The 111,365-nt window shown below is 59.3% G+C and carries 113 protein-coding genes, 2 tRNA genes and 1 pseudogene (2 of these 116 running past the window's edge); 53 read left to right on the forward strand and 63 right to left on the reverse strand.

Annotation, left to right across the window (positions count from 1 at the left end; all coding sequences use genetic code 11):
* The 13 genes from AC5SEM_RS02540 to recX form a co-directional block, all read left to right on the forward strand.
* Positions 1-780, forward strand: partial view of a phage tail protein gene (locus AC5SEM_RS02540; RefSeq protein ID WP_077571360.1) — the 3' portion only. It extends 318 nt beyond the left edge of the window; 780 of the gene's 1,098 nt are visible here — the last part of the coding sequence; its start codon lies off the left edge, out of view; its stop codon occupies positions 778-780.
* A 7-nt stretch (positions 781-787) separates the two neighbouring features.
* The gene (locus AC5SEM_RS02545; protein ID WP_077571452.1) at positions 788-1,354 is read left to right on the forward strand and encodes a tail fiber assembly protein; all 567 of its coding nucleotides are present in this window, start codon (positions 788-790) and stop codon (positions 1,352-1,354) included.
* A gap of 21 nt (positions 1,355-1,375) precedes the next feature.
* Positions 1,376-2,302 carry a glycine-rich domain-containing protein gene (locus AC5SEM_RS02550; protein WP_495472108.1) on the forward strand — a complete coding sequence of 309 codons (927 nt, stop codon included), beginning with the start codon at positions 1,376-1,378 and terminating at the stop codon, positions 2,300-2,302.
* Entirely contained in the window at positions 2,302-2,769 is a 468-nt protein-coding gene (locus AC5SEM_RS02555) for a phage tail assembly chaperone (RefSeq protein WP_495472109.1), read from the forward strand. The genes AC5SEM_RS02550 and AC5SEM_RS02555 overlap by 1 nt, the downstream gene beginning before the upstream one ends.
* Positions 2,770-2,811: 42 nt before the next feature.
* On the forward strand, positions 2,812-3,708 hold the full coding sequence (locus tag AC5SEM_RS02560; RefSeq protein ID WP_495472110.1) for a gp53-like domain-containing protein: 897 nt from the start codon (positions 2,812-2,814) through the stop codon (positions 3,706-3,708).
* The gene (locus AC5SEM_RS02565) at positions 3,709-4,155 is read left to right on the forward strand and encodes a tail fiber assembly protein (RefSeq protein ID WP_495472111.1); all 447 of its coding nucleotides are present in this window, start codon (positions 3,709-3,711) and stop codon (positions 4,153-4,155) included.
* An 18-nt stretch (positions 4,156-4,173) separates the two neighbouring features.
* The gene (locus tag AC5SEM_RS02570) at positions 4,174-5,334 is read left to right on the forward strand and encodes a glycine-rich domain-containing protein (RefSeq protein WP_495472112.1); all 1,161 of its coding nucleotides are present in this window, start codon (positions 4,174-4,176) and stop codon (positions 5,332-5,334) included.
* Positions 5,334-5,561 carry a hypothetical protein gene (locus AC5SEM_RS02575; protein WP_495472113.1) on the forward strand — a complete coding sequence of 76 codons (228 nt, stop codon included), beginning with the start codon at positions 5,334-5,336 and terminating at the stop codon, positions 5,559-5,561. Before AC5SEM_RS02570 ends, AC5SEM_RS02575 begins: the two co-directional genes overlap by 1 nt.
* Before the next feature lie 63 nt (positions 5,562-5,624).
* Positions 5,625-6,191 carry a glycoside hydrolase family 19 protein gene (locus AC5SEM_RS02580; RefSeq protein WP_495472114.1) on the forward strand — a complete coding sequence of 189 codons (567 nt, stop codon included), beginning with the start codon at positions 5,625-5,627 and terminating at the stop codon, positions 6,189-6,191.
* Entirely contained in the window at positions 6,170-6,688 is a 519-nt protein-coding gene (locus tag AC5SEM_RS02585) for a lysis system i-spanin subunit Rz (RefSeq protein WP_495472115.1), read from the forward strand. Before AC5SEM_RS02580 ends, AC5SEM_RS02585 begins: the two co-directional genes overlap by 22 nt.
* A 67-nt stretch (positions 6,689-6,755) precedes the next feature.
* The gene (locus AC5SEM_RS02590) at positions 6,756-7,256 is read left to right on the forward strand and encodes a CinA family protein (protein ID WP_495472116.1); all 501 of its coding nucleotides are present in this window, start codon (positions 6,756-6,758) and stop codon (positions 7,254-7,256) included.
* Positions 7,257-7,339: 83 nt separating this feature from the next.
* Entirely contained in the window at positions 7,340-8,395 is a 1,056-nt protein-coding gene (gene recA / locus AC5SEM_RS02595) for a recombinase RecA (protein WP_007908746.1), read from the forward strand.
* Positions 8,396-8,403: 8 nt separating this feature from the next.
* Positions 8,404-8,874, forward strand: a complete 471-nt coding sequence (recX, locus tag AC5SEM_RS02600; protein ID WP_008077166.1) for a recombination regulator RecX — start codon at positions 8,404-8,406, stop codon at positions 8,872-8,874.
* 55 nt (positions 8,875-8,929) lie between these two features.
* Here recX and AC5SEM_RS02605 read toward each other — a convergent pair whose 3' ends face one another.
* A complete protein-coding gene (locus AC5SEM_RS02605; RefSeq protein WP_495472117.1) occupies positions 8,930-10,048 on the reverse strand; it encodes an LOG family protein in 1,119 nt (372 codons plus the stop codon).
* Between the two features lie 338 nt (positions 10,049-10,386).
* On the opposite strand from AC5SEM_RS02605, the gene AC5SEM_RS02610 reads away from it, so the two are divergent.
* On the forward strand, positions 10,387-10,581 hold the full coding sequence (locus AC5SEM_RS02610; protein WP_150706119.1) for a hypothetical protein: 195 nt from the start codon (positions 10,387-10,389) through the stop codon (positions 10,579-10,581).
* Here the strand turns inward: AC5SEM_RS02610 and AC5SEM_RS02615 are convergent, their stop codons facing one another.
* Complete coding sequence (locus tag AC5SEM_RS02615) at positions 10,582-11,007, reverse strand: PA3611 family quorum-sensing-regulated virulence factor (protein WP_008077172.1); 426 nt, start codon at positions 11,005-11,007, stop codon at positions 10,582-10,584.
* A gap of 189 nt (positions 11,008-11,196) precedes the next feature.
* Here AC5SEM_RS02615 and AC5SEM_RS02620 point away from each other — a divergent pair, with 189 nt between their 5' ends.
* The gene (locus AC5SEM_RS02620; RefSeq protein ID WP_212622846.1) at positions 11,197-11,943 is read left to right on the forward strand and encodes a tRNA-uridine aminocarboxypropyltransferase; all 747 of its coding nucleotides are present in this window, start codon (positions 11,197-11,199) and stop codon (positions 11,941-11,943) included.
* Positions 11,944-12,015: 72 nt separating this feature from the next.
* Here the strand turns inward: AC5SEM_RS02620 and AC5SEM_RS02625 are convergent, their stop codons facing one another.
* Complete coding sequence (locus tag AC5SEM_RS02625; protein ID WP_155740694.1) at positions 12,016-12,174, reverse strand: hypothetical protein; 159 nt, start codon at positions 12,172-12,174, stop codon at positions 12,016-12,018.
* Between AC5SEM_RS02625 and erdR the strand changes: the two genes are divergently transcribed.
* Positions 12,167-12,817, forward strand: coding sequence for a response regulator transcription factor ErdR (gene erdR / locus AC5SEM_RS02630; RefSeq protein ID WP_077571373.1), 651 nt, complete (start codon positions 12,167-12,169; stop codon positions 12,815-12,817). The two genes, AC5SEM_RS02625 and erdR, sit on opposite strands and share 8 nt — an antisense overlap.
* Before the next feature lie 74 nt (positions 12,818-12,891).
* Positions 12,892-13,254, forward strand: a complete 363-nt coding sequence (locus tag AC5SEM_RS02635; RefSeq protein ID WP_003222276.1) for a diacylglycerol kinase — start codon at positions 12,892-12,894, stop codon at positions 13,252-13,254.
* On the opposite strand, the gene AC5SEM_RS02640 is transcribed toward AC5SEM_RS02635, so the two are convergent.
* Entirely contained in the window at positions 13,251-14,177 is a 927-nt protein-coding gene (locus AC5SEM_RS02640) for a LysR family transcriptional regulator (RefSeq protein ID WP_077571374.1), read from the reverse strand. The genes AC5SEM_RS02635 and AC5SEM_RS02640 overlap by 4 nt on opposite strands.
* Positions 14,178-14,310: 133 nt before the next feature.
* On the opposite strand from AC5SEM_RS02640, the gene fpr reads away from it, so the two are divergent.
* Positions 14,311-15,090, forward strand: a complete 780-nt coding sequence (gene fpr, locus AC5SEM_RS02645) for a ferredoxin-NADP reductase (RefSeq protein ID WP_007908723.1) — start codon at positions 14,311-14,313, stop codon at positions 15,088-15,090.
* A 159-nt stretch (positions 15,091-15,249) separates the two neighbouring features.
* Here the strand turns inward: fpr and tsaA are convergent, their stop codons facing one another.
* From tsaA to rimO, 6 genes are all read right to left on the reverse strand, one after another.
* A complete protein-coding gene (gene tsaA, locus AC5SEM_RS02650) occupies positions 15,250-15,948 on the reverse strand; it encodes a tRNA (N6-threonylcarbamoyladenosine(37)-N6)-methyltransferase TrmO (protein WP_495472118.1) in 699 nt (232 codons plus the stop codon).
* 183 nt (positions 15,949-16,131) lie between these two features.
* On the reverse strand, positions 16,132-16,902 hold the full coding sequence (locus AC5SEM_RS02655; protein ID WP_495472119.1) for an SDR family oxidoreductase: 771 nt from the start codon (positions 16,900-16,902) through the stop codon (positions 16,132-16,134).
* A gap of 189 nt (positions 16,903-17,091) precedes the next feature.
* Positions 17,092-17,559, reverse strand: a complete 468-nt coding sequence (locus AC5SEM_RS02660; protein ID WP_034154940.1) for a YehS family protein — start codon at positions 17,557-17,559, stop codon at positions 17,092-17,094.
* Between the two features lie 72 nt (positions 17,560-17,631).
* On the reverse strand, positions 17,632-18,342 hold the full coding sequence (locus AC5SEM_RS02665) for an rRNA pseudouridine synthase (RefSeq protein WP_042704893.1): 711 nt from the start codon (positions 18,340-18,342) through the stop codon (positions 17,632-17,634).
* Positions 18,343-18,528: 186 nt separating this feature from the next.
* Entirely contained in the window at positions 18,529-19,002 is a 474-nt protein-coding gene (locus AC5SEM_RS02670) for a GNAT family N-acetyltransferase (RefSeq protein WP_116028784.1), read from the reverse strand.
* Positions 19,003-19,444: 442 nt separating this feature from the next.
* Entirely contained in the window at positions 19,445-20,782 is a 1,338-nt protein-coding gene (rimO, locus tag AC5SEM_RS02675) for a 30S ribosomal protein S12 methylthiotransferase RimO (RefSeq protein WP_495472120.1), read from the reverse strand.
* A gap of 349 nt (positions 20,783-21,131) precedes the next feature.
* Between rimO and AC5SEM_RS02680 the strand changes: the two genes are divergently transcribed.
* Complete coding sequence (locus AC5SEM_RS02680; protein WP_495473439.1) at positions 21,132-22,973, forward strand: potassium transporter Kup; 1,842 nt, start codon at positions 21,132-21,134, stop codon at positions 22,971-22,973.
* Positions 22,974-23,158: 185 nt separating this feature from the next.
* Here the strand turns inward: AC5SEM_RS02680 and AC5SEM_RS02685 are convergent, their stop codons facing one another.
* From AC5SEM_RS02685 to AC5SEM_RS02705, 5 genes are all read right to left on the reverse strand, one after another.
* Positions 23,159-23,473 (reverse strand): DUF3077 domain-containing protein, encoded by a 315-nt coding sequence (locus AC5SEM_RS02685; RefSeq protein ID WP_495472121.1) that lies wholly within the window; start codon positions 23,471-23,473, stop codon positions 23,159-23,161.
* Positions 23,474-24,162: 689 nt separating this feature from the next.
* Positions 24,163-25,458, reverse strand: a complete 1,296-nt coding sequence (locus AC5SEM_RS02690; RefSeq protein ID WP_116028788.1) for a virulence factor family protein — start codon at positions 25,456-25,458, stop codon at positions 24,163-24,165.
* Positions 25,458-28,097 carry a bifunctional lysylphosphatidylglycerol flippase/synthetase MprF gene (mprF, locus tag AC5SEM_RS02695; protein WP_077571382.1) on the reverse strand — a complete coding sequence of 880 codons (2,640 nt, stop codon included), beginning with the start codon at positions 28,095-28,097 and terminating at the stop codon, positions 25,458-25,460. The genes AC5SEM_RS02690 and mprF overlap by 1 nt, the downstream gene beginning before the upstream one ends.
* A gap of 279 nt (positions 28,098-28,376) precedes the next feature.
* Positions 28,377-28,453, reverse strand: a tRNA-Met gene (locus tag AC5SEM_RS02700).
* 222 nt (positions 28,454-28,675) lie between these two features.
* Positions 28,676-28,752, reverse strand: a tRNA-Met gene (locus AC5SEM_RS02705).
* A gap of 280 nt (positions 28,753-29,032) precedes the next feature.
* On the opposite strand from AC5SEM_RS02705, the gene dinB reads away from it, so the two are divergent.
* Positions 29,033-30,094, forward strand: coding sequence for a DNA polymerase IV (gene dinB / locus AC5SEM_RS02710; RefSeq protein ID WP_495472122.1), 1,062 nt, complete (start codon positions 29,033-29,035; stop codon positions 30,092-30,094).
* Positions 30,095-30,196: 102 nt separating this feature from the next.
* Here the strand turns inward: dinB and AC5SEM_RS02715 are convergent, their stop codons facing one another.
* From AC5SEM_RS02715 to AC5SEM_RS02730, 4 genes are all read right to left on the reverse strand, one after another.
* Positions 30,197-31,150 (reverse strand): hypothetical protein, encoded by a 954-nt coding sequence (locus AC5SEM_RS02715; RefSeq protein WP_077571384.1) that lies wholly within the window; start codon positions 31,148-31,150, stop codon positions 30,197-30,199.
* Positions 31,151-31,167: 17 nt separating this feature from the next.
* A complete protein-coding gene (locus AC5SEM_RS02720; RefSeq protein ID WP_077571385.1) occupies positions 31,168-32,883 on the reverse strand; it encodes a proline--tRNA ligase in 1,716 nt (571 codons plus the stop codon).
* 129 nt (positions 32,884-33,012) lie between these two features.
* Positions 33,013-34,572 (reverse strand): AmpG family muropeptide MFS transporter, encoded by a 1,560-nt coding sequence (locus AC5SEM_RS02725; RefSeq protein ID WP_077571386.1) that lies wholly within the window; start codon positions 34,570-34,572, stop codon positions 33,013-33,015.
* A gap of 43 nt (positions 34,573-34,615) precedes the next feature.
* Positions 34,616-34,969: an MGMT family protein gene (locus AC5SEM_RS02730; protein WP_034154953.1), complete on the reverse strand. Its 354-nt coding sequence runs from the start codon at positions 34,967-34,969 to the stop codon at positions 34,616-34,618.
* A gap of 164 nt (positions 34,970-35,133) precedes the next feature.
* On the opposite strand from AC5SEM_RS02730, the gene AC5SEM_RS02735 reads away from it, so the two are divergent.
* Positions 35,134-36,141: a DUF481 domain-containing protein gene (locus tag AC5SEM_RS02735; RefSeq protein WP_495472123.1), complete on the forward strand. Its 1,008-nt coding sequence runs from the start codon at positions 35,134-35,136 to the stop codon at positions 36,139-36,141.
* Between the two features lie 164 nt (positions 36,142-36,305).
* Here the strand turns inward: AC5SEM_RS02735 and AC5SEM_RS02740 are convergent, their stop codons facing one another.
* On the reverse strand, positions 36,306-36,515 hold the full coding sequence (locus AC5SEM_RS02740) for a cold-shock protein (protein WP_002554837.1): 210 nt from the start codon (positions 36,513-36,515) through the stop codon (positions 36,306-36,308).
* A gap of 355 nt (positions 36,516-36,870) precedes the next feature.
* Between AC5SEM_RS02740 and dcd the strand changes: the two genes are divergently transcribed.
* Positions 36,871-37,437, forward strand: coding sequence for a dCTP deaminase (dcd, locus tag AC5SEM_RS02745; RefSeq protein ID WP_007918616.1), 567 nt, complete (start codon positions 36,871-36,873; stop codon positions 37,435-37,437).
* Positions 37,438-37,544: 107 nt separating this feature from the next.
* Positions 37,545-37,754 (forward strand): hypothetical protein, encoded by a 210-nt coding sequence (locus tag AC5SEM_RS02750; protein WP_007918615.1) that lies wholly within the window; start codon positions 37,545-37,547, stop codon positions 37,752-37,754.
* Positions 37,755-37,800: 46 nt separating this feature from the next.
* Here AC5SEM_RS02750 and pdeM read toward each other — a convergent pair whose 3' ends face one another.
* The 11 genes from pdeM to AC5SEM_RS02805 form a co-directional block, all read right to left on the reverse strand.
* Positions 37,801-38,457 carry a ligase-associated DNA damage response endonuclease PdeM gene (pdeM, locus tag AC5SEM_RS02755; RefSeq protein ID WP_495472124.1) on the reverse strand — a complete coding sequence of 219 codons (657 nt, stop codon included), beginning with the start codon at positions 38,455-38,457 and terminating at the stop codon, positions 37,801-37,803.
* Positions 38,454-40,943: a ligase-associated DNA damage response DEXH box helicase gene (locus AC5SEM_RS02760; protein WP_495472125.1), complete on the reverse strand. Its 2,490-nt coding sequence runs from the start codon at positions 40,941-40,943 to the stop codon at positions 38,454-38,456. Before AC5SEM_RS02760 ends, pdeM begins: the two co-directional genes overlap by 4 nt.
* Positions 40,944-41,139: 196 nt before the next feature.
* Positions 41,140-41,904, reverse strand: coding sequence for an ABC transporter ATP-binding protein (locus AC5SEM_RS02765; RefSeq protein WP_007918612.1), 765 nt, complete (start codon positions 41,902-41,904; stop codon positions 41,140-41,142).
* Positions 41,905-41,917: 13 nt separating this feature from the next.
* Positions 41,918-43,036 carry a succinylglutamate desuccinylase/aspartoacylase family protein gene (locus AC5SEM_RS02770; protein WP_077571390.1) on the reverse strand — a complete coding sequence of 373 codons (1,119 nt, stop codon included), beginning with the start codon at positions 43,034-43,036 and terminating at the stop codon, positions 41,918-41,920.
* A gap of 13 nt (positions 43,037-43,049) precedes the next feature.
* Positions 43,050-43,760 (reverse strand): ABC transporter permease, encoded by a 711-nt coding sequence (locus AC5SEM_RS02775; protein ID WP_034154960.1) that lies wholly within the window; start codon positions 43,758-43,760, stop codon positions 43,050-43,052.
* On the reverse strand, positions 43,757-44,485 hold the full coding sequence (locus AC5SEM_RS02780) for an ABC transporter permease (RefSeq protein WP_077571391.1): 729 nt from the start codon (positions 44,483-44,485) through the stop codon (positions 43,757-43,759). Before AC5SEM_RS02780 ends, AC5SEM_RS02775 begins: the two co-directional genes overlap by 4 nt.
* A gap of 56 nt (positions 44,486-44,541) precedes the next feature.
* Complete coding sequence (locus AC5SEM_RS02785) at positions 44,542-45,324, reverse strand: transporter substrate-binding domain-containing protein (protein WP_008083900.1); 783 nt, start codon at positions 45,322-45,324, stop codon at positions 44,542-44,544.
* Positions 45,325-45,675: 351 nt separating this feature from the next.
* Positions 45,676-47,364, reverse strand: a complete 1,689-nt coding sequence (locus AC5SEM_RS02790) for an ATP-dependent DNA ligase (RefSeq protein WP_495472126.1) — start codon at positions 47,362-47,364, stop codon at positions 45,676-45,678.
* Entirely contained in the window at positions 47,361-48,395 is a 1,035-nt protein-coding gene (locus AC5SEM_RS02795; RefSeq protein WP_495472127.1) for a ligase-associated DNA damage response exonuclease, read from the reverse strand. Before AC5SEM_RS02795 ends, AC5SEM_RS02790 begins: the two co-directional genes overlap by 4 nt.
* Before the next feature lie 704 nt (positions 48,396-49,099).
* Positions 49,100-51,550 (reverse strand): penicillin acylase family protein, encoded by a 2,451-nt coding sequence (locus AC5SEM_RS02800; protein ID WP_495472128.1) that lies wholly within the window; start codon positions 51,548-51,550, stop codon positions 49,100-49,102.
* Between the two features lie 225 nt (positions 51,551-51,775).
* Entirely contained in the window at positions 51,776-52,420 is a 645-nt protein-coding gene (locus tag AC5SEM_RS02805) for a glutathione binding-like protein (RefSeq protein WP_150749391.1), read from the reverse strand.
* Positions 52,421-52,565: 145 nt separating this feature from the next.
* On the opposite strand from AC5SEM_RS02805, the gene AC5SEM_RS02810 reads away from it, so the two are divergent.
* A complete protein-coding gene (locus tag AC5SEM_RS02810; protein WP_495473440.1) occupies positions 52,566-53,123 on the forward strand; it encodes a cysteine hydrolase family protein in 558 nt (185 codons plus the stop codon).
* Positions 53,124-53,520: 397 nt separating this feature from the next.
* On the opposite strand, the gene AC5SEM_RS02815 is transcribed toward AC5SEM_RS02810, so the two are convergent.
* The 4 genes from AC5SEM_RS02815 to AC5SEM_RS02830 form a co-directional block, all read right to left on the reverse strand.
* Positions 53,521-53,724: an SEC-C metal-binding domain-containing protein gene (locus AC5SEM_RS02815; protein WP_034154967.1), complete on the reverse strand. Its 204-nt coding sequence runs from the start codon at positions 53,722-53,724 to the stop codon at positions 53,521-53,523.
* Positions 53,721-54,215: an LEA/WHy family protein gene (locus tag AC5SEM_RS02820; protein WP_495472129.1), complete on the reverse strand. Its 495-nt coding sequence runs from the start codon at positions 54,213-54,215 to the stop codon at positions 53,721-53,723. Before AC5SEM_RS02820 ends, AC5SEM_RS02815 begins: the two co-directional genes overlap by 4 nt.
* Positions 54,216-54,326: 111 nt before the next feature.
* Positions 54,327-54,803 carry a YchJ family protein gene (locus AC5SEM_RS02825; protein WP_123594835.1) on the reverse strand — a complete coding sequence of 159 codons (477 nt, stop codon included), beginning with the start codon at positions 54,801-54,803 and terminating at the stop codon, positions 54,327-54,329.
* Between the two features lie 4 nt (positions 54,804-54,807).
* Positions 54,808-55,305 carry a DUF6231 family protein gene (locus AC5SEM_RS02830; RefSeq protein ID WP_137217580.1) on the reverse strand — a complete coding sequence of 166 codons (498 nt, stop codon included), beginning with the start codon at positions 55,303-55,305 and terminating at the stop codon, positions 54,808-54,810.
* Positions 55,306-55,504: 199 nt separating this feature from the next.
* Between AC5SEM_RS02830 and AC5SEM_RS02835 the strand changes: the two genes are divergently transcribed.
* The 4 genes from AC5SEM_RS02835 to AC5SEM_RS02850 all read left to right on the forward strand — a co-directional run bounded on the left by AC5SEM_RS02835 (position 55,505) and on the right by AC5SEM_RS02850 (position 58,209).
* On the forward strand, positions 55,505-56,200 hold the full coding sequence (locus AC5SEM_RS02835; protein WP_007918596.1) for a PA1041 family peptidoglycan-binding anchor lipoprotein: 696 nt from the start codon (positions 55,505-55,507) through the stop codon (positions 56,198-56,200).
* A gap of 91 nt (positions 56,201-56,291) precedes the next feature.
* Positions 56,292-57,014 carry a PA1041 family peptidoglycan-binding anchor lipoprotein gene (locus tag AC5SEM_RS02840; RefSeq protein WP_495472130.1) on the forward strand — a complete coding sequence of 241 codons (723 nt, stop codon included), beginning with the start codon at positions 56,292-56,294 and terminating at the stop codon, positions 57,012-57,014.
* 162 nt (positions 57,015-57,176) lie between these two features.
* Positions 57,177-57,458 (forward strand): DUF1145 domain-containing protein, encoded by a 282-nt coding sequence (locus AC5SEM_RS02845; protein WP_077571401.1) that lies wholly within the window; start codon positions 57,177-57,179, stop codon positions 57,456-57,458.
* Positions 57,451-58,209, forward strand: a complete 759-nt coding sequence (locus AC5SEM_RS02850) for a collagen-like protein (RefSeq protein ID WP_137217581.1) — start codon at positions 57,451-57,453, stop codon at positions 58,207-58,209. The genes AC5SEM_RS02845 and AC5SEM_RS02850 overlap by 8 nt, the downstream gene beginning before the upstream one ends.
* Positions 58,210-58,444: 235 nt before the next feature.
* Here AC5SEM_RS02850 and AC5SEM_RS02855 read toward each other — a convergent pair whose 3' ends face one another.
* A complete protein-coding gene (locus tag AC5SEM_RS02855) occupies positions 58,445-58,909 on the reverse strand; it encodes a CopD family protein (protein WP_495472131.1) in 465 nt (154 codons plus the stop codon).
* 99 nt (positions 58,910-59,008) lie between these two features.
* On the opposite strand from AC5SEM_RS02855, the gene dinG reads away from it, so the two are divergent.
* From dinG to pdxH, 5 genes are all read left to right on the forward strand, one after another.
* Positions 59,009-61,153: an ATP-dependent DNA helicase DinG gene (dinG, locus tag AC5SEM_RS02860; protein ID WP_034154974.1), complete on the forward strand. Its 2,145-nt coding sequence runs from the start codon at positions 59,009-59,011 to the stop codon at positions 61,151-61,153.
* Between the two features lie 95 nt (positions 61,154-61,248).
* Positions 61,249-63,729 carry a beta-galactosidase gene (locus tag AC5SEM_RS02865; protein WP_495472132.1) on the forward strand — a complete coding sequence of 827 codons (2,481 nt, stop codon included), beginning with the start codon at positions 61,249-61,251 and terminating at the stop codon, positions 63,727-63,729.
* Between the two features lie 232 nt (positions 63,730-63,961).
* Entirely contained in the window at positions 63,962-65,107 is a 1,146-nt protein-coding gene (locus AC5SEM_RS02870) for a serine hydrolase domain-containing protein (RefSeq protein WP_495473441.1), read from the forward strand.
* Between the two features lie 113 nt (positions 65,108-65,220).
* On the forward strand, positions 65,221-66,321 hold the full coding sequence (locus AC5SEM_RS02875) for an OmpA family protein (RefSeq protein WP_495472133.1): 1,101 nt from the start codon (positions 65,221-65,223) through the stop codon (positions 66,319-66,321).
* A gap of 24 nt (positions 66,322-66,345) precedes the next feature.
* Positions 66,346-66,993, forward strand: coding sequence for a pyridoxamine 5'-phosphate oxidase (pdxH, locus tag AC5SEM_RS02880; RefSeq protein ID WP_495472134.1), 648 nt, complete (start codon positions 66,346-66,348; stop codon positions 66,991-66,993).
* 5 nt (positions 66,994-66,998) lie between these two features.
* Here pdxH and AC5SEM_RS02885 read toward each other — a convergent pair whose 3' ends face one another.
* Positions 66,999-67,235: a hypothetical protein gene (locus tag AC5SEM_RS02885; RefSeq protein WP_077571408.1), complete on the reverse strand. Its 237-nt coding sequence runs from the start codon at positions 67,233-67,235 to the stop codon at positions 66,999-67,001.
* A gap of 179 nt (positions 67,236-67,414) precedes the next feature.
* Between AC5SEM_RS02885 and AC5SEM_RS02890 the strand changes: the two genes are divergently transcribed.
* Complete coding sequence (locus tag AC5SEM_RS02890; protein ID WP_007918566.1) at positions 67,415-67,879, forward strand: outer membrane lipoprotein; 465 nt, start codon at positions 67,415-67,417, stop codon at positions 67,877-67,879.
* A 59-nt stretch (positions 67,880-67,938) separates the two neighbouring features.
* Here the strand turns inward: AC5SEM_RS02890 and AC5SEM_RS02895 are convergent, their stop codons facing one another.
* The 3 genes from AC5SEM_RS02895 to AC5SEM_RS02905 are packed head-to-tail and all read right to left on the reverse strand — an operon-like array spanning position 67,939 to position 68,570.
* On the reverse strand, positions 67,939-68,172 hold the full coding sequence (locus AC5SEM_RS02895) for a DUF7683 domain-containing protein (protein ID WP_495472135.1): 234 nt from the start codon (positions 68,170-68,172) through the stop codon (positions 67,939-67,941).
* A 9-nt stretch (positions 68,173-68,181) separates the two neighbouring features.
* Positions 68,182-68,436 carry a colicin E3-like toxin immunity protein gene (locus AC5SEM_RS02900; RefSeq protein ID WP_495472136.1) on the reverse strand — a complete coding sequence of 85 codons (255 nt, stop codon included), beginning with the start codon at positions 68,434-68,436 and terminating at the stop codon, positions 68,182-68,184.
* Between the two features lie 8 nt (positions 68,437-68,444).
* Positions 68,445-68,570, reverse strand: a complete 126-nt coding sequence (locus tag AC5SEM_RS02905) for a colicin E3/pyocin S6 family cytotoxin (RefSeq protein ID WP_240049775.1) — start codon at positions 68,568-68,570, stop codon at positions 68,445-68,447.
* A gap of 145 nt (positions 68,571-68,715) precedes the next feature.
* Between AC5SEM_RS02905 and AC5SEM_RS02910 the strand changes: the two are divergent.
* A pseudogene (locus AC5SEM_RS02910) lies at positions 68,716-68,835 on the forward strand (hypothetical protein); the annotation flags it as partial.
* A gap of 67 nt (positions 68,836-68,902) precedes the next feature.
* On the opposite strand, the gene AC5SEM_RS02915 reads toward AC5SEM_RS02910, so the two are convergent.
* The 5 genes from AC5SEM_RS02915 to nhaA all read right to left on the reverse strand — a co-directional run bounded on the left by AC5SEM_RS02915 (position 68,903) and on the right by nhaA (position 72,864).
* Positions 68,903-69,154: a pyocin S6 family toxin immunity protein gene (locus AC5SEM_RS02915; protein WP_137217587.1), complete on the reverse strand. Its 252-nt coding sequence runs from the start codon at positions 69,152-69,154 to the stop codon at positions 68,903-68,905.
* A gap of 10 nt (positions 69,155-69,164) precedes the next feature.
* Positions 69,165-70,358, reverse strand: coding sequence for an S-type pyocin domain-containing protein (locus AC5SEM_RS02920; RefSeq protein WP_495472137.1), 1,194 nt, complete (start codon positions 70,356-70,358; stop codon positions 69,165-69,167).
* Positions 70,359-70,547: 189 nt separating this feature from the next.
* On the reverse strand, positions 70,548-71,288 hold the full coding sequence (locus AC5SEM_RS02925) for an ATPase (RefSeq protein ID WP_093438742.1): 741 nt from the start codon (positions 71,286-71,288) through the stop codon (positions 70,548-70,550).
* Positions 71,285-71,554 (reverse strand): hypothetical protein, encoded by a 270-nt coding sequence (locus AC5SEM_RS02930; RefSeq protein WP_093438738.1) that lies wholly within the window; start codon positions 71,552-71,554, stop codon positions 71,285-71,287. The genes AC5SEM_RS02925 and AC5SEM_RS02930 overlap by 4 nt, the downstream gene beginning before the upstream one ends.
* Positions 71,555-71,676: 122 nt before the next feature.
* Positions 71,677-72,864 (reverse strand): Na+/H+ antiporter NhaA, encoded by a 1,188-nt coding sequence (nhaA, locus tag AC5SEM_RS02935; RefSeq protein ID WP_495472138.1) that lies wholly within the window; start codon positions 72,862-72,864, stop codon positions 71,677-71,679.
* A 250-nt stretch (positions 72,865-73,114) separates the two neighbouring features.
* Between nhaA and AC5SEM_RS02940 the strand changes: the two genes are divergently transcribed.
* Positions 73,115-74,209, forward strand: coding sequence for a PLP-dependent cysteine synthase family protein (locus tag AC5SEM_RS02940; protein ID WP_331694975.1), 1,095 nt, complete (start codon positions 73,115-73,117; stop codon positions 74,207-74,209).
* A 139-nt stretch (positions 74,210-74,348) separates the two neighbouring features.
* Here AC5SEM_RS02940 and AC5SEM_RS02945 read toward each other — a convergent pair whose 3' ends face one another.
* The 3 genes from AC5SEM_RS02945 to AC5SEM_RS02955 form a co-directional block, all read right to left on the reverse strand.
* Positions 74,349-75,962 carry an NAD(P)/FAD-dependent oxidoreductase gene (locus AC5SEM_RS02945; protein ID WP_077571411.1) on the reverse strand — a complete coding sequence of 538 codons (1,614 nt, stop codon included), beginning with the start codon at positions 75,960-75,962 and terminating at the stop codon, positions 74,349-74,351.
* A gap of 97 nt (positions 75,963-76,059) precedes the next feature.
* A complete protein-coding gene (locus AC5SEM_RS02950) occupies positions 76,060-76,713 on the reverse strand; it encodes a COG3650 family protein (protein ID WP_495472139.1) in 654 nt (217 codons plus the stop codon).
* Positions 76,714-76,772: 59 nt separating this feature from the next.
* Positions 76,773-77,372 (reverse strand): short chain dehydrogenase, encoded by a 600-nt coding sequence (locus AC5SEM_RS02955; RefSeq protein ID WP_495472140.1) that lies wholly within the window; start codon positions 77,370-77,372, stop codon positions 76,773-76,775.
* A 104-nt stretch (positions 77,373-77,476) separates the two neighbouring features.
* On the opposite strand from AC5SEM_RS02955, the gene AC5SEM_RS02960 reads away from it, so the two are divergent.
* Positions 77,477-78,391 (forward strand): LysR family transcriptional regulator, encoded by a 915-nt coding sequence (locus AC5SEM_RS02960; protein WP_095049139.1) that lies wholly within the window; start codon positions 77,477-77,479, stop codon positions 78,389-78,391.
* Between the two features lie 109 nt (positions 78,392-78,500).
* On the opposite strand, the gene AC5SEM_RS02965 is transcribed toward AC5SEM_RS02960, so the two are convergent.
* The 9 genes from AC5SEM_RS02965 to AC5SEM_RS03005 form a co-directional block, all read right to left on the reverse strand.
* Positions 78,501-78,977: a DoxX family protein gene (locus tag AC5SEM_RS02965; RefSeq protein ID WP_495472141.1), complete on the reverse strand. Its 477-nt coding sequence runs from the start codon at positions 78,975-78,977 to the stop codon at positions 78,501-78,503.
* Complete coding sequence (locus tag AC5SEM_RS02970) at positions 78,974-79,732, reverse strand: HvfC/BufC N-terminal domain-containing protein (protein WP_495472142.1); 759 nt, start codon at positions 79,730-79,732, stop codon at positions 78,974-78,976. The genes AC5SEM_RS02965 and AC5SEM_RS02970 overlap by 4 nt, the downstream gene beginning before the upstream one ends.
* The gene (gene bufB / locus AC5SEM_RS02975; RefSeq protein ID WP_495472143.1) at positions 79,729-80,616 is read right to left on the reverse strand and encodes an MNIO family bufferin maturase; all 888 of its coding nucleotides are present in this window, start codon (positions 80,614-80,616) and stop codon (positions 79,729-79,731) included. The genes AC5SEM_RS02970 and bufB overlap by 4 nt, the downstream gene beginning before the upstream one ends.
* 25 nt (positions 80,617-80,641) lie before the next feature.
* Positions 80,642-80,947: a BufA1 family periplasmic bufferin-type metallophore gene (locus AC5SEM_RS02980; protein WP_077571418.1), complete on the reverse strand. Its 306-nt coding sequence runs from the start codon at positions 80,945-80,947 to the stop codon at positions 80,642-80,644.
* A gap of 291 nt (positions 80,948-81,238) precedes the next feature.
* Entirely contained in the window at positions 81,239-81,940 is a 702-nt protein-coding gene (locus AC5SEM_RS02985; protein WP_008082262.1) for an ABC transporter ATP-binding protein, read from the reverse strand.
* On the reverse strand, positions 81,941-82,708 hold the full coding sequence (livG, locus tag AC5SEM_RS02990) for a high-affinity branched-chain amino acid ABC transporter ATP-binding protein LivG (RefSeq protein WP_077571419.1): 768 nt from the start codon (positions 82,706-82,708) through the stop codon (positions 81,941-81,943).
* Positions 82,705-83,961 (reverse strand): high-affinity branched-chain amino acid ABC transporter permease LivM, encoded by a 1,257-nt coding sequence (locus AC5SEM_RS02995; protein ID WP_116028815.1) that lies wholly within the window; start codon positions 83,959-83,961, stop codon positions 82,705-82,707. Before AC5SEM_RS02995 ends, livG begins: the two co-directional genes overlap by 4 nt.
* Positions 83,958-84,881 carry a high-affinity branched-chain amino acid ABC transporter permease LivH gene (gene livH, locus AC5SEM_RS03000; protein WP_016986597.1) on the reverse strand — a complete coding sequence of 308 codons (924 nt, stop codon included), beginning with the start codon at positions 84,879-84,881 and terminating at the stop codon, positions 83,958-83,960. Before livH ends, AC5SEM_RS02995 begins: the two co-directional genes overlap by 4 nt.
* 231 nt (positions 84,882-85,112) lie before the next feature.
* Entirely contained in the window at positions 85,113-86,240 is a 1,128-nt protein-coding gene (locus tag AC5SEM_RS03005; protein WP_016986598.1) for a branched-chain amino acid ABC transporter substrate-binding protein, read from the reverse strand.
* A gap of 352 nt (positions 86,241-86,592) precedes the next feature.
* On the opposite strand from AC5SEM_RS03005, the gene AC5SEM_RS03010 reads away from it, so the two are divergent.
* Entirely contained in the window at positions 86,593-86,913 is a 321-nt protein-coding gene (locus AC5SEM_RS03010) for a DUF2288 domain-containing protein (protein ID WP_250603350.1), read from the forward strand.
* Between the two features lie 277 nt (positions 86,914-87,190).
* On the opposite strand, the gene AC5SEM_RS03015 is transcribed toward AC5SEM_RS03010, so the two are convergent.
* Positions 87,191-89,389, reverse strand: coding sequence for a hypothetical protein (locus tag AC5SEM_RS03015; RefSeq protein ID WP_007918508.1), 2,199 nt, complete (start codon positions 89,387-89,389; stop codon positions 87,191-87,193).
* Between the two features lie 195 nt (positions 89,390-89,584).
* On the opposite strand from AC5SEM_RS03015, the gene AC5SEM_RS03020 reads away from it, so the two are divergent.
* Positions 89,585-90,481, forward strand: a complete 897-nt coding sequence (locus AC5SEM_RS03020; protein WP_495472144.1) for an NAD(P)-dependent oxidoreductase — start codon at positions 89,585-89,587, stop codon at positions 90,479-90,481.
* On the opposite strand, the gene AC5SEM_RS03025 is transcribed toward AC5SEM_RS03020, so the two are convergent.
* Together AC5SEM_RS03025 and AC5SEM_RS03030 are read right to left on the reverse strand one after the other, a co-directional pair.
* Complete coding sequence (locus AC5SEM_RS03025) at positions 90,372-92,654, reverse strand: putative bifunctional diguanylate cyclase/phosphodiesterase (protein WP_495472145.1); 2,283 nt, start codon at positions 92,652-92,654, stop codon at positions 90,372-90,374. The genes AC5SEM_RS03020 and AC5SEM_RS03025 overlap by 110 nt on opposite strands.
* Before the next feature lie 149 nt (positions 92,655-92,803).
* On the reverse strand, positions 92,804-93,172 hold the full coding sequence (locus AC5SEM_RS03030) for a YkgJ family cysteine cluster protein (RefSeq protein WP_007918504.1): 369 nt from the start codon (positions 93,170-93,172) through the stop codon (positions 92,804-92,806).
* 301 nt (positions 93,173-93,473) lie between these two features.
* Between AC5SEM_RS03030 and AC5SEM_RS03035 the strand changes: the two genes are divergently transcribed.
* Positions 93,474-94,823 carry a spinster family MFS transporter gene (locus tag AC5SEM_RS03035; RefSeq protein ID WP_077571424.1) on the forward strand — a complete coding sequence of 450 codons (1,350 nt, stop codon included), beginning with the start codon at positions 93,474-93,476 and terminating at the stop codon, positions 94,821-94,823.
* A 162-nt stretch (positions 94,824-94,985) separates the two neighbouring features.
* On the opposite strand, the gene rapA is transcribed toward AC5SEM_RS03035, so the two are convergent.
* The gene (gene rapA / locus AC5SEM_RS03040; protein ID WP_495472146.1) at positions 94,986-97,832 is read right to left on the reverse strand and encodes an RNA polymerase-associated protein RapA; all 2,847 of its coding nucleotides are present in this window, start codon (positions 97,830-97,832) and stop codon (positions 94,986-94,988) included.
* Positions 97,833-98,073: 241 nt separating this feature from the next.
* Here rapA and AC5SEM_RS03045 point away from each other — a divergent pair, with 241 nt between their 5' ends.
* The 4 genes from AC5SEM_RS03045 (at position 98,074) to AC5SEM_RS03060 (ending at position 99,837) form a co-directional block, all read left to right on the forward strand.
* Positions 98,074-98,415 (forward strand): aspartate-semialdehyde dehydrogenase, encoded by a 342-nt coding sequence (locus AC5SEM_RS03045; RefSeq protein WP_077571425.1) that lies wholly within the window; start codon positions 98,074-98,076, stop codon positions 98,413-98,415.
* Between the two features lie 96 nt (positions 98,416-98,511).
* Positions 98,512-98,673 (forward strand): hypothetical protein, encoded by a 162-nt coding sequence (locus tag AC5SEM_RS03050; protein ID WP_007918490.1) that lies wholly within the window; start codon positions 98,512-98,514, stop codon positions 98,671-98,673.
* Between the two features lie 146 nt (positions 98,674-98,819).
* Complete coding sequence (gene ccoM / locus AC5SEM_RS03055) at positions 98,820-98,933, forward strand: cytochrome c oxidase subunit CcoM (RefSeq protein ID WP_003222396.1); 114 nt, start codon at positions 98,820-98,822, stop codon at positions 98,931-98,933.
* Between the two features lie 742 nt (positions 98,934-99,675).
* Positions 99,676-99,837, forward strand: a complete 162-nt coding sequence (locus tag AC5SEM_RS03060) for a hypothetical protein (RefSeq protein ID WP_495472147.1) — start codon at positions 99,676-99,678, stop codon at positions 99,835-99,837.
* Positions 99,838-100,159: 322 nt separating this feature from the next.
* Here the strand turns inward: AC5SEM_RS03060 and AC5SEM_RS03065 are convergent, their stop codons facing one another.
* Positions 100,160-101,635 (reverse strand): inorganic phosphate transporter, encoded by a 1,476-nt coding sequence (locus AC5SEM_RS03065; protein ID WP_034153067.1) that lies wholly within the window; start codon positions 101,633-101,635, stop codon positions 100,160-100,162.
* A gap of 374 nt (positions 101,636-102,009) precedes the next feature.
* On the reverse strand, positions 102,010-102,210 hold the full coding sequence (locus AC5SEM_RS03070; protein ID WP_008080067.1) for a hypothetical protein: 201 nt from the start codon (positions 102,208-102,210) through the stop codon (positions 102,010-102,012).
* A gap of 650 nt (positions 102,211-102,860) precedes the next feature.
* On the opposite strand from AC5SEM_RS03070, the gene pcaR reads away from it, so the two are divergent.
* The 9 genes from pcaR to AC5SEM_RS03115 all read left to right on the forward strand — a co-directional run.
* On the forward strand, positions 102,861-103,703 hold the full coding sequence (pcaR, locus tag AC5SEM_RS03075; protein WP_495472148.1) for a pca regulon transcriptional regulator PcaR: 843 nt from the start codon (positions 102,861-102,863) through the stop codon (positions 103,701-103,703).
* Between the two features lie 294 nt (positions 103,704-103,997).
* Positions 103,998-105,344, forward strand: coding sequence for a 4-hydroxybenzoate transporter PcaK (pcaK, locus tag AC5SEM_RS03080; RefSeq protein WP_495472149.1), 1,347 nt, complete (start codon positions 103,998-104,000; stop codon positions 105,342-105,344).
* Positions 105,345-105,616: 272 nt separating this feature from the next.
* Complete coding sequence (locus AC5SEM_RS03085; RefSeq protein ID WP_077571457.1) at positions 105,617-106,474, forward strand: CoA transferase subunit A; 858 nt, start codon at positions 105,617-105,619, stop codon at positions 106,472-106,474.
* Positions 106,474-107,253, forward strand: coding sequence for a CoA-transferase subunit beta (locus AC5SEM_RS03090; protein WP_495472150.1), 780 nt, complete (start codon positions 106,474-106,476; stop codon positions 107,251-107,253). Before AC5SEM_RS03085 ends, AC5SEM_RS03090 begins: the two co-directional genes overlap by 1 nt.
* Positions 107,250-108,455 carry a 3-oxoadipyl-CoA thiolase gene (pcaF, locus tag AC5SEM_RS03095; protein ID WP_174244436.1) on the forward strand — a complete coding sequence of 402 codons (1,206 nt, stop codon included), beginning with the start codon at positions 107,250-107,252 and terminating at the stop codon, positions 108,453-108,455. Before AC5SEM_RS03090 ends, pcaF begins: the two co-directional genes overlap by 4 nt.
* Before the next feature lie 36 nt (positions 108,456-108,491).
* Positions 108,492-109,196, forward strand: coding sequence for a protocatechuate 3,4-dioxygenase subunit beta (pcaH, locus tag AC5SEM_RS03100; protein ID WP_102902709.1), 705 nt, complete (start codon positions 108,492-108,494; stop codon positions 109,194-109,196).
* 1 nt (position 109,197) lies between these two features.
* Positions 109,198-109,764, forward strand: a complete 567-nt coding sequence (gene pcaG, locus AC5SEM_RS03105; RefSeq protein WP_495472151.1) for a protocatechuate 3,4-dioxygenase subunit alpha — start codon at positions 109,198-109,200, stop codon at positions 109,762-109,764.
* Positions 109,765-109,960: 196 nt separating this feature from the next.
* Positions 109,961-111,256, forward strand: a complete 1,296-nt coding sequence (locus AC5SEM_RS03110; RefSeq protein ID WP_034153075.1) for an MFS family transporter — start codon at positions 109,961-109,963, stop codon at positions 111,254-111,256.
* Between the two features lie 46 nt (positions 111,257-111,302).
* Positions 111,303-111,365 carry the 5' end (the start) of a 3-carboxy-cis,cis-muconate cycloisomerase gene (locus AC5SEM_RS03115; protein WP_495472152.1) on the forward strand. It continues 1,302 nt past the right edge of the window, so the window shows 63 of its 1,365 coding nt (coding positions 1-63); the start codon lies at positions 111,303-111,305; its stop codon lies beyond the right edge, outside the window.

The raw sequence follows: 111,365 nt of genomic DNA on the forward strand, positions 1-111,365 counted from the left end.
ACCCTGACTTTACCGCCGGCGGATCTTGCTCTGGGTGTACGCGATGTGATTCTTCGTCGTGTCGACAACAGCGGCAATCGCCTCGTTGTTCAAGCATCCGGCACCGACAGGATTCGCTTTCACACCTACCTGTCGTCCAGCGGTTATCCGTTTCTGGTGTTGATGGGTGGAGGTGACTGGTGGCATCTGCGCAGTGACGGAGCCGGGAGCTGGTGGCCGATAGGACGCTTCGACAATAACGCCTTGGGCCGCCCGTTGTTCGAAACCACCACAACGCTTAACCCGGGTGGTTATGGGGTTCCCAACGGTGATCTGTTCAAGCGGGCCGAATGGCCGTGGCTGTGGGATTTTGCTCAGGCGTCCGGGGCACTGACGACCGAAGCTGCCCGTGCAGGCCGAGAAGGTGGCTGGACCAGTGGCGATGGAGCCTCGAACTTTCGAATTCCCGAGATTCGGGGCGAGTTTCTACGGGTACTCAGTGAAACCAGAAACGTTGATACCGGACGAGTAATGGGCAGTCTGCAAATGCATGCGTTGCAGAGCCACAACCATTATCTGCCGACTGGGACCGGGGCGACTTTCAAGCCTGCTCCAGCGATTCCAGATCCCGTCTGGGACGTTAACACCAACGTCAACTTTTCACCGACGACCGCAACCGTGGCAACGACCTATCCCAACCCTGCATTCGACTCTGATACCTACATCGGCAATATAGGCAATTTCGCCGCTGAAACCCGACCGCGAAACATCGCTTATCCCGCACGAATCAAACTGATCTGAGGTGTACATGTTCAATTATTTGATAGATGACAGCGGTGCATTGACCGGGCCTGTCGAGTTTCCGCTGGTGCCCGGGATCGGTCTGCAACTGCCAAGCAATGCGGTGACGCTGAGCATCGAACTCTCCCCGGCGCCTGAGGGGTTTGCTTGGGCCTATGACAAGGGTTCGTTGCAACAGCAGATCGATTGTCGCGGCGATGTCTATCGCACTGACACAGGCATTCGGGAAACCTGGAACGCGCTTGGCGAATTGCCGGAGGGATTCACCCGGTTGCCTTTTCCGGGTGGCTTTCACTTCTGGTTGGGCAACGCCTGGCAGGTCGATGAGGCCGCGCAACTGGCGGATCGCAAACGCATCGTCCTCGTTAAGCGCGACGCACTGCTACGCGACGCCGTGCTGCGCATCGCCCCCCTGCAGTACGCCGAAGACATCGGCGATGCCAGCCATGACGAACAACTGCTGCTGATCGAGTGGAAGCTCTACAGCGTCGAGCTGAACCGCATTGAAAAGGCGAGCGGTTTTCCTGAAAACATCTCTTGGCCGGTGGTGCCTGGCGCCGCTGTCGCTGACTGAACCCGCACAAGGAGACGTGCAATGGATTATCCGAAAAGCATTCCCGGTGTGGGACTGGTCAACGGTGGCTTCATCGATGAAAACCCCGTCGCCGGAACACCGGGTTCACTGATCCCGGCCGCGTGGGGCAACAGCGTCACTCAAGAAATTCTCAATGCGATCAAGGCTGCCGGATTGACCCCGGATGAAGCCAAAACCGATCAACTGGCCACAGCCATCGGCGCCCTCGTTGATTTCACCAAACTGAAAAATACCCCAACCACGTTGGCTGGTTATGGCATCACCGATGCGGTGGGGAGGTTGCTGGCAGTCCGGCAGATCGAGACGGTCGGGATCACCGTTTACAAGCCGAACCCAAGAGCCAGGCGCATTCGTGTACGTCTGGTTGGAGCCGGAGGCTCGGGGGGCGGCTGTGCACCGGTGGCAGCTGGTTATCACAGCATCGGCGGTGGCGGTGGTGGTGGCGCCTATGGCGAGAGTTTGTATGACGTGAGCGCGGAAATGATGGCCGGCGTGCCGGTTTCACTGGGAGCGGGTGGCGCTTCACGTAACGCGATGGGGCAGGCCGGTGGTGGTGCTTCTTTTGGCAGCTACATGAGCGCGGCGGGAGGCATGGGCGGGCAAATCCTGACCCTTCCCGTGACAGCCACGGCAGTCGGTTTCGTCCAGGGTGGCGCCGGAGGGCAAGCCGTAACTGGTGGCAACCTCGCTAACGCACGTGGAATTGGCGGTGGTTACGCCATGTACAACGCCAATTGGGGCGTATTGGCAGGCGGTGGCGGAGCGAGTCCGTTTGATGGCGGTGGCCCGTTGATGGGCCTCAGTGGCCCTGGCACTTCAGGGAGCCGAGGCTCGGGTGGCAGTGGTTCTTGTTCAACCAATGCATCCGCCTCTGTCCTTAGCGGTGTCGGCGGCAACGCCTTCTGTGAAATCTGGGAGTACGAGTAATGGCCCGTTATGCACGAGTGGATAACGGTGTCGCGGTCGAACTGATCGATACCGGCGACTACGCGATTGCCCAACTGTTTGCCCCCGCTTTCGTCGAGACGATGGTGCAGGTGCCGGACGGCATGCAGATCGAAATCGGCGCACCCGTCGGCGAACTGCGCCAGGAAATTGCGCCGTTGTCTGTAACGATCAGTCCGGTCGTTACTCCTGAAATCGTCCCCGAGGAGCAAGAGCCTCTGGCGGCAGCGCGCACCTGGCGTCAGTCCAGTCTGTCGGCCACGGAATGGTGGGTGACGCGGCATCGCGACGAGCAGGCGCTTGGGCGTGGGACAACGCTCAAGGCTGCGCAGTATCTGCAGTTGCTGGAATACCGCCAGGCACTGCGCGACTGGCCTGATTCAAGCCAGTTTCCTTCGGCAGTCTCCCGGCCGTCGGCCCCCCAGTGGCTCGCCGCTGATGTTGGCTAACGCCATCAAGTTGCATGTGTTTTCAGATCAGGAGATGAGTAAATGGATTATCCAAAAAGTGTTCCCAGTGCGGGCCTCGTGGACGGCAAGTTTGTCGATGAGGATCCGGTAGCGGGTAAACCGGGATCGTTGATTCCGGCGAGTTGGGGAAACGGCGTCACGCAGGAATTACTGAAGGTCATCCAGGCTGCCGGTCTTACGCCTACAGAGTCCGCCAATGATCAGTTGCTGGGGGCTTTGCGCAGTAACAAGTTATTTGTCACTGCGCCGCAATTCGACAGTGGCAAATCGGTTGCAACGACTGAATTCGTAACCCGAACCGGTTTGCAGTTTTCCGGTTTCGCGTCCTATGGCGCGAGCACCGTTCTGAGTGCTGCCAATATCGGTGGAGTCGCCAGCTTTGCGAGTAACTCGCCGATCACGGCGACGTTGCCTTCAATCAACGGAATTGCCCACGCCAGTACCCTTCACGTGATCAATGCGGGCACCGGTATATTGACGATCAGTCCGGCAGCCAATGAACAGATCGAAACCTGTAATGGCACATTCGGACCGCTGAAGCTGGATCTTGGTGATTCCGCATATCTGATCAAACTGAGCAATCAGTGGCGTTTATATGGGGGATCGGTCAGCGATAGGTATGCCACAGCGCATTCCGGTGTCGTAGGCAACGTCGGTTATCAACGCTATCCCAGCGGTAACATCGACCAGTGGGGTGTTGGCACCACGGATGCCAAAGGCGAAGTTAATGTCAGTTTTCCTATCTCTTTTCCCAACGCGTTTTCATCGATCGTGGCCATCCACTCGGGGGGCGACGGCGCGATGGTCATCATGCTCTCCACCTCTGCGACGAAACAGGGCTGCCGGCTGAAGGTCCGTAGCTACACCGGTGAAGTCAGTGCGAACTGGGGTGTTTTTTTTCTTGCAAAGGGCTACTGAATGAATCCGTTCAATGTTTTGTTTAGCGCCAGTACCCGGGGCGCCTATGTGCCGGGTATCAACTCAACGGATATTCCCGACGACGTTATCGAAATTCCTCAGGGTTACTGGATCTCGCTGCTGCAGCAGATGGCGGTCACCCCGAAAGTGATTGGCGTGCGTGCCGATAACGGCTATCCGGTTCTGGTCGATCCACCACCGCCTTCACCGGATGAAGCTGCTGACATCGAGCGCTCGTGGCGTACGGCGCAACTCGCCGCCACCGACGGTCTGGTGGCCCGTGATCGTGATGAGCTGGAGGACGGCGGCGGTACCACATTGACCACCGGGCAATACGCCGAATTGCAAATCTATCGCCGTGAATTGCGGGACTGGCCGCAGGGTTCTTTATTTCCGTTCAGCGAGCATCGGCCGGTTGCGCCGAAGTGGTTGGCTGCTGCGCTGTAAGTCATCAGGGAAGTTGAAATGGACTATCCAAAAAGCGTTCCCAGTGTCGGGCTGGTGAATGGGAAATTCGTCAATGAAGATGTCGTCGCGGGATTGCCCGGATCGTTGATCCCCGCGACGTGGGGGAACAGCGTTACCGACGAGCTGTTGAACGTCGTCAAATCCGCCGGCCTTGAGCCGAGCGAAGCCGATGCAACCCAGTTGTTGCAAGCGGTGAAAAAACTCAGTCAGGCAGGTGAAGATAAATATGCCACTGACATCGGTGCGGCCAATCTGTACATGGCCAATTATGTGCCTGCCGTCAACGTATTGAAGGACGGCTTGGCGCTGCGCTTTACTGCCGGTAATGCCAATACCGGGGTGAGTACGTTTGCGCCGAACGGGTTGATGCCCAAGCCACTATTGAGCCTTGGGCTGAGTGCGTTGCGGTCTGCGGAGATTGTCGGCGGTAGTGTGTGTTCGGTGGTGTACAGCGCAGCACTGGATAGTTGGGTGCTGGTGTATGCGAGTGGTGGCAATGCTGCAAGTGGCCGGCTCTTGGGGATCAGGACATTTACCGCGTCCGGCATCTATGTGCCAGCAGTGGGAATGAAGAACGTATGGGTCACCATCGTCGGCGGAGGTGGTGGCAGCTCGGGAATCGGTGCGACCAACTCTACCCAGGTTTCCCTTACAGGCGGTGGCGCCTCCGGTAGCTACGCACAAGCCTGGTTATCCTCTGCCGCGATCGGGCAGAGCCAAATCATTACCGTGGGGGCTGGGGGCGCGGCGGGGGTTGTCGGCACAGGCGGAGGAAGTGGCGGTACAAGTTCGCTGGGTTCATTGGTTACGGCCACCGGTGGTGGCGGGTCTCCCTCGAGTTCTCCGCTCACGCTTCCTGGATTCGGCTTGTATGTGGGTGGTTTTCCCAGCCAAACCTCAAGTGGCGGCAACATTGTCAATTCGGCAGGTGCGGCCGGCAACCCAGGGATGTGCCTCACTGGATCAACACTTGCCGGGCACGGCGCAAACTCACCGCTTGGCAGTGGTGGGTATGCGAGCAGCGTCGCATTGAGTGTGGCTGCCCCCGGTTCCGGTTATGGTTCAGGCGCGGGCGGGATCGCTAACACAACCAATCAGCCGGGCAGACCGGGCGCAGCAGGCGCTCCCGGTGCCGTGATCATCTACGAGTACGCCTGATGAAAACCTACGCACGCATCGTCAACGACGCGGTGGTCGAGTTGTTCTCCACCGACGGAAATATGGCCGAGATGTTTCATCCGGATCTGCTCTGGATCGACATCACTGAAATCACTCCTGCACCGCAAATCGACTGGACCGCCAACTTCGGCACCCTCGGTTGGGTGTTCGCAACCCCCGAAGAACTGACGCCGGACAGCACCCTGAAAACTCTGGCAAAAAAGTGACTGAGCGGCATTGGCCGTCAACCGTGATTCAATCGAGGCAATATCCAGGGAGGATCAAGCATTATGCAAATAACTGAAAACAACCTTATCGACATCATGCCCAACGCCCGCAGCCAAGCGGGCGTTTTTGTTTCTGTGCTCAACAGCGCCATGGCGCGCCGTCATATTGATTCGCCCAAACGTATCGCGGCATTTCTTGCGCAAATCGGCCATGAGTCAGGGCAACTGCGCTATGTGCGAGAACTGGGCAACAACCAATACCTGAGCAAATACGACACCGGTACGTTGGCCTTGCGTCTGGGCAACACGCCGGAGGCTGACGGCGACGGGCAAAAATACCGAGGGCGCGGGTTGATCCAGATTACCGGCCGTTCGAATTACCGCCAGTGCAGTCTTGGTCTGTTCGGCGATGAGCGCCTGCTGTCGTTGCCCGAACTGCTCGAACAGCCGCAATGGGCCGCTGAGTCTGCCGCTTGGTTCTGGGAACAGAAAGGTTTGAACGCACTGGCCGACCGCGACGAGTTCAACACCATTAGCCGTCGCATCAACGGCGGGTTGAACGGCTTGCAGGATCGTCTGGAAATCTGGGCGCGGGCGAGGGCGGTGCTATGCCAATCCCCTGGCGAATGATCGGCATCCTGTTGCTGGGCGCTGGTGCGTTTGCCGGGGCTTGGCAGTTTCAGGAGTGGCGCTACGAACGGCAATTGGCCGAGCAGGCCCGGTTAAACGCCGAAACCCTCAATCAACTGACTTTGGCCGCCGCCACCGCGCAACAGGCCGAGCAGGATAAACGCCTGGCGCTGGAGCAACGGCTCGCCACCAGTGAACAAACCCACTACCGAGCGCTGAGCGATGCCCAACGTGATCAGGATCGCCTGCGCGATCGTCTTGCCACTGCTGATGTGCGCCTGTCAGTCCTTCTCGACGCCAGCGACGCTGCCCCAGGCTGCAACGTGCCAGCCGCCGCCAGCGCCGGCAGCGTGGATCATGCAACCGTACGCGCCCGACTTGACCCGGCGCATGCTCAACGAATTGTCGCCATCACCGATACCGGCGACCGTGGACTGATTGCCTTGCAGGCTTGTCAGGCGTATGTCAGAGCGCTGGCGCCCGAACATTTTGAATGAGTCTGTGTATTGAAAGCGCAACCGGGTCGTGTACGGTGGAGGCATTCCACACGATCCGGAGCACGCCGTGAAAGAGATCACTCAACTGGCCGCCGACCTTGGTCGACGTCTGCAACTGCTCAATGCCCACGTCACCACCGCCGAGTCGTGTACCGGTGGCGGGATTGCCGAAGCCATCACACGGATTCCCGGCAGTTCGGCGTGGTTCGAGGCGGGCTACGTGACCTACTCCAACCGGCAGAAAACCCAACAACTGAATGTGCCGACCGAGTTATTCGAGACGGTGGGCGCGGTCAGTCGCGAGGTGGTTGAAGCGATGGTGCGTGGTGCCCAGGACAAAAGCCTGGCGCGATTTGCCGTGGCTGTCAGCGGGATTGCCGGGCCGGACGGCGGCTCGCCGAACAAACCGGTCGGTACGGTGTGGCTGGCGTGGGGCGTTGGCGAAGCGGTCACGAGTGAGGTTCAGCACTTCCCCGGCAACCGCGATGACGTCCGCCGACAAACGGTGAAGGCCGCGCTAGAGGGGCTCCTGCGACTAGCGGCACGAGAAATCGAAAATCAGGGGTAGGCGATCCGCGAACGCTGTGGAATAATACTGGCTACTTATACAGGTGTTGGCCGTCAGGCCTTATTGATTACGTGAGGACTTTAATGGACGACAACAAGAAGAAAGCCTTGGCTGCGGCCCTGGGTCAGATCGAACGTCAATTCGGCAAGGGTGCCGTGATGCGTATGGGCGATCAAGACCGTCAGGCGATCCCGGCTATCTCGACTGGCTCTCTGGGTCTGGACATCGCACTCGGCATTGGCGGCCTGCCAAAAGGCCGTATCGTTGAAATCTACGGTCCTGAATCCTCCGGTAAAACCACACTGACCTTGTCCGTGATCGCCCAGGCTCAAAAAGCCGGCGCGACCTGCGCATTCGTCGACGCCGAACACGCCCTCGACCCAGAGTATGCTGGCAAACTGGGCGTCAACGTCGACGACCTGCTGGTTTCCCAGCCGGACACCGGCGAACAGGCACTGGAAATCACCGACATGCTGGTGCGTTCCAACGCGGTTGACGTGATCATCGTCGACTCCGTGGCTGCACTGGTACCGAAGGCTGAAATCGAAGGCGAAATGGGTGACATGCACGTGGGCCTGCAAGCCCGTCTGATGTCCCAGGCGCTGCGTAAAATCACCGGTAACATCAAGAACGCCAACTGTTTGGTGATCTTCATCAACCAGATCCGCATGAAGATCGGCGTGATGTTCGGTAGCCCGGAAACCACCACCGGTGGTAACGCACTGAAGTTCTACGCTTCGGTTCGTCTCGACATCCGCCGTACCGGCGCGGTGAAAGAAGGTGACGAAGTGGTCGGTAGCGAAACCCGCGTCAAGGTTGTGAAGAACAAGGTCGCTTCGCCGTTCCGTCAGGCCGAGTTCCAGATTCTTTACGGCAAGGGCATCTACCTCAATGGCGAGATGATCGACCTGGGTGTGCTGCACGGTTTCGTCGAGAAGTCCGGCGCCTGGTATGCCTACGAAGGCACCAAGATCGGTCAGGGCAAGGCCAACTCGGCCAAGTTCCTGGCAGACAACCCGGAAATCGCCGCGAAGCTCGAGAAGCAACTGCGTGACAAGCTGCTGACGCCGGCAGTGATCGACTCCAAGGCCTCTGCAGTCAAAGAGACTGAAGACGATCTGGCCGACGCTGATATCTGATTGCAGCGATGACCACCGCCGTACTCGATACCCTCGTCGCGGTGCGGCGAACCGCCATGGACCTGCTCGCACGCCGCGAGCACGGTCGAGTCGAGCTGACGCGCAAACTGCGTCAGCGCGGCGCTGAAGCGGAGATGATCGAAACAGCCCTCGACCGTTTAACGGAAGAGGGGCTGCTTTCCGAAGCCCGTTACCTTGAAAGCTTTGTTTCCTACCGTGCCCGTTCCGGCTACGGCCCTCTGCGGATTCGCGAAGAGCTGAGCCAGCGCGGTTTGCAACGTGCCGATATCGAACTCGCCCTGCGCGAAAGCGGTATCAGTTGGCAGGAACAACTTCAGGACACTTGGCGCCGGAAGTTCTCCGGGCATTTACCGATTGATGCGAAGGAACGGGCCAAGCAAGGTCGGTTCCTGGCCTATCGGGGGTTCTCGATGGAGATGATCAACCGCTTGTTCAGCGGTCGAGGGATGGACGATTAAGCTGCTTCAATAAAAACGGCCCGCTATGAAAATAGCGGGCCGTTTTTTTTTGCCCTCAAATTACCTTGGAAGGTTCACGCGAACGTTGCGCTGTTTGCGGTTTTGAATGAGCCCAGTTTTCCGGCAGGTTGATGTAGTCGATCAACTCCCTCAGGCGCCCGTGAGTGCGCGCGTTGAAAGCGAAGGCCAGTCGCGCCAGATGGCTGAACTGCGCTTCATCGTGTTCCTCACCGTTGTAGTCGTGCTGATGAAACTGGTCACTCAGGCACAGATCGGCGAATGCTTCCTGCATGTGCTCCAGCGCCTGATCGCTGAGTTTGTGGTGCATGCGAATCACGAACTGACGCTTGAGCCAGCGACTGGAGTGGAAGTTGCTGTAGAACTGGTTGATCTGATCCACCGCCTCTTCGACGGTGTAAACCAGTCGCATCAGTTTCATGTCCGTTGGCAGGATGTAGTGGTTGGCCTCCAGTTGCTGGCGGATGATGTCCATCGCGCCTTGCCAGAACGTTCCGCCGGGTGCATCCAGCAGCACTACCGGCACCAATGGGCTTTTGCCGGTCTGGATCAACGTCAGTACTTCCAAAGCTTCATCCAGCGTGCCGAAACCGCCCGGGCATAAAACCAGCGCGTCAGCTTCTTTGACGAAAAACAGTTTTCGCGTGAAGAAGAAGTGGAACGGCAGCAGATTGCCGGTGCCGTCTACCGTCGGGTTGGCATGTTGTTCGAAGGGCAGGGTGATGTTGAACCCGAGGCTGTGATCGCGACCGGCACCTTCATGGGCGGCGGCCATGATTCCGCCCCCGGCACCGGTGATGACCATCATCCCCGAGCGGGTCAACGCCGCGCCGAGTTCTCGGGCCATGGCGTATAGAGGATGTTCGACCGGGGTGCGCGCCGAGCCGAACACGGTGACTTTGCGTCTGCCCTTGAATTGCTCAAGTACCCGAAAGGCCTGCTCCAGTTCGCGCAGGGCTTGCAAGGTGATCTTGGCATTCCAGCGGTTGTGGTCTTCCTGGGCCATGCGCAGCACGGTCAGGATCATGTCGCGATAGATGGGAATGTTCGGGCTGTTGGGGGAAACACGGTTGAGTTGTTCTTCGACCTTACTGATGAGGTCGGGACCGCTTTCCTGAAAATGACGGCTCAAGAGGTCATTCGGTTGGTAAGGCATTCAACGTCTCCTTCTGCACAGAGCGGATGGCCCTGACGAGCGGCGTCAGTGCCGCGCTGCAAAAAACACACGATCGGCAGTTCCTTTGCTGCCGTTGAAAAATGATCGGGAATACTCTGAATTTAGACCCTTGCGCGCATTTGCGCTGACTTGATCATTGCGCCGCAACGTTTTGCCTGGCAACCGATTATTGATTGTCCGCCGATTCCTTCACCGCTCGTCCGAACGTGCGCCGAGCGGCAATCCCTCTGATTAACTAACTTACAGGCGTCGTACGACAGCTTTGCGTCACGGTGCACGCGATTCAAGGATTTGCGGGTGGCAAGGAGGCGGGACACATGGCCAGAGTGATTCTGGAGATCGATACGCAGCTGTATCGGATGTTGAAAGCGGCAGCCGAGACCAATCATCTCAGTCTCGAAGAGGAGTGCTGCCGGCGCTTGGCGGGCGGCGAGCGCCGTTCGCACTATCTACAGGCTCTGCTGGCCGAACTGCGCGCCGAGGATGAACAGCGGCGCGCCAATTCGCGATGATTACTTCTTCTTCGCCGGACCGGCTTTCGGGCAATCCGATTCCTGGTAGCTGGCGGAGCCGATCGCTTTGTTGGTTTTCACTTCCGTGAAGTCGTAACGCATGATCGCGCCCTTGGCCATCAGCTTGCGAAACGACGGGTTGTTGCACACCGAAGCGCCCAACTGGAAATACACGGCTTTAGGGTCAGCGCGCATCTTGTCGGCGTGGCTCTTCTGTACGCTCAGGTGGTTGATCAACTGCGTGCCTTCAACGGTGAAGCCCTGATCAAGAATATCTTCACTGATGGCGCGTGGCGTGCCGACGCTGCTCTGGGCGGCGACGTTGCGCAGCTCGCGGTTCAGATTCTGCTCACTCAGGGAGGCAGCCTGAGCGGTGAAGGACGACGCCAGCAGAATGGCAGCGGTGGGAACGATAAGGCGCAGCATGAAACTCTCCTGGTTCAGTGACTGGTGGTTCGACCAGCCACGTGACTGTGCGTTCAGTGGCGGCGAATTATAGGGGAGCCGGTCGGGAGGGTACAGGCTTGTGCCCGTCGCTCTGGTAAACTGCCGGCCTTTATTGCCCTGCCGAGTGTTGTTCGTGTCGAGTTTTCCTGCTTTTCGGCGTTATCCGCGATGAACCATGCCCCCAACGCCGTTGCTCGTCTGCGCGACCAGCGCGAAGATGAAGGCATCAAGCCGATTCAGGCCCGAGGTTTTCGCTCTGAGCGTTGCCGCGACTGCCGGGTGATCATCAGCCATTGCCTGTGCGCCTGGCGCCCGAGTGTCGAAACGCGTTCGGGCGTGTGCCTGATCATGACCGGCAAGGAAGTGTTCAAGCCGAGCAACACCGGTTGGCTGATTGCCGACGTCGTGCGCGATAACCACGCGTTCATCTGGTCGCGCACCGAGCCCGATCCACAGATGCTGGCGCTGCTCAACGACCCGCAATGGCAACCGTATCTGGTGTTTCCCGGCGAATACGTCGAGCCGTCACGGGTGACCAATACGGTCGCTCCCGTTAACAGCAAGCGCCCGCTGTTCATTCTGCTCGATGCGACGTGGACCGAAGCGCGGAAGATTTTCCGCAAGAGCCCGTATTTCGATCGCTTGCCGATCTTGAGTCTGCTGCCCGACAAACTTTCGCGCTATCGCCTGCGCCGTTCGACCCGCAGCGAGCACCTGTGCACTGCCGAAGTCGCGGCGCTGTGCCTGGAACTGGCCGGCGACTCTGACGCCGCCTCTGCGCTGGACGCCTATTTTGACGTGTTCAGCCAGCATTACCTCGGCGCCAAACAGCAGGTCGACATGAATGAGTCCACCCCCGCTCACGCCGAGTTACTGCCCTATATACGAAAGCCGCAGCCGGAGTTGGCCCAATAGTGGCCCATACTGTACGCAGCGGCGGCCGTGCTGCTTGACCACCCCGTCTTCGCTGGGCATGCTTGGCGCCGTTTAGGGTGCGGCCAAGGTTTGAAACGCCGTGTTTGCTGTTGATTGGCGTTGAACGTGCCCCTGTGGATATCGCTTGAAAGCGGCATCTTGAGTTGCTTTGGCCAGACCGGAATGCACCGGGTCTGCCATCAAAAACAGGATCATTTGAAAAATGGCCACATACGACATCCTGATTGCCGATGATCACCCCCTGTTTCGTAGCGCCCTGCATCAAGCGGTGACCCTGGGCCTTGGCCCGGATGTAAGGTTGGTGGAAGTGGCGAGCATCGCCGAGCTGGAAACCCGCCTGACCGAAAAGGCTGACTGGGATCTGGTCCTGCTGGACCTGAACATGCCCGGCGCTTTCGGGTTTTCCGGATTGGTCATGCTACGCGGCCAGTACCCGCAGATTCCGGTGGTGATGGTTTCGGCGCAGGAAGAAGCGTCGGTGATGGTCAAATCCCGTGAGTTTGGCGCCAGTGGCTTTATTCCCAAGTCCAGCGATCTCAGCGTGATTCAGCAAGCTGTACGCAAAGTGCTCGATGGCGATGTCTTCTGGCCGCCGCAAGCGTTCGAAGCCGTCGCCGTTTCCGACGAAGCCAAGGCCGCCAGCGATGGTCTGGCCAGCCTGACGCCGCAGCAGTTCCGCGTGTTGACCATGGTCTGCGAAGGCCTGCTGAACAAGCAGATTGCTTATGAGTTGAGTGTGTCGGAAGCGACCATCAAGGCCCACGTTACGGCGATCTTTCGCAAGCTGAATGTGCGCACTCGCACGCAAGCGGCTTTACTGCTGCAACAACTTGAGTCAATTCCGAGCCAATAATGGCTGGCGTCTTCACGCTTTTTTGACTTTTGTTGATCTAGCTTTCCCACTCCTTTTTGGTTGGTTTCTACTTTATGTCACCTTTCAAGGGCCAGACCGGCCTGAAACGTATCCTCAACGCCTCCGGTTATTCGCTGGACGGCCTGCGCGCAGCCTTCACCGGCGAAGCAGCCTTCCGCCAATTGGTACTGCTCAATGTGGTGCTGATTCCGTTGACGTTCTTCCTCAATGTCAGCCGCGTTGAACAAGCGCTGTTGATCGCGGTGTGCCTGTTGGCGCTGATCGTCGAGTTGCTGAACTCGGCGGTGGAAGCAGCCATCGACCGCATCTCGCTGGAACTGCACCCGCTGTCGAAGAACGCCAAGGACATGGGCAGCGCCGCGCAATTCGTGGCACTGAGCATGATCGCGCTGGTGTGGGCAGTGATTCTGCTTTAAGCGATTGTCGGCAAAACGATCTCGTCGCTGCGCTGCACCCCGGCGGTGAAAGCGCGGCACAGATCGAGAAACTCGCGCATGGCGGAAGTCTGATATTTCTGTTTGTGCCAGATGAAGTAGAACTGCCGGGCCAGATCCAGATCCGGCGTTTCCACCGGCACCAGACTGCCGCGGCGGAACGCATCGCGCAGCGCCAGCCGCGAGATGCAGCCAATCCCCAGCCCCGATTCCACCGCGCGTTTGATCGCTTCGGTGTGCTCCAGCTCCAGACGGATATTCAGCGAACTGCGATGGTGACGCATGGCCTGATCGAAGGTCAGACGCGTGCCGGAACCTTGTTCACGCAGAATCCACGCTTCGTGAGTCAGCTCTTCCATGCTCGCGCTGCCGCGTTGGGCCAATGGATGCTGTGGCGCGCAGAACACCACCAACTCATCTTCGACCCAGCTCTGCACTTCGATGTCCGGGTGGCTGCAATCGCCTTCGATTAGACCCAGATCAATTTCGTAATGGGCGACTTGTTGCACGATATTGGCAGTGTTCTGCACGTGCAGCTTTACCTGACTTTCCGGGTGGCGCTGCATGAAACTGCCGATCAGCAAAGTCGCCAGATAATTGCCGATGGTCAGCGTCGCGCCCACTGACAGCGAGCCGAAACCGGATTTGCCGTTGAGCAGGTCTTCGATTTCCTTGGCCTGATCGAGCAGGGCCACCGCCTGCGGCAACAGCTGTTTGCCGAGGGCGTTGAGGCTCAGCCGTTTGCCGGCGCGATCGAACAGCTGGCAGCTGGATTGGCGCTCGAGCTCGGTGATCGAGGTGCTGGCGGCCGACTGCGAGAGGTTGAGCAGACCCGCAGCACGGGATACGCTTTCCTGCTGGGCGACGGCGACGAAGACTTGCAGTTGACGGAGAGTAAATCGCATATCGATATAACCGATAACCCTTATCTTAATAATCCAGTTAACAGATATTGTCGTCGCTATTAGAATGCGATGCAATTGCGCACCGTCGCCTTCAAAAGCCAGCGCAGACCCAATCTCCAGGAGTCAAACGTACATGAGCAACATGAACCACGAGCGTGTCCTCAGTGTTCATCACTGGAACGACACTCTGTTCAGCTTCAAGTGCACCCGCGATCCGGGCCTGCGCTTCGAGAACGGTCAGTTCGTGATGATCGGCCTGCAACAGCCCAATGGCCGCCCGCTTATGCGCGCTTACTCGATCGCCAGCCCGAACTGGGAAGAGCATCTGGAGTTCTTCAGCATCAAGGTGCAGGACGGCCCGCTGACTTCGCAACTGCAGCATTTGAAGGAAGGCGACGAGATCATCATCTCGAAGAAGCCTACCGGCACCCTGGTACTCGACGACCTGAACCCGGGCAAGCACTTGTACCTGCTGAGCACCGGCACTGGCCTGGCGCCGTTCATGAGCGTGATTCAGGACCCGGAAACCTACGAGCGCTTTGAAAAAGTGATCCTGGTTCACGGTGTGCGCTACGTCAACGAAGTCGCCTACCGCGAATTCATCACCGAGCACCTGCCGCAGAACGAGTTCTTCGGCGAAGCGCTGCGTGACAAGCTGATCTACTACCCGACCGTGACTCGCGAGCCTTTCGAGAATCAGGGCCGTCTGACCGATCTGATGCGCAGCGGCAAGCTGTTCAGCGACATCGGCCTGCCACCGATCAATCCGCAGGACGACCGCGCGATGATCTGCGGCAGCCCGAGCATGCTCGACGAGACCAGCGAAGTGCTCGACAGCTTCGGCCTGAAGATCTCGGCGCGGATGCGCGAGCCGGGTGACTACCTGATCGAGCGTGCGTTCGTCGAGAAGTAAGCCCCAAAACTGTAGGAGTGAGCCTGCTCGCGATAGCGATGGATCAGTCAAGATGGATGTCGACTGACACAGCCCTATCGCGAGCAGGCTCCCTCCTACAGAAAAGCAAAAAGCCCGCGTTGCCTGAGAAGGCAGCGCGGGCTTTTTCGTTTTCGGGGGTTACGCCTTGGCAGGAATCACTTCGAGCACACGGATCTGCTCCGGTGTCGGGTAATGCCAGCGCACATCCAGATCCCAGAACTGCGCGCCGTATTCACGTTCCGGCGCCGGGGTTTGATACGCCGGGCGCGGATCCTGCGCCAGACACTGTTCAATAAGCTCAACCAACGGCTCGTCAAGGCGCTGAGCGTGTGTGTGCGCTTGTTTCAGCGCCGAGTCCGTCCACTGCACGTCAATCAGATGCGGCGCAGCGCTGGCGATGCTGTTGGCGGCGTCGGGAATGATGTCGGCGTAAGGCACGTAGGGCTTTATGTCGAGAACCGGCGTGCCGTCGAGCAAGTCGATGCCGGAGATGAACAGGCGATTGGCTTCGACCTTGTCCAGTTTCACCACCGATTGGCCGATGCCGTTAGGACGGTGAGTCGCGCGGGTGGCGAACACGCCCATGGATTTGTTGCCGCCCAAACGGGGCGGACGGACTTTCAGCCTTGGTTTGTCTTCCAGTGCCTGATGGAACAGAAATAGCAGCCAGACATGGCTGACCTGTTCCAGGCCCTGCACGGCGTCACCCTGATCAAACGGCGCCACCAGTTCCAGCACTCCGCGGGCGGCGGGGGCCAATTGCGGTTGGCGCGGGATGGCGAATTTCTCCTTGAAGCAGGAGCGCACGAAGCCGATGGGGGAGACGCTGTAAGTCATGGTTTGCATTCGAAGCGGGGCAGGGGTGGGCATGATACCCCGTCCCGTCTCAAGTCTGGTGGTGGCAGGGCAGACGCCATCGCGAGCAGGCTCACTCCTACAGGGTTGTGGATGTACACAAAATCTCTGTTCGCTGAAAATCCCTGTAGGAGTGAGCCTGCTCGCGATAGCTTCACCGCCGACCTAGAGGCTGAACCCGCCATCCAGCGGAATAATATTTCCGGTCATATAAGCCCCAGCCGTACTCGCCAGACTGATCGCCAACGCCGCCATCTCCTCTTCACGCCCCCAGCGCTTCATCGGAATCAGCGCCGTGTCCTCAGCCAATGCCTGCTGATCGCTGCCAATATGCTGCGTCATCTTGCTCGGAAAGCGCCCCGGCGCGATCACGTTGACATTGATGTGCTGGCTCACCAGCTCCCGCGCAAGAATTCGCGACAATTGATGCAGGGCCGCCTTACTTGGCCCATAGGCATACGCCTGCTCGCCAAACGAAGAAATCCCCGCCACCGAACCGATATTGATAATCCGCGCCGGATTCGCCGCCGAACCACCCTTGCGCAACAGCGGCAGGAACTGCTGGATGCAACTGAACACCGAGGTCACGTTGAGCTGCATGACCTTCTCCCAGCCCTTGACCGGATAGCTCTCCAGTGGCGCGCCCCAGGTGGTGCCGGCGTTGTTCACCAGAATATCCAGATGAGTGATCTGCTCACCCAGGCGCGCGGCCAGTTCCTGCACGCCTTCTTCCGTCGCCAGATTCGCCGCCACGCCGTGGCACTTGCCCAAGGCGCTGAGTTCTTCAGCCGTTTGATGGCAGGCTTCGGCGTCGCGCGAGCAGACGTAAACGCGCGCGCCAGCCTCGACAAAGGCCTTGGCGATCATTTTGCCGATACCACGGGTGCCGCCGGTCACCAGAGCGGTGCGGCCTTGCAGGGAAAAGTACGGGTGCATGGCGAGTCCTGAGGATTAGGGATCAGTACACCCTAGTCGTCAGCCGCGAAAAGCGGAGCCACTATTTTCGGAAGGAATGGGGGGCCATGCGGCCAGCTTCGAGTGGCAAGCTGCAAGCTACAAGTTAACGCGGTGTGGCAACTTGCAGCTTGTAGCTTGTAGCTTGTAGCTTGCAGCTTGTAGCTGCTTTTAAGCTCTCACGCGTAGCGTGAGACCCTTGAGGAAGTTGCGCAGCAACTGGTCGCCACACGGGCGGTAGTTGGTGTGGCCGACCTTGCGGAACAGCGCGCTCAGCTCAGGCTTGGACACCGGGAACTCGGCGGCCTTGAGGATCGCGTGCATGTCGTCTTCTTTCAATTCGAAGGCCACACGCAGTTTTTTCAGGATGATGTTGTTGGTCACCGGCACTTCGATCGGCTGTGGCGGACGGCTTTCGTCCTTGCCACGCTTGAAGATCACCAGACCATCGAGGAAGTGCGCGATGACTTCGTCCGGGCAGCGCACGAAACCTTCTTCGTCTTCTTCTTTCTTGTCGAGCCAGGTCACTACGTCGGCGAGTGCTACTTCCATGCCGCCGAGTTTGATGATTTCGACAACTTTCTTGTCGCTGATGTCGAGCATGTAGCGCACGCTGCGCAATACGTCGTTATGAATCATGTGAGTAATCCTGATAAGCGTTGTGGGCAGCGCGCAGGCGCGCTGCCGGAATGTGTGGCGGCAGTGGAAGTCTTAGAACTTCTCTTTGCCGGACAGGTAGCGCCATTGGCCGACCGGGACCTTGCCGATCGAGACGCCGCCGATGCGGATGCGGCGGATGCCGATGACCTTGAGGCCGACCGCTTCGCAGAACTGGGCGATGATCCCCGGCTGCGGGTTCTTCATGGCGAAGCGCAGACGGTTTTCGTTCTGCCAGCTGGCCTTGACTGGCGGCAGCTCTTTGCCCTTGTGCGTCAGGCCATGCTGCAAGCGATTGAGGCCGTGGGCGACCATGTCACCTTCGACTTCGACCACGTATTCCTGCTCGATCTTCGCGGCGTCGGCGGTGAGCTTGCGCAGGATCTTCCAATCCTGAGTGAACACCAGCAGGCCGCTGGCCTTCGCTTGCAAGTCGGCGCTGGCAGTAAGGCGCAGGAAGTGCCCGCGCAACGGGCGCTTGCTGAAGCGGTGTTCTTCGCTGAGGGTTTCGGCGCTCAGCGATTGCATGGCGGTTTCAACGTCCATGCCGGCAGGGGCGTTGAGCAGGATGGTCACCGGCTCCGGCGCGGTGGCCTTGGCGTCCTTGTCGAGCTCGACCTTCTGGTCGCCGACCTTGAATTGCGGCTCGTCAATCACTTCGCCGTCCACGGTGACCCAGCCGCCCTCAATGAACAGCTCGGCCTCCCGGCGGGAGCAACCGACCAGTTCGATGAGGCGTTTGGAGAGGCGAATCGGGTCAGTCATGACAGGGCCGTAACAAAAAAGGGGTGGGCATTGTACCTGTGTGGCGCCGGTTAAGCCCGGTTCCATTTCGGTAATGCTTTTTGTAGGAGTGAGCCTGCTCGCGATAGCCATCTGACATTCGACATTGATGGTGGCTGATCTGGCGCTATCGCGAGCAGGCTCACTCCTACATGGGGTTGGGTTGTGTCAGCCGTTGCTTGAGCGTTGCTGATTTTGTCGCAGACGCATGTGCAGCAACGGATACGGCTGGCCCATGCCATCGACCTCCGAGCGGCCGATGACCTCGAAACCCTGCTTGAAGTAAAACCCCAAGGCCTGCGGGTTCTGTTCGTTGACGTCGAGTTCATCGGCATTCAAATGCTGCAGGGCGTAGTTCAGCAGTTTCTTGCCCAAGCCCTGACCCCGATAATCCGGATCGATGAACAGCATCTCGATCTTGCCCGCCGCGACCCCGGCAAACCCGGTGATGCGCTGGTCGGCGTCCTTGGTGCAGATCAACATCACCGCATCCAGATAACGCGTGAGCACCAGATTACGCAGCAGCTCGATATAGCTGTCCGGCAGAAAATCATGGGTGGCGCGAACCGAGGCCTCCCAGACCCGGGTCAGTTCCTGATAATCGCTGAGTTTCGGCGTATGGATGACCGAATGGTGACGCATGCCCGTCTGCCTCTTGTCCGTTTCAAGGGAGTCCGTCCCCCGCTAAACGATAGCCGTAAAAAAGCCCCGCATCTTGTAAAAAGAGCGGGGCTTTTTGTATTTATTGCGGTGTCTGGCTGGATACTTCTGTCGCCAGCAAGATCTCTCCCCCTCACCCCAACCCTCTCCCCCAAGGGGGCGAGGGGGAAGGGAGCAGATCTTCGTGCTGTTCAAAACCTGAGCACGACGCGAACTTTCAGGTCGGTGCAGCACGCAAGAACAAGTCGATCAGTCCCCGCTCCCTCTGGGAAGGGGCGAGGGGGAAGGGAGCTGATCTTCATGCTGTTCAAACCTGAGTTCGACCGGATAGCTCAGGTCGATGTACCTCGAAAGAACAACACGGTCAGCTCCCTCTCCCTCCGGGAGAGGGCTGGGGTGAGGGGCTTTTGATCTTCAGATCAGATCAGATCTGCTCAGCCCACAGATCGTATTCGTCAGCGTCAGTAACCTTGCACCAGACCTTGTCGCCAGGCTTGAGATTGCTGCCGTTATCAATAAACACATTGCCATCGATTTCCGGGGCATCGAAGAAGCAGCGGCCAACCGCGCCTTGCTCGTCGACTTCATCGACCAGCACTTCAATCTCACGGCCGATGCGCATTTGCAGGCGTGCCGAGCTGATCGCCTGCTGGTGCGCCATGAAGCGATCCCAACGATCCTGCTTGACGTCGTCCGGTACGATCTCCAGATCCAGATCATTCGCTGGCGCGCCATCCACCGGCGAGTACTGGAAGCAGCCGACGCGGTCGAGCTGGGCTTCGGTCAGCCAGTTCAGCAGGTACTGGAAATCTTCTTCGGTTTCGCCCGGGAAGCCGACGATGAAGGTCGAACGGATGATCAGGTCCGGGCAGATTTCGCGCCAGTTCTTGATCCGCGCCAGGGTCTTGTCTTCAAACGCCGGGCGCTTCATCGACTTCAACACTTTCGGGCTGGCGTGCTGGAACGGGATGTCGAGGTACGGCAGGATCTTGCCGGCGGCCATCAACGGGATCAGCTCGTCAACGTGCGGGTACGGGTAAACGTAGTGCAGACGCACCCAGACGCCGAGGGTGCTCAGCGCTTCACAGAGTTCGGTCATGCGGGTTTTCACCGGCGCGCCGTTCCAGAAACCGGTGCGGTATTTCACGTCAACGCCGTAGGCGCTGGTGTCTTGCGAGATCACCAACAGCTCTTTGACGCCGGATTTGACCAGACGCTGAGCTTCGTCGAGCACATCGCCCACCGGACGGCTGACCAGTTTGCCGCGCATCGACGGGATGATGCAGAACGAGCAGCTGTGGTTGCAGCCTTCGGAAATCTTCAGGTAGGCGTAGTGGCGCGGGGTCAGTTTGATGCCTTGCGGCGGCACCAGGTCGATCAGCGGGTTGTGATCCTTACGCGGTGGCACCACGTCGTGCACGGCGTTGACCACTTGCTCGTACTGCTGCGGACCGGTCACGGCCAGCACGCTCGGGTGCACGTTGCGGATGTTGCCTTCTTCCACGCCCATGCAGCCGGTGACGATCACCTTGCCGTTTTCCTTGATCGCTTCGCCGATCACTTCCAAAGATTCAGCTTTGGCCGAATCGATGAAACCGCAGGTGTTGACGACTACAACGTCGGCGTCCTGATAGGTGGACACCACGTCATAGCCTTCCATGCGCAGCTGGGTCAGGATGCGCTCGGAGTCGACCAGTGCTTTCGGGCAACCCAGAGATACAAAGCCAACCTTTGGATTGGCCGGCGCGGGAGTGGTGGACATGTCTAACCTCGGTATTTTGTGACATCGCTTTCTTGGTGCGAAAGCCGACGGATGGGCGCTTAGGGCGCGCCTCTGATCAAAAAGTGCGCAATTCTAGCGGCGGGCAACGCACTTGACCAGCTTTATGCAGGGAAATACGACGAGTGCTGCGCTATGCTTCGCGCCGTTGAGCTTTACCAATTTTTTACAGTCAACAAAACGTCTGTAACAACAGGTAAAACAGCGCATGCTGCACCACAAAGCATAGTGCTTCATTCAAGAAGCCGGTTCTGAGAAGTAGGAGTGTTGGATGGGTCAGGCAAGTAGTCATGCGGCAGGCGCCGAGGGTTCGGCCTCCAAGCCGCTGAGCATGCTGGTCGCGGCGGTCGGGGTGGTTTACGGCGACATCGGCACCAGTCCGTTGTACACCCTCAAAGAAGTGTTTTCCGGCGCTTACGGCGTATCGGTCAATCACGATGGCGTGCTGGGTATTCTGTCGTTGATCTTCTGGTCGCTGATCTGGGTCGTGTCGATCAAATACATGATGTTCGTGCTGCGCGCCGACAACCAGGGCGAGGGCGGCATCATGGCGCTCACTGCACTGGCACGTCGCGCGGCGGGGCATCGCAAGAAGCTGCGGTCGTTGCTGGTGGTGTGCGGACTGATCGGCGCGGCGCTGTTTTATGGCGACAGCATGATCACCCCGGCGATCTCCGTTTTGTCGGCGATTGAAGGTTTGGGCTTGGCGTTTGATGGCATCGACCATTGGGTCGTGCCGTTGTCGCTGGTGGTGTTGGTCGGACTGTTTCTGATCCAGCGTCACGGTACGGCGCGAATCGGCATCCTGTTCGGGCCGATCATGGTCACTTGGTTTCTCGTCCTCGGCGCCCTCGGTGTGTACGGCATCAGCCACACGCCAGAAGTGCTGCATGCGATGAACCCGATCTGGGCGGTGAATTTCTTCGTCGTGCATCCGGGCATGGGCGTGGCGATCCTCGGCGCCGTAGTGCTGGCGCTGACCGGTGCCGAAGCGCTGTACGCCGACATGGGCCATTTTGGTCGTAAGCCGATTGCCCGCGCCTGGTTCATCCTGGTGTTGCCGGCGCTGGTGCTCAATTACTTCGGTCAGGGCGCCTTGCTGCTGGAAAACCCGGAAGCAGCGCGTAACCCGTTCTATCTGCTGGCGCCGAGCTGGGCGCTGATTCCGCTGGTCGGTCTGTCGACGCTGGCCACGGTGATCGCCTCGCAAGCGGTGATTTCCGGTGCATTCTCCCTGACCCGTCAGGCGATTCAGCTCGGATACATCCCGCGCATGTACATCCAGCACACCTCCAGCGACGAGCAGGGCCAGATCTATATTGGTGCGGTGAACTGGGCGCTGATGGTCGGCGTGGTCCTATTGGTGCTCGGTTTCGAATCCTCCGGCGCACTGGCCTCGGCCTATGGCGTGGCGGTGACTGGCACCATGCTGATGACCACCATTCTGGTGTCGGCGGTTATGTTGCTGCTGTGGAAATGGCCACCGATCCTCGCCGTGCCGGTGCTGATCGGCTTCCTGCTGGTGGACGGTCTGTACTTCGCCGCCAACGTGCCGAAGATCGTGCAGGGCGGTGCCTTCCCGGTGATCGCCGGTATCGCGCTGTTCGTGCTGATGACCACCTGGAAGCGCGGCAAGCAATTGCTGGTCGACCGCCTCGACGAAGGCGCGCTGCCGCTGCCGATCTTCATCAGCAGCATCCGCGTGCAGCCGCCGCATCGGGTGCAGGGCACTGCGGTGTTCCTCACCGCACGCTCCGACGCCGTGCCGCATGCGTTGTTGCACAACTTGCTGCACAACCAGGTACTGCATGAGCAGGTGGTGCTGCTGACGGTGGTCTACGAAGACATCCCGCGCGTACCGCCATCGCGGCGTTTCGAAGTCGAAGCACACGGCGAAGGCTTCTTCCGGGTGATCCTGCACTTCGGCTTCACCGACGAGCCGGACGTGCCGCAGGCGCTGAAGCTGTGTCATCTGGATGATCTGGACTTCAGTCCGATGCGCACGACCTACTTCCTCAGCCGTGAAACGGTGATTGCTTCGAAACTTGAAGGCATGGCGCGTTGGCGTGAGGCGCTGTTTGCGTTCATGTTGAAGAATGCCAATGGGAACTTGCGGTTCTTTAATTTGCCGCTGAACCGGGTGATTGAGTTGGGGACGCAGGTGGAGATGTAAGCCTCACTTCAACTGAAAAGCCCCCGGCAGCCTTGTGGCTGGCGGGGGCTTTTTTGTGCATGCACATAAACCTCAAACCCACCACAAATCCCCTGTGGGAGCTAGCCTGCTAGCGATGGCTGAGTGTCAGACAGCACATCTTTACCAGATCCACCGCAATCGCTAGCAGGCTAGCTCCCACAGGGTTAAGTGGTGCGTTCAGGCAGATCGATTTCAGATTCGCTCTTCGTCCGCGCAGGTCGTGGCATCAACGCCTGAATCACATCATCAATCAAAGCTTTGCCCATCACCGTCAGGTAATGCGCAGCCCAGGCATGGCGGTCGGTGTCTTTGATGAATGCCGCGTCTTCGGCGAACGACTTGGCGAGGGACAGCAGGTCGGAGGATTGGGACAAGGCATCGATGATCGGGATGCCGGCGCGGACGTTGAAGAACGCTTGATCCGAGTTGTAGAGGAAAGGGGTGAAGCCGATGGTTTTAAGATCAGATGGATTGTTCATTGTCAGTTCCCTTGATTTTGAGAGCTGCCGCATCCGATACCAAGCGAATGGGTGGCAGCTGTGCGCAGGTTGGTAAACCGGGGAACCAAGGAAACCGGCACGCTCGAAAGCGTCCCACACACAGCTGCCATAACACAGGGGCTCGGACGGGATTTCGCCTGAGTCGTGTCGGGTGCGCTGTTGCGCCTTATTCCACCGGGTTACCAAGCCCGATCGCTGAATGAGTCAGCGACGTCCGGAGAGTATCCCGTCGAAAAACAGCGCAATAGAGCGGCAAGGCTCCGCAACACGCGATTCGGAGTTTGCCTACAAGGTCTGTCGGCGTCATCCGATATTGCGAGACTGGAAGTAAACGAAACTACACGCCACTGGTGATTTTCGGGGTTGACGATTCAATGTTGCCGACGATGCAGGTGTCCACATTTTATGGAATGTGGACATCTGCCGTTTTTGGCTTCATCGAGAGTCAAGATATTTACGAGTGCATGTATAAAGTTTCTGAATCCAGCGCAATTCCCTTGTAGGAGTGAGCCTGCTCGCGATAGCGGGGTGTCAGTTGGCAACTAAGTGGCTGACACTCCGCTATCGCGAGCAGGCTCACTCCTACAGGGGAACGGGTTCATCGTCCGAGATGTAAAAAGCCCCCGCAACTGCGAAGTTGCGGGGGCTTTTTGTGGGCGTGGCTCAGATCACTCTTCGGCGACCGAGTCCTTGCTCTGGCGCTTCTCGATCAAATCCACCAAACGCTTGGCCAGCGCCGGGTAGTTCTCGTCGAAGTGGTGGCCGCCAGGCAGTTTCACCGCTTCACCGACTGCGGTTTTGTCCGTGCAGCCACTCTCATCCGTCTCTTCTTCACCATAGATGCACACAACCTTGGCCGGTGGCAGTTTGGCCATTTCCGGGCCGGTGGCGGCTTCTTTGCCGGCGTTGCCGAGCCAGCCTTCGACTTCGATTTCGAAGCTGCCAGTGCGGGCGAAGGCCAGCAGGATGATCGCGTCTACACGCTGCTGCTCGGTGTCCGGCAGGCGGTTGTAGATCGCTGGCAGCACGTCAGCACCGAACGAGTAACCGGTGAGGATGAAGCGTTTGGTGCCCCATTTCTGCCGGTAGTGCTGCATCAGTTCGGTCAGGTCCAGTGCGCTTTGTTCCGGACTCTTGTGCTGCCAGTAGTAGCGCAGGGTGTCGATGCCGACCACCGGGTAACCGATCTTGGCCATTTCACCGGCCACGTCGCGGTCGAGGTCGCGCCAGCCGCCGTCACCGGAGAGGAACAGGGTCACGGTGTCTTTGGCTTGGCCGGCCGGCACTTCAACCACCGGGATCGCCAGACCGCCGTTGGCCTTGTCGCCGCCGACGAGGATTTTGCGCAGTTCGTTGTTCAGCACTTGCGGCAGGTTGATGTCGTAGTCGCTGATGCTGGTTTCGGCGTTCGGTTGATCGCGCACGAAACCGGCGCTGGCGTCGTCCGGGTTGTCGTTCCACGCTGCCAGCCAATGGCCGTGGGCGGCGGATTTCGGCAGCAGGTGCGTGCAGCCACCTTTTTCCAGAGCCAGATCGACGGAAATGGCTTGGGCCTTGTCGTCTTTCTGTTCCGACAACCAGCGCCAGGCCAGCACAGCGCCCGGGCCGATGCCGCTGACCAAAGTGGCCGGGCCATTCAGTTCACGCAGACCCGATTGCAGGGCGCGGCTTTGCAGCAGGCAGTCCTTGGGCAGAATCACCTGAACGATTTGCGCCGAGGCGCTGCGGCTCAGGGTGGTCAGTTGTTTTTCAGAGAGTTTCTGGTCGTCGTTGACTGCTACCAGCACCTGCGCCTTGGGCTTGGTACCCGGGATGACTCGGGTCATGGCGGCGCCATCGGCCGGGGTCAGCTGTTCTACGGTCGGTTCCGGTGCCGGACGTTTGAGGTACCAGAAACCGCCGCCGGCAATCACGGCCAGCACGATCAGTGCGGCCAGGATGTACTTCAGGGAGCGTTGAATCATCAGCGTTTCACCAATCCAGTCAAGCCGCCCGCGATCAGGGCAGCAGTGTCGGCCAGCGCCACCAGCGGATCGAGTCCGGCGGGCACGGCCATATAACGGGGTTCCCAGTCAGGCTGGAACTTGTCTTTGAAGCGGCGCAAGCCTTGGAAGTTGTACAGCTGCTCACCACGGCGGAAAACCATCGAGCCCAGACGCTGGGTGAGCGGTGCACCACGCCGGGGTTGCAACCCCGACAACGGCACCATGCCCAGGCTGAAGCGCGCGTATCCGTGACTCTTATAGTGTTGAATCAGGCCGACCATCATGAATTCCATGGTCAGCTTCGGCGCATCCGGGTGCGCGCGCATCAGGTCGAGACTGGCCAGGTCATGGCTATAAGTTTCGAGCAGGTTGGCGAACGCCACCGGGCGACCTTCGAAGCGAATCACCGCGATGCGGAAATGCTTCAGGTAATCGTCGCTGAAACGGCCGAGGGAGAAGCCTTTCTCACGCACGTTCTTGCCAGTCAGCCACGCGTCGGAAATCACTTTCAGCTCGTCCATCGGCGCCTGACCGGGCTCATGGATCTCCAGCGACAAGCCATCGCGGGTGCCACGGTTCCAGGTGTAACGCAGGTCCTTCATCTCTTTGCCCTTGGCTTCCAGGTCAAAGCGCAGCAGATCGACCCGGGCTTCTTCGCCGAGTTTGATCGCGGTCAGGCCGATGTCCATGTAGTACGGCAGGTTCTCCGCGCGCACTTGGTAGAACACCGGGCGAGCGTGGTGAATGTCACAGAGGTCGCGGAACTGCCAGATCATCTCGGCGCGTTGCTGGCCGGGGCCGATCGGGTCGTACAGCGCCACCAGGCTGCGGCCACGGCGCGCGTACATCAGGAACGCTTCGTCGTTCTGGTGAAACAGCAACGCCTTGTCACCGGTCAGCGCCAGGCCACCGTCGGGTTGCGACGACGCCATCAGGATCTTTGCTGCGCGATCGAGTTCGTCAGGCGTTGGCAGGTGAATGACCGGGCGTGCGGTGCGCAGCAGCCAGGTCAGCGCGATCACCAGCAACAGCACAGCAGCGCCGAGCAGCGAACGCAGGCCACGCGGTGCGTCAGCATCAAGGGTGAACTGCCACCACAGTTGGTGGCTGTAGGGCACGTCTTGATAGGCGAACAGTAGCAGCCACGTCGATGCACCGAGGACGCACAGGCTGGCCACCAGATACAGCGGCGAGAACGGCAGTTCGGTCAGACGACTCGGGCGATAGAACGAGCGACGGAACACCCCGAGCAGCGCAGCCGTCAGGGTCATCAGCGTCGCTTCTTCCCAGTCGAAGCCCTTAAGCAGCGAGAGCAGGGCGCCGACCAGCAGCAGAATGGTGGTGAGCATCCACGCGGCGGACAGGCGACGACGCAGGCCCTGGGCGAGCATCAGGCACAGTACGCCGATCAGGCTGGCGCCGAAGTGCGAAGCGTCGACCAGACGATGCGGGATCAGAAAGCCGATGTGCTCCAGACGTGTGTCGATCTCGGGAGTGGCGCCGGAAAACAGCAGCACCACACCGGACAGGAACACCAGCACCGCCAGAATCGGCGCGGCCAGACCAGACGCTGCACGCATGGTCTGAGTCTGAAACAGGCGCTGACCTTCGTTGATCAGCAGGAATACGCAGGCGACCAGCAGCGGCAGCACCACGTAGATCAGGCGATACAGCAGCAGCGCAGCGGCCAGAGGCGCGGCGCCGAGTTTGTCAGCGAAAGCGGCCAGCAGAATCGCTTCGAACACACCGACGCCGCCGGGTACGTGGCTGAGTACGCCGGCAGCCAATGCCAGCAGGTACACCAACAGGAACGCACCAAACGGTGGCGCTTCCGGCAGCAATAGATAGAGAACGGTGGCAGCCGCCGCAACGTCGAGGGCGGTAATGATCAGTTGCAGGAACGTCAGGCGTCGACCCGGCAAGCGCAGCGTGCGACGGCCAACCCTGACCAGCAGGTTGTCGCGCAACGGTTGTTCCGGCAGGCGCCGACGGTAGATGCCGATAGCCAGTACTGCTCCAAGCGCCAGCACAACAGCGGCGACTGTGCCGAGCAAGCCTTCGGACAAACCCAGTGCCTGGGATGCCGCAGGCAGGTCGCTCAGCGTTGCCAGTGCAGCCAGCGGCGGCAGGGCGCAACCCAGCGACAGGCTGGCGAACAAGGTCATGTGCGCGACTTCCGACGCCCCCAGACCCAAGCGCGCATATAAACGGTAGCGCACCGAGCCGCCGGACAGCAGCGACAGGCCGATCGCATTGCCAATCGCAAACGCCGTGAAACCGCCCAGCGCCAATGTGCGCGGCGGCAAGGTCACGCCGGCATAGCGACTGGCCGACCATTCGTAGCCAAGCAGAATAATGAAGCCGACCACGGTCGCACCGAAGGCGCCGAGCAGTGCAGGTTTCGGCACGTCGAGAATCGAGTCGTGCAGTGCATCGAGATCGAGTTCGGCGAGCAGATGGCGACAGGCAATCAGCGCAATCGCGAACAGCAGCAAAGTCACCGCCAGACCAATCGGTTGCCGGTATTTGCTCAACCGATCCAGCAAGCGCAAACGCTCGGGTTTGATCGGATGTTCCGCTGTGACGGTGTCTTGTGGATCAGACGAGTTGGCGCGCATCAATCACCTCTTGGATTGTGCGCGACAGGATGGAGGTATCCAGCCAAGTTACCAATCCCTGTAGAAAAAAATAATCACAAAATACTACGCCTCTCACCGGGTATCGGCGAGGGCAGTTCCTGGATTGCAGGCGCCTTGCCTGCGACTCAAGCATAGTCGCAAGCGAGTACTTCTGAAGATCCCAAGCGGTTCACTGCACAGTGACAGATCATTGTTGCGAAAGGACTTTTTCAACAGATACAAAAAAGGCCACTCTTTCGAGTAGCCTTTTTTGATGTTTGGTTGCGGGAGCCGGATTTGAACCGACGACCTTCGGGTTATGAGCCCGACGAGCTACCAGACTGCTCCATCCCGCGTCTGTGTGGCGGCATTCTACAGACGAACGACGGGGTGTCAACCGCTAATCCCGCAAAGGGTCAAATAATTGTGAAATAGCGTCAAACGGTCGCAGGGGGTGCGTTAAGTTTCGGAAATGCAAAGAATTCCTGTTTGGCGATCGCTTCTTTATAAGAAGAGGAAATCGACAAAACAGACGCGCACAAAAAAGGCCACTCTTTCGAGTAGCCTTTTTTGATGTTTGGTTGCGGGAGCCGGATTTGAACCGACGACCTTCGGGTTATGAGCCCGACGAGCTACCAGACTGCTCCATCCCGCGTCTGTGTGTCGGCATTCTACAGAGGAACGCCGGGGTGTCAACCCGCAATCTGGATAAAATCTGTTGAGGTTCAATCGGTTAGCGTCTTTTCTCGGGTGTTTTTTACGCTGCAGGGCAGGTGGAGCAAGGCTTCCAGCTCTATTGGAGGCCTCTCGTCGATTGATAAAATAAATTCAACGGACATTTCCTACCGCCTGGAAAGAACATTCATACCACTGGTGCTATATACAGGTGTCAGTGAGATACTGCCGGTCCGGCTTGCCACATTCCCTTTTCTGACATGACTCAGCGAAAAATCATCCACATTGACTGCGATTGCTTTTACGCCGCCATAGAGATGCGCGATGACCCGCGCCTCGCCGGCAAGCCGTTGGCGGTGGGCGGTTCGGCGGAGCGGCGCGGGGTGATCGCCACCTGCAACTATGAAGCGCGCGCTTATGGCGTGCGTTCGGCGATGGCTTCGGGGCACGCCTTGAAATTGTGTCCGGACCTGACCATCGTCAAGCCACGTATGGACGCCTATCGCGAAGCCTCGAAAGAAATACACACGATCTTCAGCGATTACACCGACCTGATCGAGCCGCTATCGCTGGATGAGGCCTACCTCGACGTATCCGACAGCGCGCATTTTGGCGGCAGTGCCACGCGCATCGCTCAGGACATTCGTCGGCGGGTCTCCAATCAATTGCACATCACCGTGTCTGCGGGTGTGGCGCCGAACAAGTTTCTGGCCAAAATCGCCAGCGACTGGAAAAAGCCCAACGGATTGTTTGTGATTACGCCGGACCAGGTCGAAGACTTTGTCAGTGGTTTGCCAGTGAGCAAATTGCACGGTGTCGGCAAGGTCACGGCCGATAAGCTGGGCAAGCTCGGCATCGTTGATTGCTCACAATTGCGCGAGTGGGACAAATTGGCCCTGGTGCGTGAATTCGGCAGCTTTGGCGAGCGACTGTGGAGCCTCGCCCGTGGGATCGATGACCGGTTGGTGCACAACGACAGTCGGCGTCAGTCAATCAGTGTGGAAAATACTTACGACGTCGATCTGCCGGACCTGCGCAGCTGCCTCGACAAACTGCCAGAGCTGCTGGAAACCCTGAAAACCCGAATGGCGCGGATCGACAGCAGTTATCGGCCGGGCAAGCCGTTCGTCAAAGTGAAGTTTCATGACTTTACCCAGACGACGCTGGAGCAGGCCGGGGCAGGGCGGGATCTTGGCAGTTATCAGTTGATGCTGACGCAGGCGTTCAATCGCGGCGGGAAACCGGTGCGGTTGTTGGGGGTTGGGGTAAGGCTTGAGGATTTGCGCGGCGGGTTTGAGCAGATGGAGTTGTTTGAGCGGTAGATTTGCGGTGTCTGTCAGGGCCTCTTCGCGAGCAGGCTCGCTCCCACATTTGGAATGTATTCCGCCCTGTGGGAGCGAGCCTGCTCGCGAAGCTTTTAGCTTTTAATTCGGTCCCGGATCAGCCACCAAGCGACCCGCATCCTTGGTCAACGACTTGAGAAACTCAGTCTGCAACTCAGGATCGTTGCGCGTCAGTTCGATCAGGCTTTGTTCCAGTTCGCTGGCTTCTTCTTCCAGACCCAGCTCCGACAGACGTTTGACCCGATGCACCCACTGGCTCACTTCGTCGTCTTCCAGATCGTCGTAGATCAGCCCGTGCGCTTCCAGCAACTTGCCACGCAGGTGACTGCTGATCATCAGCGAAGAGTCCGAGTGCACGTCATCCTTGGCGTCTTCGACACTGATCTGCAATTTGCCGACATGATTGAGATCATTTTCGGCAAACGGACTGTCGAGCAGGTTCAGACGCAGCACACCGTTACGATCGGTGGTCATGTCAAAGGTCTGCTTGCCAGCCTTGACCTGCACCGGGCGCTCGCTCCATGGCAGGCTCGAATACTCCGTGCGCTTGTCGCGCTGGACTTCATCGATACCGGCGAGGTTCTGTTGCGCGCGACCGTTGGACTGCACGTTCATGAACGGGTTGAGCCCGGCGAAACCGTAGCTCAGCCAGTCCTTGGTGACGCTGTCCGGCAGGTTGCCGAGGGCAAACACGTTGACCACGTTGGCGCCGACGCCACCGACTACGGCCACCGCGCCCAGCGGAATCTCGTAGACCTCCCGCCAAGGCTGATAGGGCGTGTAGCGATCGTAGCGACGCGTCACTTCGAACTCGGTGACTTCAAAAGTCTTCTGCTCGTTGATCTTCACGCGTCGCTGCGGCAGCTCTAGCTCCTTAGGCTCACCGACATCAATCTGCAGGCTATGGTCGAGCAACTTTCGCTCGACCCGCTCTTCGTGCTCGCTGCGTTGTGACATGTGATTGGCACAGCCGCTGACCAGCAGGGCACCGCACAGGGCGGTGCCTCCGAGGCCTAAGGTGTTTCGCTTGAACATGACGTCTCTATCTGGTTTCAGCGGCGGATACGGGCCTGCAGGAAGGACAATACGTCGGCCACCGGCAATGCTTGCGCTTCGCCTTCGGTACGGCTCTTGTATTCCAGGTTGCCTTCGGCGAGGCCGCGGTCGCTGACCACGATCCGGTGAGGAATGCCGATCAGCTCCATGTCCGCGAACTTGATGCCCGGGCTGGTTTTCTTGTCGCGATCGTCCAGCAGCACTTCGAAGCCGGCCGCCGTCAGTTCGGCGTACAGCTTGTCGGTGGCTTCGCGCACTTGCTCGGTTTCATAGCGCAGCGGTACCAGAGCGATCTGGAACGGCGCCAGAGTGTCGCTCCAGATGATGCCGTTTTCGTCGTTGTTCTGCTCGATGGCCGCAGCCACCACGCGGGACACGCCGATACCGTAGCAACCCATTTCCAGGGTGACTGGCTTGCCGTTCTCGCCCAGCACTTCGCACTTCATCGCCTTGCTGTACTTGTTGCCCAGCTGGAAGATGTGCCCGACTTCGATGCCGCGTTTGATTTCCAGCGTGCCTTTGCCGTCCGGGCTTGGATCGCCGGCGACCACGTTACGCAGGTCAGCAACGGTCGGAACGGGCAGGTCACGCTCCCAGTTCACGCCGAAGTAGTGCTTGTCGTCGATGTTCGCGCCGATACCGAAGTCGCTCATCAGCTCGACCGAGCGGTCGATGATGATTGGCAGCGGCAGGTTCAGCGGGCCGAGCGAACCGGCGCCGGCGCCAATGGCGTCACGCAGTTCGGCGTCGGTGGCCATGACCAGCGGGTTGGCTACGCCTGGTTGCTGGGCAGCCTTGATTTCGTTGAGTTCGTGGTCGCCACGGATGACCAGTGCGATCAGCTTGCCTTCTTCTTCGGCGCGCACGATCAGGGTCTTGATGGTCTTTTCAATCGGCAGATTGAATTTTTCCACCAGTGCCGCGATGGTTTTTGTGTCTGGGGTGTCGACCAGACGCAATTCTTCGGTCGCAGCGGCACGCGAAGTTTCGCGTGGCACGGCTTCGGCTTTTTCGATGTTCGCTGCGTAGTCGGAACCGTTGCTGAAGACGATGTCGTCTTCGCCGGACTCGGCCAGTACGTGGAATTCGTGCGAACCAGCGCCACCGATCGAACCGTTGTCGGCTTCCACCGGACGGAATTTCAGACCCAGGCGCGTGAAGATGTTGCAGTACGCTTCATGCATACGGTCGTAGGTGATCTGCAACGACGCCTGATCAGCGTGGAAGGAGTACGAGTCCTTCATGATGAATTCGCGGCCGCGCATCAAACCGAAGCGTGGGCGGATTTCGTCACGGAACTTGGTCTGGATCTGGTACAGGTTGATTGGCAGCTGTTTGTAGCTGCTCAACTCGTTGCGCATCAGATCGGTGATCACTTCTTCGTGGGTCGGGCCCGCACAGAAGTCGCGACCGTGGCGGTCTTTGATGCGCAGCAGCTCAGGGCCGTATTCTTCCCAGCGCCCCGATTCCTGCCACAGCTCGGCCGGTTGGGTGCTCGGCATCAACACTTCCAGAGAGCCGGCGGCGTTCATCTCTTCGCGAACGATGGCTTCAACCTTGCGCATAACCCGCAAGCCCATCGGCAGCCAGGTGTACAGGCCCGAGGCGAGTTTGCGGATCATGCCGGCGCGCAGCATCAGCTGATGGCTGATCACGACCGCGTCGGAAGGCGTTTCTTTCTGTGTGGCGAGCAAAAATTGACTGGTGCGCATGGTTGGCCGTTGTCGGTTGCTATGACTGGAAATGACTCCGCAGTGTACCGGCGAGTTTTGCCGACGTACAGGCGTGAGGTCAGTGGGGAGGCACGACGGCGGGATTCCTCCCGCCGTTGCCGAAACGTCTTACGATTCTTCTGCGACCGGCGTCGGCACAGGCTCGGGCGTTGGCGTCGGGCCTTCGCGGCGGCTTTCCTGAAACCAGTGCAGGGCGATCAACACTAGCGTCGGCACGCCGAGCAGGGCGGTGATCAGGAAGAAGCTGTGATAACCGAACTTCTCGACCAAGACCCCGGAATAGCCGCCCATCAGGCGCGGTAGCAGCAGCATGATCGAGCTGAGCAAAGCGTATTGGGTGGCGGAGAACTTCAGGTTGGTCAGGCTCGACAGATAGGCAACGAACGCCGATGTCGCCAGGCCCGAACTGAAGTTGTCGAGGGAAATGGTCACCACCAGCATCTGCAGGTTCGGGCCCATGTCAGCGAGCATCACGAACAGCAGGTTGGTGGCTGCGGAAGCGACGCCGCCAATGAACAAAATCGGCAGAATGCCAAAACGCACGATCAGCAGGCCGCCCATACCGGCGCCAACCAGCGTCATGATCAGGCCGAAAATCTTGCTGACGCTGGCAATCTGATCCTTGGTGAAACCCTGGTCGATGTAGAACACGTTGGCCATGACGCCCATTACCGTGTCCGACATCCGATAGGTGGCGATCAGACCCAGTAACAGAAACGCCTGCCAGCGATAACGCAGGATGAAGTCATTGACCGGGGTCAGCACCGGTGCGAGGCCGCGACGGCCCATGGTCGACAGACACAGACCGGTCAGCAGCGTATAGAGAATCGCGCGCAGGAAGGCACGATCTTCGAGCAGCAGGTCGAGCGGGCTCATGCCGCCGAACAGCACGCTGGCGAAATCAGTGTTGTAGAGCTGGGTGAACATCGCCGGCACCGAGACCAGCAAGACAATCAGCACAAACACCGACATCAGTTGATGCATAAAGGTGTAGCGCCCGGCCTGCAACTGTGTACGCAGTGGCACCGGCGGCTCGCGCATGAACAGTGTGGTCAGCAGCGCGGGAATCATCAGAGCGCCGAACAGTGCGTAAGTGCCGGCCCAGGCCGAGTGCTGATAGTTGAAGCCCGTGGAGCCAAAGCCCTCAGCGAAAAACAAGGCACCGGCAGTCGCCAGCAGTGCAGCCACGCGATAACCCGACATGTAACTGGCGGCGAGGGCGGCCTGGCGATTGTCTTCGGCGATTTCCAGGCGATAGGCATCCACCGCGATATCTTGAGTGGCGGAGGCGAAAGCGACGACGACTGCAATGGCGATCAGCCAGGACAGATGTTTCTGCGGATCGCAGAAACCCATGCCGATCAGGCCGAGAATCACCAGGGCTTGCGAGAGCACCAGCCACGAACGGCGACGGCCGAGTTTGCCCAGCAACGGCAGACGCCATTGGTCGAGCAAAGGTGACCAGACCCATTTGAACGCATAGGCCAGGCCGATCAGGCTGGCGTAGCCGATGGTTTCACGGGCGACACCGGCTTCACGCAGCCAGACGGAAAGCGTTGAGAACACCAGCATGTACGGCAGGCCGGCGGCGAAACCGAGCAACAACAGCACGAGCGTCGAAGGACTGGCATAAGCGGCTAGCGCGGCGCGCCAGGTTTTACGGGGCATGGGCTGAAGTCTGCCTCAAGATTGCGGAAACAAAGCGCGCACTCTAACCGCTGTGCTCTACCGGACGCCAGCCATGGCGCTGAATATCCACACGATTGTTCAGGACGGTGATGCCTTCCATGCGCAATCGGGCCCGTTGTTCATCGCCCGATGGGCTGCCCACCGGCAGGCTGATCCGACCGCCGGCGCCCAGCACGCGGTGCCAGGGCAGCCTGGTATCGCCGGGTAACTGACTCAAGGTGCGGCCGACCCAACGGGCGGCGCGCCCCAACCCGGCCAGCTCGGCTAACTGACCATAGCTGACGACTTTGCCTTCGGGCACTTGGGCGAGCGTTGAGTAGAGCGCCGTGCGTCGGATTTGCGCATCGTTTTCAACGCTGTCGAGCGGGTCTTTCACGTACGCGGTTCCTGAGCATGATCAGTTTGATGGCTTGCAGAGTAATCGGTGATCGCGCAGTTGAGAAATGAACTCATCAGAAATAGTCCGGTCAGTCCTTGTCAGGGTCTTATTCCTACGGATAATGCCGACCTTTTTCGCAAACTTGAGCCTTAGATTCGCTTATGTTGTCCAGATCCTTGCTGTGCCTTGCTGTTTTCAGTGCGTCTACGCCCCTGCTTGCCGACACTGTCTGGTTGAAGAACGGTGACAAGTTGAGCGGCACCATCACCGTGTTCGATGGCGGCAAGCTGTTGATCCAGACCAAGTACGCCGGTGCGGTCACCATTGACTGGAAAGAGGTCAAGACTCTGGACAGTGATCAGCACTTGTTGGTCAAGCAGGATGCCTACACCGGTGAAGTGTCCAAGTCGCTGACCGCCGCCGAAGATGGCAAAGTCACCCTGGCCAACGGTGAAGCGCCGAAAACCGTCGAGCTGGCGAGCATTCAGCAGATTCTCAAGCCGAAACCGGTGGTCGAGGATCTGGTGTGGAAGGGCAATGTCGACCTGGCGTTGGACTATCAGCGCGCCGAGAAGGATACCGATGACTACGATGTCGGTTTCAAGACCTCGGCGCGTCATGGTCGCTGGCGCCACACCGCCGAAGGTGAATACAACCGCGAAGTGCAGGACGACGAAACCACCACTGACAACTGGCGCGCCGAATACGCACTCGACCGCTTCCTGACGGATCAATGGTTCTGGCAGGGTCGCTTGAACTACAAGCGTGATCACATCGAAGAGCTGGCGCGCCAGCGCGTGGTCGGTACCGGTCCTGGCTACCAGTTCTGGGATGACGAGTTGGGTGCGTTCTCGCTGGGCTCGCTGCTTAACCGCACCGATTACGAGTATCGCGATGGCAGCAAGGACAACTTCTATTCCGTTGCGATGAAGTGGGACTACAACCGTTACCTGATTGGCAAGAAGGTCGAATTCTTCACCAGCGGTGAAGTAGGCAAGCCGCTGTCGGGTGTTGCCGATTACGCGCTGGATGCCGAGATGGGCTTGCGCTATAAGGTCACCGATTGGGCTTCGCTTAACCTCAAGGCTGAGCGTGACATCATCAGCGGCACCAACGATGCGGACTTGAACAAGACCCGTTACACCGCAGGGTTTGGCGTGGCCTGGTAAGGCACACGCAAAAGATCGCAGCCTTCGGCGGCTCCTACAGAGGATTGATGTACATCCTGTAGGAGCTGCCGAAGGCTGCGATCTTTTTTTGCGAGCTGAAAAACAGACGCCCACAAAAAAGCCCCGCTTTTAAGGGCGGGGCTCTTTTCTAAAGAAGCTACAAGTTAGATAACTTGTACTTCTTCAGCTTGCATGCCTTTCTGACCGCGGGTAGCGATGAAAGAAACCTGTTGGCCTTCTTTCAGGCTTTTGAAGCCGTCGGATTGGATAGCTTTGAAGTGAACGAACAGGTCGTCACCGGATTGTGGAGTGATGAAGCCGAAGCCTTTTTCATCGTTGAACCACTTAACGGTACCGGTTTGGCGATTAGACATGGTGTAACTCCTTGAACAAAGATAACTGCGACTCAGGAAGAACCCTGGCCGAGACTGAGTGCAAAGAGCAGGAAAAATTCTTGTAGATGGTTGGATCGAAATTCAACATATCGTGTAGAGATTCTCAGTGACACAAGCAACACAGTGACGCCACCTTAACCCAGTTTCCGAGAAGTGCCAATGCTTCTTGCGAAGGTTTCTCTGTTTTCGGGATCGGCGGTGTGACGGTTCGTCGTCAAAGCCCGTATTTCATAGGTGTTCGGCGAGAATTGCAGCCCGCACTTTGAACCCGGCGGCGCGCCCGGTAAGATGCGGGACAGAATTTTTCCACCTCGCTATTCAGGACACCCCCGCCATGAGCATCAAATCGGACAAGTGGATTCGCCGCATGGCGCAGGAACACGGCATGATCGAACCGTTCGTCGAGCGCCAGATGCGCGGCAGCGACGACAGCCGAGTGATCTCCTATGGTGTATCGAGCTACGGCTACGACGTGCGCTGCACCAACCACTTCAAGGTGTTCACCAACATCAACTCGTCCATCGTCGATCCGAAAAACTTCGATCCGGGCAGCTTTGTCGACGTCCACAGCGACGTCTGCATCATCCCGCCGAACTCTTTCGCCCTGGCCAGCACCGTCGAATACTTCCGCATTCCACGCAATGTGTTGACCATCTGCCTGGGTAAAAGCACCTACGCGCGTTGCGGCATCATCGTTAACGTCACGCCGCTCGAGCCTGAGTGGGAAGGTCACGTGACGCTGGAGTTCTCCAACACCACCAACCTGCCGGCGAAAATCTACGCCAACGAAGGCGTGGCGCAGATGCTCTTCCTTGAGTCCGACGAGGAATGTGAAGTGTCCTACAAGGATCGCGGTGGCAAGTACCAGGGCCAGCGTGGCGTGACCTTGCCGCGGACCTGATCGGTCCATCCGACAGATCGCGGGAATTCTTTGGCGGGCAGACACTCTATGGGGTGTACTGCCCGTTTTTGCTTTCGGCAAAACGGGCCTTCGCCGAGGAGTGCCCTATGAAGATCGATCCGCAAATCACTGCCGAACTGGCAAGGCTCGAGCCCAATCAGATTGGCGTATTGGCCTGGTCCTTGTTGGCGCATCCGCCACTGAGCATGGCCGGCGGAATTCCCGGTCAACCCGATCCCGATACCCCTAACGAACAACCGACCGAGCCGGGTGAACCGACGCTTCCGGACGAGCCGCCACCGGCACCGGTTGCCTGATCTGCATTGAAAACGAATGGCCAGTCAGATGAGGTCTGCAAAGACTTCAACTGACTGGCCATATTTCGTTGTCGCCGATGACAAAAATCCTGCAGCTTTCATCCTTCTCGACCGGATAGCCCCCAGTAAAGGCGCCAAATGCCGGCAGCAGACTGATGCGTTCACCGAGCCTGAAACACGCCAGGCGCAAGCTTTGTCGACCCTTGCCATGTAACCGATAGACCGGGTGCACATGACCCGCCAGCACGTGTCTTTCAGGATGCGGGTCCGGTTCATGCTGCAAGGCGAATGGCCCGAGTAGCAGCGGTTCCGGCACCACCCTGATATTCAGCGATTCGGGCGGATCGCCGGCGCGTTTGTCGTGATTGCCGCGGATCAGCGTCATCGGCAACTCCGCGTGACGCGCACGCCATTGCGCCAGCGCGCTCAGCGTGCCCGGGGCATGAGAGCCGGGCCCGTGGAGGAAATCCCCGAGAAAGATCAATAAGCGGCAGGGCAGCTTTGCCAGCAGCCGGTCAATCACGGCGATATTGCTCGCCGTGGTGCCATGTGGAACCGGTTGACCAAGACTGCGATAAGCCGCCGCTTTGCCGAAATGCACATCGGCAATCAACAAGACCTGCTGCGCGGGCCAGTACAAGGCTTTCTCCGGCAAGAGCCAAAGCTCTTCACCAGCCAGACGCACCGGGTAGGCCGCATTCATCGAGATTTATCCTTGTCGGCGCTATTCTCCAGATCACCGACCATTCGCCTGATCCGGTCAGCGAGTTTTTCCGAACTCATGCTTTCGCGCATGCGTTCCACCAGCAGCGGAAACCCTAGCGGTGTAGGACGTTTAACCTGATGCACGTCCAGTTTCATCCCCTTGATCCGCTCCAATGTCTGTTCCAGGCGACGAATATCCAGTTCTTCCCGTAAGACTTCTTCCCCGGCCTGCGCCAGCAACAGATTGTCGGCGTCGTATTGTTTGAACACTTCGAAAAACAGTCCGCTGGACGCCTGCACCTGTCGGGTACTTTTCGGTGCGCCGGGGTAGCCGGCGAAGACCAGCCCGGCAATCCGCGCGATCTCGCGAAAGCGCCGCAGGGCCAGTTCACCGGCGTTCAGGCTGGCCAGAACGTCCGCTAACAAATCATCAGTATTGAAGAGACCGGTATTCAAATACTCGGCCCAGTCGATTGGCGTAGCGCTGAGCAATTCCAGGCCGTAATCGTTCACCGCGATGGAAAACGTCACGGGCTGCCGTTGACTGACGCGCCACGCCAGCAGGCTCGCCAGGCCCAGATGCACTTGGCGCCCGGCAAACGGGTAGAGAAAAAGGTGCCAGCCTTCGCGGGACTTCAATACTTCGGCCAACAGGTTTTCTGTGGTGGGCAAACCAGACCAGCGCATCTGGGTTTCCAGCAACGGTCGCAACGCCTGCATTTCCGGGCCGACAAACTCGCCTTGCGCCGCCGCACTGAAGCGCCTGACCACGGCTTCGGCCAATTCGTTGGAAAGTGGCATCCGCCCACCATTCCAGCGCGGCACTGCGGCTTTTTTTGCGGTGCTACGTTTGACGTAAGCGGTCATGTTTTCCACTCGCACCAACTCCAGCAAACGCCCGGCGAACAGAAAACCATCACCCGGTTTAAGCCGCGCAATAAAGCCTTCCTCGACACTGCCCAGCTGTTTACCTCCGCCGCCCTTGCTCCAGAATTTCAGCTGGATGCTGGCATCGCTGACGATCGTGCCGATGCTCATGCGATGACGCCGCGCCAACCGTGCATCGGGCACACGCCAGACGCCGTGCTCGTCCGGCTCGACCCGGCGGTAATCCGGATAGGCTGTCAGAGACATCCCGCCGTGGCGTACGAAAGCCAGCGCCCACGCCCAATCGGCGACTGTCAGGTCGCGATAAGCCCAGGCGCCGCGGACTTCTTCGTACAACTCTTCAGGAATAAACCCACCACCGAGGGCCATGCTGACCAAATGTTGCACCAGCACATCAAGCGGTTTGTGCGGCGACAGGCGCGGTTCTATGCGCCGTTGCTCGACGGCATCGCGGGCAGCGGCTGCTTCGGTCAACTCAAGGCTGTGAGTTGGCACCAGCGTTACTCGTGACGTGCGCCCCGGTGCATGGCCGGAGCGCCCGGCACGTTGCATCAAACGCGCGACGCCTTTGGCCGAGCCGATCTGCAGCACGCGCTCGACCGGCAGGAAATCCACGCCCAAGTCCAGGCTTGAGGTGCAGACCACGGCTTTCAAATGGCCGTCCTTCAGGGCTTGCTCGACCCAGTCGCGAGTCTCGCGAGACAGTGAACTGTGATGCAGCGCAATCAACCCAGCCCAGTCCGGCCGCGCCTCCAGCAGCGCCTGATACCAGATTTCCGATTGCGCCCGAGTATTGGTGAACACCAAGCTGCTGGCGCAGGCATCCAGTTCAGCAACGACCTGCGGCAACATCTTCAGACCGATGTGTCCGGCCCACGGAAAACGCTCAATCGCCGGTGGGAGGAGGGTATCGACCTTCAGCGATTTTTCGCTTTGTCCCTGAATGCTGATGCCGCCACCCTGTGGGATCAGCACCTGTTCGGCGTGAGATTGATTACCGAGGGTGGCGGACACGCCCCAGACGATCAGCTCAGGTTGCCAATGCCGCAGGCGGGCGAGGGCCAGTTGCAGTTGCACGCCGCGCTTGTTGCCCAGCAGTTCGTGCCATTCATCGACGACGATCATGCGCAGACTCGACAGCGCGACTTGTGCATCGGCGCGGGCCAGTAACAGCGTCAGGCTTTCCGGGGTGGTGATCAACGTAGTCGGCAGGCGCCGGCTCTGCCGGGCTCGTTCGCTGCTGCTGGTGTCACCGGTGCGCAAGCCGATGCTCCATGGGATCTGCAGGTCATCGACCGGCGTTTGCAGGGCGCGCGCGGTGTCGGCGGCGAGGGCGCGCATGGGGGTGATCCACAGCAAGGTCAGTGGTTCGGCGGGGGCTTTGCGTTTGCGCGGGGCTTCGACAGGAGGCTGCGAGCGCGCGAAGCGATTGAGTGCCGCGAACCACACCGCGTAGGTTTTACCGGCGCCGGTGCTGGCATGGAGCAGGCCGGATTCGCCGTTTTTGACCGCCGCCCACACCTGTTTCTGAAAGGCGAACGGCTTCCAGTCGCGGGCGCTGAACCAGATTTTTGCCAGGTCGGGGGATTTCGCCATGCGGGCTGCGCGCGCTCTGGAGGTGTTCTTCCAGTGACCGCACGGCAGGTCGACAAGTTTGATTTTTCAGGCTGGCACGGTGTGCTTTTTGTAGGAGTGAGCCTGCTCGCGATGACGGTGTGTCTGTCACATCAATGTTGAATGTGTTGACGCTATCGCGAGCAGGCTCACTCCCACAGGGGGATTGTGTACGGCGTTATTTCAGGTTGCCGCTGAGGAATTGCTTCAGGCGTTCGCTTTTCGGGTTGCCGAGCACTTCTTCGGGCGCGCCTTCTTCTTCCACCAGACCTTGGTGCAGGAACAACACCTGGCTGGAGACTTTCCGGGCGAAACTCATCTCATGGGTCACCATGATCATGGTCCGGCCTTCCTCGGCCAAACCTTGAATCACCTTCAACACTTCCCCCACCAACTCGGGGTCCAGCGCTGAGGTCGGTTCATCAAACAACATCACCTCCGGCTCCATCGCCAACGCCCGGGCAATCGCCACGCGCTGTTGCTGCCCGCCGGAGAGAAACGCCGGATATTGATCCGCCACTCGCGCCGGCAAGCCGACCTTGTCCAGATAACGCCGCGCACGATCATCGGCTTCCTGTTTGCTGCAACCCAACACACGGCGCGGGGCCATGGTGATGTTTTCCAGCACGGTCATGTGGCTCCACAGGTTGAAATGCTGGAACACCATTGCCAACCGCGTGCGCAAACGTTGCAGTTCATCAGCGTCAGCGACGTGCATGCCGTGGCGGTCGGTGACCATGCGGATCGCCTGGCCATCGAGGCTCATGGCGCCGTCGTTGGGTTGTTCGAGAAAATTGATGCAGCGCAAAAAGGTACTTTTGCCCGAGCCGCTGGCGCCGATCAGGCTGATCACGTCGCCGGTCTTGGCCTTGAGCGAAACGCCTTTGAGCACCTGATGGTCGCCATAGCTTTTGTGCAGGCCTTCAACGGTCAGTTTGTACATGGGACAGACATCCTCAAGGCGAAAGTAGGTAGCCGCTGCGATAGGCTTCAGCACCCGCAACATGGGCGATGACCATGCCGGCAGTGGCCATGCGGCGTAGCGAGCGGGCGTACATCACGCCGGCACTGGTGCAATGAATAGGGGTGATCCGGTCGTTGATCGGGTCGATGATTTCAGCGATCTGCTGCCCGGCTTGCAGGACTTGCCCGGCCGTGGCGGTGTACACCAGCAAGCCGCCGACCGGCGTGGTCACCGGTTCGACTCCCGCGAGAGGCGTGGCCGGGAACGGCAATGGCGGCTGCGGTTTGGTCTCGCCGACGATCGCATCGGACTGGATCAGGTAGTCGATCAGCGCCTGGCAGTCGCGGCTGGCCAGCGGATGGGTGACGTCACCCTGACCACGCAATTCGACGGTCACCGAGAAACTGCCCAGTGGAATCTCGAAGTGTTCGCCGAAGCGCTCTTTCAATTGCCACCACAGCAGCGTGAAGCATTCGTCGAACGACTGGCCGCCGGAATCGGTGGCCAGCAGGCTCGCCTGCGCTTCGATGTAGCGCGCCAGCGGTTCGACCTGCGGCCACGCTTCGGGCGTGGTGTAAAGGTGCACCACCGATTCGAAATCGCAGTGCAAGTCCAGCACCATGTCAGCGTCGCAGGCCAGCCGTTGCAGGATCAGGCGCTGGGATTGCAGTTGCGTGCTGGCGGTCTGGCGGGCGAGGGCGTTGCGCAGATGTGTGCGGATCAGTTCGAGGTTGTGCTGCGGATCGTCATTCAGCTTGCCCTCGATGGCGTTGCCGATCTCTTCGCTGAGATCGACGAACCAGCGATTGAAATTCTGCCCGCTCTCCAGTTCGTAGCGGCCCAGCGGCACGTCCATCAGCACTTGTTCGAGGCCGACCGGGTTGGCCACTGGCACCAGCACGATTTCGCTGCGCAGGCGCCCGGCCGCTTCCAGCTCGGCCAGACGTTGCTTGAGGTGCCAGGCGACGAGCATGCCCGGCAATTCGTCGGCGTGCAGCGAAGACTGAATGTAAACCTTGCCCTTGGCCTGCTCCGGGCCGAAGTGGAAGCTGTGGATCTGTCGTGCGGTCCCCGGCAGCGGGGCCAGCAAGTCATGGATCAGGTGGCGCATTTGCAGGGTTGTCCTAGTGAGTCGGGCCGAGGAAGGCCAGCCATCGGCGTTCGGCAAGGCGGAACAGGCCGACCAGCGCAAAGGTAATGGTCAGGTAGATCAGCGCGGCGATGCCGAACGACTGAAAGGTCAGGAAGGTCGCCGAGTTGGCGTCCCGCGCAACTTTCAGAATGTCGGGGATGGTCGCGGTGAAAGCCACGGTGGTCGAGTGCAGCATAAGGATCACTTCGTTGCTGTAATACGGCAACGAACGGCGCAGGGCCGAGGGCATGATCACGTAGGCATACAGCTTCCAGCCGGTCAGACCGTACGCCTTGGCCGCTTCGACTTCGCCGTGGTTCATGCTGCGGATCGCCCCGGCGAAAATCTCCGTGGTGTAGGCGCAGGTGTTGAGGGCGAAGGCGAGGATCGTGCAGTTCATCGCATCGCGAAAGAAACTGTCGAGCAACGGTTGCGCACGCACGGCGGCGAGGCTGTAGATCCCGGTGTAGCAAATCAGTAACTGGATATACAGCGGCGTGCCCCGGAACAGGTAGGTGTAGAACTGCACCGGCCAGCGAATGTAGAAGTGCGGCGAGACGCGGGCGATCGACAGCGGAATCGACACCAGAAAACCGATGAAGATCGAGGCGCTGAGCAGCCACATCGTCATTGCCAGCCCGGTGATGTTCTGGCCGTCGGTATAAAGGAAGGCGCGCCAGTATTCCTGCAGAAGTTCGATCATCGTACAGCCTCCCGGGAACCGGCGGCATAACGACGTTCAAGCCAGCGCAGGATGAAATTCGAGGCACTGGTGATCAGCAGATAGATCAACGCGGCGAGAACCAGGAAGTAGAACAGTTGATAAGTGCTTTTACCGGCGTCCTGCGCGGCTTTGACCAGGTCGGCGAGGCCGATGATCGACACCAGCGCGGTGGCCTTGAGCATCACCATCCAGTTGTTGCCGATACCCGGCAGGGCGAAGCGCATCATTTGCGGAAACACCACGTAGCGAAAGCGCTGGCCGCGTTTGAGGCCATACGCGGTGGCGGCTTCAACCTGACCGCGCGGCACGGCGAGGATCGCCCCACGGAAAGTTTCGGTGAAATACGCGCCATAAATGAAGCCCAGCGTCAGCACCCCGGCGCTGAACGGGTTGATCTCGATGTATTCCCATTCCATGTAGTCAGTCAGGGACGTCAGCCAGGTTTGCAGGCTGTAGAAAATCAGCAGCATCAGCACCAGATCCGGCACCCCGCGAATCAGCGTGGTGTAGAGCTGGGCGGGCAGGCGCACCAGTTTGATTTTTGACAGTTTGGCACTGGCGCCGAGCAGGCCGAGCAACACGGCCACCAGCAGCGACAACGCCGATAATTTGATGGTCATCCAGGTGCCTTCCAACAGCAACGGGCCAAAACCCTTGAGGCTGAAGGCTGCGAGCCCCAGATTTTGTAAGAGGTTTTCGAACATAAATCAGCAACCTGAGCGGATGGAAAAGGCGCCCATCGAGGATGGGCGCCGGGGCATTATTTGCCGCTGTACAGATTCAGATCGCCAAAGTGTTTCTTTTGAATCTCGGCGTATTTGCCGTCATCGTGTAACGCTTTGATACCTTTATCTAAAAGCGCCTTCAGCTCAGTGTTACCTTTCTTAATACCGACAGCGGTTTTGGCTGGCAGCAATTCGTTGTCGACCGGCTTGCTGACGTCATAGTCGGCGCCCTGTGGCGACTTCAAAAAGCCCAGTTCGGCTTGCAGCATGTCCTGAATACCGGCGTCGAGACGGCCGGAAGTCAGGTCGGAGTACACCTGATCCTGGTTCTGATAGGCCTGGGTTTTCACGCCGGCCTTGTCCAGCACGGCTTTGGCGTAGGCTTCCTGAATGGTGCCTTGTTCGTAGCCGACGGTTTTGCCCTTCAGCGACGCAACGTCTGCGGTGATGCCGGAGCCTTTTTTCGACACGTAAGCGGTCGGGCCGGAGAACAGTTCGCTGGAGAAGTCGATGACTTTTTCGCGGGCCGGGGTCACGGTCATCGACGAGATCACGCCGTCGAATTTGTTGGCCTTGAGGCCCGGAATCATGCCGTCGAAGTCACTTTCGACCCACTTGCACTTGACCTTCAGTTCGGCGCAGATCGCGTTGCCCAGGTCGATGTCGAAGCCCACCAGGCTGCCGTCGGCCGCTTTCGACTCAAACGGTGCGTACGAAGGGTCAACGCCAAAGCGCAGCTCTTTGTATTCCTTGGCCAGCGCGGAGCCAGCGGCCATGCACAACGCCAGTGCAGAAAGGGTCAGCAATGCTTTTTTCATTATTCAATCCCTAAGAACCAATATGAGCGCTTGTGGCGCAGAATTATTGTTACTGGAACGCGTACGACCTATAGAAAGTAGCAATTTCCGAACCAGAGTCCCGAACAAGTGTTTTAAAAGGTGAGGAGAGCTACAAGATCAATGGATGAGTGCACGAAAACGGGCGCGGCAGAAAGCGTGCACAGATTTGTGGCTTGTCGGGGGCAGGCAAGCAGATGGTTGATCGTTCCCACGCTCTGCGTGGTAATGCAGCCCGGGACGCTCCGCGTCCCCTCCAAGGCCGAACGCGGAGCGTCCGTTGAGGCATTCCCACGCGGAGCGTAGGAACGATCAATGTCCCGGGAAACGGGGTCAGGCCAGCAGATCCTGCAGGGTGGCAAGGCTATCCGCCTCATCCACGGTCTTGTCCTGACGCCAGCGCAGCATCCGCGGAAACCGCACGGCAATCCCGCTCTTATGCCGCCGCGACAGGGCGATGCCTTCGAAACCCAGCTCAAACACCAGGCTCGGCTTCACACTGCTCACCGGGCCGAATTTCTCCACGGTGGTCTTGCGCACGATGCTGTCGACCTGGCGCATTTCCGCATCGGTCAGCCCGGAATAGGCCTTGGCAAACGGCACCAGCGCGCGTTGGCTGGACTCGGGCGGGCCGTCCCACACGGCAAAGGTGTAATCGCTGTACAAACTGGCCCGCCGACCATGCCCGCGCTGGGCGTAAATCAGCACCGCATCGACGCTGAACGGATCGACTTTCCACTTCCACCAGACGCCCATGTCCTTGGTGCGGCCAACCCCGTACAGCGAATCCCGCGCCTTGAGCATCATCCCTTCAACGCCCAGCCGCCGTGAGGCTTCGCGCTGGCGGGCGAGGTCGAACCAGTCGCTGCCGGTCAGCACCGGCGAGGCCAACAGCACCGGGCTGTTGCAACGGGCGATGACCTCTTCCAGTTGTGTACGGCGTTTGGCCTGCGGCTGGTTGCGCCAGTCTTCGCCCTGCCATTCCAGCAAGTCGTAGGCGAGCACTACCACCGGTACGTCTTCGAGGATTTTCTTGTCGAGGTTTTTGCGGCCGATGCGTTGTTGCAACAGGGCGAAGGGTTGCACCGCGGGAGGTTCAGTCGATTGCGGATCGAAGGCGTCTTCAGTGCGCGGATGCGTGCTTTTCCACACGACGATTTCGCCGTCGATCACCGTGCCGTCAGGCAGTCCGTGCACCAGCACGTCCAATTCGGGAAAGCGCTCGGTGACCAGTTCCTCGCCCCGCGACCAGATCCACAGCCGGCCTTCACGCTTGACCACTTGTGCGCGGATGCCATCCCATTTCCATTCAATCTGCCAGTCGCTGGCCGGACCAATCAGCGCGTCGAACTCTTCAACCGGTTGCGACAAGGCATGGGCGAGGAAGAACGGGTAGGGCTGACCGCCGCGCTGGGCATGTTCATCGCTGGACTCAGGGGCGATCAGTTTCAGGTAGCTGGCGGCGCTCGGCCGGTTGGACAGATCGGTGTAACCGACCAGACGCTGCGCCACGCGCTTGCTGTCCAGTCCGGCCATTGAGGCCAAGGCCCGGGTGACCAGCAATTTCGAGACGCCAACGCGGAAACTGCCGGTGATCAATTTGATGCACAGCATCAGGCTCGATCGATCCAGTTGCGCCCACAGGGCGGGCAGTTGGCGGCTGAGGAACTCCGGGGTTTTCCCGCGCAGCGGCAGCAGTTTGTCTTCGATCCATTCGGCGAGGCCAGCGTCGGAACTGTGCGGGTTTTCCGCGAGTACCAGCGAAATGGTTTCCGCGAGGTCGCCGACTGCTTGATAACTTTCTTCGAATAACCACGGTTCCAGGCCGGAAATCTCGACAGCCAGTTCGCGCAGGATTCGCACCGGCACCAGTTGCCGGGGCCGGCCACCCGACAGAAAGTACACGGCCCACGCGGCGTCATGGGGTTCGGCCTGGGCGAAGTAGGTCTGCATCGCCGCCAGTTTGGCGTTGCTTGACGTGGTCGCGTCGAGTTCGGCGTACAACTCGGCGAATGCTCTCATGCTGGCATCTCGGCGATGGTCGGTTCGGCAGCGATGTTTTCTTCTTCGTCATCGCCGTATTCAGTGTTGAAACCCTGGGCGTCCAGACCCTGTTCGCGCAGATGCCGCACCAGCACGCCAATCGAGCCGTGGGTGACCATCACCCGTTCCGCGCCGGTCTGCTCGATGGCCCAGAGCAGGCCGGGCCAGTCGGCGTGATCGGAGAGCACGAAACCACGATCGACACCGCGCCGCCGGCGGGTGCCGCGCAAACGCATCCAGCCACTGGCAAACGCGTCGCTGAACTCGCCAAATCGACGCATCCAGCTGCTGCCTCCGGCCGAGGGCGGGGCGATGACCAGGGCTTGGCGCATGATCGGGTCGCTTTTTTTTACGTCACCGGCGTAGATCGTCGGCGGCAGGTACACGCCCGCCTCGCGGTAGACCCGATTCAGCGGCTCGACCGCACCGTGGCTGAGGATCGGGCCGAGGCTTGCGTCGATGCCGTGGAGAATCCGCTGGGCCTTGCCGAACGAGTAACAGAACAACACGCTGGCCTTTCCAGCGGCGATATTGGCGGCCCACCACTGATTGATCTCGCTGAACACCTGCGCCTGTGGCTGCCAGCGATAGATCGGCAGGCCGAAGGTCGATTCGGTGATAAAGGTGTGGCAGCGCACCGGTTCGAATGGGGCGCAGGTGCCGTCGGGTTCGATTTTGTAGTCACCCGATGCGACCCAGACTTCGCCGCCGTATTCCAGGCGTACCTGTGCCGAGCCGAGCACATGCCCGGCGGGGTGAAAACTCAAAGTGACGCCGTGGTGCGTCAGGCGCTGGCCGTAGGCGAGGGTTTGCAGGTTGATGTCCTGCCCCAGTCGCGCGCGCAGAATCCCTTCGCTGGCGCTGCTGGCGAGGTAGTGCTGGTTGCCGATACGGGCATGATCGCCGTGGGCATGGGTAATGACCGAGCGCTCGACAGGGCGCCACGGGTCAATGTAGAAATCCCCGGCAGGGCAATAAAGACCTTCGGGACGGGCGATAACAAGGTCCATGTCGTTACCAGAAATGGGGGGCTTGTTAGCTATGAGGTTGGCGCGTGTCCGGAAGTTCTATCGACTTTGAAGAGCCACCCTCACCCCAGCCCTCTCCCAGAGGGAGAGGGGGCCGACCGAGGTGTCTGGCGAGCTACATCGACCTGAAAAACCGAGCAAATTCCGGATTCGGCAGTGCCCGTTCAGGTCGGCGTATGACTCAAGCAACCCCCAATCAGTCCCCTCTCCCTCGGGGAGAGGGCTAGGGTGAGGGGCTTTTGATTTACAAGGCTGACCGAGATGCCCGACGAGTTGAACCGAGCAAATTCCGGATCCGGCAGTGCACGTTCAGGTCGGCGTATGACTCAAGCATCCCCCAATCAGTCCCCTCTCCCTCCGGGAGTGGGCTAGGGTGAGGGGCTTTTGATTTACAAGGCTGACCGAGATGCCCGACGAGTTAAACCGAGCAAATTCCGGATCCGGCAGTGCCCGTTCAGGTCGGCGTATGACTCAAGCAACCCCCAATCAGTCCCCTCTACCTTTGGGAGAGGGCTAGGGTGAGGGGCTTTTGATTTACAAGGCTGACCGAGATGCCCGACGAGTTGAACCGAGCAAATTCCGGATCCGGCAGTGCACGTTCAGGTCGGCGTATGACTCAAGCATCCCCCAATCAGTCCCCTCTCCCTCCGGGAGAGGGTTAGGGTGAGGGGCTTTTGATGTACAGCTTATTTGCCGGGAGTAAGCGTCAGGCGGGCCTTGCCATAAACCCGGTCAAAGTTCTGCGGCTGCATCGGCAGACCGATGTATTGCCCCTTCAGCCACGCATCGATGCCATTGAGGTAATTCGGGCTGACCGGATTCCCCGATTGCCCCGTACCGTTCTGCCCCATCAGCGGCTCAGCCTGGCCGAAGTCGACGATGAAACGCATCGACGGCGCACGCGTGGTGGTGAAGTCCTGCCCCCAAGCGAACGCCGAAGTGTTCAACGTGGTGTGATCGCCACCGGCCGCCAGCGGCCCGCGCACGGTCTGACCATTGCTGTTCTTCCAGGCATAATTGTGCAACTTGCCCCACTGCCAGGTTCTGTGATCGCCACCCAACTGACTCTCGCCAGCGCTGATTGCCGCGGCGAAGCTGCGCGCGAGAATCAGCGCTTTGTCTTCTTTCTGTGGCGTACGAATGTCATCCCAGAACGGACTGTCCTCGCGTCCCAACAGATGGTCAGCCTGCGCCGCGTAGGACAAATCACCATTGGCGATAAACGCTTTCCACGCCGGGCTCGATTCCGGGCCGAGTTCGTCGAGGAAGATCTGCTTCATGCTTTCCTGCAGGAACAACTCATAGATCGCCGCATCTGCCGAGGTCGGGCTGAGTTTGCCGTCGAACGCCATCAACCGTGTAAACGCTTCACGCGCCTTGCTGCGATCCGCTTCCGGCAGGGCATCGATCGCCTGTTTCAGCGGTTGTTTCATGCCCGGCTCTTCGAAGACCTTCTTCAACTTGGCGGCAAACGTGGTGGTCTGGTCGTATTGCATGGCGATCACGCTGCGGCTGTCGTGCTTGCCGCTGCCAGCCAGCTCCGCCAGACGTTCGCCACGTTCCGGTGCGGCCCACGAGTTCGACAATTGCATGCCGTAACCGTGAGGAATCACGCGCTGGTTGGCGGTGCCGAGCCAGCCTTGCGCCGGGTCCTGATCGTACGGGTGCAGCATCGGGTCGGCGTAACCGTCCCAGTCATAGCGACCCTCCCAGCCCGGCGACGGCAGCAGGCCTTCGCCTTCCCGGCGATTCGGGAAACGCCCGGTGACCTGCCAGCCAATATTGCTCGCATCGGCGAACACCAGATTCAGTGCGATAGCGCGAATTTCACGGCTGGCATCCGAGGCACGTTCAACAGTTTGCGCACGGGTCAGATCAAAAAACGCATCCAGCGATTTGTCATCGGTGAAGCTCGGCGTCTGCAAGGCCAGGCCGAAACCGTTGCCTTGCGCCGCTGCCTGAGCACTGTTGAGCAGCGCGCCGTGGCGGGTTTCGTACACCGCTTCCCGAATCGGTCGCTGGCCTTTGACGAAGTAGGTTTCGTTGCGCACGCCCAGCGGCTGCCATTTGCCGTTGACCTCGTAGGTCAAACTGCTGCCCTGACGACGGATTTTTTCCAGGAACAGGTCCTGGTTATCGCCGAGCACGCTGGTCATGCTCCACGCCACTTTACCGTTGAAACCTCCGAGGACCAGCGGCAAACCGGCGACGGTCACGCCAGCGGCCTGATATTTCGGTGCGCGGATCTGCACGAAGCTCCACAGCGACGGTGCGGCGAGCGGGCCATGGGCGTCGCTGGCCAGCAGGCTCTTGCCGCTGCGGCTGCGTTGTGGGGCGATCGCCCAGTTGTTCGAAGACGGAGTGCCGAGCAGGTTCAGCGCCGACAGTTGCTGGCTGGCGCTGCTCAGCTCGGTCAGCCCCGGAATTTGCCCGTTGAGCTTGAGACCTTGCAGCTTGTCGGCCTCGGCCAGTGGCAGGTTTTCGTCGGGTGCGGACGGTGTCAGCCAGGTGAGTTTGTCCGTGGTCACGGTTTGTGCGAGCACCAGCGAGGAAATCTCTTCCGGCAGGTTGGCCGACTGGCTGAAATTCAGCAGGGCGAAAATCAGCGCCGAATCTTCCGGTTTCCAGTACTCAGGCTTGTAGCCGCTGGAGGCGAGATCGCCCGGCAGTTTGTCGGCGTAGCGGAACAGATAGGCGTTGACGCCCCGTGCATAGACTTCGAAGAAACGCTTGAGGCGTGGCGACGAGGCTTTGTACAGCTCAGCGGCGCTTTTCTTCAGATTGACCGCGCGCATGTAGCGGTCGGCATCGAGCATCGATGCGCCGGACATTTCCGCCAGACGGCCCTGAGCGAGCAGGCGCAGGGTGACCATCTGGTTGATGCGGTCGCTGGCATGGACGTAGCCGAGGCTGAACAGCGCGTCGTGGAAAGTATTACTTTCGATCAACGGCATGCCCATGGCATTGCGGCGCACCGACACGTTCTGCGCCAGGCCCTTGAGCGGTTGCACGCCGGAGGTCGGCGGGAGGGTGTCCTGAGCGTTCCAGGTCTGGCAACCGGACAGGCCCAAAACACCGGCCACTGCTGCGGCAACGCCGAACCGGGGAAGAAAATGAGTAAGGGCTGGCGAGGCCATGGCAAAGCTCCTGCGGGGGGTAGCGTCAGTAAAGGCGCTACGTTAGTGAGCAGGAGGTGGCCGCGCAAGCGGGCGACAGAGTTATTTCTTCAGTTCTCGACGATCGTTCCCACGCGCAGCAAAGGAATGCCTCAACGGACGCTCTGCGTTTGGCTTTGAAGGGACGCAGAGCGTCCCGGGCTGCATTCCCACGCAGAGCGTGGGAACGATCAGAATCAGGGCGGTTCAGGATTTGGGTGGATTGATTTTCTGCACCAACGCGTAGGCCTTCACTGTCGCCGGGCGATCCTTGATGTGGTTGAACCAGCGCTGCACATGCGGGAAGTCTTCGAGGTTCTGGCTCTGCCATTTGTGCGAGACGATCCACGGATAGATCGCCATGTCGGCAATGCTGTATTCGCTGCCGGCGACGAATTCGTTATCAGCCAGCTGCTTGTTCAACACGCCATACAACCGTGCGGTCTCGTCGATGTAGCGCTTGATCGCGTAGGGGATTTTCTCCGGGGCGAACTGGCTGAAATGATGATTCTGCCCGGCCATCGGCCCCAGTCCGCCCATTTGCCAGAACAGCCATTGCAACGCCGTTTGCCGACCGCGCAGGTCTTTGGGCAGAAACTTCCCGGTCTTCTCCGCCAGATACAGCAGGATTGCCCCGGATTCGAACAGCGACAGCGGTTCGCCGCCATCGGCAGGCGTGTGGTCGACGATGGCCGGGATGCGATTGTTCGGGGCGATTTTCAGAAAGTGCGGCTGGAACTGCTCGCCTTGGCTGATGTTGATCGGGTGCACGTTGTACGGCAGGCCGGCTTCTTCGAGGAACAGGGAGATCTTGTGGCCGTTGGGGGTGGTCCAGTAATACAGGTCGATCATGGAAAACTCCAAAGCTGAAATGGACTTGCGTGCGGACAGCAAACGCCGGCGTCAGGTCGTCCCGTGTGCGTTCGATAGCTTGCTTAACAGGAAGAGGTGATGCTGAACTGCGCAGAATTCAATGACCCGCGTGAGAAAAATCGCCATGGAGCTTCGGGCCAACGCTGCACTGATCATCATCGACCAGCAAAAAGGCATCCTCGAGCCGCGTTTGGGGCGGCGCAATAATCCTCAGGCGGAAGAGCGAATCCTTGAATTGCTGGGGCTTTGGCGGCATAGCGCGAGGCCGGTGGTTCATGTGCAGCACCTGTCGCGGGAGCCGGATTCGGTGTTTTGGCCTGAGCAGGACGGGGTGGAATTTCAAGAGAGGTTTTTGCCGCAGGACGGTGAATGGCTGATTCAGAAGCAGGTGCCGGATGCGTTTTGTGCCACCGGGTTGGAGGCGCGGTTGCGGGAGGCGGGCATCTGCCAGTTGATCATCGTCGGTGTGGCGACCAACAACTCGGTGGAGTCGACAGCGCGCACGGCGGGCAATCTTGGGTTTGATGCGTGGGTGGCCGAGGATGCGTGCTTCACCTTCGACAAGGCCGATTATTTCGGCACATTGCGCACGGCGGAAGAGGTGCACGGAATGTCGCTGGGGAATTTGCACGGGGAGTATGCGGCGGTGGTCAGCTGTGCACAGATTTTGGCAGCAGGCTGAAAAGGACTCAGTGAATGTGCCGGCCCCTTCGCGAGCAGGCTCGCTCCCACAGGGGATTGCATTGCAACTGAAGAAACCCGCTCACCTGTAGGAGTGAGCCTGCTCGCGATAGCGGTTTTTCATGCGACAACGATGTTGCATGTGCCGGCCTCATCGCGAGCAGGCTCGCTCCCACAGGGGATTGCATTGCAACTGAAGAAACCCGCTCACCTGTAGGAGTGAGCCTGCTCGCGATAGCGGTCTGTCAGTTGCCAAGGATGTTGAATGTGCCGGCCTCATCGCGAGCAGGCTCACTCCTACAGGTATTGCATTCCAACTGAAGGAACTCGATTGACTGTGGGAGCGAGCCTGCTCGCGAAGGCGGCAGGTCAGGCGAAGAAGTGCTTCGCCCCGGGCATCACGCGCCGTGGCACTTCTTGAATTTCTTGCCGTTGCCGCATGGGCAAGGGTCGTTGCGGCCGACGTCTTTCAGGGCGTTGCGCACCGGTTCCTGGTGGGCGTGGCCGCAGTTCGGGCCGTGAACATGACCGTGGTCATGCTCGTGATGATGGTCATGATCGTGGTTGCAGTCAGGGCCATGGACATGAGGTTGCTGGGTCATCGGTGTTGCTCCGGAATTAAATCGGCGGGGATTATCACGCCATTGCGCTCAAGGTGCACGTAGTGGGCGATGAATAAACCGGTTTCCATTTCACCCTGTAGTCGATAGGGAATCTGCTGGTTCGGATTTTTCAGCATTTTCACCACGTCTTTTACCTTCGGCCACAGGTTGGTGCGGATCGGCACTTTGAAATAGGCGCTGCGCTTGGGCCCGACGGTGAACCAGTGTTCATGCTCGCCTTCGGCCAGCAGCATATCGGCCAGATGAATGCGGTATTCGAGGCCGCGAACGGTCAGGTCGCTGTCGTTGGGGTTATCGATGCGAAAGTGCAGGATGAATTTCTGTTCGAGCAGCTTGGCGCGCACCACTTCGACTTTCACCAGATGCACGGCGGGGTCGACGCTTTCGTCGCTGAGCCACGACGCGCAGCCGCCGAGATTGAGGACCAGCATCAAAAACAGAAAATGTAGTGTGCGACAGCGACCGAGCATGGTTTTACTCCCTTTGCGGGCAGTCTAGCCGCTAAAAGATCGCAGCCTTCGGCAGCTCAGGGGAAATGCAAATCCTGTGTAGGAGCTGCCGCAGGCTGCGATCCCTTGATCTTAAGCGCCGAAATACCCCGCACAGCACTTCTTGAATTTCTGCCCGCTGGCGCACGGGCAGCTGTCATTGCGCCCCAATTTCAATTGCACCGTCGGATCAATGAAGTACCAGCGCCCGGTGTTTTGCACGAACGAAGAGCGTTCGCGGTGACTGTGTTCGCCCTGGCTGTCATGCCAGCGCGCAGTGAAGGTGACAAAGGCGTGTTCCGGCTGACCGCCGAAGACTTCCGAGCTTTCGACATCGAGGCCGAGCCAGGTGCTCTGCGCGCTCCAGTTGCTGATCGACTGGCGATCCAGCCCTGCTTGCTGAGCGGGCAGGGTGGTCGCCACCAGATAATCGATCAGGCCCAGCACATAGGCGCTGTAGCGCGAACGCATCAGGGCCTCAGCGCACGGCGCCGGATGGCCTTCGTGATAATGGCCGCAGCAGGCATCCAGCAGATTGCCGCTGCCGCAAGGGCAAATGGCTGTACTCATTGCATTACCACCAGTATTTCCCGAAGTTTTCCGGATTGGCCCAGAACCGTGAATTGAGCCAGTCGGGGACTTGTTTGTAGTCAAGCAGATCGTAGGTGAACAGAGTCAGTACTTGATCGTCGCGTTGAAAGCGTTCACTGGCTTGCAACGCCAGTGAGTAGAAGTCGGTTTCCTGCCAGCCGCTGGCCGACAGGTCTGCCAGCACAGCGATGCGGCTGGCGTTGAGATTGCGAATCCCGCCCAACAGGTTCAGGCCGTCGCGCTTGGGCAAATGTTCCAGACAATCGACCACCAGCGCCAGATCGAAACGCTGTGCCGCCAGTTCAGCAGGCAGTGCGCCCGGCGCTGCATGCGCGACGACGGTGTCCGGATGCGCCTCTTTGAAGGCATTCAATGCCGGAAACTCGCTGGCGCCGATCAACAGCAAGCGCGCCGGGGCGTAGCGATCCAGTAAAGCGGCCAACGCCTGTTGCGGCGTGCGGGAAGAAATGGCGACGTTCATCGAAGCTCCTCAATCAGACCGCCAAGACTAGCCTGCCTGACGTTGGCGGCAAAGAGCCCTGTTCCGCCAGTTACCGGCGATTGCGCCAAAGTCCTGTGAACACGGTCGCAAACAGGCATGGCCTATTGCTGGCGGAGATTAAAACTCCGGTCTTTACTCCCTGAATCGGTTCTAAGCCGATCCCTCAGGAGAAAACCAGATGAGCATAGTTCGGACAGCATTACCTTTGATTCTGCTAACCAGTGTGTTGACTGGTTGCGCAGGTTTGCAGAAAACCGACTGGCCGACCTGTGCGGCGGTCGGTGGTGTCGTTGGTGCCGGTCTTGGCGCCACCGAAAGTTCGGCATGGGCCGGCTACGGTGCGCTGCTGGTCGGTGGCACGGCAGCGGCCTATTGCTGGGTTCACGGTGATGGCGACGAAGACGGCGATGGCGTGCCGGACAGTCGCGACAAGTGCCCGGGCACGCCTAAAGGCGTACAGGTCGACGCTGACGGTTGCCCTCCACCAGCGCCTGCACCCGTGGTCGAAGAAGCTGTAGTGGTCAAGGAAGAAACCATTGTTATCCGTGATGTGCACTTCCAGTTCGACAAAGCCACGCTGACCGGCCCTGACAAGCAAGTGCTCGACAAGGTCGCCACCCGCCTGAAACAGGAATCCTCGACGGCGCAACTGACCGTGACTGGTCATACCGATAGTGTGGGCAGCGATGCCTACAACAAAAAACTGTCGGATCGTCGCGCGCACTCGGTGGTGGATTACCTGATTCAACAAGGTGTGCCACGCGCCAGCTTCGTTTCGGTGTCCGGTCTGGGTGAAAGCCAGCCAGTGGCCGATAACAAAACGGCGGACGGTCGCGCGCAAAACCGTCGTACCGAAATCAAAATCCAGCGTTAAGCCCCTCTCGCATCCGCGCCTTGTGCAGTCGCGGATGCGGGTCTTTACTCCTGTGTAACCGGTATGGGCCGGTGACACAGGAGCTTTCACAATGACTGTTTTCTCAAGGTCCGTCTTGCCGGTGCTGCTGCTAGGCAGTTTGCTCACCGGTTGCGCCACCCACAGCGATGGCACTGCACCCCTCAATCAACGTACATGGCCGATCTGCAGCGTTATCGGCGGGCTGGTCGGTGGCGGTCTCGGCGCCATTGAAAGTGGCGGCTGGGCCGGTGGCGGCGCAGCGCTGGGGATTCTTACCGGCGGACTGATCTGTTATGCCCAGGACGGCGATGAAGACGGCGACGGCGTGTTCGACCGCCGCGACCGTTGCCCGGACACCCCGGAAAATACCCCGGTCGATCACCGTGGTTGCCCGCTGCCACAGTACCCGGTCACGGAAAAAGTGCCGGAGCCTGCACCGCAAACCGAGGTCATCACCCTCAGCGATGCCGGCAACGTGCTGTTCGATTTCGACAAGTCCGACCTGACCCCGGCGGCCAAAGCCCAGCTCGATACGCTGATGGACAAACTGCGCAATGCTGACGTGGTGAGCATCAAGGTCATCGGTCACACCGACAGCAAAGGGTCGGATGCCTACAACCAGGCATTGTCGGAACGGCGTGCGAGCAGTGTCGCCGCTTATCTGCTGAGCCAGGGCCTGGCGCCGAACAAACTCACCAGTGAAGGTCGCGGTGAAAGTGAGCCGGTTGCCGATAACGCCAGCGATGAAGGGCGCGCGCAGAACCGTCGTGTGGAGTTGCACATCAATCGTTAGGACGCGTCTGTAGGGCGCAGGCTAGAGCTGCCGGGCGACGATCAGCGTCGTTTCGGCAGCCATTTGGCGGACGATCGAAGTTTTTTCATTTATCCCTCTGGCTTATCCCCCGCAGAAGCCGTTACTGTGCGCCCAAAGAATAATTCGCAACACGGGGGGCGTATGAAAGTGTTCTGGGGGCTGGGGCGGTTGTTGACCCTGCTGTTCTGCTGCGTGGTGCTGGCCAATCAACTGGTGCCTTTCGTACATCCGCTGCATCTGCTGGTCAATCTGGCCGGCGGTCTGCTGTTGCTGATCCATGTGTTCGAAGTGCTGCTGTGCAATCGCAGCCTCAAGGGGCGTGAGCACCCTTGGCGTGACCGTGGTCGCATCCTGTTGTTTGGCGTTTTCCACCTGCAAACCATCCCGGCCCCGGCCGCTCCGGAGGCTTCTTCCCATGCGTAAACTCTGCTTGCTCGCTGCATTCATCAGCCCATTGGCCTGTGCTCAAGTGGTCAGTGTCGAAACCAATTCGCTGATGCGTTTGCCCAACACGGCCAGCACGTTGCAGCTGGAAAAACTGGAAGTGGCCGATTACGGCACGTTGCTGATTCCGGCGAACGTGACCGAGTTGAGTGTCGGCGAGTTGCGCCTTGGTCATGAAGCGCGCATTGCAATCGTTCCGGGTGAACAGGCGCTGGACATGAAGGTCGCGCGCGCCGAGCTGAGCGATGGCAGCAAGATCACCGCACGCGGTGCGCCGGGCACTTATGAAAAAGCCGCCCGTGCCGGACGTAATCTGAATCTGCAATTCAAGGCGTTGAATGCGCCGCAACTGTTGGTCGACGCCCGTGGCGGCACCGGCGCACCGGGTTTTGTCGGCCTCGATGGCGGGAATGGTGAGGACCCAGGCTGTACTTATGGCTCGGCCGGGCATGGTTTTGATGGCAGTAACGGCAGCGACGGCCAACCTGGCGCACCGGGTGCGCTGGTGCGCCTTGAAGTACCGCGCGAGTTTCCGGTCGAGCTGATCAAGGTCAATGTCGCTGGCGGTCCTGGAGGCCCGGCGGGCGTTGGCGGTAAAGCAGGGAAGGGCGGCAAGTCCAAGGGCTGCCTGGTGTATCGCGCCGACGGTGGCAAGAACGGCAAGGCCGGGGCTGATGGACAGCCTGGGCCGGTGGGGGCGGCGGGTGCGGTGACTGTGCAGCGCCTGTAAAAGCAGACCCTCATCGGAACGCCGCCCGCCCAGCCCTCCCGAAACGTCGGACCGCCCGTAGGGAGAGGGGGCCGACCGAGATGTCGTGAGTTAAACGTCGACCTGAAAGATCGGGTCGATTATGGATTCAAGGCCGATCTCTCAAGTCGGCGTATCCCTCAAATATCCCCCATTCAGTCCCCTCTCCCTCCGGGAGAGGGCTAGGGTGAGGGGCTTTTGATCTTTACCCCTATATTCAGAACATCGGCCGAGCCGCCGCAATCGCCACCAACACCAACCCGACAATCAGATTAAGCCCCACCACCCGCCGAATCCGCCCCAACACTGCCGCACCCGCCGGCCACTCCTTCGCTTCCACCGCTTTACGCAACTCCGGCAGCATCAACCCCTGAATGCGGATAAACAGCGCCGTCATCACCACATACAAGCCCGTCATCACCTGCACATATTTTGGTGCGGTCTCAAAACCGACCTGTTGCAAATGCAGCATGCCCACACCGCTGATCGGCAACAGGATCACCGCGACCCAGACCCAGCGAAAAAAACCTTGAAACACTTCCACCCACAGGGTCAGTCGAGCAGGACCGTCGAGGGCCTTCACAGCCGCGGGGCGCAGGACCATCCAGGCGAAAAACATGCCGCCGACCCAGACCAGGGCGGACAGCACATGCAGGGGGTAAACGAGGCTAAAAGGTGTCATTGGGGCACTCCGTTCTGCGCGGGATTAATTAGCGGGGTATGATAGCCGCCATCCGAAACCACTGAAAATTTATCCAGCGTTTTTTGCGCCCGAAAATTCATGATCAGCACTGAACTCAAAACCACGATCCAGGGCGCCTACTCGCGTTTTCTAGAGGCCAAGAGCCTCAAGCCGCGTTATGGCCAGCGCCTGATGATCGCTGAAATCGCCAAAGTCCTCGGGGATATCGACACCGACGACGAAGGCCGGCGCAGTGGCGACCCCGCGATTGTCGCGGTGGAAGCCGGCACCGGTACCGGCAAGACAGTGGCCTACAGCATGGCGGCGATCCCCACGGCCAAAGCCGCCGGCAAACGTCTGGTCATCGCCACCGCGACCGTGGCCCTGCAAGAGCAGATCGTCTACAAGGATTTGCCCGACCTGATGCGCAACAGCGGGCTGAATTTCACCTTCGCCTTGGCCAAGGGCCGTGGTCGCTACATGTGCCTGTCCAAGCTCGACATGTTGCTGCAGGAAGGTCACGCGCAGACCGCCACCGCCCAGCTGTTCGAAGAAGAAGGCTTCAAGATCGAGGTCGATGAGGCCAGTCAGAAGCTGTTCACCAGCATGATCGAAAAGCTTGCCGGCAATAAATGGGACGGCGACCGCGACAGTTGGCCCAATGCGCTGGAAGACGCCGACTGGGCGCGCCTGACCACCGATCACAGCCAGTGCACCAATCGTCATTGCCCGAACTTCGGCCAGTGCGCCTTCTACAAGGCCCGCGAAGGCATGGGCAAGGTCGACGTGATCGTCACCAACCACGATATGGTCCTGGCTGATCTGGCGCTGGGCGGCGGTGCGGTGCTTCCAGATCCGCGCGATACCATTTACGTGTTCGACGAAGGTCACCACCTGCCGGACAAGGCCATCGGCCACTTCGCTCACTACACGCGCCTGCGTTCTACGGCCGACTGGCTGGAAACCACTGCGAAAAACCTGACCAAGCTGCTGGCCCAGCACCCGCTGCCGGGCGACCTCGGCAAATTGATCGAACAAGTGCCGGAGCTGGCGCGGGAGATCAAAGCCCAGCAGCAGTTCATGTTCAGCGCCTGTGAGCAGGTCGCCGATTTCAAACCCGGCGAAGACGTCGAGGGCCGTGAGCGTCCGCGCCATCGTTTCGTCGCCGGGGTGATTCCCGAGCACATGCGCGAAATGGGCATCGAGCTGAAAAAAGGCTTTTCGCGCCTCAACGATCTGTTCACGCGCCTGACCGACCTGCTCAAGGAAGGCATGGACGGCGAGGTCAACATCGGCATCGCCAGCAATCAGGCCGAAGAGTGGTATCCGCTGTTCGGCAGCCTGTTGTCCCGCGCTTCGGGCAACTGGGAACTGTGGACGGCGTTCACCGCCGAAGACCCGGAAGACAGCCCGCCGATGGCGCGCTGGCTGACATTGGCCGAAAGCGGCTCGCTGTTCGACATTGAGGTTAACGCCAGCCCGATTCTGGCGGCGGAAACCTTGCGCCGCAGTCTGTGGAATGTCGCTTACGGTTGCCTCGTAACGTCGGCGACGCTGACCGCGCTGGGCACCTTCGACCGCTTCCGCATGCGCGCCGGTCTGCCGAAGAAAGCCGTCACCGCGGTGGTGCCGAGCCCGTTCCATCACGCTGATGCCGGTGTGTTGCGGGTGCCGGATCTGAAGGCCGATCCACGCGATGCTGCCGCCCACACGGCAGCGATCATCCGTGAGCTGCCGGATCTGGTTGAGGGCTCGCGCGGCACGCTGGTGCTGTTCTCTTCGCGCAAACAGATGCAGGACGTGTTCGACGGCCTCGACCGCGACTGGCGCAAGCAAGTGTTCATTCAAGGCAATCTGTCGAAACAGGAAACCCTGAACAAGCACAAGGCGCGAGTCGATGGCGGTGATTCCAGTGTGCTGTTCGGTCTCGCCAGTTTTGCCGAAGGCGTCGACTTGCCGGGTGCCTACTGCGAACACGTGGTGATTGCCAAGATCCCGTTCTCGGTGCCGGATGATCCGGTCGAAGCGGCGTTGTCGGAGTGGATCGAAGCCCGGGGCGGCAATCCGTTCATGGAAATCTCTGTGCCCGATGCCTCGCTGAAGCTGGTTCAGGCTTGCGGGCGTCTGCTGCGTACCGAAGAAGACCGCGGCACCATCACTTTGCTGGATCGGCGCCTGGTCACCCAGCGCTACGGCAAGGCGATCCTCAATGCGTTGCCACCTTTCCGTCGTGAAATATCCTGAGACAACGGTGGGCAGTTTTGCCCGCCGTGTTGTCTATCTCTCTGCTATTGCTTTTCCATTGGCCATTGTTGGTCGTTAGGGAGAACTCCGTTCTTATGATCCGCCGTTCGTTGCCTGCCGTATTCGCTTTGATCTTCGCCACGCCGCTGTTCGCGGCGCCTGCGGGTCAGCAGACCCTGTTCAACTTTGTCCGTCCTGCCGACGTGGTGAAAATCGCCACCGAAAACGCGGATCTGCCGCAAGCCAACGCCGAGCAAACGCCTGAAGGCGAAGTGCTGCGCCGGGTGACGTTCAATCCGGTGGCTCGCCCGACCTTGCGTCTTACGCCACAAACCGGCGCGTGGGACTGGTCGCAGTCGGGCATGATGACCCTGCGATTGCAGAGCGCAATGGACTGGGCGGTGACGGTCTATGTGCAAATCCAGAGCAACGACGGTCGCACACTGGTCAGCCGCGTCGACCTGCCGGCAGGCCCGGCGCAGACGTTGCTGGTACCGCTGGTGGCGTCCGCACCGCTTGGTCAAGGTATGAAGGCCGGGCCGCCGATGCCGATGACAGTCGATGGTCAGCGGATCCTGTTGGCCAGCAGCAGCGGCGAGATCGATCGCAGCCAAGTGGTTTCGGTGAGCCTGTCGATGGATCAGCCGAAAGTTGCCCAGAGCCTGCTGCTCGAACGCTTTGGCGTGCAGGACGGCGATTCGGTCACCCAGGCGGTGTACGGCAATCTGGTCGACGCTTACGGGCAATCGACCCGCAGCAAGTGGCCGGAAAAAATCAGTAATGACGAACAACTGAAATCCGCCGCCGCCAAGGAACAGCAACAGCTGAAAACCTGGCTGGCCGAGCGTGAGAAGTCCTCGCTGGACAAGTTCGGTGGCTGGAACAAAGGCCCGGCCTTCAAGGCCAGCGGTTTCTTCCGCACCGAAAAGCGTGATGGCCGCTGGTATCTGGTCACGCCTGAAGGTCATCCGTTTTATTCTTTAGGCGTGAACACCGTCAGCCCCCAGGTCAACCAGACCTACGTGGCCGGTCGTGAGTACATGTTTGAATCCCTGCCTAAGTCTGATGAACCCTTGGCCAGACACTTTGGCGAAGGCGACAACCGTGGTGGCAACGGTGTCGATCAGGGCCGGGGTTACGGCAACGGGCGCTGGTACGACTTCTACGGCGCCAACCTGCAGCGCGTGTACGGTGAACCGTGCAAAGCCGACAGTGAGAGCAAGTCCGGAGTCGCCGAAGCGGCCAAGTCTGCCGCCGCTGAAACGGCCGCAGTGAAAGCCGCAGAGCCTGTCTCTGTACCTGCGGAACCGAAGTCCGGTGTCGCTGAAGCAGCCAAGACTGAAACCGTACAAGCAACGACAGAAAAAGCTGCCGAGCCGTGCACGGCCACTGTCGATGAGCAACAGTGGGCCAGCCACACGCTTGATCGCTTGCAAGCCTGGGGCTTCAACACGGTCGGCAACTGGAGTGCCGATTCGCTAAGTGATGCCGAGCGCGTGCCGTACACTTTGCCGCTGTCGATCGTCGGTGACTACACCAGCATCAGCACCGGCAGCGACTGGTGGGGCGGTATGCCGGATCCGTTTGATCCGCGTTTCGCCATGGCCACCGAGCGCGCCGTCGCCATCGCCGCCCGCGATCACCGCGACGATCCGTGGCTGATCGGCTACTACGCTGACAACGAACTGGCGTGGGCCGGTCCCGGCGATGATCCGAAATCCCGCTATGCGCTGGCCTATGGCACCTTGAAGATGACCACCGACGTACCGGCCAAACGTGCGTTCCTCAAACAATTGCGCGACAAGTACCGCAATCAGGCGGGGCTGTCGAAAGCATGGGGCATCGATCTGCCAGCGTGGGAGTTGATGGAGGATCCGGGTTTCGTGCCACCGCTGCCGAATCCCGAGCATCCGGAAATCGAGGCTGACTTCAAATATTTCCAGAAAGTCTTCGCCGACACTTACTTCAAAACCATCTCCGACTCGCTGAAATGGCATGCGCCGAACCAGTTGCTGCTTGGCGGCCGTTTCGCCATCAGTACTCCGGAAGCCGTGGCGTCCTGCGCGCAGTATTGCGATGTGCTGAGCTTCAACATGTACACGCTGAAACCGCAGGACGGCTATGACTTTGCCGCGCTGAGCGCTTTGGACAAACCGGTACTGATCACCGAGTTCAACTTCGGCTCGGCCGATCGCGGCCCGTTCTGGGGCGGCGTGACGCCATTGGCCAAGGAAGAAGATCGCGGCCCGGCGTATGCCAATTTCCTCAAACAGGCCTTGAACGAACCGTCGATTGTCGGCGTGCATTGGTTCCAGTATCTGGATCAACCGGTGACCGGGCGTCTGCTCGATGGCGAGAATGGTCACTTTGGTCTGGTGGGCGTGACGGATTTGCCATATCAGGGTTTTGTCGAATCGGTGCGCAAGAGCAATTTGCAGGCGATTGATCAGCTTGGCAAAGAGGCCGAGAAAGCGGCCGCCGCAGCGGGGCATGAGGCTGAAGGCGGGCGCAAAGGCGAGGCCGGTAAAGGGCCGGGGGCAGGGCATGCCGGTGGTCATTCGGGGAATGGTCACTGAGTCCTGAGGCACCGCGTCATCGTTCTTCGTCGGAACGCCGCCCGGAGCAGGCTCCCACAGGAGATCTTTAGTGATACAGAGATCCAGTGTGGGAGCGAGCCTGCTCGCGAAGGCGTCAGCCGCCTCAGCGAAATTTCTGAAATAACCGTCCGGCCCGCAGCTGTTCCCAAATCCCTCAAGGGCTGGAACAATGCGGGCCACTTTGTTGAGCGTTTTCGCGGGGGAGTTGCGGGTGCAGATTCAGGGACATTACGAGCTTCAATTCGAAGCGGTGCGCGAAGCTTTCGCCGCACTGTTCGACGATCCCCAGGAACGCGGCGCAGCCCTGTGCATCAAGGTCGGCGGAGAAACCGTCCTCGACCTCTGGTCCGGTACTGCCGACAAGGATGGCGCCGAGGCCTGGCACAGCGACACCATCGCCAATCTGTTCTCCTGCACCAAAACCTTTACCGCCGTCACCGCCCTGCAACTGGTCGGTGAAGGCAAGCTGCAACTGGATGTTCCGGTTGCGCGCTACTGGCCGGAATTCGCCGCCGCCGGCAAAGAATCCGTGACCCTGCGCCAATTGCTCTGCCACCAGGCCGGTCTGCCGGCACTGCGCGAGCTGCTGGCGCCGGAAGCACTTTACGAATGGCAAACCATGGTCGATGCCCTTGCGGCCGAAGCACCATGGTGGACACCGGGTACTGGCCATGGTTATGCCGCGATCACTTACGGCTGGCTGATCGGCGAATTGCTGCGCCGTGCCGACGGTCGCGGGCCGGGCGAATCCATCGTCGCCCGTGTCGCCAAACCTTTGGGTCTGGATTTTCACGTCGGTCTGGCTGACGAAGAATTCCACCGCGTGGCGCACATCGCGCGCGGCAAGGGCAACGCCGGCGATGCCGCCGCGCAACGCCTGCTGCAAGTGACCATGCGCGAGCCCACCGCCATGACCACCCGCGCTTTTACCAACCCACCTTCAGTGCTCACCAGCACCAACAAACCTGAGTGGCGGCGCATGCAGCAACCGGCGGCCAACGGCCACGGCAATGCGCGCAGTCTGGCCGGTTTCTACGCGGGCCTGCTCGACGGCAGTCTGCTCGAAAGCGACATGCTTGAAGAGCTGACCCGCGAACACAGCCTCGGCGAAGACAAGACTTTGCTGACCCGGACTCGTTTTGGCCTCGGCTGCATGCTTGATCAGCCGGACGTGCCCAACGCCACTTATGGCCTCGGCCCCAAGGCGTTTGGTCATCCGGGCGCGGGCGGTTCCATCGGTTTCGCTGATCCTGAGCATGATGTCGCGTTTGGTTTTGTGACAAATACCCTTGGGCCATACGTCTTGATGGATCCGCGCGCGCAGAAGCTCGCGCGGGTACTTGCCACTTGTCTGTAAAGTTGCATCCGAGGTCCCAGGGTCGGAACCTCAAGCGGTTTTTCGTTTCAAAACGGCTGTTTATCCGGGCGAAAGTGCTCTGATTTTTCATTACTTCATTTTGTGGATTTTCAATGTCATCTAAAAAGACCCTCGCCCTGGCCCTGTGTGTAGCGATCACCGGTTGTGCACAGACCCCGAAAAACGATGCGGACGGCGGCAGTTGGTGGCCGTTCGGCTCTTCCGACAAAGTGGCGGCCAAGGAGCCGGCTCCGGCGCCTTTGAAGCCAGCGGCGACTGCACCGGTTGCCAAAAACGAAAGCAGCAACCCTTGGTACTGGCCGTTCGGTTCCGATGATGAAGCCGCCAAGGCTGACATGAAGGCAGAAGTAGCGCCTGAAGCCAAGAAACCGGTCGCCGTGGCCAAGGCTGATGCCGACACCGGCAGCAAATGGTGGTGGCCGTTCGGCGGCAAGGATCAACCCACCACCAAAGCCGTGCCGATGCCGGATCCGAAAGTCACCCAGGCCTGGCTCGACGACTACGAGCCGCGTCTGCGTGAAGCGGTCAAGGACAGCAATCTGCAACTCGAACGCCGTGAAAACGTGCTGGTCGTGACTGCACCGGTCGAAGGCTCGTTCAACCCGGATCGTCCAGCCATGCTGCTGCCGGTCACCCTCGGCCCGTTCACCCGTGTGGCGAAAATCCTTGAAGCCGACCCGAAAACTGCCGTGCTGGTCCTTGGCCATAGCGATTCCAGTGGTGCCGCGCCTGCCAATATCAAACTGAGCCAGGAGCGTGCCCAGGCCATCGCCGCAATCTTCCGTCTCAGTGGCTTGCAGCGTGATCGCCTGATGCTGCGTGGCATGGGTTCCGAAGCGCCGCGTGCGGCCAACGACAGTGTTGAAGGTCGTGCCCTGAACCGTCGTGTCGAACTGCTGGTGACGCCGCAAAACACCATGGTTGCCCTGCTGAGCAAGTACAACATGCCGGCGCCGAAGCCAGTGACCATGGTCGCCGCGCAAGACGTCAAGCCTGCCGCCAAGCCGGTCACCCCGGCCCCTGCCGCGAAAAAAGCCGCTGTTCCGGCAACCAAAAAGGCTCCGGTGAAAAAAGCGGCTGCCAAGGCACCGGCCAAAAAAGCCCCGGCCAAGGCCCCAGCGAAAAAGACTGCTCCCGCCAAAGCCGCCGCGACCGACAAGAAAGTCGCCGCGACCGATGCCGACAAGAAGTGATCCGCTAACGAAAAGGAATGCGCCATGACCCAGGCTCTGGCAGATATGCGTCGTGATTACACCCGGGATGGTCTGACCGAGGCGCAAGCCCCGGCCGAGCCGTTTGCGTTGTTCCACCAGTGGTTCGCCGACGCGGTGAAAACCGAACAGGCGCCGGTGGAAGCCAACGCCATGACCCTGGCCACGGTCGACAAGGATGGGCGACCGCACTGTCGCATTCTGCTGCTCAAGGGCCTGGACGAGCAGGGTTTCACCTTCTTCACCAACTACGATAGCGCCAAGGGTCAGCATCTGGCGGCCAACCCGTTCGCCGCCATGACTTTCTTCTGGCCAACCCTCGAACGCCAAGTGCGCATCGAAGGGCGGGTGGTGAAGGTCACGTCCGCGGAGTCGGATGCGTATTATCAGGTGCGGCCACTGGGCAGCCGTCTCGGTGCCTGGGCATCACCGCAGAGCCGGGTGATCAACGGGCGCGCTGAACTGGAAGATTTGCTCAAGGCTACCGAGCAGCGCTTCTCCGATACTCAGCCCGACTGCCCGCAACACTGGGGCGGTTACCGCTTGCTACCGGAGCGCATCGAATTCTGGCAGGGCCGTCCGAGCCGTCTGCACGATCGCCTCAACTACCGTGTGCAGGGCGCCGACTGGATTCTTGAACGTCTGGCACCCTGAGCAGTCTACCGAGCGGGATAGCCTGCCGCAGCGGCCTCCAGCCACTTCGGCAGATCCCGGCGCTTGATCTTCAGCGCCTGAGCGCGAGCCAGCTGTTCCAGCATGAAAGCACGTTTGCCTTCATGCTTGCCGGCCAATGACAGCGCCAGGTCGCGATCCATCCAGCGTTTGATCCGCACGTACAACCATCCGTGGAAGTACAAACCGGCGACAGTGGTGACGACGATGATGAAGTAATCCATGAAAATCCTTGGTGTCCGTGGCGCAGAATCGGTAATTTGGCGCTACTGTAGGGCTACATCAGGGAGCGCGTGCAGGTGTCTGTACCGCGCCTGAATGAAAGCCAATTTATCCGGGCGGTGTCGTGACAGGCGTCAAGCCACGGAGTTTAATGACTATATGTTTTTTTGGAGTTGATGCTATGCGTAAGTCTGTTCTGCTGGTTGCTTCCTTTTCCACGATGGCGATGTTGCTTACCGGCTGCCAATCGAGCCTGACCGGTGACTCCTACTCCCGTGACGAAGCGCGTCGCGTGCAGACGATTCGCATGGGCACCATCGAATCCCTGCGTCCGGTGAAAATCGAAGGCACCAAAACCCCGATCGGTGGCCTCGCTGGTGCAGCAGTCGGCGGCGTCGGCGGCAGCGCCATCGGTGGCGGCAAAGGCAGCATCGTTGCTGCGGTCATCGGTGCGGTGGCGGGTGGTCTGATCGGCTCGGCGACCGAAGAAGGTCTGACCCGTACCCAAGGTGTGGAAATCACCGTGCGTGAAGACGATGGCAGCATGCGTGCCTATGTGCAGCAGGTTCAGGAGAATGAAGTGTTCCGTGTTGGCGAACGCGTGCGCATCTCCACCGTTGGCGGGACCAGCCGCGTTTCGCACTAAGCGGAATTCAGGGTAAAGAAAACCCCGATCAGGTGACTGGTCGGGGTTTTTTAATGCATTTAACGTCCATTGCACGTCAGTTGGAAGGTGAACTTCGGATCGAAGAAATTCCTTCCCAGCAGTTTCTCCAGCGCGGCAAGCTGATCATTTGAAAGATCGTAACCCTCCCAGCCTTCCTGCTTACAAGACCAATTCATGATGGCAGCCAAATTCTCGTCGCATCCGCTAGGCAGGTCTTCTTCAAAAACGAGAAACTCTGTTTTCCTATCGAATGCTTCAATCCTATAAATCATAAGAGACCGTCACCAGACATCGCTGTAGTCAAAAGAGATCTGATAATCGTAAGTTTTGAAGACGATGCCATGTTGAAAATACGGCTGAATGATTGGAACCCATTCTTCGAAAACATTGAAACCGCCATTGTTTATGTTGTTTTCCACCGGTATTCCCAAGGCATTCAAAACGCCCTCATCATCGCCTAAATCCTTGGAATACTCTTCGCCGTCGCACAGATCAGTTTGCTTGTCGTACCACTCTAGCCTCAGTTTTAATCCCATCATCAACCTCACAAATATTTTTTTCTGATGCTTCTTTCATCTTTCGCATCTTCGCGTCGCTCCCCCGTAAAAGGGTCAAACGCGCCTAGGTGAGTTCCGTCACTTGCTCGGTAAACCTCCAACTCTCCGTGCATCGAGTCCTACTCGTAAGTTCTCCTGCCTTTTGCATCCTTCCAACGATCCCGATGCCCTCCGTTGTATGGTGGTTTTTTTTGCTCCTCTCAAATCAGGAAAGGCTGGAATATCTACCGTTTCAGAAGCTGGATGATAGTTATGTCCCGTGAAGACGACGGCAGCATGCTTGCCTATGTGCAGCAGGTTCAGGAAAATAAAGTGTTCCGCGTTGGTGAGCACGTGCGCTTTCCCGCCGTTGGCGGAATCAGCCGAATTTTGCACTAAGCGGGAACGAGCGATAAAAGATAACCCCGATCAAGTTACTGGTCGGGGTTGTCTTTTTTACTTCAAGTCAGTAATCAGCACATGTGCCCATAAAAAATTCTAAACCCTTCGGGAAGTTAACGTTTAGAAGGGTTTCCAGTGCAGCTACTTGATCTGCGCTCAATAACAACTCCCCAGGTTCCAGTTCGCTGAGGGACTTGGACTCGATGAGCTGAGCGACTTTTTCATTTAACTCGCTTCCGGTGATGTCCAGCTCGAACTGCAAAGAGTTATCTTGAGCGTCATCAGGATAAAAACCGGTTATCGAAAGGTAGCGCATGTATCAATCCTTAATTTCTGAAGGTTTTTCTTTCCGGTACTGCAGGCCCGGTTTGTTCACCCGTCAGGTGATTGAATTCGCCCAAATGAGTTGTTCCCAATTTGTCGTATTTTTCCACAGCGTTACTTTTGTAATCCCATTCATAGATTCGACCTTTGCGATCTACCCACCGTGCTCGCTGCTTTCCGCCACCTTTGACCGATGATTTCGACTTTACTCTAACTGCGTCAGGGAAGGCCGGTAGTGTCTTTGGGTGGCCGTAGTAAACATGATCACGAGCCCGGTTTAAAACGATGTAAACCGGCCGAATCCCAGAATGCGCCGGAAACACCAGAATAAAGTCTCGGTACTCTGGCGGATAAACTGGGTTAACTAGAATCCCATCCGCCGCTTTCGTCGGCGGATACACCCAGATATGCGGCGCTTGCGGTGCAGCCTCCAGCGCCGGAATACCAAGGATGTCCGAGCCATCCACGGCAGGCGTCCAGATCAGTTCTACGCCTTCACCCAAGTCAGCAATGAACTGGCTGCCACGCAACTTGAACTGCACGACATCAACCATTTCCCAATCGCGATTCTTGCCGGTGTAGAAGCCGTAGCCCTTCAGGCTGCCGTCGTCCTGCTGTTCGACCCTCAGCCGAACACGCGTTCGCGCCTGTTCAAGTCCACGCAGTTGTTCGTCGGTATAGAGCGCACTGTCGCCAAGATTCGATGGCATGAACAACGCAACCAAACCAACCAAAGGCGCAACAGCCGCGCTTGATACAGCAGCGGGCAGTGCTTCAAACACCGATCCCGCCAGAGCCAGGCTGCCAAATCCAACTGGAATAGCGGTTGCGCCGATTTTCTTGAGCGGAACTGCGCCGCTTTCATCGGCCTCACGCGCGCCCAGCAGAATCAGATCGCCGTAATCCTTCAGGCTGTCAGTCGGCACCATGCCCGAAGGACTGGAGTAATCGATAATCGCATCCGGCAATTTGCAGGACTTGGCAAATACGCAACCGGCACGCATGGGCTCGGCTTTTTTGACCGCCACCTCACGACTGCGCTCGAACGCCTCCTGCCGCGCCAGCATGGCGTCGTAAGCATTTTGTCTGGCGTCGCGCTCGGCCAGTTCAGTGGCCGTCATGTAGCGGTAGGTGACGTGATGCCCGTCGCCTTGCGGTGGGTTTTGAACCCGGGGAATGTCCTTGTTGCCAGCCACTGATCGTCCTTTCGTTCATCCATCGACAGCCCTTCGCAAAGGGCTGCGCAACGTTAACGAAGCAGGAAAATGGTGGCTGTAGGACGCGTCTCTAAAGACGTAGGGATTGTTCGACGGATGCTGATCTGTAGATAGGCTGTTGTTCGAGACTCAGAGGACTGAGCCCGCAGGAAAAATTTGTTCAGCGCACTACAGTAATTTGTCGAGCACGAACTCTTTGAACCAAGGTGGCTGAGTATCTGATTTGATCTCAATCAGCTCGCCATCGGTGATCTCCGCAATCTGCGTGAGGCCTTCGCTACCTTCATCCGAGTTGTCGAAAATGTAGGCTCTGTTGGAGGTCAGGATGGCATCAGACAGAAGCTCCAAAGATCTCCAGTACCGCGCCTCTATCTTTTCAGGAGGAACGCTGTGCCCACCTTGTTTAACACGATACGCAACCCTGGCAATGTTGATCTGAGGGTCGGCGGTAGCGACGTAGTAAACATAAACCCGGTAACCGGAAGCATGAGCTTCGGCGAGCAGTTTGACCTTGTCAGAGGACGACATGACAGTTTCAAACGTAAAGCTGATTCGCTCTTTGATCAAAGATCTTCGTATGAAGTCGGAAAGGGCTGATGCGACGTACGAGTCGATTACAGTATTTGCGAAGCTAAGCCGTTCACCGTCGATTGTCAGGGAATCCAGCTTTGCCAATGAGTGAGGGGATTTCTTGAGTAGAGCGTGCTCACGAAAGAATTCAAAGATGTCTTCTTTGTGAGCTTCGATGCGATAGGAGGTGAAGTCAAAATACCCTGTATCTTTGATTGAACGTTCTATGTCATCAGGATTTATGTAGTTTCCCAGCAAATGTGCGGGAACCAGTCGATTGAAGGTGCTTTTTCCTGACCCGTTCGGGCCGGCGAATATCCGTATTCTCGGTGTGCTCAAGAATTAACCTGTTTCGAGGATTTGTTGATGTGCAGGCGGGTGCCGCTTTTCAGGTTTCCATAGGTACCGATTGTGCGCAAAACAACGGAACTCTTCTCTGTCACTTCAAATAGCTGACCATCTTTAGCAACGAGCACTGCAGCGCCATTGGCGAGCGCCATTTTGTAGGCGTTGCTGAATGCCTTCAGAGCGATGTCCGGAATCCGAGACTCCTGTATGGAAATCTGATCGTCCGTCATTGGGCGTTTTTCTGCTTTACGTGACATGGATGACTCCAGAATCGGTGCTGAGAAGGTGCGGCTGTCGATCAAAGATATAGCACACTTGCGAGGTTCAGAGCCAAGCCCCTCTGGATAGAAGGGCCTCGACTTTTGTAGAAAAATGCGTCTCAAGCGTTTTGCAGAGTATTCCGGCGACTCGCCGCCGCCGTCACCGCATAACCGATCAACGCCGCCAGAATCGACCCGGTCAAAATCCCCATCCGGTCCATGCCAGCGTAATCACTCACACCCGGTTCAAACGCCAGTGAGCCGACAAACAGGCTCATGGTGAAGCCGATGCCGCAAAGGATCGCCACGCCCAGTACCTGACCCCAGTTGGCACCTTGGGGCAGGGTGGCGATGCCGATCTTCACGGCCAGCCAGGTCAGGCCGAAAACACCGACGGTCTTGCCCAGCAGCAGGCCGACCGCAATGCCCATCGGCACGTGATGGGTGAAACTCTCCACGGTGACGCCGGTCAGCGACAGGCCGGCGTTGGCGAAGGCGAACAGCGGCAGGATGCCGTAGGCCACCCACGGGTGCAGCGCATGTTCGAGGGTCAGCAGTGGCGACGGCTCGGCATTTTTCGTGCGCAATGGAATGCAGAAGGCCAGGGTTACGCCCGCCAGCGTGGCGTGGACACCGCTCTTGAGGACGCAGACCCAGAGAATCAAACCGATGATCATGTACGGCCCAAGTTTGACCACCCCGAGCCGGTTCATCGCCACCAGCGCCGCGATGCACGCTGCCGCCAGACCCAGCGACAGGGTCGAGAGTTCGCCGGAGTAGAAGATTGCGATGATCACGATGGCGCCGAGGTCATCGATGATCGCCAAGGTCATCAGGAACAGTTTCAGCGATACCGGCACACGCTTGCCGAGCAATGCCAGCACACCGAGGGCGAAGGCGATATCGGTGGCAGTGGGGATCGCCCAGCCGTCGAGGGCTGCCGGATTGTCACGGTTGAGGAACCAGTAGATCAGCGCCGGCACCAACATGCCGCCGATCGCGGCCGCACCGGGCAGGACGATCTGTGACGGCTTGGACAACTGACCGTCGAGAACCTCGCGCTTCACTTCCAGGCCGATAAGCAGGAAGAACATCGCCATCAGACCGTCGTTGATCCACAGCAGCAGGGGTTTAGCGATTTTCAACGCACCGATCTGCGCCACCACCGGGGTGTCGAGCAGGCCGGTATACAGCCACGACAGTGGCGAGTTGTTGATAATCAGGGCGAGGACAGCAGCGGCGATCAATAACAGACCGCTGGCAGCTTCCAACTGAAAGAAACGCGTGAAAGTGCTACGCAGAGGCAAGGTCGCTCTCCATCGATAAAGTCAAAAGGTGGGACACCCTAACCCGTACTGTTAGTTGTTAAAACAAAAGTTATATTCTTTTTTGTTATATGGCGTTACAAGGTGTCTGGCTCAAGCCACGCTGAGCCTAGCAGTTGTCTGACATATTGAGACTCAGCTGTATCTGTGCGCGCTATAGGATTTTTCCTAAGCTGATGAGTGAGCCTTTCGAACAGCTTCATCTCCTGCCGATTCAACGAGAACCATCACCATGAGCGACAACCGACAGTGGGCCCGCGAAGCGATCCGCATCATCGAAGCGGATTTTCAGCGCAGCGCCGACACCCACCTGATCCCTTTGCCGCTGCCGGGTTTTGCGGGCATCGAGTTGTACTTCAAGGATGAGTCGAGCCATCCGACCGGCAGCCTCAAGCATCGGCTGGCTCGTTCGCTGTTTCTCTACGCGCTGTGTAATGGCTGGCTGAAACCCGGCGCGCCGGTGATCGAGGCGTCCAGCGGTTCGACGGCGATTTCCGAAGCATATTTCGCGCGGATGCTCGGATTGCCATTCATCGCAGTGATGCCGGCGACCACCTCCAAAGAGAAGATTGCGCAGATCGCTTTCTACGGTGGCCAGAGCCATCTGGTGAAAGATCCCACGCAGATCTACGCCGAATCCGAGCGTCTGGCCCGCGAACATGGCGGCCACTTTATCGACCAGTTCACCTACGCCGAGCGCGCGACCGACTGGCGGGCTAACAACAACATTGCCGAATCGATCTTCCAGCAGATGCGCTACGAGAAACATCCGGAACCGAGCTGGCTGATCTCCAGCCCCGGCACTGGCGGCACCACCGCGACGCTCGGTCGTTACGTGCGCTACCGCCAGCATTGCACCCGCGTGCTGTGCGCCGATGCCGAGCGTTCGGTGTTCTTTGATTACTACCAGACCGGCGATGCGAGTTTGCGTCTGGATTGCGGTTCGCGCATTGAAGGTATTGGCCGGCCGCGCGTCGAAGCGTCGTTCCTGCCCAAGGTGATCGATGCGATGGTCAAAGTGCCGGACGCCTTGTCGCTGGCGGCCATGCATTATCTGGCGCAGCGTCTGGGGCGCCATGTGGGTGGGTCGAGTGGGACCAATCTGATCGGCGCCCTGATGGCGGCGCAGCAGATGAAAGCAGCGGGGGAGTCGGGGTCGATCGTGGCGATTCTGTGCGATGGCGGCGAGCGGTATGCCGACACCTATTACGATCAGGATTGGCTGAAGGCGCAGGGGTATGAATTGACGGGGTTGATTGAGGCGGTGGCGGCGAGTGCCGAGCGCGGTGAGGCGCTGCCTGACTCAGTCCTGCGCGCCAATATCTGACACACCGAAATCAACTGCAGGAGTGAGCCTGCTCGCGATGGCGGAATAACATTCAACATTGATGTTGAATGGACTACCGCTATCGCGAGCAGGCTCACTCCTACAGGGTTTTGTGTCAGTCAGTCAGTCAGTCAGTCAGTCAGTCAGTCAGGCCGAGGATGTCGCGCGCCACGGCTTCTGCGATGCGAATCCCGTCAACACCCGCCGACAGAATCCCGCCCGCATAACCCGCTCCTTCACCGGCCGGAAACAAGCCCTTCACGTTCATGCTCTGCAGCGTTTCGTTACGAGTGATGCGCAACGGCGACGAGGTGCGCGTTTCGATACCGGTCAACACCGCGTCGTGCAGTGAGTAACCGCGAATCTGCTTCTCGAACGCCGGCAAGGCTTCACGGATTGCCTCAATGGCAAAGTCCGGCAGCGCCAAGGCCAGATCGCCCAACGCCACACCCGGTTTGTACGACGGCTCGACTTCACCCAGCTCGGTCGATGGAATGTCGTTGATAAAGTCGCCAACCAGTTGCGCCGGCGCCTTGTAATCGCTGCCACCCAGAATGAACGCGTGGGATTCCAGGCGCTCCTGCAACTCGATCCCTGCCAGCGGGCCGCCCGGGTAATCGACTTCCGGCGTAATCCCGACAACGATGCCTGAGTTGGCATTGCGCTCGTTACGCGAGTACTGGCTCATGCCGTTGGTGACCACGCGGTTCGGCTCGGACGTCGCCGCGACCACGGTGCCGCCCGGGCACATGCAGAAGCTGTAGACCGAACGGCCGTTCTTGGCGTGGTGCACCAGTTTGTAGTCGGCAGCGCCGAGTTTCGGGTGCCCGGCGTATTTGCCCAATCGCGCGCGGTCGATCAGCGATTGCGGGTGTTCGATGCGGAAACCCACCGAGAACGGCTTGGCTTCCATGAACACGCCACGGCTATGGAGCATGCGGAAGGTGTCGCGGGCGCTGTGGCCGAGGGCCAGAACCACGTGTTTCGAATGCAGGGTTTCGCCGCTCGCCAGTTGCACGCCGACCAATTGGCCGTCTTCGATCAGCACGTCGGTGACGCGTTCCTGGAAGCGCACTTCGCCGCCCAGTTCGCGGATCTGCTCGCGCATGTTTTCAACCATGCCGGTCAGACGGAACGTACCGATGTGCGGCTTGCTGACGTAGAGAATTTCTTCCGGTGCACCGGCCTTGACGAACTCGTGCAGGACTTTGCGGCCGAGGAACTTCGGGTCCTTGATCTGGCTGTACAGCTTGCCGTCGGAGAACGTGCCCGCGCCGCCTTCGCCGAACTGCACGTTGGACTCGGGGTTGAGCACGCTTTTACGCCACAGGCCCCAAGTGTCCTTGGTGCGCTGACGGACTTCGGTGCCGCGCTCGAGGACGATCGGCTTGAAGCCCATTTGTGCCAGCAGCAAACCGGCGAAGATCCCGCATGGGCCGAAACCGACGACGATCGGGCGCTGGCTCAGGTCGCTTGGCGCTTCACCTACGAATTTGTAGCTGACATCCGGCGCCACGTTGACGTTACGGTCGTCGGCGAACTTGCCCAATACCTTGGCCTCGTCGCGCACTTCGAGGTCGATGGTGTAGATGAAGCACAGTTCGGACGACTTTTTGCGCGCATCGTAGCTGCGCTTGAACAAGGTGAAATCGAGCAGATCATCGCTGGCGATGCCCAGGCGCTGCACGATGGCAGGGCGCAGGTCTTCTTCGGGATGGTCGATTGGCAGCTTGAGTTCAGTGATTCGTAACATGGCGAGGATCCGGGTTCGCGGGGCGCACAACTGCGCCAGGGCGTTTGAAGGCCGCGATTATAAGCCGCAAAGGCCGGATCCGGTGAGGCTAAAACGCTCAGTCGTTGCGCGATCCGCCGAAATACCCGCAACCGCGCTGCACCTGGCCGTCGATGCGCAACTCGGCGCTCATGTGCTGCACGCTGCCGGTGTTGCTGTCGATGCAGCGCTGCGGCGCGACCCACAATTCGATGCGCTGGTTGTTGGCTTCGCTGCTGAGATTGAAGCGGCCATCGCCCAGTTGTTCTTCAACATAGGGCACGGCAAGCGGCGGCTGGCCTTCACGGTCGATGACCATGCCTTTGCCGCTGACTTTGACGTTCCATTCCGGGCCATGGCCAGTGGCGCGCAGGATCAGTAGCTTGAAGTTGGGGTCATCGCAGGCAGTGCCGGAGCGTTCGACGCGATACAGCTGCGTCAGGTCGAGTCGATCACCGGCGACCTTGCCGCGCACATCGGCGAACAGCTTGCCTTGCTCATCAGCCAGCGTTGCCGCTTCTTGCAGAATGCTGGTGCCACCGATGTCATTGACGATGAGCTGGCGCTGCTCCTGACACGGCTGAAACACCAGTTTGCCGTCAGCGGCGGTCAGTTGCCCCTGCATCCGCGTCTGCCCGACGTGCGAGGCACTTTCTCGCTGGCCATCGAACAACTGGCAAGCGGCAAACAACGGCAGCAGGGCAACAACGACTAACGAACGGGCAACACGCATCTTCGGCTCTCCAGACAAGTGCCGCCACGTTACGCAGCCTGACCGTTCATCACAAGGGTTTAGCCCACGTGAAATGTCTGACCTGTCTGCAAGCCTTCGACACTTTTCGCGTAGGCCAATGCCACATCCGCCGCAGGAACCGGCTTGTAACCACGGAAATACGGGGCGTAGCTGCCCATGGCTTCGAGCAGTACGGTCGGGCTGATCGAGTTCACTCGCAGGCCGCGTGGCAGTTCGATGGCGGCGGCGCGGACGAAGCTGTCGAGGGCGCCGTTGACCAGCGCTGCCGAGGCGCCGCTACGAATCGGGTCGTGGCTGAGTACGCCGGTGGTGAAGGTGAACGAGGCGCCGTCATTGGCGAATTCGCGACCGATCAGCAGCAGATTGACCTGGCCCATCAGTTTGTCTTTGAGGCCGAGAGCGAAGCTGTCTTCCGTCATCTCGCCCAGCGGTGCAAAGGTGACGTTGCCGGCGGCGCAGACCAGTGCATCGAACTTGCCGGTTTTTTCGAACAGCTTGCGGATTGACACGCTGTCGCTGATATCCACCTGCAAATCACCGCTGCTGCGGCCGATACGAATGACTTCGTGGCGTTGCGAGAGTTCTTTGTCGACCGCCGAACCAATGATGCCGCCAGCGCCTATCAACAGAATTTTCATCGAGCTGTACCTAAAGTGAGTGAACGAGGTTTCAGTCTAGAGTGGTTTTTTCTGCGGATAAGCGCGCTAATGGGCAACCTTTGGTTTTCAATTGGAAACAATCCGTGAGCGAAATGGATGATCTGGCGGCGTTTGCCGTGTTGATTGAAGCGGGCAGTTTCACCTTGGCAGCGCAGCAATTGGGCTGCAGCAAGGGCCAGTTGTCCAAGCGCATCAGCCAGCTCGAAGCGCAGTTTTCCGTGGTGTTGCTGCAACGCACCACCCGGCGCTTGAGCCTGACCGCCGCCGGCGCAGCCTTGTTGCCGCAGGCGCAAGCGTTGGTCGTCCAGGTCGAAAAAGCGCGTCAGGCCTTGGCGCGGCTAAAAGACGATATGGCCGGACCGGTGCGCATGACGGTGCCGGTTTCTCTGGGGGAAACCTTCTTTGATGGTCTGCTGTTGGAGTTTTCGCACAAATACCCCGAGGTGCAGATCGAGCTGGAGCTGAACAACAGTTACCGCGATCTGTCACGGGACGGCTTTGATCTGGCGATCCGCAGCGAGGTGGCCAATGACGAACGGCTGGTGGCTAAACCGTTGCTGGCCTGGCAGGAAATGACCTGCGCCAGCCCGGCGTATCTCGAGCGTTTCGGTGAACCGCTGACGCCACAGGCTCTGGCCGAGCATCGCTGTTTGCTCAACAGCCACTACAGCGGGCGCGAAGAGTGGTTGTATCACCAGCAGCATGAATTGTTGCGGGTGCGGGTGTCAGGGCCGTTTGCCAGTAACCATTACAACTTGCTGAAGAAAGCCGCACTCAGTGGCGCCGGTATCGCGCGATTGCCTTCCTACCTGCTGCAAGCGGAATTGGCTGACGGCAGATTGCGCTGGCTCCTGCGTGACTTTCAGACCCGACGCATGCCGATGTACCTCGTGCATCCGTATCAGGGTGGATTGCCGAAGCGCACGCAAGTACTCGCGGACTATCTGATCGGCTGGTTCAGGCGCAGCGGTGAAGCGCTGGATCGACTTCAGCGTTGAACCGTTCCCTTGTAGGAGTGAGCCTGCTCGCGATAGCGGAGTGTCAGTCGCGGATGAGTTACCTGACACACCGCTATCGCGAGCAGGCTCACTCCTACAGGGATTTTGCTTAGCGGGAAAGATGGCGGGCGATCAGATGATCAATCGACAACTTGCCCGGCCCGGTCGCCATCAGGTACAGCAACACCGCCGCCCAGATGCCGTGGGTTGGATAAGCATCCGGGTAGACAAAAAGCTGAATGGTCAATGTCATGCCCAACAACGCCAGCGCCGAAAACCGCGTAGCGAAGCCGATCAGGATCAGCAGTGGAAAAAAGTGTTCGGCGAACGCCGCGATGTGCGCGGCAATCTCTGGCGACAGCAGCGGAACGTGGTATTCGCTCTTGAACAACGGAATGGTCGAATCAGCCAAGCGTGGCCAGCCGAGTTGAAAAGTGCCGTCAATCAAATCAATGGCCAAACCTTCAACCTTGGTCTGCCCTGATTTCCAGAACACGGCGGCAATCGAGAAACGTGCAATGAAGGCGATCAGGCTGTGGGGGATTTTTTCCAGCAGCGTGATGGCACGGGTGATGAGCGTTTTCATGGCAGTTCCTTGTTATTCAGGTGAGTGATGGCGTTGCGCCCGATCAGCAAGCCGAGGGTCTGCGCGAGGTCGAACTCAGGGCTGTTTTCAGCCGCTTTCAGCAGTGGCTGGCCATCGATCAGGTTGCGGATAAACGTGATGGCGCCGGGGTCGAGGGCAAACACTTCGACATCCAGGCCATTGCGCAACACCAGCGCGTGTTGCCTTTGGTGGGTGTCGACGCCCGCCAGCGTCGAGTCGTGCTGATGTGCGCCCCAGATCGCGACCACGGCATAGGCTGAGTCGAGCAAATGCAGCGAGGGATGAAATTCGAAGCGCAGTTCACTCAGCGTTTGCACATCAGCCAGTGCTGCCGTGATCTGTTCCGCGCGCACGGGCAGGGCGTCGGCCGCGTGGTAGGCGAGGGTGCGCAAGTGCTCAAGACGCGCCACGTCTGCCAGATAAGGCACGCCGCCGGCCGGTTCAAACGCTGCGATGAAGTCCGCAAATGCTTCTCCGTAGCGGCACATCAACGGACTTTGCGGCGGCTGCTGTTGTACGAAAATGGCCGCCATGGCGCGGAAGAACTCCTCGCCGACCAATTGCGCAACCACCGGATAACTATCGCCCAACGCATTGATCAGTGAGCCCAGCACGTTGTTGCGATACACCGCGAAACGGCTCGCCGGATCAGCGCCGTTGGCGCTGCACAGACCTTCGGGGCAGGGCCGTCGCGTGTCGATGAGCGCAGCCGCGAAAGCGCGTTGAGTGCTCATGTGCGCCCTCCGGCATCCCGCAAAAGCGCATCAGCCTGCTGCGCCTCGGCGAGTAGCACCGCGAATGCCGGCACTTGATTGTCGCGCTCGATCAGCGTCGCCACCGGGCCGATGCGTTGCAGCACTTGCCGGTACAAACGCCAGACGGCTTGATCGATCGGCGCGCCGTGATCATCGATCAGCAAACGGTCGCCGAGGTTGTCGCAATCCTCGGCAAACCCGGCCAGATGAATTTCGCCCACCGCGTGTAATGGCAGCGCATCGAGATACGCCAGCGGATCACGCTGATGGTTCACGCAGGAAACGTAGACATTGTTGACGTCCAGCAACAGTCCACAGCCGCTGCGGCGGATGACCTCGGCGATGAAGTCAGGCTCATCGATGGTCGAACGCTGAAACCCCAGATAGGTTGCCGGATTTTCCAGCAACATGGGCCGTTTGAGCGTGTTTTGCACCTGATCGATATGCTCGCAGACGCGGTTCAATGTCGGCGTGTCATAGGCCAGCGGCAACAGGTCATTGAGAAACACCGGGCCATGGCTCGACCAGGCCAGATGTTCGGAAAAGGATTGCGGTTGATAGCGCTGAATCAGTTCGGCGAGGCGCTTGAGGTGTTGTTCATCCAATGGGCCTTCAGCGCCGATGGACAAGCCGACACCGTGCAGCGACAGCGGATATTGCTCGCGGATCAAACCGAGGAAATGATGAAACGGACCGCCGTCGACCATGTAGTTTTCGGCGTGGACTTCGAAGAAGCCGATGTCCGGTTGTGAGCCGAGCACTTCACGAAAGTGCCCGGTCTTGAGCCCCAGCCCGGCACGGGGCGGGAGCTCGCGCAGGGCTGCCTGAGTGGCGGGGTGGGCAGGGTGGTTGGCTATAAACATGATCGTCACTCAGGCAGATCTTCGATCAGGACTTGGCTTTGAAGGCTTCCATCTGGCCGAAACCGGTCGGCGAAGTCTTGCTCTCAGTGGTGGCGCAGGTGCCCTTCGGAACGAGTTTCCAGGCGTTGGCCTGATAGTCCATTTTCGCCGTGCCGGCACAGGTGGTGCCTGCGCCTGCTGCGCAATCGTTGTGACCTTTCATGGCCACGCCGAAGCATTTTTCCATGTTGGCGTCAGCGGCACTGACAGTCGATACAGCGGCCATGCTCAGGGCAGAACCGAGGGCCAGAACCAGGGCAGTAGCGGACAGGGTGCGGGTGGTAGCAGTCATGATGTTTCTCCAGTCTTTGTCAGGGTTTTTACAAGCGCGGTTGCGCTTGCTTACCCCTCTAGAGAAACGCGGTAGGGTTACGTTACAGCCCCCTCAAAATCTTTTTGAAAAAATGCAAATACCTGTAGGAGTGAGCCTGCTCGCGATGGGGTCGTGTCAGACGCCGATGATGTTGAATGACACTACGCCATCGCGAGCAGGCTCACTCCTACAAGGGATTTTTGGAGAATCTGAAAATCGTACAGGTACAAAAAACGGCCCGAAGGCCGTTTTTCTGTTGGGTGAAATGCATCAACCGCCGAGGTACGCCTCACGTACTTTCGGGTCGGTCAGCAGCGCTTCGCCGGTGCCTTGCATGACCACGCGGCCGTTCTCCAGAACGTAGGCGCGGTCAGCGATTTTCAGCGCCTGGTTGGCGTTCTGCTCGACCAGGAACACCGTTACACCGTCCTTGCGCAGCATTTCGATGATGTCGAAGATCTGCTGGATGATGATCGGTGCCAGACCCAGCGACGGCTCGTCGAGCAGCAGCAGTTTCGGCTTGCTCATCAGTGCACGGCCGATGGCGAGCATTTGCTGTTCGCCGCCGGACATGGTGCCGCCGCGCTGGTTGAAGCGTTCTTTCAGGCGCGGGAACAGGCCGAGAACCTTGTCCATTTGCTCCTGATAGTCGCCCTTGTCGGTGAAAAAACCGCCCATGGACAGGTTTTCTTCAACGGTCAGACGGGCGAACACCCGACGACCTTCCGGCACCACCGCGATGCTTTTGCGCATGATCTGCGACGAGTCCTGGCCGACCAGTTCCTCACCCATGTAGCGGATGCTGCCGCTGTGCGCTTGCGGCGAACCGCAAAGCGTCATCAGCAGCGTCGACTTGCCGGCACCGTTGGCGCCGATCAGGGTCACGATCTCGCCCTGACGGACTTCGACGTTGACGCTGTGCAGGGCCTGGATCTTGCCGTAGAAGGTGGAAACGTTTTCGAATTGCAGCATTTACGCTTCCCCCAGGTAGGCTTTGATCACTTCAGGATTGTCGCGGATCTGTTCCGGCGTACCGTCAGCCAGAGGCGTGCCCTGGTTGATCACGACGATGTGGTCGGAAATGCTCATGACCAGTTTCATGTCGTGTTCGATCAGCAGCACGGTGACGTTGTGCTCTTCACGCAGCACGCTGATCAGCGCCTTGAGGTCTTCGGTTTCCTTCGGGTTCAGACCGGCGGCCGGTTCGTCGAGCATGAGAATCCGTGGACGGGTCATCATGCAGCGGGCGATTTCCAGACGTCGTTGCTGACCGTAAGCCAGGGTGCCGGCGGTACGGTTGGCGAACTCCTTCAGGTTGACCTTTTCCAGCCAGTACTCGGCAAACTCCATGGCCTCGCGCTCGCTTTTGCGGAACGCCGGGGTCTTGAACAGACCGGCGAGGAAGTTGGTGTTCAGGTGACGGTGCTGGGCGATCAACAGGTTCTCGACCGCCGTCATGTCCTTGAACAGGCGTACGTTCTGGAAGGTACGCACCACGCCTTTGAGGGCGATCTTGTGGCCCGGCAGGCCTTGGATCGGCTCACCGTCCAGCAGGATGCTACCGCCGGTAGGCTGATAGAAACCGGTCAGGCAGTTGAACACGGTGGTCTTGCCCGCGCCGTTCGGCCCGATCAGTGCAACCACTTGTTTCTCCTTAACGGTCAGGGCCACGCCGTTGACCGCGAGCAAGCCGCCGAAGCGCATGCTCAAGTTCTCGACTTTCAAGATCTCGCGGCTCATTTTCGCAACTCCATGTGTGGGCGTTGCATCGGCAGCAGACCTTGTGGACGCCAGATCATCATCAACACCATCAGCGCACCGAACATCAACATGCGGTACTCGCTGAACTCACGCATCATTTCCGGCAACAGGATCATCACCACGGCCGCCAGAATCACACCCAACTGCGAGCCCATGCCACCCAGCACCACAATGGCGAGGATGATTGCCGACTCGATGAAGGTGAACGACTCTGGCGTCACCAGACCCTGACGCGCAGCGAAGAAGCTACCGGCGAAACCGGCGAATGCAGCGCCGAGAGTGAACGCGGACAGCTTGATGATCGTTGGATTCAGCCCCAGCGCACGGCAGGCGATTTCGTCTTCACGCAGCGCTTCCCAGGCACGGCCGATCGGCATGCGCAGCAGGCGGTTGATGACGAACAGTGCCGCCAGCGCCAGCAACAGCGCAACCAGGTAGAGGAAAATCACCTTGTTGATCGAGTTGTATTGCAGGCCGAAATACTCGTGGAAAGTTTGCATGCCTTCCGCGGCTTTGCGTTCGAAGGTCAGACCGAAGAACGTCGGCTTCTCGATGTTGCTGATGCCGTTCGGACCGCCAGTGATGTCGGTCAGGTTACGCAGGAACAGACGGATGATCTCGCCGAAGCCGAGGGTCACGATCGCCAGATAGTCACCACGCAGACGCAACACCGGGAAGCCCAGCAGGAAGCCGAACGTCGCCGCCATCAGGCCGGCAATTGGCAGGCAGATCCAGAAGCTCAGGCCGTAGTAGTGCGACAGCAGCGCGTAGCTGTAGGCGCCAACGGCGTAGAAGCCGACGTAACCGAGGTCGAGCAGACCAGCCAGACCGACGACGATGTTCAGGCCGAGGCCGAGCATCACGTAGATCAGGATCAGCGTCGCGATGTCCACCGCGCCACGGGAGCCGAAGAACGGCCACACCAGTGCGACCAAAATCAGCGCAATGATGAAATAGCGCTGGGTGGTTGGCAGGGTGAGGAAGTTGCTCGCCTTGGCCGGAATCAGCGGCAGGCCCGGCGACGCACGCCAGGCTTTGCTGATCTGCTGATTGAACAGCACGCGCAGGAACATCAGCACCGAACAGATGGCGATGGTCGCCAGTACGGCCGGGCTGGTGTTGTGCACTTCGAGGTTGATGCCGACGATGGTCAGTTTCAGTCCGAGCACGGGATACGCAACTGCCCAAACCAAGAGCGCACTGAACAGTGCCTGTTTAAGATTCCTAGTCATACTTTCTCAACCTCCGGACGGCCCAGAATGCCGGTCGGACGGAACAACAGCACCAGAACCAACAAGCCGAAAGCCACGACGTCCTTGTACTGGTCGCCGAAGATATCGGCACCAAAGGCTTCCGCCACCCCAAGCACCAACCCGCCGAGCATGGCGCCGGGGATGCTGCCGATGCCGCCGAGTACCGCAGCGGTGAAGGCTTTGAGGCCGACGAGGAAACCGGCGTTCGGGTTGATCACCCCGTATTGCATGCTCAGCAGCACAGCCGCAACGGCTGCCAGCGCGGCACCAATGACGAAGGTCAGGGCGATGATGTTGTTGGTGTTGATGCCGAGCAGGTTGGCCATCTTGATGTCTTCGGCGCAGGCGCGGCAGGCGCGACCCAGGCGAGAGCGGGAGATGAACAGCGTCAGGCCGAGCATGGCGATCAGGGTCACCACGAACACCACGATTTGCATGTAGGAAATCAGCACTTCTTGTGCGCCACCTGGGCCGAAGGCAAGGTTGCCCGGAATCAGGTTGGGGATAGCTTTGTCCTTGGAGTCTTGCGCCAGCAGAACCGTGTTCTGCAGGAAGATCGACATACCGATCGCGGAAATCAGCGGGATCAGACGGTTGCTGCCGCGCAAGGGGCGGTAGGCAATGCGTTCGATGCTGTAACCGTAGGAACTGGTGACGACGATGCTGGCGATAAACGCAGCGGTCATCAACAGCGGGACACTGTCGAGTCCCATCATGGTCAACCCGGCGATGGCGATGAACGCCACGTAGGAGCCGATCATGTACACCTCGCCGTGGGCGAAGTTGATCATTCCAATGATGCCGTAGACCATCGTGTAGCCGATGGCGATCAAGGCATACATGCTGCCAACGTTCAGGCCGTTAACCAGCTGTTGGAAGAAGTGATAGATGTCAGGCATTACAGCGCTCCTAAAAACCTGATACGCATTTCACTGGTGGAGTCATTTTCCCGCCCGGCCCCGTGGATCTTTATCCACTTCGAATCCGGGTTTTGCCAGCGAACCGCTGATGACGGTTTTGAGATTTTCAGGTGGGGAGACTGGCGGATCACGCCAGCGCGGCCCAATACATTCGTAAAACAAAGCCCACGGCACGCCGTGGGCTTTATTGGCAGTCAGTCAGGCAGCGCCTTACTGAGGCGATACTTCGGTTTTAGGTTTGCCGTTGTGCCACTCGTAAACCACGAATTTGAAGTCTTTCAGGTCGCCCTTGGCGTCGAAGCTCAGGTCGCCAGTCGGGGTCTTGAAGGTACCGGCGTGGATGGCTTCAGCCACTTTGGTCGCGTCTTCGGACTTGGCTGCCTTGATGCCTTCGGCAATCACTTCAACCGCCGAGTAGGACGGGAACACGAACGGACCGCTCGGATCTTCTTTCTTCGCCTTGAATGCATCGGCCAGGGCGATGTTGGCTGGATCCTGGTCGAAGGATTTCGGCAGGGTCACCAGCAGGCCTTCGGCCGCGTCTTTGGCGATCTGGGTGATCGAGTCGTTACCCACGCCTTCCGGACCCATGAACTTGGCTTTCAGGCCTTTTTCCTGGGCTTGACGCAGGATCAGACCCAGCTCCGGGTGGTAGCCGCCGTAGTAAACGAAGTCGACGTTGGCTTGTTTGAGTTTGGCGATGATCGCCGAGAAATCTTTGTCGCCGGCGTTCACGCCTTCGAATACGGCAACCTTGGTGCCTTTCTTCTCGAGAGTCGATTTCACGGCGGTGGCGATGCCTTCACCGTACTGCTGTTTGTCGTGCAGCACGCCGACGATTTTCGGTTTGACGTGATCGGCAATGTAGTTACCGGCGGCAGGGCCCTGGGCGCTGTCGAGACCAATAGTACGGAAGATCATTTTGTAACCACGGGCGGTGATGTCCGGGCTGGTGGCAGCCGGGGTGATCATGATCACGCCTTCGTCTTCGTAGATGTCCGAAGCCGGTTGAGTGGAGCTGGAGCACAGGTGACCGACCACGAACTTGACGCCGTCGTTGACGACTTTGTTCGCAACGGCTACCGCTTGTTTTGGATCGCAGGCATCGTCGTATTCAACGGCTTCGAGTTTCTTGCCGTCGACGCCGCCCTTGGCGTTGATTTGCTCGATGGCCATTTTTGCGCCACTGAACTGCATGTCGCCGTACTGGGCTACTGGACCGGTTTTAGGACCGGCGATACCGATTTTGATGGTGTCAGCTGCGAACGAATGGCTGGCAACCCCGGCCAGAACCATAGCGGCAAACAGTTTGGAAATCTGCTTAGTAGCCTTAGTCATAGTGCTCCACTCTTACTGTTGTAATTTTTTTGAGTTCTGGCGCCGTAGCAGCAGAACCGGGTCAGATATCTTTGCGATACCCTCCGGAAATGCCCCCGGCAACTGTACCGGTACAGTGTAGAGCGCCGGTTGTCAGCCTGGGAAGCGGGCGCCGAGGGGCAAAACTTGGGGGTGTCGCATTTTTGAATGAAAAAGACAGAATTGCGGCGGGGCGTTCGTGGGCATATAGCCCAATCAGCAGCATTCCCTGGCGTTCCTGCTCTTTTCGTTCGGTGCAGCCTTTTGCAACCGGGTTTTGCTGGCGGACCACCGACGTTATTATTCGCGTCGATTTCTTTTCCGGACAGTTCCCATGAATCAAGAACCTAGCACCCTCTATGCCAAGCTGCTTGGTGAAACCGCATCTATTACCTGGAAAGAGTTGGAGCCGTTCTTCGCCAAGGGTGCCCTATTGTGGGTCGACCCTGCGCTGGATTTGATCGCCGCCGCCGAGGCCGTGGCGTCGGATGATGGCGAGAAAGTGGCTGCCTGGCTGGCCGAAGACAAGGTCGCCAAGCTGTCTGAAACGCGGGCGCTGGATCTTTTCGAGCGCGATCCGTCGTTGTGGGCGGTAGTGGTTTCGCCGTGGATTCTGATCCAGGAAAGGGCGGTCGCCGCCGACGTCGCACCTTGATGGTGCGACCGGTCATCGGCGAAAAGTGTGTAGCGGAGTAGCGTGATGGCACGTTGCCGTAGAGAAATGCCACAAGCGAAGGTGGGCTCACGGTGACGTAAACGTAACGGGAACAGTTTAGTAAGCAGCCTAACGGCTGCTTAATTGTTTCTGGATATTGGATTGGAGAATTCTGTCGTCTGAAAAGGCCTCATCGCGAGCAGGCTCACTCCTACAGGGGAACGCATTCCAATTGTAGGAGTGAGCCTGCTCGCGATTGCCGCGACTCGGTCCTGGATCAGACCGAGAACGACTTGCCGGTATGGTTATTCAGCGAAATAACCTTGGTCTTGCCAATCCGGTGACGATAGATCTCGCGCAAATACTTGATCGACTTCTTCACGCAATCGCGCGACAAACGAATGTCATTGATCGAGACAAACTTCTCTTTGTCGTTGATCAACTCGCGGTACTTCTTCTCGTACATCGGTTTGATCGCGTACCAGTTGGTATCGAGGATCTTCGCCGGGTTTTCGAACTCGTTGAGCAGGTCGTCGATGCGGTCTTCGTCGAACTCCTCGTTGATGATGAAATCGAGGATCGAGTTGTCCAGGGTCTCGTCGAAACGGTACGGGTTCTTCGCGAAGCAGCGCTTGATGAACGCGACGATCAGGGTCAGGAAGTCATCCGACAGGCACGGGCTCTTGGCGATCAGGGTGGTCAGCGACAGGTTGGCCGAAGCACCGATTACCAACGCATAGCGCTTGAGCGTGGTGTTGGGGAACAGGCTGTTGAGGTGGGTCTTCAACCGGTTCAGGTCCATGTACGACAGCTTGTAGTCTTTCGGCAGCGAGACAATCGAGACCACCGACGAGCAGTTCTTGAAGAAGTGCAGGTCGTGCAGCGCGGCGGCGTCGTAGCCGGAATTCTTGTATTGCTCCAGCGAAGCGCGATAACGCTTGGACTCGATCGGCAGCAGGCTGATGCCTTCAATCGCCTGGGTCACCTTGTTGAAGTGCGGCAGGTCGATCGAGCGGAAGAACAGGTCGTCGATGTTCAGGCGCTGCGGTTCTTTGTCGAACACCTTGAATTTGTCGCTGCTCGGTGGCGGCGTTTCCGGCACCACCGATTCGGCGTAGGCAATCGCCACCGGGCCGGCCAGGCTCATGAACAGGTCGTTGGCGTCGAGTCGAATGGTTTCACCGATGTCGATGCCGGCGCGGCGGAAGTAGTTCTGGTCGTAGTCAGTGGTGACTGCCTGCGCCGTCAGAATGTTGAAGATCTGCTGCGAGATGTACTGGTTGGCGTGTTTCTCCATCGCATTGACATCAATGTTCTGGATATTGCCGTCATCGCTCTCTTCGGCGTAACGCATGATGTCGTTGGAGATCAGCATCATCGCGTTCCATGGGCGGATACGGCCCATGACGCTGGCTTCGCTGCTGTCTTCATTGGCGAAGTTGTAGGAGAAATCCCATTCTTCCGAGAGGTATTTGCACAGCAGGCGACCGGCGTTGATGTGCAGCGCCTCGGACATTTCGCTGCGGTGGTCGGAAATGTTCGGCAGCACGCAGATGCCGCTGGTGAAGATCGGTTCGAACACGAACGAATGACCGCTCTTGCCGTCATGCTCGTCCATCGGCTTGGTGTCGAACGTCTTGTTCATGTACGAGTGCTGCTGGGCCAGACCGAATTCCGAAGCCATGCCGGAACCGGTACCGCCGCCGGCACTGAAGATCGAGAAGTACAGGCGCGACTGGTTGGCTTTGATGCCGCAGCTGTCGATCAGGTACGAGTGAATCATTTTCCAGTCAGGGCTGGAGAAGCGCTGGGTGTCCTTGTTGAGGATGATCTTCGCCAGGTACTGGCCGAGGATCGGCGCGTTACCGGCGCCACCGGCGTGGACTTCGGACAAGTCCATGATCTTCATTTTGCTGTAGTCGCGCAGGAAGCCGCTTTTCTCGCCTTTGCGCGAGAAACGGATGCGCCCGGCGATGTCCTTGTCGAGGTCGCCGAGCATCACCAGCGGTTCGACCAGAAACACCGGTTTGGTCGATTTGTTCGGGCCGATGCGCAGGTTGTTCTTGATCCACTGCGCCGGGCTGTAGCCCTTGTCGGCCAGTCGGCGATCAGCCGCACGGTCTTCGTTGTTGAATTCGTTGAGGTAGAACTTGCGCGCGTTGTACACCAGCTCCGCGACATCTAGAGCGATGTTGGAGCCGCAGCGACCGAGGCCGATCAGGCACACCGAAGGGAATTCCTGGTCGTTGTGCTGTTCGTTATCGCCTTCCAGGTGCGGTGGGCGCGGGAACACCAGATCACGCAGGCCGTCGAGGTTGTCGAGGATGCGGTCGGTATTGGTTTCGGTGAAGTACAGGTATTGCTGGGTTGACAGCGGGCGCGACGGGACCAATGGCTTCGACGATGACGGGCTGTTGGCGGCGGGGCTCAAAGTCAGATCGGATACCGCAGTGGCGGGATTGTTTTTAGAAGTCATTGTGCGCCATATACCTGGACTGGTTGGCTCGCTGGCCAGTTGCCTGCGAACCTCACGGAATAAGATCTCGCGTCTTTTGTGCGCGAATTGAGCCCGAGCATCAGGTTTTTGGCCTGACTGTCGCTGGGGGGAATCCTTTCCTGATCGTTGATGAATCGGCCATTATTCGGCGATCTTTAATCGAAAAGAGGCAAAATGATGTCAACGCTACCTTCGTTGGGGTTCGCCGGAATCGGTCTGATGGGCCTGCCGATGTGCCGGCGTCTGTTGGCGGCGGGTTACCCGCTGACCGTGTGGAATCGCAACCCGGCCAAGTGCGCGCCACTGGTCGAGGCCGGTGCCCGCCAAGTGGCGACCGCCGCTGAATTGTGCGAGCACGCCGACGTGGTAATGCTGTGTCTGGCCGATACGGCGGTGGTTCGCGAGGTGGTGTTTGGCGCTGGCGGTATCGCCGAAGGCGCGAAAAGCGGCCAGTTGCTGGTGGATTTTTCCAGTCTTGAACCGACGGCCACTCGCGAGATGGCGGCGCAACTGCTGGAGAAAACCGGCATGGCCTGGCTGGATTCACCAGTATCCGGCGGTGTGGTCGGCGCCGAGGCGGGCAGTCTGGCGATCATGGTCGGCGGCGATGCGGCAGACCTTGAACGCGTGCGCCCGGTGCTGCTCAATCTCGGTCAACGCGTCACGCATATGGGCGGCATCGGCGCGGGGCAAGTGACCAAGGCCTGCAACCAGATGATCGTTGCCTGCAATGCGCTGGTGATTGCCGAAGTGGTGGCACTGGCCGATCAGGCTGGCGTCGATGCCAGCCTGATCGCCGAAGCCCTGGCCGGCGGTTTCGCCGATTCAAAACCGTTGCAGATTCTTGCGCCGCAAATGGCCGAAAGCCGTTTCGAACCGATCAAGTGGCACGTGCGCACGCTGCTCAAGGATCTCGACACGGCGGTGAAATTCTCCCGCGAACAGGGTACGGCGACGCCGATCAGCGGATTGGCCGCACAACTGATGCGCCTGCATGGGGCGCAAGGCTATTTGGCGCAGGATCCAGCGACACTGGTGAAAATGTACCGCGCGCCAGAATCAGCGGATTGACCGCGTGTGAGTGTTTGCGCTGATTGATTTCTTCCAGCACCGGGCGCAGCTCGTCCAGCGGCACCGGACGACTGAGCAGGTAACCCTGAATGAAGTCGCAGCCTGAGCGTTCAAGGAATTCGTACTGCTCCAGGCTTTCGACGCCTTCGGTGACCACCTGCAAATGCAGGGTGTGCGCCATGACGATGATCGCTTGGACGATCTCCATGTCGGCGGTCGCCGTGGGAATATCGAGGATGAACGAGCGGTCGATCTTCAGGGTGTTGAGCGGCAGGCGCTTGAGGTAGGCCAGCGACGAGTAGCCGGTGCCGAAGTCGTCGATCGACAGCGACACACCGAGCGCACGAATCTGTCGCAGCAGCACCAGGGTGTTGGCGATGTTGCCCATCAACGCGTTTTCGGTGACTTCCAGTTCCAGGCGTTCCGGCGCCACCCCGGCGCTGCGCAATGCCTGTTCGATTTCGTTGGCCAGTTCTTCCCGAGTGAGGTTGAGTGGCGAGCAGTTCCAGGCGATTTTCAATTCTTCGCAGCCATGCCGCGACAATTCGCCCAGATCCTTGCACGCGCGGCGCAGCACCCAGTTGTCCAGTTCGGCGATCAGGCCATTGTTTTCGGCGATGGTGATAAAGCGATCCGGGGTCAGCAAACCATGTAGCGGATGCTGCCAGCGGATCAGCGCTTCGAGTTTGGTGACACGGCCGGTCTTCAGTTCGAAGATCGGTTGGTAATACAGCGTCAAACCGTTTTCCTCGCGCAGGGCATGGCGCAGTTCTTCTTCCAGTTGCAGCTCGAAGCTGGCGCGGGTCTTGAGGTTGGAACTGAAAAAGTGCAGGCCATTACGCCCAGCGCCTTTGGATTGATACAACGCCAGATCGGCGTGCTTGAGCAGTTCTTCGCAGGTGCTGCCATCTTCCGGAAACAGACTGATGCCGATGCTGGTGGTCATCACCATGCGACGTCCGGCCAACTCGATCGGCTCCTTCATCTTGAGCATGATGCGCTGGGCCATATTGCGGGCTTCTTCGCGCTCACGCAGGTTGATGAGGATGCAGAATTCGTCGCCGCCGAAACGCGCGACCACGTCTTCATGGCTGCGCACCGAGCCCTTGATGTGCTGGGCGATGACTTTGAGCAGTTCGTCACCGGCGTCATGGCCGAGGCTGTCGTTGATCCGCTTGAAGTGGTCGATGTCGAGAAACATCACCGCGAGCATGCCGCCTTCGCTGGTTTTCTGGCTGAGTTTCTCGGCGAAGATCTGGTTGAAACCGCGACGGTTGATCAGGTTGGTCAGGGCGTCGTAGTTGGCCACTTGTTGCAGTGACATGCGCGCCTGATCGAGTTGACTGAGCAAGGCGTTGACCCGGCGCAGGTCTTCTTCCTTGTTCTGCAGCTTTTTATCGGCCAGCGCCGCACTGATCGCACTGCCAAGGATCAGCAGGATGATCAGCGCCACGGTCAGGCCCAGTTGCAGATGCCCGTTATCACCGCCGCTCGCTGTCAGGCCTCCCTCGGGAAGAACCAGATCCAGCGCAGCCATGCCGGTGAAATGCATGCTGATGATGCCGGCGCCGAGAATCAGCGCAGCGCTGTACTTGAGCAACTGATGCGCCACGCCGCTGCCTTCGCTCAGATAGCGGGCGACCCACAGCGCGGCGAAACTGGCGCCGATGGCGATCGCCACAGACAGCGCGAACAGTCCTGGCTGATAGTAGGCGGTGGCGCTCGACTTCATCGCCGCCATGCCAACGTAATGCATGCCGGCGATGCCCAGGCCGATGACAAACGCGGTTTTCAAGCAATGCAACGCACTCGGTTGCGCTTCGCTCAGGGTTTGCATGGCCAGCCAAGAGGCGAGCAGGGCGATCAGCAACGAGAAAAGGGTGATGCCAAGGTCGTACTGAATGTCGATCGGTGTCTGGAAAGCCAGCATGCCGATGAAGTGCATGGCCCAGATGCCGCCGGCCAGGCAGGTCGCGCCGATCCAGCGCCAGATCCGCCGCGACCCCGGATCTTCGGCATTTACAACGCGCTCAGCCATATCCAGAGTGGCGAAACTGGCTGCGCAGGCGACCAGATACGCAACCATCACCAGGAAAGGGTTGTGACTGCAATCGAGGATGACCTGCCCGCTCTCCGGCAGCTCGGTAACAAACTGCAAACCAAGCCACTCCATAGCATGCCCCGTCTCTGAAGTCGTCCTGACTGCGCGGTGAACGCAGGCGAATGACAGGAGTATAGAGGCGGTTTTTGGACTGGAAGGGGTAGTGGCACATTGGCGCTAATGATTTCGGCATTAGCGTCATAGCGATTGGCGCTAAAGGCTCAAGCGATCTGTTCGAAAGGGATTTGCGCCCAGTCCGGTTGCAGCGGCGGCAAGCCGAAACGCGCGCGGGCCTTATCGCAATCGACATTCTGTTCGCCGTTTTCCCAAGACGATTCGAACTCTCGGCAGGGGCTGGAGCGCAATTCATAAATCGAGCACTTCACCTCGCTGCCGACTTCGCCGACCAACGCCGTGCAGCGCGGCGATTTACAGTCGGTGCCGTTCATCGCCACCCGGCTCGGGCTGATCTGCGTGACCAGTTCATCGGGCACCGTGCCCCCGGAAGATGAGCACTCACCCCAAAAGAAAGACACGCGAAAATGGGAACAGCAGGCACCGCAATTCAGACACGGACTGACTTCAGACATGGGCGAGGGTATCAAAGGGATTGATCGGGAGATCCGGACGGATCCGGCGGCCATTCTAGGCTTTGCCGCAGACTTGGGAAGGGGGGCGCGAAACTATTTTTTTGTGGCAAGGTTTTGCCGCAAAAGCCCCGGTTTTCGGGGGATTGCAGGCTTATCAAGGGCTTACGTTTCGTTACAGTGCCATGGGCCGATATCAGGCAGACGAATGATCACAGACAGCCTCGGCGCGGCTGACTAGATTGCAGGTTCCGGGCTCGGATGCGTTGGCAGTGAAGCCCTATAACAATAAAGAGACGGACCCATGCAGAACTCGACCCAAGCGGCGAATGCCTGGCGCATTCTGTTCCTGCTGTTCCTCGCCAACCTGTTCAACTTCTTCGACCGCACCATTCCGGCGATCATCATCGAGCCGATCCGCATGGAATGGCACCTCAGTGACTTTCAACTGGGCATCGTCGGTACCGCATTCACTATTGTTTACGCGATTGCCGGGCTGCCGCTGGGGCGCATGGCCGACACCGGTTCGCGCAGCAAGCTGATGGGCTGGGGTCTGGCGACGTGGAGTGCGCTGACGGCGGTCAACGGTCTGGTCGGCAGTTTCTGGAGCTTTCTGATCGTGCGCATGGGCATCGGCATCGGCGAGGCCAGTTATGCACCAGCGGCCAATTCGCTGATCGGTGATCTGTTTCCGGCCCATCGTCGGGCGCGGGCGATGGGCATTTTCATGCTCGGTCTGCCATTGGGGCTGTTGCTGGCATTCTTCACCATTGGTGCGATGGTCAAGGCGTTTGATAGCTGGCGCGCGCCGTTCTTTATTGCCGCGGTGCCGGGGCTGATCCTGGCGATCTTCATGTTCTTCATCAAAGAGCCGAAGCGCGGCGCAGCGGAGACCGTGCAGGTTTCGCAAGAGAAGGTCGACAGGCCGATCCGGCGGATTCTGGCGGTGCCGACCTTTCTCTGGCTGGTGCTGGCCGGGTTGTGCTTCAACTTTGCGACGTATGCCTGCAACTCGTTTCTGGTGCCGATGCTGCAGCGCTATTTCCTCATGCCGTTGCAGGAAGCGGCGGTGGCCACCGGCATGATCGTCGGTGTCACCGGGCTGGTGGGTTTGACGCTGGGCGGCTGGATTGCTGACAAGATTCACCAGCGTGTGGCTAATGGTCGGTTGTTGTTCGCCGCGTTCAGCCTGATTATCTCGACGCTGTGCACGGCGTGGGCGTTGCATTCAGGGCGCATCGAGATTGGCGTATTCGTGGCGGTGTTCAGCGTCGGTTGGTTGTTTGCCTACAACTTCTACACCTGTGTTTACACGGCGATTCAGGATGTGGTCGAACCACGTTTGCGGGCGACGGCGATGGCGTTGTTCTTTGCCGGGTTGTATCTGTTAGGCGGTGGTTTGGGGCCGGTGGTGGTCGGTGGTTTGTCCGATCATTTTGCGCACACGGCGATGGCGGCGGCGGGGGCGGAGCAGATGACTGAGGCGTTCAAGGCTGTGGGGCTGCATGACGCGATGTACCTGATTCCGGTGGCGCTGTTTTTGACCATGGTGTTTCTGTTTCTGGCGGCGCGGTGTTTTGTCCGGGATGCGCAGCGGATGAAGGAGGGGCTGGTTGCGGTGGTTGAGCCAGAGGTTGCTGCGGCGACTGCTTAACCGCTATCGCGAGCAGGCTCACTCCTACAGGAGAACGCATTCCAACTGTAGGAGTGAGCCTGCTCGCGATAGGGCCCTTAGCATCGGCAAGTAAATAACAGGCAAACAAAAAGGCCCGCATCGCTGCGGGCCTTTCTGTTTTCAGCGGTGGAGCGGGGCGGTTTAGCCCGCCACCAACACCCGAATCGCTTCCAGACGCAACGCCGCTTTATCCAGCATCGCCAGACCCTGCTCGCGCTGTTCACGCAACGCCACCAGTTCGCTGTCACGCACAGTCGGGTTGACCGCTTGCAACGCGGTCAGGCGCGCCAGTTCTTCGTCGGTGTCGGCCGCCAGACGGCGACGGGCCTCGGCCACGCGCTCGGCGTGACGCGGGGCGATCTTGTCTTCACCGGCGTTGATCCGCGGCGTCAGCTGATCGCGCTGGGCCTGGATGAACTTGTTGGCGCTGGCGCGTGGCACGCTTTCCAGCTGATCGTTCAGGGTTTCAAACGAGACGCGAGCCGACAGGTCGTTGCCGTTGGCGTCGAGCAGGCAGCGCAGGGCGGCTGGCGGCAGGTAACGGCCCAGTTGCAGCGAACGCGGCGCCACCACTTCGCTGACATACAGCAGCTCAAGCAGCACGGTGCCCGGTTTCAACGCCTTGTTCTTGATCAGCGCGACGGCGGTGTTGCCCATCGAGCCGGACAGCACCAGGTCCATGCCGCCCTGCACCATCGGGTGTTCCCAGGTGATGAACTGCATGTCTTCACGCGACAGCGCCTGGTTGCGGTCGTAGGTGATGGTCACGCCTTCGTCGTCGCCCAGCGGGAAACTGGCGTCGAGCATTTTCTCGCTCGGCTTGAGGATCAGAGCGTTTTCCGAATGGTCTTCGCTGTCGATGCCGAACGCGTCGAACAGGGTTTCCATGTAGATCGGCAGGGCGAACTGATCGTCTTGTTCGAGGATGTCCTCGACCAGAGATTCACCTTCGCCGGCGCCGCCGGAGTTGAGCTCCAGCAAACGGTCACGGCCGGTGTGCAGTTCGGCTTCGAGACGCTCGCGCTCGCTGCGCGCTTCGTCGATCAGCGCTTGCCACTCACTGTCGTCGGCTTCTTCGAGCAGCGGCAGCAGGCGCGGGCCGAACTGGTGCTGCAAGGCGTTGCCGGTCGGGCAGGTGTTGAGGAACGCGTTCAGCGCTTCGTGGTACCACTGGAACAGGCGCTCTTGCGGGCTGGTTTCCAGGTACGGCACGTGCAATTCGATGATGTGCTTCTGGCCGATCCGGTCGAGACGACCGATACGCTGCTCGAGCAAATCCGGGTGCGACGGCAGATCGAACAGCACCAAGTGGTGAGCGAACTGGAAGTTGCGACCTTCACTGCCGATTTCCGAGCAGATCAGCACTTGTGCGCCGAACTCTTCATCGGCGAAGTACGCGGCGGCGCGGTCACGCTCAAGGATGTTCATGCCTTCATGGAACACCGTGGCCGGGATGCCGGAACGCACGCGCAGGGCGTCTTCCAGGTCCATCGCGGTTTCGGCGTGGGCGCAGATCACCAGCACTTTGGTGCGCTTGAGCATTTTCAGCTGATCGATCAGCCACTCGACGCGCGGGTCGAATTTCCACCAGCGCTCTTCTTCACTGGCGTCCGGTTGCGCCTGGAAGCTGACTTCCGGATACAACTCGGCGTGTTCGCCCAGCGGCAGTTCGAGGTATTCGTCCGGGCATGGCAGCGGGTACGGGTGCAGTTTGCGCTCCGGGAAACCCTGCACGGCAGCGCGAGTGTTACGGAACAGCACGCGGCCGGTGCCGTGGCGATCGAGCAGTTCACGCACGAGGCGGGCGCTGGCTTCAGTGTCGCCATCGTTGACCGCGGTCAGCAGCGCTTCGCCTTCGTTGCCGAGGAAACCCTGAATGGTTTTGTGCGCTTTGGCCGAGAGACGGCCCTTGTCGAGCAGTTCCTGAACGGCTTCGGCCACCGGGCGATAGTTGTCGCTCTCGGCGCGGAAGGCGGCCAGGTCATGGAAACGGTTCGGGTCAAGCAGGCGCAGACGGGCGAAGTGGCTGTCCTGGCCGAGTTGTTCCGGAGTGGCGGTGAGCAGCAGCACGCCCGGGATGACTTCGGCGAGTTGTTCGACCAGCGAGTATTCCGGGCTGGCTTTCTCTTCGTGCCAGACCAGGTGGTGCGCTTCGTCGACCACCAGCAGATCCCAACCGGCAGCGAACAGTGCGTCTTGCGCCTTCTCGTCGTCGACCAGCCACTCCAGCGCGACCAGCGCCAGTTGGGTGTCTTCGAACGGGTTGGCGGCATCGCTTTCGATGAAGCGTTCTTCGTCGAACAGCGCGACCTGCAGGTTGAAACGACGACGCATCTCCACCAGCCACTGGTGCTGGAGGTTTTCCGGGACGAGGATCAGCACGCGGTTGGCGCGGCCCGAGAGCAGTTGGCGATGGATCACCAGACCGGCTTCGATGGTTTTACCCAGACCCACTTCGTCCGCCAGCAGTACGCGCGGCGCAATACGGTCGGCGACTTCTCGGGCGATGTGCAATTGGTGCGCGATCGGTTGCGCACGCACGCCACCCAGGCCCCAAAGCGAAGATTGCAGCTGGCGGCTGGTGTGTTCGAGGGTGTTGTAACGCAGCGAGAACCACGCCAGCGGGTCGATCTGCCCGGCGAACAGACGGTCGCTGGCCAGGCGGAACTGAATGAAGTTCGACAGCTGGGTTTCCGGCAGGGTGACGGCTTCGTTCTGCCCATTGAGACCGTGATAGACCATCAGGCCGTCGACATCGTCGACTTGCTGCACGGTCATCTTCCAGCCTTCGAAGTGGGTGATGCTGTCGCCCGGCGAGAATCGCACGCGGGTCAGGGGCGCATTCCGTAGCGCGTACTGGCGGGTTTCGCCAGTGGCCGGGTAAAGCACGGTCAACAAGCGGCCGTCCTGTGCCAGAACGGTGCCTAAACCAAGCTCTGCTTCGCTGTCACTGATCCAGCGTTGCCCCGGTTGATACTGCTGCGCCATGCTGCCTGACTCCCACCTTGAAAAAGCGGGCTATCTTAACGGAATGCGGGCTTCAGGCCAAAGGATTAGGAGCAGTTGCGAGCTTTTAGCTGCAAGCTGCAAGTCGAAGCACGCGGCGGTCATGCGTCGGTTTTACGAGAGAACAGGGCACCGGTGAGTGTTAACCCGGTCACAAGTTTGCGACCGACGGCTCAAGGCGCCTTTGCCGCAGCCGATAGCCTGCTGACAGGAGACCCTTTATATGTTGCCACCGATGCTCCCCCTGAGCGCTGTGCCGATCACTTCCCAGCAGGATCCGATCCGCCAGCGGCCGGACATTCCTCCGGTGGTGCCGGTGCAGGAAAGCTCCAACGAAAGCACGATCGATCTGCAAAAACGCGATCCGGAAGAGGATCGTCTGCTGGCGCGCGAAGAACAGCGCCGTCAGCAAGAACGTGATCGCCGCCGCCGCGAGGCTGACGAAGACCCGGAAGAACACCTGGCCATACCCGGTACCGAGTTGAACGCCGATAACACCGTGCCGGTGGTGCCGCTGATGGAAGATCAGCCGCGTCAGGGCTTGTGGGTCGATATCGAGATCTGATCTTCGGCTGGTCAGCGCTGGTGTGACGTTGCATTATTGATGCGGTCCTGCCGGTGATGTGGCAGTTGTGATTCTTTCAAGTGATGTACTGACGCCATGAGCCAAGACGACAAACTGATTGACCTCAGTACTGAACGCGCCAAGCGCGTGCATGACATTAAAGAGAAGCGCCTGAACGAAGTGCGCCAAGCGTTCGAGCAGGCGATGCCGTTGGGCAAAGCAAAGAAAAAGTCGAAGAACAAGCCGAAAAAGCGTTGATCTGCCCCTGCATCCGTTGATGCAGGTCATTTAACTTCCCTCCTTTATCCCCCCTTCGTTGCTGGTATTGATCCCGGTCAATTTGTGCGTCTGTGTGTTTGGTAACTTAGGTCCATCGCAGCAGAGCAGGGGCCAGGAGGCCAGTCATGTTTTTCGATAACGTGGTGTTTGCCGGGGTCCTGACTGTAGGGCTGATGGTTCTGTTTTTTGCAGGGTTTGGATTTTTTATCTGGAAGGATGCGAATAAGCGCAAGAAGTGATTCTTCTGGATTGATGAGCACGCAAGGCATTTTGGGGCGACTTCGGTTGCCCCTTTTTTTTGTGTCTTGGCGGCCTGTGGGCCGACCATGTTCTTGGGGTTTTGGGTGTATATCCGTTGCTGCGGGTGTTGCTGATTAGGGTTCCGCCCTTACGGCGGGTCACCTTTTCCAGACGCCGAAAAGGTAACCCAAAAGGCTTGCTCCTGCGTGCGGCCCGCTCGCTGGGGCTCGGGGTTCCTTCGCTGCGGGATCGATCCGGGCGCAGCGCCTACGGTTTGCTTCGCTGCACCTCCTCTCGCTGTGTTTGGCTGCGCCAAACGGTCGCTGCGCTCCCACGCCCGGATCAATCCCTCCACTCAGCCTTCCGACGTCGCCCGTGGATCAAGATCAAGAGCAGGCGAGCTGACACTCGGCCTATTGAGTGGTGAAGAGCGGGGCGTGGTCGGCTTTGGATTTGTGGTGGTGCTGCCCCTCACCCCAGCCCTCTCCCGAGGGAGAGGGAGCCGATTTGTGGGCCTTTCAAATCTGAGTTCAACGCGGAGTTGCACGTCGGCGTAGCTCGCCCAAACACCTCGGTCAGTCCCCTCTCCCTCTGGGAGAGGGTTAGGGTGAGGGGCTTTTGATCTGTTTCCAGAATCTGAGTTCGACTCGGTATCCCAAGTCGGCGTACTTCTGCCAAACACCTCGATCAGTCCCCTCTCCCTCCGGGAGAGGGCTAGGGTGAGGGGCGTTTGATCTTGCTTTGGCTTTGGCTTTGGCTTTGGCTTTGGCTTTGGCTTTGGCTTTGGCTTTGGCTTTGGCTTTGGCTTTGGCTTTGGCTTTGGCTTTGGCTTTGGCTTTGGCTTTGGCTTTGGCTTTGGCTTTGGCTTTTGATCTTTTGCCCCTTTCGGCAGGCCGAGCGTAGGTGTTCATCCGGGGGGGAGGCGCGCAGCGCCGTGCGGCGTAGCCGCATACATCGAGAGGAGGTACAGCGAAGCAAACCGTAGGCGATGCCCCCGGATGGACACCGTAGCGAGGGAACACTGAGCCTCAGCGAAGTGCCGTACGCCAGGGGCAAAGCCTTTTGGTTCCTTTTTGGCGTTTGAAAAAGGGACTCGCTGTAAGAGCGAAACCGCCAGCGGCAACCCCCGCAGCAACGGATATGCCCCCAATCCCAATCCCCAATCCCCAAACACAAAAAAGGCGCGATCCTCTCGAATCGCGCCTTTCTCATGTCCCGCTATCTATCAACTACCCAGCGCCTTCGACGCCAGCCAGAACAACCCAGCCGACAGCGCAACCGTCGCCGGCAAGGTCAACACCCATGCCAACAGAATGGTGCGAACCGTGCCACCCTGCAGGCCGCTCTTGTTAGCAACCATGGTGCCAGCCACGCCCGAAGACAGAACGTGAGTGGTCGACACCGGCAGGCTGAAGATGTTGGCCATACCGATCAAACTGGCCGTGGTGATCTGCGCCGACATGCCCTGGGAATAGGTCATGCCCTGCTTGCCGATCTTCTCACCGATGGTCAGAACAACGCGTTTCCAGCCGACCATAGTGCCCAGGCCCAAAGCCAGGGCAACCGCCAGAATCACCCAGAACGGGGCGTATTCGGTGGTGGTGGTCAGGTCTTTGCGCAGCTTGTCGAGGTCAGCCTTTTCACGCGGTTCCAGGCCTGGCAACTTGCCAACCTTTTTCGCGGTGTCGTCCAGGCACAGCAGGTAACGACGCACTTCGATGCGGCTCTCCGATGACAGCGAGTGGTAGTCCGCTACACCTTTAAGGGTGTGCAGCAAGGCGCTGATGGTCGGTTCGGTCTGCTGCGGGTTGCAGCGGAATTTCTCCGGCAGGTCGCCTTCTACGCTCTTGCCCAGGGCCAGGAATTCACCCAGCGAATCGGCGTTGCGCTGGTAGAACTGGCTCAGGTGCAGGGTCGCATCGCGAGTACGTTCGATCTGATAAGTGGTGCTGTTCAGGTCGAGAACGAACTGCGCAGGCACGATACCGATCAGCACCAGCATGATCAGGCCGATGCCTTTCTGGCCATCGTTGGAACCGTGCACGAAGCTCACGGCCATGGCCGAGATCACCAGGACCAGACGGTTCCAGAACGGCGGATGCTTCTTGTCGTCGATCTTGCGGCGCTGTTCCGGTGTCTTGTGCATCTTCGACAGCGGACGCCACCACTTCAGGCCGATCAGGATCAGCGCGGCGATCAGGAAACCGGCCATTGGCGAGAACACCAGTGAGGCGCCGATGTCGATCGCTTTCTGCCAGTTCACGCCGTCGGCCAACGGAATGTCGTTGATCAGGGCATTGGCCAGGCCGACACCGAGGATCGAACCGATCAGGGTATGCGAGCTGGAAGCCGGGATACCGAAGTACCAGGTGCCCAAATTCCAGGCGATTGCCGCGGCGAGCAACGAGAACACCATCGCCAGACCATGGCCGGTGTTCACATTGATCAGCAGTTCCACCGGCAGCAAGTGAACAATGGCATACGCCACGCCAACGCCGCCCAGCAGCACGCCGAGGAAATTGAACACACCGGAAAAGAACACCGCCAGGTGAGGCGGCATGGCTTTGGTGTAGATAACAGTGGCTACCGCGTTAGCGGTGTCATGAAATCCATTGATGAACTCGAAGGCGAGGACAAACGTCAGGGCGAGCAAGAGGCTCACAAGCACCCAAGCATCCAGTCCGCTGAATAAATCGATCATGAAGGTTTTCTGACCCGGTCGTAAGGGGGCGCGATTATGCCAGAAAAGACTGGAAATCGATGCCCTACCTGCTCATCGGTTACACACTTCTTCGATTTAATTTGTTGCAGCGCATGAAAACCAAGCGTCGCGCAGGGTTTTTCAAGTCTTTGATTTATATGAAAAAAGACTTTTTTGATAAGCGTTTTTACCGCCACAGGAGAGGCTCAAACGCCTGTCTGAAATATCTGTGAAACGTGTAGGAAGCGCCCTTCAGCCTGCCAGGCGGGGAGATCGCCGCTGCCCGCGGGTAGCGGGCGCGCAAGGCTTCGTCTCGACACCGCGCTTGTAACCGGTGTGCACGTAAACCCTCGAAAGATACAAATAACCGTGGCTCACGGCTCTTCGGCTTTGAGTTCCTTTTCGATCTTTTCGATTTCCTGTTTGAAGACCTGATCCTGAACAGTGGGGCGTTTACGCCATGCCTTGCGTTCCGGTTCCGGTTGAGCGGCGTAGGTGGTGACTTCCCCGCCGTAAACTTCCTTGTAACGTTGTTCCTGGCGCTCAAGTTCCGCGCGCAGTTCGTCTTTCGTCACAGTGCTACCTGTATGAGTTGAGATAAATGTCTGGTGAAACGCGCTGCAACGAATCCAGTGAGTGGCCCGGTCGAGTGCTCAGCGCCCGGACAGGCGTTGAGGTCATCGCATGGCGATCAAGACTTCCATGTTGCAGGCGGCTACGACACCAGATTAAAACTGACGCAGCATCAGTTTCCTGTTTCAGCAAGCGCTGGCGTTGCATAAGTAATGCGCATCAGGCGCTGGCCAGGCTGACGGCAATGGACATTGCCTCAGCAGGTGGTCGCCGCACCGAATCAAACAACGCGGCCCCACTGAGATGCATTATAGCGGTCGATTCAGGAATGACTATCTTTGCCAAGTTAAAAACGGTTCGGGATGTGTGATCGTTTTGTTATTCGCAACTTTTGTTACTAGTTGTCGAGCGGACAAATCGTTATTTACCCGGCGATGTGTTTTTGGCGCCATTTAGTCGAACAACTAAGACGCGATTGAACGGCTACCGAAGTTGAACAAGCGTTCAATGCCGGCGTTGAGGTGGCTGCGCCGGATTGCGATTATCGGTCGACGGTTCGATAATCGCCCAATCTTGCAGGCCCGACGCTTGTGCATTGGTCGGCGAGCCGCTTGTATAGCCCATTGATCCGTGCCGTATAGAAGGACAAGAAATGAACGATCAAATGCGCAACTCTTTCACCTCCGTGGCGCCGCCGATCGTCGCCTCGCCGGCCAAACGCATCCAGGCGCTGACCGGTGATCCGGACTTCATGACCTCGCTGGCCCGGGGCCTGGCGGTGGTGCAGGCGTTTCAGGAGCGCAAGCGTCATCTGACCATCGCCCAAATCAGTCACCGCACGGAAATTCCCCGCGCCGCCGTGCGCCGTTGCCTGCATACCTTGATCAAACTCGGCTACGCCACCACGGATGGTCGCACCTACTCATTGCTACCCAAAGTGCTGACCCTCGGCCACGCCTATCTGTCGTCGACGCCGTTGGCAGTGTCCGCCCAGCCGTACCTCGACCGCATGAGCGAGCAACTGCACGAAGCCTGCAACATGGCCACGCTCGAAGGCGACGACATTCTCTACATCGCGCGTTCGGCGACGACTCAGCGGCTGATTTCGGTGGACCTGTCAGTGGGCGGGCGCTTGCCGACGTATTGCACGTCGATGGGGCGGATTCTGCTGGCAGCACTGGACGACACGTCCTTGCGTGAATACCTCGATCACGCCGAACTCGTCGCCAAGACCAGCCGCACGATCCATACACCTGATGCCTTGCTCGAATGCCTGCAGGAAGTGCGGCAGCAGGGCTGGTGCATCGTCGATCAGGAACTGGAACAGGGTCTGCGCTCAATTGCCGTGCCGGTCTACGACGCTTCCGGCCAGGTGGTGGCGGCGCTCAATGTCAGCACCCACGCTGGTCGCGTCGGCCGTACCGAACTGGAGCAGCGCTTCCTGCCGGGCCTGCTCAGTGCCAGTCGCGACTTGAGTGCGCAGTTGTTTGCCTGATGAAGCTGTTCGATAAACGCACAGTGTTGCGTTTATCGAATTGACGCTAAAACCCCCGGATCATTAATGTCGCGGCAGCGTCATCCGGCGCTGATGTGAATGAGCCCGCCGGACTGTCGACTCCCATAATAATGACAAGAGGCAACTCACCATGCGCACGCTCTCCGACTGTCTCCGCTCCACCCGCTGTTGCCGGGTTTCCCGCAACGCCTGATCCAGACCTTCTATTCTTGTGACCGTGCCGCGTTTTGGCCGGCCGCTGTTCGACTGCGTTTTTTGCGGGGAATAAAAATAATGAACCAGCCTCAGTCCGCTGTAGGTAACTGCCTCGACGTGCAGACCTTCATCAATGCCCAACCGATCTCGCGCTATCAGTGGCGGGTGGTGATCCTGTGTTTCCTGATTGTCTTCCTCGATGGCCTCGACACCGCGGCGATGGGCTTCATCGCCCCGGCGTTGTCGCAGGACTGGGGCATCGACCGCGCCAGCCTCGGCCCGGTGATGAGTGCCGCGCTGATTGGCATGGTCTTCGGCGCACTCGGTTCCGGCCCTTTGGCTGACCGCTTCGGGCGCAAAGTGGTACTCGTTGGCGCGGTGGTTCTGTTCGGTGCCTTCAGCCTGGCGTCGGCGTACAGCTCCAATGTTGAACAACTGCTGGTGCTGCGCTTCCTGACCGGTCTGGGACTGGGTGCGGGGATGCCGAATGCCACCACACTGCTCTCGGAATACACCCCGGAGCGCAAGAAGTCGCTGCTGGTGACCAGCATGTTCTGCGGTTTCAACCTCGGCATGGCCGGTGGCGGGTTCATTTCCGCCAAGCTGATTCCGGCGTTTGGCTGGCACAGTTTGCTGCTGATCGGCGGGATTCTGCCGTTGATTCTTGCCGTGGTGCTGCTGTTCTGGCTGCCAGAGTCGGCGCGCTACCTTGTCGTGCGTAACCGCGGCACTGACAAAGTGCGCAAGACCCTGGCACCGATCGACCCGGTCACCGTCGCTCAAGCTTCCAGTTTCAGCGTGCCTGAACAGAAGACCGTCAAGGCGCGCAACGTGTTTGCGGTGATCTTCTCCGGCACTTACAGCACCGGCACTTTGCTGCTGTGGCTGACCTATTTCATGGGCCTGGTGATCGTTTACCTGCTGACCAGTTGGCTGCCGACGCTGATGCGAGACAGTGGCGCGAGCATGGAGCAAGCCGCGTTTATCGGTGCGTTGTTCCAGTTTGGCGGGGTGTTGAGCGCGGTCGCGGTGGGATGGGCGATGGACCGCTTCAATCCGCACAAGGTCATCGGCATTTTCTACCTGCTGGCCGGGGTGTTTGCCTACGCGGTCGGGCAGAGCCTGGGCAACATCACCTTGCTGGCGACTTTGGTACTGATGGCGGGGATGTGCGTGAACGGTGCGCAATCGGCGATGCCGTCACTGGCGGCGCGGTTTTATCCGACGCAGGGGCGGGCGACCGGGGTCTCGTGGATGCTGGGGATTGGCCGCTTTGGCGCGATTCTCGGGGCGTGGATGGGCGCGACGTTGTTGGGCCTGGGCTGGAATTTCGAGCAGGTGCTGACGGCGTTGGTGATTCCGGCAGCATTGGCCACCACGGCGGTGGTGATTAAAGGCATGGTCAGTCATGCGGATGCGACTTGAGTTTCATGCGTAGAAATATTCGTTGAATGTTCTGGCCTATTCGCGAGCAGGCTCGCTCCCACATTTGGAATGCGTTCCCCTGTAGGAGTGAGCCTGCTCGCGATGCTTTTGATTCGATTGTTAGGAGAACAACAATCCGTTCGATAAACGAACACTCAGTCGATTATCGGATTGTTTGGCCATTTCCCCAGGCTTAATCTGCAGTGACTCCGGCGCTGAACCTCGCGCCTTTTTATCACTGGCGATTCATTACAAAAACAGGAGCCCGCTCCATGGCTGAGATCCTTTCGCTGCACGACGCGGTGAAGCAATTCGTCAACGACGGCGACACCGTCGCGCTCGAAGGCTTCACTCACCTGATCCCTACGGCTGCGGGTCATGAAATCATTCGTCAGGGCAAGAAAGATCTGACGCTGGTGCGGATGACGCCTGACCTGATCTACGACCAACTGATCGGCGCCGGTTGCGCACGCAAACTGATTTTCTCCTGGGGCGGCAACCCGGGCGTCGGTTCGCTGCACCGTCTGCGTGACGCGGTCGAGAAGCAATGGCCGCACGCGCTGGAAATCGAAGAGCACAGTCACGCCGACCTGGCCAATGCCTACGTCGCCGGTGCGTCCGGCCTGCCATTCGCGGTACTGCGCGCTTACGCCGGCTCCGACCTGCCGAAGGTCAATCCACTGATCAAAACCGTGACCTGTCCGTTCACCGGTGAAGTGCTGGCGGCGGTGCCGTCGGTGCGCCCGGACGTGACCGTGATCCACGCACAGAAAGCCGACCGCCAAGGCAACGTGCTGCTGTGGGGCATTCTCGGCGTGCAGAAAGAAGCCGCACTGGCGGCCAAGCGCTGCATCGTCACCGTGGAAGAAATCGTCGACAACCTCAACGCACCGATGAACGCCTGCGTACTGCCGACCTGGGCCTTGAGCGCGGTCTGCCACGTACCCGGTGGCGCGCATCCGTCCTACGCCCACGGTTACACCGAGCGCGACAATCGTTTCTATCAGGCGTGGGATCCGATCGCCCGCGACCGTGAGACGTTTACCGCGTGGATCAACGAATACATCCATGGCTGCGCTGACTTCAGCGCGTTCCAGGCCAAGTTGGCCGCTGCTTCGGAGGCCAAGTAATGACTTACACCACCAATGAAATGATGACCGTCGCCGCGGCCCGTCGCCTGAAAAACGGCTCGGTGTGCTTCGTCGGCATCGGCCTGCCGTCGAAAGCCGCCAACCTCGCGCGCCTGACCTCCTCGCCAGACGTGGTGCTGATCTACGAGTCGGGTCCGATTGGTGCCAAGCCGAGCGTGCTGCCGCTGTCCATTGGTGACGGCGAACTCGCTGAAACCGCTGACACTGTCGTGCCGACCGGTGAGATTTTTCGCTATTGGTTACAGGGCGGGCGCATCGACGTCGGTTTTCTCGGCGCCGCGCAGGTCGACCGTTTCGGCAACATCAATACCACCGTGGTTGGCGATTACTTCTCGCCAAAAGTGCGTCTGCCGGGTGCCGGTGGCGCGCCGGAGATTGCCGGCTCGGCGAAAAGCGTTTTGATCATCCTTAAACAGTCGGCGCGCTCGTTTGTCGACAAGCTCGATTTCATCACCTCGGTCGGTCACGGCGAGGGCGGCGATTCGCGCAAACGTCTGGGCCTGCCGGGCGCCGGGCCGGTCGGGATCATCACCGACCTGTGCATCATGGAACCGGAAGCGGGCACCCACGAATTTGTGGTCACTGCACTGCACCCGGGCGTGACCCGCGAGCAAGTGGTCGCGGCCACCGGTTGGGCGATCCGTTTTGCTGACAACGTCGAGAGCACTGCGGAGCCGACTGAAGTCGAACTGACCGCGCTGCGCGATCTCGAAGCGCGCACCGCCGCCGCCCACGGCCAGGCCCCGGGAGAAGCATGATGCGTGACGTTTATATCTGCGACGCGATTCGCACACCGATCGGCCGTTTCGGCGGCGGTTTGTCCGCCGTTCGCGCCGATGACCTGGCCGCCGTGCCGATCAAAGCCCTGATGGAACGCAATCCCTCGGTGGACTGGAACGCCATCGACGAAGTCTTCCTCGGTTGCGCCAACCAGGCCGGCGAAGACAACCGCAACGTTGCGCGTATGGCGCTGCTGTTGGCGGGCCTGCCGGACAGCGTACCGGGCGTGACCCTCAATCGTCTTTGCGCTTCGGGCATGGACGCGATCGGCACGGCATTCCGGGCGATTGCCAGCGGCGAGATGGAGCTGGCGATTGCCGGTGGCGTCGAATCGATGTCCCGCGCGCCGTTCGTGATGGGCAAGGCTGACGCGGCGTTTTCGCGCAACATGAAACTGGAAGACACCACCATCGGCTGGCGTTTCATCAACCCGTTGATGAAGGCGCAGTACGGCGTCGACGCAATGCCGCAGACCGCTGACAACGTCGCCGACGACTATAAAGTCTCGCGCGCCGATCAAGACGCTTTTGCTCTACGCAGTCAGCAACGTACCGCCGCCGCGCAGGCTGCCGGCTACTTCGCCGAAGAAATCGTCGAAGTGCGGATCGCCCACAAGAAAGGCGAAACCGTAGTCAGCCAGGACGAACATCCTCGTGCCGATACCACGATCGAAGCACTGACCAAGCTGAAGCCAGTCAACGGCCCGGACAAAACCGTTACCGCCGGCAATGCTTCCGGCGTCAACGACGGTGCTGCTGCACTGATTCTCGCTTCCGCTGAAGCCGTGAAAAAGCATGGCCTGACCGCCCGCGCCAAAGTGCTCGGCATGGCCAGCGCCGGCGTGGCGCCGCGCGTAATGGGCATCGGCCCGGTGCCGGCGGTGCGCAAATTGATCGAGCGCCTGGGCGTCGCGGTCAGCGATTTCGACGTGATCGAACTCAACGAAGCATTTGCCAGCCAAGGCTTGGCGGTGCTGCGTGAACTGGGTCTGGCCGATGACGCTGCGCAGGTCAACCCGAATGGCGGCGCGATCGCCCTCGGTCACCCGTTGGGCATGAGCGGTGCGCGTCTGGTGTTGACCGCGCTGCATCAGTTGGAAAAGACCGGCGGCAAGAAAGGTCTGGCGACCATGTGCGTCGGTGTCGGCCAAGGTCTGGCCCTGGCCATCGAACGCGTCTGACGCAAGCCGTGACGAAAAAGAACAGAGGAAAGCGACATGTCTGACAAGCCTGGTTACCGTCGTCCGCAGGAAGGCACTCAGCCTGAGTACCTGCACCCGACGTATCAATCCACCAACCTGCGCTCGCCGTCGAAGCCGTTGGTGTTTCTGCCGCACTCGCTGTCGGAAATCACCGGCCCGACCATCGGCGCCGAGCGTGTGGGCGACACCGATAACGACCTGACCGCCCAGCATGCAGGCGAGCCGCAAGGTGAGCGCATCATCGTTCACGGCCGCGTGCTCGACGAAAACGGTCTGCCGGTGCCGGGAATTCTGGTGGAAATCTGGCAGGCCAACGCCGCCGGCCGCTACAACCACAAGCGCGACCTGCACGATGCGCCGCTGGACCCGAACTTCACCGGCACCGGCCGCACCGTCACCGATGCTGACGGCTGGTATCAGTTCCAGACCATCAAACCCGGCGCCTACCCGTGGGGCAACCACCACAACGCCTGGCGCCCGGCGCACATCCACTTTTCGCTGTTCGGGCCGAGCATTCTCACCCGCCTGGTCACGCAAATGTATTTCCCGGGCGATCCGCTGCTGGCCTACGACCCGATCTACAACTGCGTGCCGGACACTTCGGCCAAGGAACGCCTGATCGCCAGTTTCGATCTGGAAAAAACCATTCCGTCCTACGCCCTCGGTTATCGCTGGGACATCGTGCTGCGCGGGCGTGAAGCCACGCCGATGGAGAAATAAGATGACGCTGACTGCGACCACGTCCCACACCGTCGGGCCGTACTACCACATCGGCCTGACCTGGCTGAACCGTGAAAACCTCACCGTTGAGCAGACCCTCGGCGAGCGCGTGGCGATCACCGGGCAGGTGGTGGATGGCAACGGCGATGTCGTCAACGACGCCATGCTCGAAGTCTGGCAGGCGAATGCCGCCGGCAAGTACGACCACCCGGAAGACGAGCAGGACAAACCGCTCGATCCGAATTTTGAAGGTTTTGGCCGGGTGCCGGTGGATGCAGAAGGGCGCTTCCGCTTCACCACGATCAAACCGGGTAGCGTAGAGGGCCTGAAAGGCTCGACCCAGGCGCCGCATCTGGTGGTGCTGGTGTTTGCCCGTGGCTTGGTCAAGCACTTGCTGACGCGGATCTACTTTGAGGGCGAGCCGGCCAACGTTGATGATCCGTTGCTCGAATGTGTGCCGGCTGAACGTCGCAGTACGTTGCTGGCGAAGAAGGATGAATCGGGTGTTTACCAGTGGAATGTGATTCTGCAGGGCACTGGTGCCGAGACGGTGTTCTTCGATTATTAATAGATCACCACCATCCCCTGTGGGAGCGAGCCTGCTCGCGAAAGCGGTGGGTCAGCCAACATAAATGTCGACTGACACTCCCTCTTCGCGAGCAGGCTCGCTCCCACAGGGGAGAACTGTGTTGCAGATGGAACTGTGGAACGGGACTGTTGCAAAGTATGTCTAGACTCTCACTGTCCCTATCGAGTGAAAAACAATGACAACCACCACCTCCCATTACACCGGTGAAGAGCGCAGCAAGCGCATCTTTGCCATTGTCGGCGCCTCGTCCGGCAACCTCGTCGAATGGTTCGACTTCTACGTCTACGCATTCTGCGCGATCTATTTCGCCCCGGCGTTTTTCCCCTCCGACAACCCGACGGTGCAACTGGTCAACACCGCTGGCGTGTTCGCCGCCGGCTTCCTGATGCGCCCGATCGGTGGCTGGATTTTCGGCCGTGTCGCCGACAAGCACGGGCGCAAGAATTCGATGCTCATCTCGATTCTGATGATGTGCTTCGGCTCGTTGCTGATCGCCTGCCTGCCGACCTACAAGGACATCGGCGTCTGGGCGCCAGTCCTGCTGTTGTTCGCCCGCTTGCTGCAAGGCCTGTCGGTCGGCGGCGAGTACGGCACCACCGCGACCTACATGAGCGAAGTCGCCCTTAAGGGCCAGCGCGGATTTTTCGCCTCGTTCCAGTACGTGACGTTGATTGGCGGGCAACTGCTGGCCGTGTCGCTGGTGGTGGTTCTGCAGCAGTTCCTCACTGAAGACGATCTGCGTGCCTACGGCTGGCGGATTCCGTTTGTGGTCGGTGCGGTGGCGGCATTGATTTCGCTGTTCCTGCGTCGCAGCCTGAAAGAAACCACCAACAAGGAAACCCGCGCGCACAAAGACGCTGGCAGCATCAGCGCACTATTTCGCGATCACAAAGCCGCGTTCATTACCGTGCTCGGTTACACCGCCGGTGGCTCGCTGATTTTCTACACTTTCACCACCTACATGCAGAAGTACCTGGTGAACACCGCCGGCATGCACGCCAAGACCGCCAGCTACATCATGACCGGCGCGCTGTTCCTGTATATGTGCATGCAGCCGCTGTTCGGCATGCTCGCTGACAAGATCGGTCGACGTAATTCGATGCTCTGGTTCGGCGCGCTCGGTACGCTGTTCACCGTGCCGATTCTGCTGAGCCTGAAAAGCGTCAGCAGCCCGTTTCTCGCCTTTGTGCTGATCACCGTGGCGCTGGCGATTGTCAGTTTCTACACCTCGATCAGCGGCTTGGTAAAAGCCGAAATGTTCCCGCCGGAAGTCCGCGCCCTCGGTGTCGGTCTGGCCTATGCGGTGGCGAATGCGATCTTCGGCGGCTCGGCGGAATTCGTCGCCCTGAGTCTGAAGAACATCGGTATGGAAAACTCCTTCTACTGGTACGTGACGGCGATGATGGCGATCGCCTTCCTGTTCAGTCTGCGCTTGCCGAAACAGGCGGCGTATTTGCACCACGATCTCTAACCCGAAGTGCGCGGGCCGTCATGGCCCGCGCCGGCAAGGACTGTTTATGACTCAGCGACCGGGCAATCAATTGTTCGATGCCTACTTCACTGCCCGCAATATGCGTGAA

It is taken from the genome of Pseudomonas sp. CH61, assembly GCF_059429415.1.

Bases quoted from the DNA above. Each gene is read 5' to 3' on its own strand.
- AC5SEM_RS02545 (WP_077571452.1), top strand. From the start codon at position 788: ATGTTCAATTATTTGATAGATGACAGCGGTGCATTGACCGGGCCTGTC.
- AC5SEM_RS02550 (WP_495472108.1), top strand. From the start codon at position 1,376: ATGGATTATCCGAAAAGCATTCCCGGTGTGGGACTGGTCAACGGTGGC.
- AC5SEM_RS02555 (WP_495472109.1), top strand. From the start codon at position 2,302: ATGGCCCGTTATGCACGAGTGGATAACGGTGTCGCGGTCGAACTGATC.
- AC5SEM_RS02560 (WP_495472110.1), top strand. From the start codon at position 2,812: ATGGATTATCCAAAAAGTGTTCCCAGTGCGGGCCTCGTGGACGGCAAG.
- AC5SEM_RS02565 (WP_495472111.1), top strand. From the start codon at position 3,709: ATGAATCCGTTCAATGTTTTGTTTAGCGCCAGTACCCGGGGCGCCTAT.
- AC5SEM_RS02570 (WP_495472112.1), top strand. From the start codon at position 4,174: ATGGACTATCCAAAAAGCGTTCCCAGTGTCGGGCTGGTGAATGGGAAA.
- AC5SEM_RS02575 (WP_495472113.1), top strand. From the start codon at position 5,334: ATGAAAACCTACGCACGCATCGTCAACGACGCGGTGGTCGAGTTGTTC.
- AC5SEM_RS02580 (WP_495472114.1), top strand. From the start codon at position 5,625: ATGCAAATAACTGAAAACAACCTTATCGACATCATGCCCAACGCCCGC.
- AC5SEM_RS02585 (WP_495472115.1), top strand. From the start codon at position 6,170: ATGCCAATCCCCTGGCGAATGATCGGCATCCTGTTGCTGGGCGCTGGT.
- recA (WP_007908746.1), top strand. From the start codon at position 7,340: ATGGACGACAACAAGAAGAAAGCCTTGGCTGCGGCCCTGGGTCAGATC.
- recX (WP_008077166.1), top strand. From the start codon at position 8,404: ATGACCACCGCCGTACTCGATACCCTCGTCGCGGTGCGGCGAACCGCC.
- AC5SEM_RS02605 (WP_495472117.1), bottom strand. From the start codon at position 10,048: ATGCCTTACCAACCGAATGACCTCTTGAGCCGTCATTTTCAGGAAAGC.
- AC5SEM_RS02610 (WP_150706119.1), top strand. From the start codon at position 10,387: ATGGCCAGAGTGATTCTGGAGATCGATACGCAGCTGTATCGGATGTTG.
- AC5SEM_RS02615 (WP_008077172.1), bottom strand. From the start codon at position 11,007: ATGCTGCGCCTTATCGTTCCCACCGCTGCCATTCTGCTGGCGTCGTCC.
- AC5SEM_RS02620 (WP_212622846.1), top strand. From the start codon at position 11,197: ATGAACCATGCCCCCAACGCCGTTGCTCGTCTGCGCGACCAGCGCGAA.
- erdR (WP_077571373.1), top strand. From the start codon at position 12,167: ATGGCCACATACGACATCCTGATTGCCGATGATCACCCCCTGTTTCGT.
- AC5SEM_RS02635 (WP_003222276.1), top strand. From the start codon at position 12,892: ATGTCACCTTTCAAGGGCCAGACCGGCCTGAAACGTATCCTCAACGCC.
- AC5SEM_RS02640 (WP_077571374.1), bottom strand. From the start codon at position 14,177: ATGCGATTTACTCTCCGTCAACTGCAAGTCTTCGTCGCCGTCGCCCAG.
- fpr (WP_007908723.1), top strand. From the start codon at position 14,311: ATGAGCAACATGAACCACGAGCGTGTCCTCAGTGTTCATCACTGGAAC.
- tsaA (WP_495472118.1), bottom strand. From the start codon at position 15,948: ATGACTTACAGCGTCTCCCCCATCGGCTTCGTGCGCTCCTGCTTCAAG.
- AC5SEM_RS02655 (WP_495472119.1), bottom strand. From the start codon at position 16,902: ATGCACCCGTACTTTTCCCTGCAAGGCCGCACCGCTCTGGTGACCGGC.
- AC5SEM_RS02660 (WP_034154940.1), bottom strand. From the start codon at position 17,559: ATGATTCATAACGACGTATTGCGCAGCGTGCGCTACATGCTCGACATC.
- AC5SEM_RS02665 (WP_042704893.1), bottom strand. From the start codon at position 18,342: ATGACTGACCCGATTCGCCTCTCCAAACGCCTCATCGAACTGGTCGGT.
- AC5SEM_RS02670 (WP_116028784.1), bottom strand. From the start codon at position 19,002: ATGCGTCACCATTCGGTCATCCATACGCCGAAACTCAGCGATTATCAG.
- rimO (WP_495472120.1), bottom strand. From the start codon at position 20,782: ATGTCCACCACTCCCGCGCCGGCCAATCCAAAGGTTGGCTTTGTATCT.
- AC5SEM_RS02680 (WP_495473439.1), top strand. From the start codon at position 21,132: ATGCTGGTCGCGGCGGTCGGGGTGGTTTACGGCGACATCGGCACCAGT.
- AC5SEM_RS02685 (WP_495472121.1), bottom strand. From the start codon at position 23,473: ATGAACAATCCATCTGATCTTAAAACCATCGGCTTCACCCCTTTCCTC.
- AC5SEM_RS02690 (WP_116028788.1), bottom strand. From the start codon at position 25,458: ATGATTCAACGCTCCCTGAAGTACATCCTGGCCGCACTGATCGTGCTG.
- mprF (WP_077571382.1), bottom strand. From the start codon at position 28,097: ATGCGCGCCAACTCGTCTGATCCACAAGACACCGTCACAGCGGAACAT.
- dinB (WP_495472122.1), top strand. From the start codon at position 29,033: ATGACTCAGCGAAAAATCATCCACATTGACTGCGATTGCTTTTACGCC.
- AC5SEM_RS02715 (WP_077571384.1), bottom strand. From the start codon at position 31,150: ATGTTCAAGCGAAACACCTTAGGCCTCGGAGGCACCGCCCTGTGCGGT.
- AC5SEM_RS02720 (WP_077571385.1), bottom strand. From the start codon at position 32,883: ATGCGCACCAGTCAATTTTTGCTCGCCACACAGAAAGAAACGCCTTCC.
- AC5SEM_RS02725 (WP_077571386.1), bottom strand. From the start codon at position 34,572: ATGCCCCGTAAAACCTGGCGCGCCGCGCTAGCCGCTTATGCCAGTCCT.
- AC5SEM_RS02735 (WP_495472123.1), top strand. From the start codon at position 35,134: ATGTTGTCCAGATCCTTGCTGTGCCTTGCTGTTTTCAGTGCGTCTACG.
- AC5SEM_RS02740 (WP_002554837.1), bottom strand. From the start codon at position 36,515: ATGTCTAATCGCCAAACCGGTACCGTTAAGTGGTTCAACGATGAAAAA.
- dcd (WP_007918616.1), top strand. From the start codon at position 36,871: ATGAGCATCAAATCGGACAAGTGGATTCGCCGCATGGCGCAGGAACAC.
- AC5SEM_RS02750 (WP_007918615.1), top strand. From the start codon at position 37,545: ATGAAGATCGATCCGCAAATCACTGCCGAACTGGCAAGGCTCGAGCCC.
- pdeM (WP_495472124.1), bottom strand. From the start codon at position 38,457: ATGAATGCGGCCTACCCGGTGCGTCTGGCTGGTGAAGAGCTTTGGCTC.
- AC5SEM_RS02760 (WP_495472125.1), bottom strand. From the start codon at position 40,943: ATGGCGAAATCCCCCGACCTGGCAAAAATCTGGTTCAGCGCCCGCGAC.
- AC5SEM_RS02765 (WP_007918612.1), bottom strand. From the start codon at position 41,904: ATGTACAAACTGACCGTTGAAGGCCTGCACAAAAGCTATGGCGACCAT.
- AC5SEM_RS02770 (WP_077571390.1), bottom strand. From the start codon at position 43,036: ATGCGCCACCTGATCCATGACTTGCTGGCCCCGCTGCCGGGGACCGCA.
- AC5SEM_RS02775 (WP_034154960.1), bottom strand. From the start codon at position 43,760: ATGATCGAACTTCTGCAGGAATACTGGCGCGCCTTCCTTTATACCGAC.
- AC5SEM_RS02780 (WP_077571391.1), bottom strand. From the start codon at position 44,485: ATGTTCGAAAACCTCTTACAAAATCTGGGGCTCGCAGCCTTCAGCCTC.
- AC5SEM_RS02785 (WP_008083900.1), bottom strand. From the start codon at position 45,324: ATGAAAAAAGCATTGCTGACCCTTTCTGCACTGGCGTTGTGCATGGCC.
- AC5SEM_RS02790 (WP_495472126.1), bottom strand. From the start codon at position 47,364: ATGAGAGCATTCGCCGAGTTGTACGCCGAACTCGACGCGACCACGTCA.
- AC5SEM_RS02795 (WP_495472127.1), bottom strand. From the start codon at position 48,395: ATGGACCTTGTTATCGCCCGTCCCGAAGGTCTTTATTGCCCTGCCGGG.
- AC5SEM_RS02800 (WP_495472128.1), bottom strand. From the start codon at position 51,550: ATGGCCTCGCCAGCCCTTACTCATTTTCTTCCCCGGTTCGGCGTTGCC.
- AC5SEM_RS02805 (WP_150749391.1), bottom strand. From the start codon at position 52,420: ATGATCGACCTGTATTACTGGACCACCCCCAACGGCCACAAGATCTCC.
- AC5SEM_RS02810 (WP_495473440.1), top strand. From the start codon at position 52,566: ATGGAGCTTCGGGCCAACGCTGCACTGATCATCATCGACCAGCAAAAA.
- AC5SEM_RS02815 (WP_034154967.1), bottom strand. From the start codon at position 53,724: ATGACCCAGCAACCTCATGTCCATGGCCCTGACTGCAACCACGATCAT.
- AC5SEM_RS02820 (WP_495472129.1), bottom strand. From the start codon at position 54,215: ATGCTCGGTCGCTGTCGCACACTACATTTTCTGTTTTTGATGCTGGTC.
- AC5SEM_RS02825 (WP_123594835.1), bottom strand. From the start codon at position 54,803: ATGAGTACAGCCATTTGCCCTTGCGGCAGCGGCAATCTGCTGGATGCC.
- AC5SEM_RS02830 (WP_137217580.1), bottom strand. From the start codon at position 55,305: ATGAACGTCGCCATTTCTTCCCGCACGCCGCAACAGGCGTTGGCCGCT.
- AC5SEM_RS02835 (WP_007918596.1), top strand. From the start codon at position 55,505: ATGAGCATAGTTCGGACAGCATTACCTTTGATTCTGCTAACCAGTGTG.
- AC5SEM_RS02840 (WP_495472130.1), top strand. From the start codon at position 56,292: ATGACTGTTTTCTCAAGGTCCGTCTTGCCGGTGCTGCTGCTAGGCAGT.
- AC5SEM_RS02845 (WP_077571401.1), top strand. From the start codon at position 57,177: ATGAAAGTGTTCTGGGGGCTGGGGCGGTTGTTGACCCTGCTGTTCTGC.
- AC5SEM_RS02850 (WP_137217581.1), top strand. From the start codon at position 57,451: ATGCGTAAACTCTGCTTGCTCGCTGCATTCATCAGCCCATTGGCCTGT.
- AC5SEM_RS02855 (WP_495472131.1), bottom strand. From the start codon at position 58,909: ATGACACCTTTTAGCCTCGTTTACCCCCTGCATGTGCTGTCCGCCCTG.
- dinG (WP_034154974.1), top strand. From the start codon at position 59,009: ATGATCAGCACTGAACTCAAAACCACGATCCAGGGCGCCTACTCGCGT.
- AC5SEM_RS02865 (WP_495472132.1), top strand. From the start codon at position 61,249: ATGATCCGCCGTTCGTTGCCTGCCGTATTCGCTTTGATCTTCGCCACG.
- AC5SEM_RS02875 (WP_495472133.1), top strand. From the start codon at position 65,221: ATGTCATCTAAAAAGACCCTCGCCCTGGCCCTGTGTGTAGCGATCACC.
- pdxH (WP_495472134.1), top strand. From the start codon at position 66,346: ATGACCCAGGCTCTGGCAGATATGCGTCGTGATTACACCCGGGATGGT.
- AC5SEM_RS02885 (WP_077571408.1), bottom strand. From the start codon at position 67,235: ATGGATTACTTCATCATCGTCGTCACCACTGTCGCCGGTTTGTACTTC.
- AC5SEM_RS02890 (WP_007918566.1), top strand. From the start codon at position 67,415: ATGCGTAAGTCTGTTCTGCTGGTTGCTTCCTTTTCCACGATGGCGATG.
- AC5SEM_RS02895 (WP_495472135.1), bottom strand. From the start codon at position 68,172: ATGATTTATAGGATTGAAGCATTCGATAGGAAAACAGAGTTTCTCGTT.
- AC5SEM_RS02900 (WP_495472136.1), bottom strand. From the start codon at position 68,436: ATGGGATTAAAACTGAGGCTAGAGTGGTACGACAAGCAAACTGATCTG.
- AC5SEM_RS02905 (WP_240049775.1), bottom strand. From the start codon at position 68,570: ATGCACGGAGAGTTGGAGGTTTACCGAGCAAGTGACGGAACTCACCTA.
- AC5SEM_RS02915 (WP_137217587.1), bottom strand. From the start codon at position 69,154: ATGCGCTACCTTTCGATAACCGGTTTTTATCCTGATGACGCTCAAGAT.
- AC5SEM_RS02930 (WP_093438738.1), bottom strand. From the start codon at position 71,554: ATGTCACGTAAAGCAGAAAAACGCCCAATGACGGACGATCAGATTTCC.
- AC5SEM_RS02940 (WP_331694975.1), top strand. From the start codon at position 73,115: ATGAGCGACAACCGACAGTGGGCCCGCGAAGCGATCCGCATCATCGAA.
- AC5SEM_RS02945 (WP_077571411.1), bottom strand. From the start codon at position 75,962: ATGTTACGAATCACTGAACTCAAGCTGCCAATCGACCATCCCGAAGAA.
- AC5SEM_RS02950 (WP_495472139.1), bottom strand. From the start codon at position 76,713: ATGCGTGTTGCCCGTTCGTTAGTCGTTGTTGCCCTGCTGCCGTTGTTT.
- AC5SEM_RS02955 (WP_495472140.1), bottom strand. From the start codon at position 77,372: ATGAAAATTCTGTTGATAGGCGCTGGCGGCATCATTGGTTCGGCGGTC.
- AC5SEM_RS02965 (WP_495472141.1), bottom strand. From the start codon at position 78,977: ATGAAAACGCTCATCACCCGTGCCATCACGCTGCTGGAAAAAATCCCC.
- AC5SEM_RS02970 (WP_495472142.1), bottom strand. From the start codon at position 79,732: ATGAGCACTCAACGCGCTTTCGCGGCTGCGCTCATCGACACGCGACGG.
- bufB (WP_495472143.1), bottom strand. From the start codon at position 80,616: ATGTTTATAGCCAACCACCCTGCCCACCCCGCCACTCAGGCAGCCCTG.
- AC5SEM_RS02980 (WP_077571418.1), bottom strand. From the start codon at position 80,947: ATGACTGCTACCACCCGCACCCTGTCCGCTACTGCCCTGGTTCTGGCC.
- AC5SEM_RS02985 (WP_008082262.1), bottom strand. From the start codon at position 81,940: ATGCTGCAATTCGAAAACGTTTCCACCTTCTACGGCAAGATCCAGGCC.
- livG (WP_077571419.1), bottom strand. From the start codon at position 82,708: ATGAGCCGCGAGATCTTGAAAGTCGAGAACTTGAGCATGCGCTTCGGC.
- AC5SEM_RS02995 (WP_116028815.1), bottom strand. From the start codon at position 83,961: ATGACTAGGAATCTTAAACAGGCACTGTTCAGTGCGCTCTTGGTTTGG.
- livH (WP_016986597.1), bottom strand. From the start codon at position 84,881: ATGCCTGACATCTATCACTTCTTCCAACAGCTGGTTAACGGCCTGAAC.
- AC5SEM_RS03005 (WP_016986598.1), bottom strand. From the start codon at position 86,240: ATGACTAAGGCTACTAAGCAGATTTCCAAACTGTTTGCCGCTATGGTT.
- AC5SEM_RS03010 (WP_250603350.1), top strand. From the start codon at position 86,593: ATGAATCAAGAACCTAGCACCCTCTATGCCAAGCTGCTTGGTGAAACC.
- AC5SEM_RS03015 (WP_007918508.1), bottom strand. From the start codon at position 89,389: ATGACTTCTAAAAACAATCCCGCCACTGCGGTATCCGATCTGACTTTG.
- AC5SEM_RS03020 (WP_495472144.1), top strand. From the start codon at position 89,585: ATGATGTCAACGCTACCTTCGTTGGGGTTCGCCGGAATCGGTCTGATG.
- AC5SEM_RS03025 (WP_495472145.1), bottom strand. From the start codon at position 92,654: ATGGAGTGGCTTGGTTTGCAGTTTGTTACCGAGCTGCCGGAGAGCGGG.
- AC5SEM_RS03030 (WP_007918504.1), bottom strand. From the start codon at position 93,172: ATGTCTGAAGTCAGTCCGTGTCTGAATTGCGGTGCCTGCTGTTCCCAT.
- AC5SEM_RS03035 (WP_077571424.1), top strand. From the start codon at position 93,474: ATGCAGAACTCGACCCAAGCGGCGAATGCCTGGCGCATTCTGTTCCTG.
- rapA (WP_495472146.1), bottom strand. From the start codon at position 97,832: ATGGCGCAGCAGTATCAACCGGGGCAACGCTGGATCAGTGACAGCGAA.
- AC5SEM_RS03045 (WP_077571425.1), top strand. From the start codon at position 98,074: ATGTTGCCACCGATGCTCCCCCTGAGCGCTGTGCCGATCACTTCCCAG.
- AC5SEM_RS03050 (WP_007918490.1), top strand. From the start codon at position 98,512: ATGAGCCAAGACGACAAACTGATTGACCTCAGTACTGAACGCGCCAAG.
- ccoM (WP_003222396.1), top strand. From the start codon at position 98,820: ATGTTTTTCGATAACGTGGTGTTTGCCGGGGTCCTGACTGTAGGGCTG.
- AC5SEM_RS03065 (WP_034153067.1), bottom strand. From the start codon at position 101,635: ATGATCGATTTATTCAGCGGACTGGATGCTTGGGTGCTTGTGAGCCTC.
- pcaR (WP_495472148.1), top strand. From the start codon at position 102,861: ATGAACGATCAAATGCGCAACTCTTTCACCTCCGTGGCGCCGCCGATC.
- pcaK (WP_495472149.1), top strand. From the start codon at position 103,998: ATGAACCAGCCTCAGTCCGCTGTAGGTAACTGCCTCGACGTGCAGACC.
- AC5SEM_RS03085 (WP_077571457.1), top strand. From the start codon at position 105,617: ATGGCTGAGATCCTTTCGCTGCACGACGCGGTGAAGCAATTCGTCAAC.
- AC5SEM_RS03090 (WP_495472150.1), top strand. From the start codon at position 106,474: ATGACTTACACCACCAATGAAATGATGACCGTCGCCGCGGCCCGTCGC.
- pcaF (WP_174244436.1), top strand. From the start codon at position 107,250: ATGATGCGTGACGTTTATATCTGCGACGCGATTCGCACACCGATCGGC.
- pcaH (WP_102902709.1), top strand. From the start codon at position 108,492: ATGTCTGACAAGCCTGGTTACCGTCGTCCGCAGGAAGGCACTCAGCCT.
- pcaG (WP_495472151.1), top strand. From the start codon at position 109,198: ATGACGCTGACTGCGACCACGTCCCACACCGTCGGGCCGTACTACCAC.
- AC5SEM_RS03110 (WP_034153075.1), top strand. From the start codon at position 109,961: ATGACAACCACCACCTCCCATTACACCGGTGAAGAGCGCAGCAAGCGC.